Raw genomic sequence first — 115,343 nt, forward strand, 5'->3', positions numbered from 1 at the left:
GCCATAAAACTAAAAATATTATTCACAAGTGTATAGGCAATCAAAGGTTTGGGAATGGTACGGTTAAACTGTATGGACTTAAACAAATTCATATAATAATTATAAAAGAATTGTCGATAAACGCCGTAAAACTTCAAATCAGTTTGTTGCTTAGTGATAATTTCACCAAGTGGCTCAGTAATTACCATTGGAGATGTCGTAAAGGGTTTCGTTAACAATGCTCTCGCCGAAATTGTATGACTATCAACCGTTAAACTGTTCAGCATGTCATATAGTAAATCGTCTTTATTTTGATAATGTTTATAGAAAGTCGCACGGTTAATCAGACTTTCGTCGCACAACCCTTTGATTGTCACACTCGTAAATGAACGATGCCTTAACATGTTCATCATTGCATTTACCAAAGCCCTCTTCGTTTTTCGAACCCGCAGGTCCTGCTCGTTCATAATTTTATCTCCTCATTTAGCCATACATATTTATAAATATGCCTGCTTAACTATACAATTCATGTTCATTGGTGAGCAATTATTCTGACCACCATGCTAATATTAAACCAGCAACAAATAAGTTTAAACGGAGGCTAAAAAATGAGGAAACGTTTAGCAAATAAAGTCGCTATTGTAACCGGAGCAGGTTCAGGAATGGGCAAGGCAATTTCAATCGCTTTTGCCAATGAAGGCGCCAAAGTTCTGGTGGCAGACCGCCAATCGGAAACATTAAATCAAACAAAAGACGAAATCATTTCGAATGATAATATTGCCGAAAGTATTGTCACTGATATGACAAATCCAACTGATGTCAAAAAAATGATTCAAGCTGCTGTCGATAAGTTTGGCAAGTTAGATATTCTTGTTAATAATGCAGGTATCATGGATAACTTTAAAACCGTTGAAACTACCACTGACACCCTTTGGAACCAAGTATTAGCAGTTAATCTTACAGGTCCATTTCAAGCATGCCGCGAGGCTATCACAGTTATGAAAGACCAACCTGATGGCGGCGTAATTATAAATAATGCATCTATCGGCGGATTATTTGGAGCTCGTGGTGGTGCCGCTTACACGGCCTCTAAGCACGGTTTAATTGGCGTTACCGAAAATATTGCCGCTACCTATGGCACGTTTGGCAACATTCGCGCTAATGCCATTGCTCCCGGTGGTGTGGCAACAAATATCGGTAGTTCACTCACAGATCCAGATCCACTTGGCGGTCGGGCAATTGCTGCAAGCGGTGCGAATGAGGCACCAATGGGGCAACCTGAACAAATTGCCAACGTTGCGCTATTTTTAGCTAGTGATGAATCTTCATTTGTTAACGGTGACGTTGTTAAGGCAGATGGTGGCTGGACCGCTAGATAAACAATTGGGTAGGCACAATAATCTAAATAAAGGGATGTGACTTTGAGAAAAATAGTCACATCCCTTTATTTTAAATTTTTTTAGTTTGCAAGTTTACCAAGCAACTGGTCCCTCAGTGTTAGAAAATGTTGCATTGTCTTTATTGTTCCAATCAGTTGCTAATTCAATTGTACGGGCTACACCATGGGTAATCGGTTGGGCGCCCATAGCCTTGGCCTGTTCTGGCGTTGCGCCGCCAAACTCAGTGGCAACCATTCCTGGATCAATAGCGTTTACCGTAATGTTCAATTGGTCGCGTTGCATTTCTTTTGCCAATTGAACCGTGAACATGTTCGCTGCCGCCTTAGCAGATTGATAACCAACAGCAACCGCCTTGTACACGCCAGAAGCAGGATTTAGTGCTTCACTCTTAGATCCCATCATACTGGAAACGTTGATGATTTTTGCTTGTTGCGCCTGCTTTAACAGTGGCAACATTTTCTGAGTCACATCAATCATTCCAAAATAGTTGATATCAAAGTCTCTTTTCAACAACTCTGTTGAAACATCGGATGGATTTTGTCCAAAGTCAAATACGGCACCAGCATTGTTGATAAGTTCCGATAAATAGCCAAACTTATCGGTCAGCTGTTTGGCAGCCTGAGTAACTGAATCCGGATTTGTTACATCAAGTTCAACGACATCCACAGAATATCCTTCCGTTGCCAACTGATCAGCCGCCTGCTGACCTTTGACTAAATTACGTGAACCTAAGATAACGTGCTGACCTTTTGCGGCTAATTCACGAACAATTTCAAGCCCCATGCCACGGTTACCACCAGTTACCAAAGTTAATATCTCGTTATTTGTCTGTGTCATTTTAAAGTCCTCCAGAATTTATAAACAGCAATTATTTTCTTATCAGTTCGTTTCATAACTGAACAATTGTTATCCTACTCCGCTGGTGTTAGACTAGCGCAAGACATTTAGCAAACTTTTTTAGGAGAAATTTTATGCAATCAATTCGAGACGTAGCCGACCAGTTCAATATCACGTACGATACCCTTCGCTTTTATGAAAAACAGGGATTACTCAAAAACATTCAACGTAATGCAAACGGCCAACGCGAATACTCAGATCATGATGTTGACGAACTTGATAAAATCGTTCACCTGCGACAGTTAGGCGCGACTATCGAAGAAATTAAGCATTTGCACACACTGTTAAATTCCGCTAATCAAGCCACTGACGCCTATGATGAAGGAATTACATTGCTTAAGCGCCTTAAGACCGACACAGATGCTAAAATTGCTCAGCTTCAGCAACAACAAGTTTACCTCGACCATAAAGTGACCCGCTTCGAACATGAACGTGCAATGTTAACATCGGCGAAAAAATCAGTTTCTACACATTAAAACCCACAGTGACAAAGTTTGCGTCAATAACCCTGATGACAAACTTTGCTGCTGTGGTTTTTTACTCAATGATAAAGCTAGTTCAGCGATACTGCCGGCATTTCCATGATCACTTTGCCTTTAGCATGTCCCGACATGGCGTAATTGATTGCCCCAATCGCGTCGTCGAAATTGAATTTACGATCAATGATTGGTTTAAGAGCGGCCGTTTCAACAAGTTTCGTTAAACTGGTAACCTGATCGCCGTTGGCATCCATAAAAAGGAAATGATAGTTCACGTGTCTTTGTGCAGCCAACTTAGTGATTTTGTGCGCAGCCAGACCAAACAACCGCGCTTTAAACCAGCCCAATTGCTGTGCGTTGGCAAACTTAGCATCTGGCATGCCTGCCAATGAAACAACCGTCCCACTAGGTTTGACAATTTGAAACGCTTTTACCAAGTCATCCCCACCCTGCGTATCCAACACGGCATCGTAGTCGTGCAGCACATCCGAAAAATCAGTGGCATGATAATCGATAATCTCATCCGCACCAAGCCGTTTGACCAGATCGTAACCCTTCTTGCTGGCAGTGGTGGCCACATAAGCGCCCATCTGTTTCGCCATTTGAATAGCAATCGTGCCGACACCGCCAGCACCAGCTAGAATCAATATTTTTTGACCTGCTGTTAGCTTCATCCGCTCACGTAATGCCTCGTATGCAGTCAACCCGACCAATGGCAGTGCAGCGGCTTCACTAATTGATACTGACTGCGGTTTAACTGCAACATCCGCCTCATCAACCGTCATAAAGTTGGCGAACGAGCCAGGACGATCATTTCGCGTTCTGCCGTATACATTGTCGCCCACATTAAATTTCGTCACGTCACTGCCAACCTGCACAACAGTGCCCGCGAAATCGTAGCCCATCACAAACGGAAAGCCTGGCTTCTTCTTCATAACAATATTGACGTTACCCTTGCGAACACGGTTATCTACCGGGTTATAACTGGCAGCTCGAACATTAACCAATAAATCGTGAACACCTATCGTTGGTATTGTTGTCTCCGTCAGCTCTGGTGCAGCCCCCTTTTTAGCAACCAAAACTGCTTGCATCTTCTTAGCCATGTGTTTCCTCCTGTAATTTTTCAATTATCTTGATTAAATTCGTTAATTTAGAAAAGTTGGAGCGAATATCAACTGAATAAAAATTCATCGTGCCATCTTTACGTTGATTAATCAGCCCAGCATCTCGCAATACCTTGAGATGATGTGAAACGGCGGGACGCGACAAGTTAACAGCTTTCGTAATTTCACCAACCCTCAATCCTGTCTCACAAGTTGTGCCAATCAATGCCATGATGATTTGCTGGCGGGATTCATCTCCCAGCGCAACAAACATCGTCTGGCACTCGGCAAAATTTTGACGGGCAATCGATAAATGTTCTGTTGAAATTTGATTTGCCATATTAACCTCCGCTTTGTTGAATGGTTTAAACAAATGAACCAATTGAATGAACGTAGTGTATCCTGTTTTGATATTCGCGACAACATTGAGAAAGAAAATCGAGACGAATGAAATCTGTTAAACTATGAATAAATAAACAACAGAAAGGATTCCCAATCATGACTGAACCTAAAGAAATGCACAATGGTGACTTATACTTGCCTGATAACCCAGAAATTCTAGCGATTCAGCAACAGGCCATGGAATTACTCTATGACTACAATGAAACACGCCCTAGTGAACAAGATAAGCGTAATGCCTTACTCAAACAAATGCTGGCTGAGGTGGGCGATGGTTGTTACATTGAACCACCATTTCACGCAAATTTTGGCGGTCATCATGTCCATTTCGGCGATCGCGTATATGCCAACTTTAATTTAACCTTGGTGGACGACACCCACATTTACGTCGGTAGCCACACACTGTTTGGTCCAAACGTGACAATTGCTAGCGCTGGTCACCCGATATTGCCATCTTTGCGAGCAAAAGGCTATCAATACAACATGTCGGTTCACATTGGTGAAAATTGTTGGTTCGGCGCTGGCGCGGTTGTTGTTCCTGGTGTCACTATTGGTGATAATACGGTTATTGGTGCCGGCAGCGTCGTTACCAAAGATATACCTAGTAACGTTGTCGCGGTTGGTAATCCCTGTCGCGTAATGCGTGAAATCAACGATCATGACCGCGAATACTATTTCAAAGATCGGCGAATGGACAGTCAACACTTATCAGACATGCAATAAAAAAGTAGACCACATTGTCACACTCTCTGACTTGGAGGAGTGATTGATGTGGTCTACTTTTTAATATCGTTCGACTGGTTATCCTGTGTCGGTTTAAATTCGAGTAAAACTTCTGGCCTGCCACTGGCCGGAAATTCCATTCCATAGAGACCAAGTTTATGCTGATTTGAAACCTACCACAGTATCAGTTAGAGGGCGTCAACATTGATACCGAACCGTGAAGGCGTTGTTAATTCGAATGATTCTCTCGAATTTACAACACGGACGGTCGTAAAGACTTGCGGTCTTCACAAGGCTTTACGGCGAGGTGAAAGACCGTGAACTTCGGGCTTGAACCGATCCCACGGCGAGTGTGTCAATGTTGACAACCGTACGCAACTTCCGTCTAAATCTCATGCACAACAGGCGTCAAGTTGATATCTTGAAAGGTAATCTTGCTGAGCGATGGATCAATCTTCTTAACCGTCATCGTCAAGCACGTCGAATCTTGCAAGTACATGGTCCGTTTGGACAGATCGTAACCCGTCCAGTACTGTGTGTAATCAGTAACTGCCGTTGCTTCAGGAGTCCGGCTCAGTCCCTTAGGAATCATTACCGTTTTAAAGCAATTATATAAAGTGGTAATGCCTTCATCATCGTTAAATGCATCAATATTATTTTTTACAAACATTGCCCGCACGAATCGCGATGGTGAAGTGAAATCACCAGGGAGTCCAAACATCCCATAACCAGTGCCGGCCTCAATTGGTTTAATTTCAGTGTCGCCCACCTTTGTTGCATGTGAACGGTTTAGATTGTCTAAGGAAATATAGTTTCTGAGGTTTGTCGTGTGGTAATCGTATTCTGGACTATTCGTCATTGCCCCAATGTAATCATAAACTTTGAAAGCACCATGATCAGTGGGTTCAAGCACTACACCAGCACCCGTTTCGTCAACAAACGCATAGTGGGCAGGAATACTCGTTCCATCACCACCATCATCGTACTTCTTGTTGATCAAACCATGTGTTTTAGCAAACTCACGAACATCACTCACGTTTTTACAAGTTGTTAGCACGTTCGTAACGACTTCTTCACCAAGAATCCCTTTCAAACCGCGGGATTTTAGAGAATCAACGTCTGCGTAAGAACATTCCATCAATACCTGTAGATCACCTGTTAAGCCACACTCATTGATGCCATCATACAGTATTGTATTGCCCGCGGTGCCAACACCCACCGTAGCGTAACGACTTTCCCATTCACCACTTTGAGCAGGGACAGCAATGTTTGCAGGAATACTAATAATTTGTGATGGTATGTGGCCGCCCGCCTCCTGGTCATGAAACATGCTGGCCGCAAAATCCATTGTGCGACCCCAGAAATAACCACCTTGCATTGATTTAATCAACATTGATGAGCACATTCGCATTATCTCCTTTGGGTTATTATTAAGCAGTCTAGCACTCAAAGATAAATTTGTTTATCCGTATTTTTAATTCATCGTTGCCATGAAACGCGTTTCACATATTACAATATAAGTACATTTGATAAGGGAGTGACGCCATGATTGATCTAACCACATTGTCAAAAAAACAACTTGATACTGTCGCTGATCGCCTAAATCAGCTTAGCCTTTTCTTAGGCCAACGTGATGTCAATACACTAACAACATCAGCATTACAACAGTTTGGCATCCAGCGGATCGATGCACTGGCCCTCTTTGGTGGCAGTATTCTCGAAGGTGCAAACGTAATGCATGCTGCCATTTCACATCACGTTGCGAAACATTATGTACTCGTGGGTGGCGCTGGTCATACAACACCACTCCTGCGGGCCCAAATGGCTCAGCACGGTATCGTTGCGCCTGAAGACGCAACTGAGGCCGCATTATTTCAACAGTACTTATTGGAAAAGTTTGACGACCACGTTGATTTGCTCGAAACTAAATCAACCAATAGCGGTAACAATGTCACGAATACATTAGCGCTCCTCAAAAACCAGCAGTTGAAAATTAACACCTTGGGTATTATGCAAGACGCCACCATGCAACGCCGCTTAGCTGCCGGTTTCAAAAAGTTTGCCCCACAGATTACGCTGATTAATTACGCAACCTACGCACCGCACATTGTGGTCAAAGATAATCAACTGACGTTTGCGACAACTGCTTTAGGCATATGGACGATGACAGACTTCATTACTCTTCTGTTAGGTGAAGTCGCCCGCCTCCATGATGACGCCAATGGTTACGGACCAAACGGACAAAACTTTATCGCGCATGTTCATGTACCATCAGCCATCATTGATGCAGACGCTTTTCTGCACGAAACGTTGCAAGTTCCAATCAGAAGCGCTAATACTGCTTTTAAATCATCTGTAAAATAAAAGATCACAATTTCAGATGCGCAACCATAGATGACATGTGTTGCGTGACTGAATTGTGATCTTTTTGTAAATGGTTCTGACGCTCCATTATTTGTCACTTTTTAAATAAATTAGTTTAGATTAGAACACCAATTAATCGTGTTTTCTTCGTTTGGAAAATGCCAAACCACCGAACAAGAATCCTAATGACGCGAAACCAATTACAGAAGTTGCTGCATGTTTTTGATTTGTTTTTGGCAAATCATAATTTGACGTACGTGGTGGAAGAACGACACCTGCTCGTTCGTGATGAACCGTCTCAACAGAGTCAGTCTTGATTGCCGCTAGCGGCTTGGTACTATTATCTGCTACCGGAGCAGCAATCTTATAAACATAAATAACGACCTGATTGTTTGATTCGTACAAGCCAGACGCATTCTCTGGTATTTTTTCCAATTGATATACTGTCGACAAACCGGCAACCGGAGCGGTTATATATGATGTTCCTTGTTTGCCAGTCATAACTACAGTTGGAGCGACTTGTTGACCACTATCTGTTACATATTTCACAGTGACCGTTCCCTGTCTTGCATCCAGATTGGGCGAATCACTGCCGTTGTTAGTTGGTGCAATTGTCGGTGGTTCTGGCTTTACTGGCGTTTCTGGTACCGTCGGTTCTGAAGGCATTCCAGGTGTACCGGGTTGTTCAGGCGTAATTGGTGTTTCTGGTGTTGTAGGTGGCACCACTTCATTAATATGATACACAAAGGTCACTTCTACATTAGTTCCGGCGTATTTACCAGAAGTGACTCCCTTTGTCGATTGATAGGTATACCCGTCAATGTCTGGATGTGTCAGGTTGAACGGACTACCGATATCTCCTGTCGACGTCGTGTCCGACTTGATCGTATTACCCTTTTCATCTTGGTAGTGCACCGTGATGGTTGACTGCGCCACCTTATAGACAAAAGTAACCTCTGCTGAATCTTTGGTGTACTTGCCTGATGGCGTACCAGTAGTCGAAACATATTCGTATCCGTCAATATTTGGATGCGTCAGGTTGAACGTACTACCGATATCTCCTGTCGACGTCGTGTCCGGCTTGATCGTATTACCCTTATCATCTTGGTAGTGCACCGTGATGGTTGACTGCGCCACCTTGTAGACAAAAGTGACCTCTGCTGAATCTTTGGTGTACTTACCAGATGGCGTACCGGTAGTCGAAACATATTCGTATCCGTCAATATCTGGATGCGTCAGATTGAAAGCAGTCCCAATTTTACCCGTTGAAGTGGTATCATCCTTGATTGTGTTGCCTTTGTCATCTTTATAATGAATGGTAATTGTTGAGTTGACCTTTTTATACACATAAGTAACAGTTTGTGCCGTGTCTGAAAAGGTACCCTTGTAGTTGGTTGGGGTTGCCGTTAACTCGTAATCCGCTGGAACAGGCGATAACGCCTCTGAAGTGTATGGGTCACCGACTAACCCTGATAATGTCTTATCATCTGCAATACTAGAACCAGCCTCATCCACATACTTTACAGTGACGTCCTTTGCATTCGGTGCAACATCGTAAGGTGTCAAGATAGTGGCCGCCACTAGGCCGTCAGGAGCAAAAAACTGAGAAATCATGTAATAAGTCTTAGGATTGTCTTGTATGAGATACCATGGGGTGCCAAAATCCTTTGCTAAATCCACCTTCAAATCATTTGTCAGATAGTGATCCGTGGGATATCTTGGCGTCTGATCAGGAACCACTTGTACGTGAATGTTCTGATATTTAATGTTTTTACCATCAAATGACGACGGTCCGGCATTTAAAAATGCTCTATAAGTATCTGCCGGTACATTGGGCGACGCTATGGATGTATGAAGAGCAAAATAAATTCCCTTATATTCAGCATACTGGTACGTAATTCCCTGTGCGGGCTTAACTGGATTAACCATTGTATACGTCATGGTATCAGGAATTTTTACCAAAGGTTGTTCAATAATTTGCCCAGAATAATAAAGGCCGTCTGTATATTGGGCAGCATTTAGCGAGGACAGGTCAGCCACATTATTGTTAGGGAAAATCAGCCTAGTTATTTTCTTAAGCCCTGCGATTGGTGTAATATCTGACACACGATTTCCGTTAAACTCTAGCGTCGTTAAATTCACTAAATTCTTCAACGGAGATAAATCAGTGATGTCTCCATGAGTCTGAACTAGCGGGTTTCCATCTACAGGGGTCGAATTCATTTGACGATTAAAATTCAAATCTGTCAAATTTGTGGCATATTGAAGCCCTTCGAGTGAGAAAGAAGTTTTCCCATCAATATATGTTTCATATCCTTGCGTCGTTAATGAGTTGAGTAATAACATATCTGATTGCGTAATGTCGTTCACGCTCGACCATGTTTTCTGACTCCCAGCTTTTTTTCCGACAGTGCGAAGTTCATCTAGAACAATTTTTTGAAGCGTTTTGTTCGGCATCCATTGATCAATAGGCTCAGTGTCGTCAGTCGTCAAAAAGTTTAAAGCCATTGGCCGTACGGCACTCTGTGTACGATTTATCTTCCCCACCGTAGATAAATCACGTGTACTAGTGTCAGATTTACTTATTGCTGAATTGCCGCTTACACTTGCTGTTTCTATATTTTGCCTAATTTCGCTTGGTTTAGCACTTTGAACAGATGTGGCGCTAACCGCACCAAAATTTACTTGACTCGCTTGAACTGACTCTGCGCTTATTCTGCCTTCTGACGATCCAGTAATTTGTTTCGATTCGCTCAATCCATTCACATCTGCAGCAGAACTAGCTGTTTCTTCAGGACTAGGCGCTTTCTCAGTAGAGCCACTTTCGAGAGAATCAACTGATGTAACCGTCTGGGACACAGCATTAGCAGATTCGCTCAGTGGACTTGTCCCACTGTCTTTTGCAATATTTGACTTTTGGTTCAAAGATCCACTACTTGCCTGCGCGCTAGTCGTTGAAATATCTTTCTGAGTTGACGCTGTGTTCACTACTCCGCCGTCACTCCCAACTGGTTTTAGCTCTGCCGACTTCGCATTATTATCAACACCCGTTTTCGGGGTTGAAACTTCATTAGGCGTTGGATTAACCGTGTCACCATAAACACGCGGACTATAACTTAATGTCATCACGGTCGTTGCAATACCGGCAATCATCCACAAGCGACCACTTTTATACATTTTAAAGTGTTTTTTTACCCCTTGATTACTTAACATGGTATTCCTCCCAATAAAAATAGTTAATGCATTAACATTTATTTATGATAATTAGTAAGGACAATAAAGTAACAATTTGAAACTTTAAACTATGAAAAAGTAATATCAATAATGGTTAAGCGCTTACATTACAGCTACATCATAGCATGAATTCAATTATTTTAGCATCTGAAAAACGCGTATAAACGCACTTATAGCAACAGTTTAATCAATTCACAAACATGAACGTAATATTTGGAAATAGTTTCTAGAATTGCTCGAGTTCCAGTAATTAATCTTTTATAGTTGAAGAATAATTAGTAGTGCTGAAAATAAAAAGACGGGCTCTAAAAAGAGACCCGCCTCTGTACGTAAAGACTTTAACTAGTTTAAAATATTCGTCAGGAAACTACTAATAATCAAAGCTACTACGACATAAGCCACGCCAATTATGGCAACTGTCCTTGTCTTAATTTCGGCTAACTTCATGCCACAACACGCTCCTTTGCATCCGACGTCAATTTAACTTTGTTCAACAACAATGAGTTTGCGACCACTGAAAGTGAACTTAGCGCCATCCCCAGCCCAGCTAACTCAGGGCTCAGAGTTAGGCCAAGCGTAGCAAACACGCCAGCGGCAATAGGAATACCAAACGCATTGTAGATAAATGCCCAGAATAAATTCATCTTAATGCGGTTAAACGTTTTCTCACTAAGTGCCAGCGCCTGAACAACGTCTTCTAGATTGTTTTTCACCAACACAATGCCGCCGGATTCAATGGCGATGTCAGTCCCAGAGCCCATCGCAATCCCTACGTCAGCAGTCGTTAACGCTGGCGCATCATTAATGCCATCGCCGACAAACGCGACTGGTCCATTTTTCTGCAGGACCTTCACGTGATCAGCTTTATCACCCGGTAACACATCGGCAATCACGTCATCAATACCGACTTGCTTAGCGATTGCCTCGGCAACCAGCTTGTTATCGCCCGTAAGCATCACGGTTCGCAAGCCCCGCTGTTTGAGCTGTGCGATGGCATTCGTGGAACTCGGTTTTGGTGCATCCTGAATGGCAATCAAACCAATGATTTGGTCATCCAAGCCAACAATCACAACTGTCTTGGCTTCCGTTTGCAACGCTGTCATTCGTTCCCTCAGTTGAGGTCCTAGCTTATGATCTTGGAGTAACTTATCGTTGCCAACAAACGCCAACTTGCCGTCCACCGTTGCCTGAACACCCTTACCTTCAATCGCTTGAAAGTCGGTCGCCTCAACAAATGACAGGCCGTTTGACTCAGCACGCTCCAAAATTGCGCTTGCCAATGGATGTTCTGATGACTTTTCCAAACTTGCGGCCACGCTCAGAACCACCCGTTCATCGCCAATGACGTCTGTCACTTTAGGTTTACCAACCGTGATGGTACCTGTTTTATCAAACACTACCGTTTTCACTTTGTTGGCAGCTTCCAAAGCCTCGCCGTTTTTAATCAGAATCCCTAACTTGGCGCTACGGCCGGTTCCAACCATCAAGGCTGTTGGTGTGGCAATTCCAAGTGCACAGGGACACGCAATGATAAGTACAGCAACCATAAAGATTAAGGCCTGTCCAACGGTAGCGCCAAAGAAAACGTACCATGCCATAAATGTGACAATCGACGTTATCAACACAGCTGGCACAAAAATGTTCGAAATTTTATCGACCATCTTTTCGATTGGTGCATGAGACGTTTGCGCCTTCTTCACCATTTCGACAATTTGCGACAACAAGGTATCTTTGCCCAACTTATTTACTTTAAACATAAACGTCCCAGTGTTGTTCATCGTTGAGCCAATGACAGCATCGCCAACACCTTTTTCGACGGGCATACTTTCACCCGTGACCATAGATTCGTCGAGGGTGGATTTACCTTCTGTAATCACACCGTCAACGGCAACTTTTTGCCCAGGTTTGACACGGATCACATCACCCATCACAACCTGATCCAGCGGAAGCATAACCAGTTTGCCATCGCGGAGCACTTCAGCATCTTTAGCCTGTAAGTCCAGTAATTTCTTAACCGCGCCGTTTGCTGAATGCTTCATCCGCTCTTCAAATACCTGTCCCAGCAGGATCAGTGTCACAACTAGTGCGGCGCTCTCGTAGAACACAGCTTGATGATTTAGCATTGCGTAGATGCTGTAAAGATAGGCTGTCGAAGTACCAATAGCGACGAGCGTATCCATATTGGCATGATGATGTTTAAAGGCTGCCCATGCGCTTTTAATGAATGGTCCAGCAGATACCAGCATCACGGCTGTCGCTAACAAAAACTCTCCCCAGTCACCACCGGGAATGTGATAACCAAATGGTGCCAAAAACATTTCAACGAGCAGTGGCAGTGAAACCACTAATGAAAATACAAAGCGATTTTTATAACTCATCTTGGTGCATCCACCTTTCAATAATTCTTTGTTCAAACGTAATCTTGCCCTCAAATGAACAACACGTTTGCATCAAATGCGTTACTTAACAACCACTTTGCCGTGGAACATGTTCATGCCGCACGCGTAATTGAATTCACCAGCTTTAGAAGTATCAATGTCAATAATCTGATCTTGACCCTGCGGTAGAAACTGATTAATCCCCAAGTCTTCAAACACAACTTGTTCCAAACAGTTAGATGGATCTTTACGATTAAACGTAACTTGCGCCGGAATACCCTTTTTCAAGATCAACGTTGACGGTGTATAGCCACCATCAACACTGACGCGTGCACGCTGTTGTTTTTCTGTTACCTGTGCGTCGACCGCAGCTGATTGATGTTTGCCAAAGAACCACCAACCGATAAACGCTATCAATGTAATTCCGCCAATAAGAACGACTACCTTATCCATAATGCACTGCACCTCTTCATTTCGTTTTACGTTTACGTTTGTAAACCTTAATTAGACAATATCATTTTTGTTTACATTTGTAAACGAGGGAAATCCCTAATTTTCAACAAAAACGAATTTTGAACCAATAATATTGATTAAGTTAAGCAACAAATAAAAAGGCCTCAGTCAATTAATACTAAGACCAATAAACCTTTCACTTACATGCCAAATAATTGAGCATGACTCCCGGTATCCACAATCAACAAAATAAATTTTGCGTCATCGCGTTTGTAAATAAGTAGCCAATCTGTTGACTTAAAAATAACAGGTGTTACAATAAACCTGTTGTTTACAAAGTAACAGTCGGAATCGTAGGTGAATTTCATGAAGTACTCATACCGTCTAAGCGATGGTGTTCACATCCTGGCATACATCAGTATTGCGCCAACAGCCAGTCTTAGTAGTACTAGCATCGCGGCCAGTATCGAAGCCAATCCCAGTGTCGTCCGCAAACTCATGGTGGAGCTCAAAAATGCCGGTTTACTAACGACCAAAAATGGTTCCGCAGAACCTCGTTTGGCACGATCAGCCGATGACATTACGCTACTTGATGTCTATCGGGCTGTTGAAGCTAGCCAAAACATCCTGCACGTCGACCCACGCACCAATATGCAATGTCCCGTCGGCGCTAACATTCAGGAAACATTAAATGGCGTCTACGATCGCGTACAACAAGCCGCCGAACAGGAAATGCAGGCCATTACATTAACCGAAATCATTGATGGCATTCAAGAACGTCTCCGTCAAAGCTTATAACCGTTGACCAATTCAAAAAGGAGTTAATCATTATGAAATACGCAGTTACAGCAGCTACCGGTCATTTGGGCCAAACCATTATTAAAACACTGACACAACTCGTTTCACCTTCTGACATCATCGCCATTGCCAGAAATACAGACAAAGCACATCAAGTGTTGCCAGCCGGTATTGAAGTGCGCCAAGGTGACTATGCTGACCTTGACAGCCTTAAAGCCGCCTTTACCGGTATTGACCGTTTGCTATTTATCTCATCGATTCCTGGCACAGCTGTTCCTCGTCAAACACAGCATGCCAATGTCGTTGAGGCCGCAAAAGCAGCCGACGTTCGCTACATTGCTTACACCAGTTTTGCTAAAGCCGATACCGCTAAATCGCCATTATCTACAGACCACGTGGCCACCGAAAAAATGATTGCCGACAGTGGTATTGCCCACTCCTTCCTCCGCAATGCTTGGTATCTCGAAAACGAAGCCAACTACTTAACGGCCGGTGCTGCAGGTAAGGACATGCTATATGCCGCTGGTGATGGCCGCGTCAGCTATGCATTAGAACGTGAATACGCTGAAGCTGGTGCTAAAGTTTTGACCGCCACATCCACAAAGTCCGTTTATGAATTCGGCGGTCAACCAACGTCATTTCAGGATTTAGCCCATGCTATCCATCAAGTGACCGGCACAACATTCACATTTACCAATGTCTCAACCGCCGATTACAAGCAATCGCTGATTGACAACGGCGTTAATATACAACTAGCCGAGGTTTTGACCAGTATGCAACGTCTCATGGGTAGTGGCGAACTCGATGTTTCTTCGTCAGATTTGGCCGATGTGTTAGGTCACCCTGTGACACCACTAAATGAAGCCGTCAAAGAAGTGCTGTCCAAACAACAGTAGTTTCATCAAAAAGGAGCGCTACTCAAAATGAAATATGTCATAACTGGTGCCACAGGTCACCTGGGCACTCAGATCACTACTGAGCTGACGCGGTTAGTTAATCCTGATGATGTCTCTCTCGGCGTTCACACGCTTAGAAAAGCAATGATGTGGGCGACCCTGGGAATCGATATCAATCAAATCGACTATAACGACGAAAGTAGTTTGACCAAACTACTGGATAATGCTGATGTATTTATTTATGTCCCCAGCAAAAGTCACGATAGCTACAGCCGGGTAACTGAACTTGAACACGTTATCGCGGCGGCACAAAAAGCAAGCGTCAAACAATTGATTGCAATGGGCTTTATTGCCGATCAAGCTAACAATCCGTTTGACCTGTCTGCATTCTATGGGTCCCTGCCAAGACGTTTAGCAGCATCAGGGCTTCATTACACCATTCTGCGAAATGCCTTGTACGCAGATCCACTAATTCCATACTTGCCCGAACTGATTGAACGCCAACATGTCATTTACCCAGTTGATGATCAGTCATTGAGTTTTATTTCGCAAACGGACAGTGCAAAAGCGTTTGCCAAAGTTGCCACCACGCCAAGTTTGCAAAACCACGTTTACACACTGACGCAAGCTCGCAATTATTCGATGCCGGAACTTGCCGCTGTCCTCAGCGACGTATCAGGGCAATCCATTACCTACCAGCCTGTCACAGCCACGGAATTTGAGAAAATGTATAATCAAGGAAACGAAGGCCACATGTTATCTTCCATGTATGCAGGCGGTGCCATGGGTCTGCTCGACACGGTCAGTGATGATTATCAAACAATCATGGGTCATGAGGCGACACCGTTGAAGGAATTTCTTCAACAATCTTATCAGTAGTCACAGCGTCATTTATGCACCAAAAAGCAGCGAGCAAGAAATAATTGCACGCTGCTTTTCGTTAGTTTCACACATTTCGATCAAACTCATTTTATTGGCCGCTAGCATTGAGTTACGCCAGTGCAGACGGTGCCGATAACTGTGGTCCGCGGTGTTCCCGAGCAGCCACCCAGTCGTCATCATTCCACTCTTCTGTGGCACGGCGAGATTGACCGTAATCCCACAATGACTCCCGTTCAAATTCAATCACTTGCCCTGCAGGGCCAACGGAAACCCAGTTGTAGGAGCCGTTCATGTGAGCAAACTTAACCCACAAAATTGGTGTGGCAACCTCATCACCATCGTCGTTAATAAACAGTCGCTCTTGTTCATCAATGCGCATCAGTGACAGTTCTTCCGCATATTCTGAATCCAACGAATCAAAGACATTAAGCGCAATGTCCACGGCCTCAGAATCATCCGGCAATGCATCTGGGCTATCAACAGAAAAATTGTTGTAGCTGATCAAACGACCATCGTCACCGTACACGACTGTGACGTGTGGATTGTTCTGCACAATCTTGTCAGATTGTTGATAGCGAACCACCTCAACGTCTTCCCCATTACGGGAGCGAGTGTCGTGGGCGACTTCTTTAAAACCATCAGGAATTGTTAAATATTCGTTATCTGCATCAAAGTTCTCAACAAATTTGCTCATATTTGATCCTCCCGCTGTCATTTATATGCACAGTTAATGTGGCAATTATTGGGCTCATTACGTCTTATTCATGGACGTAATTGTATTCTAAATCAATCGTTTTATTTGCGCAAGCAACTATATCTTTATTCATCATCGAAAAGTGGCTAACGTTTGGCTGTTAAGTGAACCAACTGCTACCCATTCAAACATCTCAGTTTGAAATTTGCGATTCGAGGTTTGAAATTCGACAGATCAACAGCCAACCATGTATCATAACTTCGAAATCAATTAAATGATTTCACCGTCAGCCAGAAGTTTGTCACTATGTGAAGGAGTGTTTTGTAAATATGGCACAATCATATAAACAGTACGATTTCCCCAAAACGCGTGATCAATTAAATCAATTGATTGCTGACATCAGTCAACTCAAAGTCAATGTTCGCCAGATTCATTGGTACATGCGCGGACCAGAATTTTTCCGCATGCATCCCCAAATGGATGATTACTTAGATCAACTGGATGACATGCTAGATGATATCGCTGAACGGTTGATTCAACTCGGCGGCTCACCTTACTCAACAACACACGAATTCATTGAACATACTGGCTTACCTGATGATAAAACCAGTTGGGGCAGCGCATCATTGCCGGATTACATGCAACAATTATCCGATCAATTTAAGTATCTCCGTGATCAGATTGAATTGGGCATGGAGCTATCCGATGGTGAAAAAGATTGGCCAACTCAAGATATGTTAAATGGCTTTAAGATGAGCGTTGATAAGAACATTTGGATGCTCAACGCATTCTTAGGCAAAGGCGCACAAGAATAATAGGTCAACTCCAACCTAAATGACGGTTAATTGTTTCTTTTACGAGAAGCAATTAACCGTCATTTTTTAATGTTTTCTTGCCGCCCACATGGCCGGTGTCATTCGATACATTGGGTGTTCAAGCCCTGTTGGTGCATAAAATTCTTTGCCATAGTATTCAAAGCCTAGTTTGGCGAGCAATTTTTGCGAACCAATATTATTTGGATTATGACCCATGACGATCTTTTTAGCATTCAGTTCATTAAAACCGTACGTTATCGCTGCTTGGCCTGCTTCCATTCCCACGCCTTGATGCCAAACTGATGCGCGTAAATGAATACCGAATTCAAAAACATTCGGCTCATCTGTTGGCCGCAGTCCACAAGCACCAATAAACGTTCCATCAGCCTTCCAAAAAATTGGCCAATATTGCGCCCCAACTTTGGCTTGTTGTGCCATTTCAGTATTCAGACGTTTGTCCACCTCTTCATCTGAAAATGGGCCTTGATGAATGTATCGAACAACATTGATGTCACCCCAAAGTGTTTGTGCCAATTCCATATCCGTGGATTTCCAATGAGAAAAGCCCAGTCGTGCTGTTGTTAAAAAGAAATTTCGCATAATTGTCGCTACTCGCCTTTGCCTTATTTGATTTCTGTCAAAATTCGCCGTTTGATTTGATCTCTGACAGAACGAAATACTGCCAGTTGCTCTTCTTCGGTACCCACCGCTTGTGCAGGATCCGGTAAGGGCCAGTGCAGCTTTTTCACTGATGGTGGCGTTATTGGGCAACGGTCACGAGCATCACCACACAACGTCACGACCAAATCGCAATGGTTCAAATAATCCACATCAATCAGTTTGGAATACTGGTGCGAAATATCAATTCCCACTTCGTTCATCACGACAACGGCATTGGCGTTTAATCCGTGCATCTCTACTCCAGCACTAGCAACGCGCCGCTTTGGCCCCAATAATTGTCGGGCAATCCCCTCAGCCATCTGGCTACGACATGAATTGCCCGTACATAAAAAATAAATTTGCTTCATAATCAGCTACCAAACCCTTATTTGTAAAAGAGATGGGTAAAATTGCCATCCAACTTCTAGTCGACTGTTTGCCCCTAATTATACGTCTTTATGACAAAAATCACGTTTGCAAAACAAAAATGATTCCGTCCCAAAATATAGGATAGAACCACCTATTTTAATTCCTATTTTCAAAGTAATCCGGTGCATTGATCTACGTTTAAGCTTCGCTGGCCTTTTTGTAGATTTGATACATATCATCTTCGTAAAGCACTTTAGCCGATCCTTTTTTACCCCCAGCAGCAACAGCACAGTTATGAGCTAACGTATGGCACTGATCATCGGTCAATGTGATGCCCAACTCGTTAATTGTCGCAGGCATCCCAATTGCATGGTAAAACTGCACCATTTTTGCAATTCCCGTTAATGCGATCATCTCGCCGCTACCCTTTTCAGTCACGCCCATCACGTTCTGCGCAAAACTGATAAAACGAGGTAAATCATCTTGGTACACATAACGCGCCCATGTCGGCCAAATTGCAGCTAAACCGGCACCATGAGTGATATCAAACATGCCACTCAATTCATGTTCCAACATGTGAGTTGCAAAATCACCACCATCATTGCCACAACCGGTTAAATTATTGTGTGACAGTGAACCAGCCCACATCATTTCGGCACGTGCTTCATATAATTGCGGGTTGGCATGCAAGACCTGCGCGTTTGTCTTCACCGTTCGTAACAATCCTTCCGCAATAGCATCGGTAATCGCCATGTTACCGCCATTAGTGAAGTACCGCTCCATCGTGTGCATCATGATATCCGTTGCTCCACACTCTGTTTGGTAATCTGAAACAGACAGCGTTAATTCAGGATCCATGATGGCAAACCTCGGTCGTGCCAAGTCATCATCATACGCGCGCTTTTCCTTCGTTTTTTCATCCGTAATTACAGACCCCATGCTGGTTTCACTACCAGCTGCCGCAATTGTTAGAACAGAAGCCACTGGCAGGCAAGCTTTGGCAGTACGTTGATGGGCAAATAATGTCCAAACGTCTTCGTTAGGTTCAGCCAGACCATATGCAATCGCTTTGGCTGTATCAATTACGGAGCCGCCACCGACAGCTAGGATAAAGTCAGCACCCATCCGTTTGCCAAGCGTGATGCCTTCATAAACCTTGCTCAAACGTGGATTGGGCACCACACCTCCAAGCATTTTATAGGTCAGACTATCATCCGCCAGTGCCTTCGTAATTACACCCATCAGACCATTTTGACGCACACGGTCGCTACCGTAGACAATCAAAATCTTGTGACCATGATACTTATTAATGTATTTGCCGACCTTACTGGGTGTGTCGCGACCAAACACAACTTCTGTTGGTGAATAAAAATCAAAATTATAAGCCATTATTTTGCCTCTTTCTCGTAATTTGTATCTTCATCATACAAAGAGAGTCGGCTTTAAAATATTATCATTCTGTCTTAAAGTATAACTATTCGGACAAAAATGGGGATAAAAACATGAAGCTAGGCTTTGAACAAGACAACAACGCCGTCGAACAAATTGATGGCATGACGTACACATTTCCTTACACGATGCACCGGCGAGACTTCAGTCAGTTCATTGCGCCTTGGCATTGGCACGAAGAGTTAGAGTTTGACTACGCCTACCAAGGATCGATTATCGTGGAGACACTTAATCAGGTTTACACCATTCATCAAGGTGAGGCCTACTTTATCAATACCAACGTAATGAATACCAAACGAAAAGGACCAGGTCAAAAAAGTGCAATGGAACACGCGCACTTATTCCACCCGATCCTGTTAACTGGCCACTACCGGAGCGTGTTTGAAACCAAATATCTCGACCCGATTCTCAAAAATCTGAGCATTGAAGTCGTGATCATTCGAGAAAGCACTCCAAGCGGTCGGGAATTCTTCAAATTGCTTCAACAACTTACCCAACTGGATGGAAAAGCCGACAATGAATTTCAAATCCGTAATCTGCTGAGTCAGGCGTGGCTTGCCCTGATGGACGAGATCAATACACAGCAACAGCATGCGCTTACAACCACGCCTTACGCTCAAGAACGCATCAAACAAATGATTAGTTTCATGCATCGCCACTTTGATCAAAAAGTAACGGTCGCCGATATTGCCGCTCACGTTGGTGTGAGCGAAAAGGAATGCGGCCGTGCCTTTCATAAGTATTTTCATCAAAGTCCGATTGATTATCTAATTCAATATCGTATTGATCAGGCGAAACAACGTTTGGTAAAAAGCGATGACCCTATCACTACTATTGCCTTATCGGTAGGTTTTAATAACAGTGCCTACTTTACCAAAATTTTTAAACAACGAACCGGACTGACACCTAAAGAATATCGACAAACACAGACAAACAATTAATTTAGCAAGATCAAGAATCGTGATCCATCAATACCTTCATAAACTCGCCGAACGGTCGATCAATCACATGATCCTTTCGGTAAATGAATGACAGCGGGATGGTCGCAAATTGCTTTGGCAATGGCATCATACTCATTGCACGGTCATCCACAAATGGCCGTGCCACATCTTTGGGGACAACGCTGACACCGAGTCCTGCACTGACACTCGCTAAAATTGCATTAAGATAGTTAAATTCGATTGGACGTTGAACAGTCACACGCCGATAACTGAGCCAAGTTTCCAATGTCTTTCGATAGACACACCCTTGTGGGAATACCAGTAACGATGCCGTTTTTAAATCGGGTCGCTCATCGTTGGCACTGATTAAACACAGTTCTTCAGTCGCTAACGGAATTTTGCACAATGCAGGATCGTCAACTTCACCACCAATAACTGCACCACTGAGTCGATAATCCAGCACCCGTTCAAGATTCTCGTTTGTATTGCCAGTTTCGATTGTTAATTTAACCTTCGAAAACGCTTGATGATATTTCGTTAAAATTGGAGGCAAGTATGTTGTGGATGCAGGTTGAAGCGTCCCAATCCGTAGATCACCGTTCACAATATCGGGACTTTTCATAAAATGAATCGTATCTTCCGTCAAATCAACGATTCGCACTGCACGTTGGTAAAATGACTTACCAGCAGATGTCAGCACAACACCACGGTTTGTCCTGTAAAAAATCGACGTTTGCAGGCTATTTTCCAGTTGATGAACCTTAGCTGAAATATTGGATTGGGCATACCCCAACCGCTCTCCTGCCCCAGAAAAAGTTCCTGTTTGCACAATGGCAATAATCATTTTAAACGTCTCAATGTTCATTTAATGGCCTCTCTGATATCACTATTTTATATAGATGTGTTCTTATTTTCGTAGTTTATTATATATCTAATTCTCGCTAGAATGAGCTTGAACATAAAAGAGGAGGACATATAATGACAGTTAAAATTGGTATTAACGGTTTCGGTCGTATCGGCCGTTTAGCCTTTCGTCGTATTGCTGACTTACAGGCACAAGGTCAAACGAATCTTGAAGTTGTCGCGATTAATGATCTAACATCCGCACACATGTTGGCACATCTTTTAAAATATGACACACGTCACGGCAACTTTAAAATCGACACTATCCATGACGACGGCAATGCCATTGTGGTGGATAATCATAAGATTCCAGTCTATGCCGAACCTCATGCAGAAAAACTACCATGGGTCGCAAATGATGGCGTTGATATTGTGCTTGAATGTACCGGCTTTTACACCTCAGCCGAAAAAGCGCAGGCTCACCTCACAGCCGGCGCTAAACGCGTGTTGATTTCTGCGCCAGCGGGTGACATGCCGACAATCGTGTATGGCGTCAATAATCAGGTGCTCACTAGTGATGTTCGCATCGCATCAGCTGGTTCATGCACAACCAATTGTATTGCACTGCTTGCAAACGCCGTTAACTCAGAGTTTGGCATCAATTCCGGCACGATGACAACAATTCACGCCTACACGGCCTCACAAATGTTACAGGATGGACCCGATCGCCACGATAATGTTCGTAATGCTCGCGCAGCGGCGGAAAACATCATTCCACATTCAACGGGCGCAGCAAAAGCTATCGGCAATGTTATTCCTGAACTGAATGGCAAGCTGGATGGCCATGCTCAGCGAGTACCCGTTATCGCTGGTTCCGTTACAGAACTAGTTGCCACGCTTAAACAAGAAGTCACTGCGGATCAAGTCAACACAGCCGTTAAAACTCATACGAATGACAGTGCGTCGTTCGGTTATAATAACGACGGAATCGTCTCTTCGGATATTATCGGAACTTCTTACGGTGCCATTTTCGATCCAGGCCAAACTCAAGTAACCGGCCACGGTGCTGGTCAGTTAGTAAAAACGGTCGCCTGGTATGACAACGAATCCGGCTTTACGGCACAAATGGTTCGGTCGCTAGAATTATTAGGCGATTTAAACTAATAGAATTTTTTCGCTTGAACCCAATCTTTTACAAGACAGTGCGGCAAAAGTGTTGATCCTTTGTTAAAGCTAGTAGACAACAATAAAGCCGATTGTCTTTAAACAAAAAACGACTAGAAATTGCTTCGAGAGGCAATTTCTAGTCGTTTTTATTAAGGTTACTTTTTATCAATTACCGATAAACAGATCGGTTTCCTCAGAGACAGTTTCCATCAACTGATCATAAAGCTCGTCTTCCACGTACAGCCTCCTGAGATTGTTTCCCGCTGGCATTGCATCGAACAATTCTTGCCGTGCTTTCGGCCATTATTAAAAGACCCCTAACCTAATCCAGATTGGGGGTCAATATTAATTATTTGCTTTAGTCTACTGCGTCAATTCTGCTACTTTTGCATTTATATCTGTAATTACTTGGTTAGGCTCATCTACATCTAACACTAACCGGGAAAATTTTTCATTTTGTAGCGAAATCACAATTGCTGCTTTACTTCGGTCAAAATTGTAAAAGTAATCCTGACCTTTGCTACTGAACGTCCCTACCTTCTTGTTAATGCCGCCATATCCTAGTTTGCGCCAAACAAACTGATTATCCTCGCCATTATCCAAGCTTGCATCGACTACATGATGTAACGGAATTTTCAAACGGTTCTCGAACCCAAGCACTTTATCGATACCAACAGGCTCTACGAGTAATTGATCATCTTCGAAACTAACTTTATTGCTAGCCATCGTCTTGTCCTCCATACTACTGCACCACTCTGCCAACATGTTACGAAGAAAGTATAGGGCCTTTCATAATAAAAGACAATATCAATTTTATGCATCTGAGCAACGGTGCATTTTTCCATAAAATAGCGTCCTTATAACGCTGAACAACTTCATCTTTCCATAAAAAAAAAGACTCCCAAAAGTGAAAATAACCACTTTCGAGAGCCTACTCTCTACACACGTAATGCGCTTCAACTGCTTAAATTTCCTGACGGGCTGGCCGAACAATAACTTCACTGATTGCAACGTGCTTTGGTTGATCAATAGCTAACAACACTGTGTTTGCGATGTCAGCTGGCGCCAATGTCAGTTCATCTTCTTGAGGCGCGCCAAACATTGGCTGTAGCGCTGCCTCCACGTTAGCATTACCGATTGTCTTAGACAATTCTGTCCGCACTACGCCTGGGGGACACGATTGTGGAACGAATGCCATTGTTCTTTTCTTCCTGCCGCAAGCCTTCCATAATGGTCCGCACCGCGGATTTGGTACCGTTATAAACAGGGTCCTTTTGTATGCGTCTATATGTTAGCTGAATTTATATTGCTGAATTTTATTATATTCGTCCTCGTTATTTTCTACCGTATTACGCAGATCTATATCATTTTGCATATTTAAAAAGTACTGGTCTGATACTCCAAAAAAACGTCCCAGTCTGATTGACGTGTCAACTGTGATTTCTCTACGATCATGCAAGATATCTTGTATTCTTGACGTTGGCACATTAAGTTCCTTAGCCAGCGCATATGCAGAAAGGTTTACTGGCGCCATAAACTCTTCTTTCAAAATCTCGCTAATTTTGGGAGTTGGAATTCTACTCATTTTTTTATTCCTCTCAACGGTGGTAATCAACGATTTCCACATCATTAAAATCATTTTGATTCTCAACCGAAAAGCAAATTCGATACTGTTTATTGATTTTAATGCTGTACTGTCCTTCACGATTACCAACTAATTCTTCTAAGTGATTTGCAGGCGGAATCCTAAGATCATTAATAGTAGTAGCGTTATCTAACATGACTAATTTCCGTAACGCAATTTTTTGAATAGACTGCGGTAACTTTTTTGAGAATTCCTGATTAAAAACTTTTTGAGACTCTTTATTGGCAAAGGATCTTATCATAGGATTTTCCTAGCATCTTTTTAGCTGAACTATACACGTTTCCCGTGTATACGTCAACAATATTCAACTTGCACTACAAATAGAAAAACAAAAGGTCCCATGATGTCAAAGAAACAACATCGTGGGACTAAATTATGGACAATTAAACATTGAAAACACTAAATCAGGACACGCTCTTCGGGTTTTATCATACACAATATCCCTTTGTTCAGATGCCTAAACTTCCTGGCGAGCAGGTCGAACAATAACTTCACTGACCGCAACATGCTTAGGCTGATCGATAGCAAACAACACTGCATTTGCGATATCGGCCGGTGCCAATGTCAATCCTTCTTCTTGTGGTGCACCAAAAATTGGCTGTAGCGCTGCCTCCACGTTAGCGTTACCGATTGTCCTAGACAATTCTGTCCGCACTGCGCCTGGAGACACAATTGTGGAACGAATGCCATTGTTCTTTTCTTCCTGCCGCAAGCCTTCCATAATTGCCCGCACAGCATATTTAGTACCGTTATAAACAGCAGATGCTGGATAGACAACATGACCGGCGACAGAATCTGTCGTGATAATTAGGCCATCCTGTTGTTTTTGCATAATTGGTAAAACTTCGCCAATGCCATTCAGTACGCCCATAATATTAACGTTGATTTCTGCTTGCCAACGGTCATAATCGCGATCACTCAGGTTGCCCTGCGGCATAATCCCTGCATTATTGTAAAGCGCGTCAATCCGCCCAAATTTATCCACGGCAAGTTTGAACAACGCAGCGACCTCTTGCCGATTAGTAACATCTGTTACCTGATAAACTGCATTCTCGCCGATGCTATCAGCGAGTTGTGCCAAACGTTCTTCACGACGCGCACCTAAGACAACCTTGGCACCCTTGCTGGCCAATAATTTAGCGGTGGCTTCGCCAATACCACTGGATGCACCTGTAATTACTACAACTTTATTTTCAATACTCATAATATTCCTCCATTAATTGCTATTAATTTTTAATTTTGTCGTCCAGCGTCGCCGCCATCAAATAGCGGACAATACCCATGTGTTTGATTATCTTGCTATTTTATTAATGCTACTCAACGGTTTTTATCACTTTGGCAGGCACCCCAGCAACGATCGCATTATCCGGCACATTATGTGTCACAACCGCGCCCGCGGCAACAATTGCGTTTTTACCTACTGAAACACCTGGTAAAATAAGCGCCTTTGCGCCGATCCATGCATTTTGATGAACATACACTGGAGATAACTCCAGACCATGTCGATTATTAGGATCTTGAGGGTGATTAACACTGATTAAACTGGCACCCGGACCGATAAGGACATCATCCTCAATGACAATGCCACCCAAATCCGTGAACATAACCCCGCTATTAACAAAAACGTTTTTACCGAAGATAATTCGTCGTCCATAGTCCGTATAAAACGGCAAACGCACCTCAACAGACTGGTCAACTGGTTGGCCGATGATCTTGTTCAACAATCTTCGGGCCTGATCGGGATCGTTGACTCGGTTGTTCAGCTGTTGCAGCGTCATCTGATTTTCTGCATTAACCTTATCAATCTGTTTATATTCTTCATCAGTTACAGCAAGCTTTTTTAAAACCATTTTTGCCTCTCTTTCATTCCATCCAACGAGGTTTATCGCCATCGGTATTCGGTTTATTTACACCGACGCTAGCTCGCTGACCTAAGTCGGGATTGTCAATCAACTTAAAGACAAAATCTGCGACACTCTTCCGAGATACTTCCGTACCTTTAAAATCCTCACCACGCTGGGTGGTTTCATAATCAATTTCATCTTCATCAGTCAGCCAAGCCGGTCTAATCTCCGTATAGTTGACACCCGAATCCTGAATCAACTGATCTGATTCTCTAAATCCAGGTAGATAAGCGGCGATAGCCTGTTCATTCCAACTTCCAAAATTGCCCTTAACTTCATAATTGGCACCCAATGCACTAATAAAAATCAACCGCTGTTTGTTCTCGGCAGCCATTGCTTTTAAAATGCTTTGCGTCTGCACTGCTAGGTCGGTGCCACCAACGTTTGAATAGACGATATCAACTTTCTGCATTGCTTGCCGTAACCGGTCTTGATCAAGTACATCGCCATCAATTACAGTCACCCGGTCATTACCTTGATACTGTGCCAAACGTGAAGCATGGCGTAAAAATAGGATCAGTTTGTCGTCGGTCTCATTTAGTAACCGCTGAATTAGAATCTGTGCTGTCCCACCGTTTGCTCCTAAAATTAAAATTGTCTTCATTTTATTATTCCTTTCTTCTGTCCTTGTCCCTTGGCAATACACATAAGGTCGATTGTTGTGCTGCCACGTTAACCATCCCCGCTAAATAGGGACTATTCGTATATTTCGCTTGATAGGCCATGTTAACCGTCTGGATAATGTTTGGGTCCATAATCGGTTTAAATAAAATGTGGTAATTGCGGCCTGCTAAATGCATTCGCCCGGCCCCTTGTTCCACTGCCGAGCGATACCAACTTGATTGCGTCCCATGCCACGCACGTACATATAGCGCACGGTTGGCAGTAACTGACCATATCCACAATGGCGTACCATAAGTTTTGCCATCACCATAAAATGGTGAGATTTGCATATCGTTTGCGCTGGCAAAGGCAGTTAATTGCTGAGTCGTCCAGTGCAGATTTTCATTCACAAGGGTTGTCATTTCTAACTCCTTTTTTCAAACGTAAAGTCATTTACATTCTTGCCATCTGGCAATAAAGTTATCCTAAGGCTTGACTAGATATATGTCTAATGCCTAATATAAATCTATACATATGCCTTTTAGTTATATATGAGGTTTAAAAATGGAACTAAGAGTTCTCCGGTACTTTCAGGCAGTTGTGCGCGAACAAAATATCAGTCGGGCAGCAGAAATGCTACATGTATCCCAACCAACTGTTTCGCGGCAACTGAAAGATTTGGAAGATGAATTAGGATTGACACTGTTTGTGCGCGGTACACGATCCATTCAATTAACCAACAGTGGTGAATACTTTGCCAGCCAAGTGGACCAAATTCTATCTTTAACGGACAAGACACTGCAAAATTTGCACGAAGAGCAACAAATTAATGGACGAGTCGTTATCGGCAGCGCAGAAGCACGCACGTTCCTTAACGTTGCGCAGTCAATCAGCACACTGCAACAGCATTACCCACATATTCAAACCAGCATCATTAGTACTAATGCAGATGAAATCCGTACTTCGATCAAGTCAGGTTATTTTGATTTTGGTGTCATCATGGAACCAGCAGACAAAACCGATTATGATTTTATTCATCTCCCAGGTGAGAGTCGCTGGGGCGTGTTAATGCCTGGTGACGCACCTTTAGCCAATAAGGACCACCTGCAACTTAGCGACTTAGCCCAGATGAAGTTGATTTTGTCCAGCCAACAAGGGATGACGGGACTGCTAGATGATTGGTTGGGCAAAAGCACAGCTAACATAAATGTCGTGGCGACGTATAATCTACTCTACAATGCTGCCTTAATGGTATCCGCAGGCGTTGGTTATTCTTTATGTTTCGACGGTATTATTAATACTAATCAATCTGATCTCAAGTTTGTTCCGTTTGAACCGCGCCTTACCTCAGGCGCCAGCATTGTCTGGCGTAAAGGACAGCGACTTTCGTTAGCTGCCAAAGCTTTCCTGCAGCAACTTCAACGTGATCTTGATTAAAAGCAGATACAAAAAGGATGAATCAAGTGAAGATTCATCCCTTTTTCTTATAACCATTTCTATAAATTAGTCATGAAGAAATTCGTTAATTTATCAAATGGAATTAACTCAGTTCTATCATACAAATCGGTATTTGGTTGTTTAACATTTTTTGACTAGCCTCGTAATGTGGCTGCGTTCTTATCTTTGGAATATCATTCTTAATGAATTTAACCTTAACGCGATTACTTTCCAAAGTTAAATACTCACTTGCGATGCCAATTCATACACATCTATAATACTGATCTGCCCAGCTTAGGCATACGTAAAAAGTATGCCAGACCATGCAAAATTGATATTCGACAAACGGCATTTTCACTCTTAAAATTTAGCCAATCAATATTGGAGTGTGGAGGAAAAGCTTACGTTTAAAAAATATCGACGCGGCACTATAGTTAGCATTATTTTAGTTATTATTTGTCTGTTATTTTTCAGTATCGGAAAATTATTTCAACCAACAAAAATTGGACACATCCGTCGTAACGCTATACCAACAATCCTCATTCCTGGCAGCAGTGCAGGTCCTCATCGCTTTGATGCTTTAGTCAAAGATCTTAATCACCGTGATCACCACCAGCACAGTCTTTTACGTTTAACTGTGCACCAAAACAACACCGTCACACACACCGGATCCATCAGCCGTCGTGATACTCGACCGTTCGTGGTAATTTCATTCACCAACAATCATGATGGATATAACAATATCCGTCATCAATCATATTGGCTTCGAACGGCCTTTAGCTATCTTAAACAACATGCGGACCTTCACACCTTTAACCTCGTTGGCCATTCAAACGGCGGACTAATTTTCACTGATTATCTCGAACGTTACTATCATCAGCAGTCACTTGATGTCCGCGAATTCATGTTTATCGGATCACCATTTAACTTCAATAATACAGTGCAAAATCAGCACACCACTATGCTTGAAACCTTCATTAAGCAACAAAACAAGCTCCCACATAATCTCGTTGTATTCGGGATTTTGGGAGCCCAATCTTATAGTTCTGACGGTCGTGTGCCTGTTCAAAGCGTGGATGCTAGCCGTCAAATATTTCAGAACCATGTTCAGTTATTCAATGAATTACTCGTTACCGGCCAAAATGCTCAGCATTCAGATTTAGTTCGTAAAGTTGAGGTCGAAACCCTTATCCACAATATGGTTATGCATACGGCCTCATAAAAAAGTTTTATCATTAAAATGCAGTGTTAGCCTAGGAATTCCGCCCGCTTTGATAAACTAGACTATCTTAAGAAAACGCTGATATTTGTATCCGAGGCTTAAAAGTTTCAAGTTGTCGTCATGACCAACAAATCAATATCAGTGTGAAGGCTGTAATTAAAATAAACCCCTAAGATTAGATTTTGTATCCAATCTTAGGGGTTCTTTTCATAAAATTTTATCTCAGAGACATTTTTGTTAAGCTACGTGCTTACAGCTTACCGTTTAAAAATTGCGCCTCACCATTGCCAAAGCTCCAGTCATCATCGTTGTTAGGTACCAGACTGAAGACAACATCCTCTTTACGAATTCCCAGTTCTTTATTCAACCGATCCACCAGCGTCTTATAAAAATCCAATTTAGCGCGTGTTGAACGTGGCCGTGTAACCAAATTAAAGAACACTACGTCACGTGTTCGTTTGATACCTAATCCTGTATCAAGAATCTGCATTTCAAACGGTTCATGCTGAGTCAACAACTGATAACGGTCACCTTCTGGCGTCGCAAACTTATCGACCTGTACCTCATAGGCAATATCCAACATTGTTTTTAAATAAGCTTCATCGTGCCCTTTGATAACATCAATTCTCATTAATGGCATTTTTCTACCTCTTTCTTGAGCTAAGTTAACAACAATTTGAAACGAACGGTGATAGTAGAACTGTTGTAAGTGTGACACATCATCGTTCATTTGATAAGAATATGGTACTATGAACCACAAATAAAAAAATTGACCTATCTCAAGAAGGCGAAAAATAATCACAAAACATTCCGCAACAACATGTTTAGCTAGAGCACCGTTATTTTCAAAATTAAATTTAGAAACCTTAGCGTCACTAGTTCCCGCTTCGAAACACCGACAATGGTTTCCAAAAGGCACCTTGATAAAGCAACCGCTCGATAATAACGATGGTATGTTCGTTATAGATCAAGGATCTGCCAAGGTCTATTCAGTCTCGGATACTGGTAAAGAAAAAATTCTCTACATGATGAAAACCGGTGACATCACCGGTCAGGAAACGTTATTTTCTCAACGTCAGACTGACTATTTTATTGAGTCGCTTGAGGACTCCTACGTTTGTTCCGTTTCACATCAAGCCTTTCAACAAGTACTACGGGAATCTCCGGAACTATGCTTAAACTTATTAAATAATTTTGGTGATAAGCTAGTTGCCGTTGAGCAGAATTCCGTTCGTCGTGACACACTATTAGCTAAAGACCGCGTTCTGTCCTACTTAACGGACAAACTAGAAAATGCCTCTTCCAATACGTTCCAGTTACCCGTTAAGAAAAAGGAGTTAGCAAGTTTTCTGGGCCTATCACCAGAAACGTTAAGTCGCCAGTTGAAGGCCCTTCAAAAAGAGGGCGTAATTACCGTGTCTGGCAAGCACATCACGTTTATCAAAAATAGTATTAATGAGAGCGAGACATGACAATGTTTAGCTTTCTCAGGTAACAGAAATCCGGCGTTTATGGGCAATTCCCCCATGAGCGCCGGATTTCTGTTAGATGAGCAAAAGTCAGTGTTATGTCTCGCGTCTGCGGCAATTTCACTACAGTAAGCGTTGAGCGGTCAAGTCTCAGACTCAGCTCATCACTTAACGATCCTTTATCTTTTCATTCTAAAAATAATTCGGGCTCTTTTTTATCGTTTAAATACAACCGTTTTAACCCAATCTTTAACCTTTTTAGTATTAGTATCTCCCGAAGTTAAATTTAATCCTTTTTCAACGTGCGCATCGGGAACTAAACGCTTAATGGTACGAACGCTTTGTTTTATTGCCGAGCTATCCGCACTAGCACTTGTACTAAACGGCTCAATACGCTTGCCAGCCAGCTTTGATTGATTTTGTGACAAAAACGATTGAATCGGATACGCCACATCATTACTCCAAATTGGGAACCCAACCAATACTCTATCGTATTTCTTAAGGCTTGACGGCACGTTTAACAATTGATCGTATTGATTGCTTCTGTGCTCACGACGTACACGTGCATTAATAGCATCCCCATCAGACGGATAAGCTTTCTGAGGTTTGATACGTATCACATCTACACCGCTTTCTTTATGAATTTTGTGAGCAAGTCTTGTCGTATTATTTGTTTGTGAATAGAAAATAATCACTGTCCTCTTTGCAGCAGATCGATGCTTAACAGCCGCATTACCTTCGCTCATAAAACCAAGCACTGTGCCCCCAATGACAACAATGGCTAATAAAACTTTTAAAGTTCTTCTCATAAATTAGTCTCCTTTTACATAGTCAATCGTTCATCAGACAAATTTTGCTTTGAAACACCTATTTGTTTGAGACTTCGCTCGACTGATAAAACAGCGAGGGAAGATCCAACCACAAAAAAGCGATTTTCTTTTATCTCACGTTCTGACAATAATTGAGAAAGCTCATAGGTTGTAACCCGACCGACTTGAATAAAAGATTTAAGCCGGTTGTCATTCAAATTTTCTAATTCGCTTCTAAAAAATTCATCTTCTTTATTCTTAACGGTCCAAATAAGGTGAATATTCCGTCTTGAATGATATCGCTTAGCTATACTCATCAGTGGTGCGACACCCGTCCCCATGCCAATTAACGTCAAATCTTTTTCTGGCTCAGATTCAATTATTCTTGAAAATTGACCAAACGGACCTTCCGCATAAAAAGAGCTTCCGACGGTAACTGCTGAAAGTCCCTTCGTGTAATCTCCCACCTCACGAATGGTAAGTACTACTACATGAGATTTTTCGGATGGCTTATTCGTGAGTGAAAACGGATGTGTTTCCTGTGAAAGTGTTGGAAAAGTAAAAAACAAAAAATCACCCGCCAGTAAATTTGGAACATTATCCTGAAACTCAAGCGTTAACTGAAATGTCTTTGCATTTAATCTCCTGTTTTTCACAACCTTTCCTGCCATCTTACCTTCTTTTTGGTCAAGCTTATACCAGCCGTAATAGCCCAAGACTCCAAATGTATATAGCTCAAACAACACCATAAACATAAGATGCCCGTTTACGCGGCCAATTAATTCGACGTGCAACCAAACAAGCAAAATTGCGACTATATTAAGGCGATGTATCCAAATTGAAAACTGGTGTTTGATTACTTTTTGCATTCTTATTTTGACGTTTGCTGCAGTCGGAAAATGATCAACAATCCATCCCGACATAAAAAACGCGGCAAACAGTACGCCAAAAAGGGTTAAATACCAGGCCAATTTTCCAGTCACAATTATCCACTGTCCCATTGAGACCATGTAGTGCTCATGCAGAAATGCCAAAACCAGAGCGATTACGCCAAGACAACCATGTAGTAAATACATCTTGGGTAACCCAACAGCACGTTCTAGCCATTTGGGTCGTGTTGATAAGAAAACAGCCAATAGCCACCAAGTGTACGCAATTATTCCCGCTGCAATTAGCAGTCGCTGGTCAGTGGCAATCGACCCCATGGAAACAAACAATGCCAGCAGCAAAGGTGTAGGTACGAGAATTACGAGGAAAACCCAAAATATATTTAAAGCAATTGGATACCTTCTGAGCACGTTTACCATCACCTTTCTTTAAAATCCAAGCTCATGAAGCCATCTATTAATGGCATGAGTGGAACGATTAACTCTTGTTCCCTCAACCTCATATCCCTTACGCAAAGTCGCATGTGGATACTTCTGCCTCAACTGTGACAAGGAGTCGCCCCATCCGGAACCTGCGTTAGTTGAAAAGGGAATTATAATTTTGCCATTCAAATTTTCTTCATCCATAAATGTCCTCATAGGCATTGGTATTTCATTCCACCAAATCGGGTATCCCAAAAAAACCACGTCATAGTTTGACATGTCTGGCAGTGGGCCTTTAATTTCAGGCCGCGCATTTCTATCCTGCTCTCGTTCCGCACGGTCTACCGTTGCCTGATAATTTTTAGGATACGTATCATCTACTTGAATCGAAAACTGCCGTCCATGTGTGACTTGAGCAATTTGATTCGCAATATGTTGTGTGTGACCAACCTTTAGAGTGACATCTGGATAGTTAGTTCCCACTCTAGAAAATGTCACAATAAGAATTCGTTTAGGATCCACTTTATTTGATTTCTTAACTGTTGAAGACTTTTTAGTCTTGGCAAATAATTGGCTTGATTGATTTTGACCGAGTTGTCTGGTCGCTTGCCAACGCTGTATATGCCAACCCATCATTCCTGCTAAAAGAATCAACAAACCAGCCAAAAATACTACTTTTTTCCTGATATTACTTACCTCCCCCTGCTTTGATGAACTATTCGTCTGTAACCGACACTAGATAGAAAAATTTCAATGTGCCATAGACTTGTTGTTAAATCCCAAGGATCACAATCATGTATTTTAACTATCCTAATCGCCTACCAAAACACGCTACTTATCTAGCTCGATTCGAACGTTATAGTTGCCATGTAGATGCCGTATTTTCGATAATGGCGTGGTTATAACCCCAATGTTAACTTGTGAACCATACTGATTTGACGTCTTCTCACCATTGAACAAAATAGTGAAATACGGCGCATCAGTAGCATAGTCAATGTCACCGTTTAACCAACCGTAATGTTCCTCGCTTTTGTTATATGGAAGCGGCGAAATGGTTCCACAAAAATCTGTGTCATAACGACTCTCGGAGACTGTGTATGGCATTTTTGCTATTAGCGCCTTGGCCGTTTTGCTGTTATTAAGAACGCCAGTGATCACTGTTTTGCCAAAATGCATACGAATTTTTGTGCCATGTTTAACGACTCTTGTTGGCATAGCTGGATTCTTCCTCTGCATATTTGCATTATCAGTGGCCACTTTCTTTGACGCACGGTGGTTCCTAACTTTTGTTGTCTGGATGTTACGCTCGCCATTGCTTTTTTTAGACGCGCTTGCACTACAACCTCCAAGTACAATGATGGCAGCAACCGTTACTACAACTTTCAAAAATGAATTTGCCTTCATCTTTTTCCTCCTCAGCTTTAAAAACCGAAGTGATCAATTTCGGTTGTAGTTTAGTATAAAAAGTGCCATTTGATATGTAAAATACCGATAAATTATGCATGTCTATAACTAAAACGCATGGTTTAAAAAACAAAATGGGCCTTTAGAAGTTCGTATCTTCTAAAAGCCCTAAAAGTAAAATCACTGAAAAGGTAATACCTGCCACGATAGTTTTGTGACCGGAAAAATATATACTTAATAAACATATTACTTTATTCATAGTAAGTATTGGACATCCCACAATAAGACATTATCCTAAAATTAGAATCACCAAACACAACAGCAGATTCATCGCATAGTACAAAAGGAGGCCAAATTATTGAGACAAGCATTCATCAAAATTATATTACCATTGTTGTTTTTTACGGCTCTGATAATTGGTTCAACAAATGATGTGAGTGCAAGCGTTCTTTCAAGAAGAACAGATCATGGCGCATATACCCAAAAAGTGATGGTTATTCATTTCAATAATTCACAACACATATATGGGCAACTATATTTACCCAAAAAGCAGCCAATGCACAAAACACCAGCAGTTATTTTGTCACATGGCCTGGGTGGCACACATGAACAAATGACTGCATACGCAGAGAGTTTAGCTGAGCATGGCTTTATTGCATATACTTTTGATTTCAGGGGTGGCAGTGCCGAAAGTCAAAGTAGCGGTTCCACCACGCATATGTCCGTCTTTTCAGAAGAAAAAGATTTGCAACAAGCAATCTCACATGTAAAGTCGTTACACCAAGTGAACCCTAAACAAATATCTTTAGTCGGTGCTAGTCAGGGTGGTGTAGTATCCGCTTTAACAGCGGCAAAAGAAGGAAAGGCTATTCATAAAGTAGCATTAGTGTACCCTGCTTTTAGCATTGTTACTGATGCCCGCAAGCAATACTCTTCGCTAAGCCAGGTTCCCTCTCACTCAGACATCTGGGGCGTGACTGTCGGAAAAACCTACTATCGAAATTTATTAGGCTTAAATCTGACTAAAACAGTAACTCAGTATCCAAATCCCATACTCATTATTCATGGCACTGACGACAACGTAGTCCCCATTTCTTACTCAAAAAAGATGGCCAGTAGCTACTCCAACGCCAGCTTTATAAAACTTAAGGGTGCGGGACATGACTTTTCTGGTAAGTATCGAGAAAAAGCAATCAAAGAAATTGTTACTTTTTTACAAAACTAATTAACTTTATTATGAACACGAGATAGCGTTGAACACTAATTTATGGAGGATTGTACAATGCAGAAAGTTAAAGCATTACAAGCAGACACATCGGATTTTAGCTCTTTTCATCAAATAGTCATTGAACGGCGCACCTTACATCCTGATGATGTCGCAATCGACATCAAGTACTGTGGAATCTGTCACTCAGATATTGCACAGGTTGAAGGTATCGGCACGGCCTTTCAGCATCCCGTAGTTCCAGGTCACGAAATCACTGGTATTGTTAGTGCGACCGGTTCTGATGTAACGAAATTTAAACCCGGGGATCGGGTGGGTGTCGGTTGCTTTATTGATTCCTGTGGCAAATGTAAATATTGTCTTGCCGGTCAGGAACAATTTTGTGAAAAAGGTTTTGTTTCCGTTTTTAACACGCCTGACTATGACGGTAATATTACCCAAGGCGGATATTCTCAATCAGTCGTCGTAAAACAACATTTCGTCTTGCACATTCCCGACAATCTAAGCTTGTCATTGGCAGCTCCACTGCTTTGTGCCGGAATTACAACCTATAATCCTTTGAAACGCTACGGCATCAACGGAAATTCAAACATTGCGATTATTGGTCTAGGCGGTTTAGGCCACATTGCTGTCCAGTTTGCGCGCCGTCTGGGAGCAAACGTAACAGTATTGGGTCACTCTGAGAGTAAGCGTTCTGAGGCCGCTCAGTTTGGTGCTAGCAATTATGAAATTCTGCAAGACGAGAACGATTTTGATCGGCTAAGCAATAAATATGATTTTATTTTGAATACCGCAGCCGTCAAACTGGATCTAGATAATTACCTCAAACTTTTGACAGTAAATGGAATTTTTTGCTTCGTTGGTTTAACAATGGATGAACAGCAATTTAACATTTTTAGTATCTTCGATAAACAAGGAACAATCACTGTCTCAAATGTCGGCGGAATTGCGATGACTCAGGAAATGCTAGATTTTGCCGCCAAGAATGATGTTAAACCAAAAATCGAAATGATCAGCATCGATGACGTTCCAAGTGCCTATCAGAGAATCCTCGATAGCGATGTACATTATCGTTTTGTGATCGATATGAGCACATTAAAATGAGCAAGAATGATTTGTTCCAGTCGAAGCACTATACACCTTTTTAGATTCATGTTGATGCCTTGCCACAATGGACCACCTGTTTGCAGTCAAAACGGGTGGTCCATTGTTTAGCTATTACATACTTATCTCAAAGTGACATTACTTGGCATCGCTAAAATACTCAATCATCATCTGGGCGATTTCTGTCGCATGCGTTTCTAGTGCAAAATGTCCACTATCAACAAAGGCAACCTTGGCATGCACGTCATCCTTTTGAAATGCCTCTGCGCCAGGATAAATGAAAGACGGATCGTTCTTACCCCAAACAGCCAGTAATTTGGGTTGATATTGGCGTAAATAAGCTTGAAATTCTGGGTACATCTTGATGTTATTTTGGTAATCGTAAATCAAATCAAGTTGGCGGTCCGCATAGCCAGCAGTCCGTGTGTATGCAATATCCAAGGTATACCCATCTGGGGAGACTGTTCCCGGTTGCGTACCAAACGTATACTGTCCTTTGATTGTTGCCGGTGCAAACGCATCTCGGTAAGAATTACGTTTAGTCTCCGTTGGATGATTCCAGAAGTCTTGACGTTCTGCCCACTTTTTACCCAATCCTTCTTGATAAACATTCCCGTTTTGACTCACAATGCCAAGAATCCAGTCAGGATGACGCAAAGCAATCCGAAAACCAATCGGGGCACCGTAATCAAATACGTACATATAAAAATTATCGATATTTAACTGCTCAAGAAATACTGTCACAACGTCCGTCAAATGATCAAACGTATAGGCAAATGTCGCATGATCTGGTGCGCCGGATTGGCCGAATCCAGGAAAGTCTGGTGCAATCAAATGAAATTTATCAGCAAGTAACGGCATCAGCTCACGAAACATGTGACTAGCTGTCGGAAACCCATGAAGCAGTACCATCGTTGGCCTACTACGATCTCCTGCTTCCCGATAAAAAATGTTTAATCCGTTCACATCAATGGTGTTATAGGTTGTCATTACAGCGTACTCCTTAGTTTAAGATTATTTTCTGTCAGATGTTTTTTCTGTGTGTCTCTTCCTATATCGTGTATATACACACTATAAAGCCCCCAAAAAGAACTTTGCAAATAGTGAAAGACTGCTTTGCAAAAATCATTTAAAGTGGTCTAGCGAAACACCAACTGATTAGTCTTTCTGTTTCATCTTATTCGTCAGCAACAGTGTTGGCAGTATGATCACAACGGCTGCTAACGAAATCACTAAGAAGCCAGTTTGAAACGCTTCTAGTCGAATATTAACAAGATGCGCCGTCACAAAATGCTGCATGTTTGCCGGTGCAACGTGAAAGTGGCCATCTCTGAGTTGGTGTTCAAACGTTTTAAATTGCGCTTTGGAATAAGAAGTCACGACGGTGGTAATGAACGCGGAGCCAAATGCACTGCCGATATTCTGAATAATCCGTGTGCCAATTGTTGCGGCTGGTACTTGTGACTGGTCCATCCCCGTATAAGCATCAACCATCAGCGGCATTAAAATCCCGCCAGCCCCGATACCGCGAATAAAGAGAACAATCACAATCCACCAGTAAGAAGTGTTTGTGTCAAACCAATAAAACGGAATCGTACCAACAAACGTAATCAACACGCTACCAAGCACAACATACTTTGCCCCGATGCTATCGGTTAATCGCCCCGTTAGTGAACGTGAAACTAACATTCCCACGCCTTGTGGCAATAATGCAAGTGCTGCCATGATGACGCTTAAATTACGCACGTTTTGAAAATATAATGGCAATAGCAACATGGCCCCGTTTAAAACAGTTCCAGCAATAAATAAACCGACCCATGAACCATTAAACGACTGGAAATGAAATAATGTCAGTGGTAAAACAGCATGCTCCTTTTTGAACCAAGCCCAAATCAGATAAAATGTTAGCAAAACGAATCCCGCTGCCGTATACATCAAACTGATTTTATTTGCGAAGTTACCACTGTGTGCGACTTTAACAATTGCATAAATAAGACTACTGGATGATAAAATCAGCAACAAAATACCAACAAAATCCATTTTTGCTGTTTTGTTTAGCGCGGGATATTTTGGCATCTGCCATAAAATCAACCAAGTCGAAATGGCAACTATGGGCACATTGATCCAAAAAATCCATTGCCATGAAACAAAGCGAATGATGACCCCACCAATAACTGGTCCTAGTAATGGTCCAATAATCATTGGTAGTCCAACAATGGCCATCATTTGTCCCATTACATCTGGGCTAGTCGAACGAATAATTAAATTTGTGAGGAGCGGCATTATGAGCCCGCCGGCAAACCCCTGCACTAATCGTGAAATAATAAGTAATGAAATAGTTGGTGAAATAGCCGCAAATATCGAACCAAGTCCAAAGAGAATTTCTCCAGCGATAAAGACCTGCTTCCCATCAAAGCGATCGAGTAGCCAACTAGAAAACGGTACTGCGACACCCGTTGCTAATAGATAACCAGTCACTGTCCACTGAACCGTCGTCACATTAGTATGAAAGCTTCGAACTAATTCATTAATTGCAATATTGATCATTGTCGAACTCAATAATGGCGCCATCGCACCAAACACTACAACGAGCGCAACAATAATGTCTGAACGTGGAATCTTTGTTTCATTTGTCATTTTATCTCTCCTTAAAATAAGAAACCGATAGTTTCTTATTGATGCAACTGCTATAATAATCGATGTAAGCAGAAAGTCAATAAGAAACTAAAAGTATCTTAAAATCGAGAAGGTAAAATCATGACAAAAACGCGCCGTCGTGGAGCTGAGTTAGAAGCTGCCATTTATCAGGCAACTCGTGACATCTTAAAAAGTGACGGTCTGTCACAACTGACTTTTTCAACCGTCGCAGATGTCGCTGGAACGAGTAAACCAGTATTATATCGACGTTGGGACTCACCATTTTCACTCGCTTTAGCAGCCATTCAGGATCAAATCAAGCGAGAAAATCATGGCCGTTTGGACGAAGTGGTCCTCACCGGCACTTCCCTTCGTGAGGACTTATTTCAAACACTTCAACGGTTCATCATCAGTATGGACACGTTTGGGCAGACTTTTGTGTCAACATGGCTCGGCGATTTAGACACAAACAAAAGTAATCAAATTCAAGACATGATCACTGACGCCAAGAAAATCGATATCCATGCTATTGATCGAATCTTGCAGCGGGCAACAGATCGTGGTGAAATAAAGACCCCCGAAATGTCGGCAGACATGAAACTGATGCCGTTTGATTGGTTGCGTTATCAGATGTTCATGAATGAACCTATAAACAACGAGAAACTGACCATGCTAGTGGATGATTTCTTAATGCCAGCCTACCTCAGACACCAGACCCTCTAATTCTGTTTTCACAAATAGCGGTCTATTAAAGAAAGTTGAGAATGTCACACTGCATTCCACTCTTAAAATGAATTCAATTTGATAAATAAGAGGAGAAAACGTATGTGTACAAGCCTAACTTTCGATACGGAAGATAAACGTCATTTTCTGGCCCGTACTATGGACTATGCCTTTGAATTAGGCGGCCGTCCTGTTTTTTTGCCACGTCATTATCAGTGGGAAAGTGCGACTAAGGAAGCTACATTCACCAATGAATATGCCTTTATTGGCACCGGACGCCAATTAGGAACTTACTTCTTTGCTGACGGTATCAATGAATTTGGCCTATCCGTTGCCGCATTATACTTTCCGCGGGAAGCAAAGTATCAAAGTGCTCAACCTGATAAAAAGAACCTCGCCCCTCACGAACTAGTTTCTGTTTTATTAGGAAACTGCCGTGATTTGAACGAGGTTCAACAAGAATTGGATCAGATTCGCTTGATTGAGTTTGAAACGCCATTGATCAATACTGTGCCACCCTTGCACTGGATCGTAACCGATGCAAGTGGTCGCTGCTGTGTCATCGAACCGCGTGACGAACAGTTGACGCTTGAAGATGACCCGGTTGAAGTGATGACCAACTCGCCAGAGCTTCAATGGCACATTAAAAATTTGAGTAACTACTTAACACTTCAACCCACTGCCCACGAGTCAAAACAGTTCATGGGCGTCACTGCCCAAGCATTTGGGCAAGGCACCGGCACCTCACAATTGCCCGGTGGTTACACGCCACCGCAACGATTCGTCCGGACTGCCTTCTTGAAGCAAAACATCACCCCTGTCACAGGTGAATACGCCGGGGTTAACGCCATCCTCCACGTACTGCACAATGTCGAAATTCCGCATGGCGTCAACATTAAACAGGGCGAATCAGATTATACCCAGTACATTGGGATTATGGGTGTGACATTAAAGACCTATTATTTCGTCCCTTATGACAACCAGTCAGTATTCAAGGTTTCTCTAACACCTGAACTATTGGGACAAACAGAACCAGTTGAGTTTCCCTTTACTAATGAACAACAGGTTACAGAATTGAATTAGCAAATCACTAGTTAAAATAAAAACCAACATAAACAACACAATGGCCACTGCGATGAATCATCCCCGCAGTGGCCATTGTGTTACTTTTTGTGCGTGACAAGTATTTCTTTTAGAAAACCTTTCCAAAAAGAAATTGTTAATTTACCATACTTATTCTTTGACTTAATCATTTCATGGAGAGTAGCATTGCCGATGTTAGAAAAGGAGCTGACCGATATAACCATTACTTAGCCAGAAAGTGTTTCAGCAAGCTGTTAAACAGACAATCCGGATGTCTTTTTCTACAGTACATGCACTTCGCACCACTTGTTCATCGTAAGGCATTTTAATTAACGATGAGTAAACAATTGAATATAATTTTTAATTCAAATAATTGGGGAGAAATATAATGACAACTTTAAATTATGATGTTTACAACAACAAGCGCAACAGTGTTACCCGTGGTGTTCCAGAGGATACTAAAGACCTTCAGTGGGTCGCAAATACATCCACTCTTGTTTATGGCCAAAAAGATGCCGTTTTAGTTGACACTTATATGACTAAGGCTGCCAATAACGAACTCATCGATTGGATTCGTGGCCATAACGTTAACCTTAAATATATTTACCTCACCCATGCACATGCCGATCACTTCTTTGGCGCTGGGATGATTCAAAAAGCCTTTCCTGAAGCGACAATTATTGCGACCCAGGCGACCATCGATGGTTTGCCTGCAGTAATGACGCCTGCAAACATTGCGACTGTTTGGGAGAAGCTATTCCCTGGTAGTTTGCCAGATCCTATCACCAGCCCAGAGGATGTTCAACCAGTTAGTGATCACTTTGAATTAGAAAATCACGACATTGATATCATCCAAGATGGTTTTACTGACACGCACGATTCCACCAGTTTGTGGGTACCAGACTTGAGATTAGTTGTCGCTGGTGATGCCACCTACAATGGCATTCATGCTTACATGCCCGAAACAACGCTTGCAGCTCGCAAGAATTGGATCAAGGTCAATGAGCATTTGAAGACACTTCATCCTAAGTATGTCGTAGCTGGTCACAAGGTTCCAGAAAATCCCGACGATCCTAGGATTTTAGATCAAACGATTGAGTACATTACAAACTTTAATAAGTTTGCTGAAGATGCCAGTTCTGCAGAAGACTTATACAATAAAATGCTTGCTGTTTATCCAAAGTACGTTAACCCAGGCTCCTTATGGAGTGCATCACATTCTGTCATTCGTTAATTGAAACTATGTTTTACAAAGGGATTCTCAACTGTTTATGTTGAGGGTCCCTATGTAAGTAATACTGGCTGTTTTTTCGATAAATGAAAAATGAATGATAATTCACACTTGACACTCATTTTAAAAGTTGTAAATTTAAGTCATCAGTTTAAAAGCAGAAACGCAATGACAAGAAGAGTACGGTTAAACGTCATCCACAGAGAGGTGCATGTTGGTGAAAGCACTGTTGATGAATAACCCGAAGATGATCTTCAAGCGACACTGTCGATCCGAATGTGGTTAGACGGTGCTGGGTGCGCCCATTACAGCGCCAGAGTATCAGGTTTGTGCTCGAACCTGGCACTTGGCGAGGAAACAATCGCGAGGTTGCTTCAAAATAAGGTGGTAACACGGAAATCCGTCCTTTATTAACAATAATTTGTTAATAGAGGACGGATTTTTTTCTGTTTTATAAACATCAACAAAACTTCTCGGGGGTAATAACTTATGAAATTTAAACGCGCGATCACATTGGGCACGGTCACACTGTTATCGGCACTCTTTTTAGCCAATAGCACTGTCACAAACGCTAATGCATCAAGTAAGTACGCCAAAAATCAAACGTTGAACTGGACAGAAAGCCAAGAACTGGCGACAAACGACTTAGCGAAGGCCACGGATACCGAAAGCTTCAATGTTCTGCTGAATACGCAGTCTGGCCTCTACCGTTTGAAAGATTCCGGCCACAAAATTGTCAATGATCTCGCCACCAACACAAAAATCAGCAAGGACGGCAAAACCTATACCGTTAAACTGCGACACAACGCTAAGTGGAGTAATGGTGATCCACTAATGGCTCAAGATTTTGTGTATTCATGGCAACGCACGCTAGATCCTAAAACAGCTTCTCAAGATGCCTTCTATATGTACCAGGTTGAAAACGCAGAAGCAGTCAATAAGGGTCAAAAACCTTTATCCGCTCTCGGCATCAAAGCCAATGGTAAATATCAGCTCACCATTCACCTCACCAAACCAGTTTCTTATTTTCAGAAGCTATTAGCATGGCCGTTGTTCTTCCCCGTAAATAAAAAAGTCGCCACGCAAGAAGGTAGTAAGTTTGGCACCAGTGCGAAAAACAATGTTTATAGCGGCGCATTCAAACTCACTGGGTGGACTGGCACGAACAGCAAATGGACGTTGGCTAAAAACGGCAAGTACTGGGATAACAAACACGTTCACCTTAACAAAATCAACGAACAAGTTGTTAAAGATCCCTCAACTGGTTTAAACGAATATCAATCTCATAAGATTGACGAAACAGTTCTTAGCGGCGAACAAGTGGCCAACTTTAAGGGGCACAAAGATTTTGTATCTCGTAAATCCTCGAATGGTTACCGACTCGACTTCAATCAGAAGAAGGTTAAGGCCTTCCAGAATGTTAACGTCCGTAAAGCTTTCTCACTAGCTTTGAACCGTAAAGACCTTGTCAATAATGTCCTATCAGACGGATCTGTTGTCCCACAAGGCTTTGCGCCAACTGGCATTGGAACCAATCCAAAGAGCGGCAAGGATTTTGCCAAGTCAGCATACGTTAAATCCGGCGTCACCTACAATTTGAGTGAAGCCAAAAAGTTACTGAAACAAGGCTACAAGCAGACCGGCACCAAGTCGATTAAGACAGAAGTGCTTACCACTGATGATGACGCTGGTAAAAATGTCGGTGAATTCATCCAATCACAGCTTGAAAAGTTGCCAAACGTCAAAGTTTCAGTCGTTAATTTGCCTAAAACTGCTCAACTTGCGCGTGAAAAGTCTGGCAATTTCCAACTTATCATTGGTGGTTGGCAGTCAGTCTTTGCGGACCCAATTAACTTTTTGGACATTTGGGAAAGCACCAGTCCTTACAATTTCAGCGGTTGGAACAACAAGCAATACGACACATTGCTCAGCGCTTCTGAAAACAGCTTGGCAAACAAGCCAGAAGACCGTTGGAATAACTTAGTCAAAGCCGAAAAGCTGCTCATGACGCAACAAGGTACCGCCCCGCTTTTCCAAAAGGTTCAGGCACAACTGCTCAATACCAAAGTTAAAGCCGTCAATTACAATCCATCTGGTGTACCTTACGACTGGAAAGATACGTATATTGCTAAATAAATTTTAGCCGCGTTGCATTAAAAACGATCCTTAATCGATTTTTGATTAAGGATTTTTTTAATGCGAAACAAAAAACGCCTCATCGAATAGGATTCGGCGTTTGCTTTAAAGTAGTTTTCTGTTTGTTCACGGTCATTTATCACCCAATCATTACGTTTCCAAAGGTAACCTCTCAAATAGCACCTTCATTTTCTTCATTCAGCTTGTCACAGTCGATAATTAATTGGCAAACCTCTTTGTCCGGTGTCAATTTCATCGAGTACTTCCGGCCAAACTCGATCATTGTGTGATGCGCCTGATACAGTTCCTCCGGCTTAACAACACTCACAATCTTTTGTTCCACCTGCAGAGGTGATGCTGATTGTTTAACAAAGTGAAGTCGTTTTGAAATCGCCGAAACATGCGTGTCCACTGCGAATGTTGGTTCCCCAAACACATCGCTTAACACCAAATTGGCGGTTTTCCGACCCGCTCCCGGCAACGCCATGATGCCCTTTCGATCGTTTGGAATTATGTCATTTAACTCCTCGTGCACAATGCCAGCAGTCTTAATGATATTCTTCGCCTTGTTATGAAACAGGCCAACTCGCCTAATGATTGTTTCTACGTCTTCAACATTGGCGTGCATCAATGCCTCAGGATCAGGATATCTGTCAAATAATGTTGGCGTAACTTGGTTCACAGATACGTCAGTGGCCTGCGCACTGAGGATAACTGAAATCAGATACTGAAATGGCGTTCTCGTAATCAGTGATGGTCCAACCGGCCCAATCTCAGCTTCCATTTGATGAATCGCCCAAACAATTTGGTCATCTTTTAACATCGATGCGTGTCCTCTTTTCTAGCCTAAGTCGTGATTAATTCTGACGTAACTAACTATCTTCAAATCTATCCCATCAGACCACTAAAGACAATGTGCGTCACCGGGTCATCAAAACTGTTTACTGCGATACTTTTGTAAATGTCGCATATGGCACTTTAAAACGATGCTTAGAGTCAATCCGTTTGAACTCATCACTGGCAGTTAAATAATCTGGCAGTAAAGCGATGCCTAACCCATTTTTGACTAGCTTAATAATGCTATCCCAAGAATCAATTTCCTGAATATTCGTCATATCATGATTTAATCGCCGTAGCGTTCGTGCGCGAAATGGACAGTGACGATCACTATTAACGAGGTACGGTAGCTGACCATCCTCCTCCAGACCGGATGCAACAACGAATGATGCTGGCAGATAGTCGGTGGCAATCTCCTGATAATCGGAGTTGTTGAAGTTAGCGTATGTAACTACTATGTCTACTTCATTATCTGACAGCGCTAAAATTTCCGTAGAGCTCAGTAAGTCAAACGTGTTTTGAGCTAAGGAATACTGTTTTTGTTTAACAACCAGCAAATTAAACAGCAGCTGTGACATCACGATACGTCGTTTGGAAACAGTGCTTGGCCTCATTTGTGCCCTAATTTTTCGCGTAGCATTCAAAACAGACTGTGCATATTGATAAAATTGTTTGCCATTTTTCGTTGGTGTAATGCCTTGATAGCTACGCGTAAATAATTCGACATCAAACTCCGTTTCTATCGCATGCAACCTGGCCGTGATGTTTGATTGCGCAAACCCCATTAGTTTTGCAACCCGATTGATTGAATGTTGTTCGTAGAGTTGAACGTATATTTCCAAATCCTGCAATTGCATAACTTGCCGCCTTATCATAAATTGTGATAACCGTATCACAATCTCGTAATATGCACCAGCAAACGCCGTTACTATAATTGGAAACATAAGTTATTCAGTACACACAAGGGAGATTGTCACATGCCATATTTAAGAGTTCGAATTGCTAGTCCTAAAACCACAGTCACTGCACAAAAAGTTGCTGCAATGCTCACCCAACTTGCTGTCGACAAGCTAGGAAAAGCAGGCCCTGTTGCGGCCGTAGATGTTCATTTTACTGATCCAAACGAGTGGTTTATCGGTGCTAAATCCGTTGCTGAAACAAATGAAACAAGTTTCTTTGTGGAAATTAAAATCACCGAATCCACGAATTCTCGCGACGATAAAGCAGCCTTTGTTAAAGCAACGTTTGAGCAAATGAGCCAACTATTTCCAAACATTGCCTCTACAAGTTATGTTGTTCTACAAGATGTTGCTTCCGATAGTTGGGGCTATGGCGGAAAGACTCAGGAATTCCGCTATATTACCGGCGACGCGAATTAGCATCCTACGATAATAGCGTTTGGGACATAACTCTTTATGCGTTCAAAATATATATTCACTGCTACCAAATATTAGTGGCCCCATAAAGTAGGAAACCAACCCAATAGAAAAATAATTACTAAAATAACCCACCAATACCCTGACATAAAATCCCAAAAGTTCATCTTGCCAAACCGACGCACATAACGATTTTTTCTTGGGTCATATGTGAATTGGGTAGGATCGACTTTAGTATCATGTTCTTCAGTGCCAAAAACCAGTGTATCCAAACTAACGTTGAAAATATCAGTGAGCTTAATTAAGTTTGCTAAATCAGGCGTGGCATCCCCTGACTCCCACTTGGAAATTGCCTGACGAGTTACAAACAGTTTGCTCGCCAAATCGTCTTGAGTGGTGTTTGTTTCTTTACGCATCTTTTTCAGTTGCGCCGGAAATTTGTTCATCGTTGAAAATCCTCCATCAATTAAAAGCGTTTCTTTCTAAAAATCAAATAACCAGCCGTTACGAAAATCACAATGTAGCTAGCGGTGCTACAAAGTAGCTGCACATTTGAGAGATGACTCGTATCAACATAAGTCGCGTAATTGTAGTATTGCCGTGTTAAATTCGTTAAGTTAAACGGATTCCACCGTAAAATATGTACTGCCTTATTGCCATTGAGTAAGCTAGCGGAAATAAACTGGCCAACAAAAATCATCAGCAGACTCACACTAATCACGACGGCATTGTTGTTAATCAAGCAAGACAACAAAAAGATCAAGCTAATAATGAACGTTGTTGTCAGCACATCTATTGCAGACGTCTTCAACATGTTCTCCCACAGTGGTTGGTGATACAGATAAACTGTTGACCACGAAACTGGGCGACTGAGCGGTGTCATCCATAGAATAGTTGTAAAAGCCATTGCAATAACGTGCAGCAAAATGTTGTAGCTTAAAATCACAATATACTTCGAGAAATACACAGTCCGCTTATTAGCCGATTTATAAATCAACGTTAAAATGGCGTTATTCTGAAACTCCATGGAGAAAAATGTCGCCCCAACAACGGCCAGAATCAAGATAATCCAATCTGGCGCATCGTAACAAGTTGTCATAAGTAGCTTACTTTCATTATAGCCAATCGTGAATCCCGTTGTCACCATCAGTCCAAGCAAGACTAATGGTGAAATCCAAACCATCTTTTGATGAATTAATTTATAAAACTCTTGGTATAAACTAAAACGCATTTTATTGCCCCTTCCCTACGCGCGATCAAACGTGTCGTCGTTTGAACAATTGATAGCCAATAAGTCCAAAACCAGTAGCGTAAATCAGATTACCTACGATGATTTCTAAGTTATTCAAGTGAGACATGTTGGCATACGGTGAATTAGCCAATTGCTGTGTTACAAAAATCATGTTTAATGGATTCCAGCGCACAACTGTTGTCAAAGAAGTAAACGAATCCATGAGGGCCACCGAAATGGACGCACCGAGAAAACCCAGTGCTAATCCAATACCGATAACGGCAGTGTTCATTTTTAAGAGTGTAATCAGGAGAAAAGCCAACGTCACAATAAAAAGACTATAAACTAACGTTCCGATAACATTACCAAGCAACAAGTTGATACGCGTGGGCTGTCCAGTGGAATACGTGAACCACCCATACTGCCGCCCAACCATCAAGAATTTCAAAACGAACGTTAAAACAACGGCAACCACCGTTAATAAAAGACTGTATAGCCAAACAACTACTAGTTTTGCCAAGTACGTTTGCCACTTGTGAGAATTCTTATATAACACCACAAGAATGGTGTGATACTGATATTCCATCGCTAAAAAGGTTGACGCTACGCCAATAATAATCACTGGAATCCACTGAACGGCGCCGAACTCAAAGACTAAAGTAGTTGTATTTACCGGTACTGTTAACGCGTTGTACAACATCAAAATAATTAACAGAATGATACCGCCAACAAACGTTCTTTGGTGAATAAATTTAAAGGTTTCTTCAAGTAGACTACGCTTCATGATCGGCCCTCCGCTGCTGTTCAAGAATCGTGACCACAATTTGTTCAAAATTAGTTTCGATTGGCGCCAGTTCTTTGAGGTGAATCTGTTTCTGATACAGGGCATCCTGAATATCAAAAATGTTGTCTCGTTTAACTCTAAAAGTATTGCCCTCTGGTATGTAATGAATTGCTCGCTGTTTCAATACCTGTGCAGTTAGCACGTCATTTTCTGTTAAAAGTTTGTAATCTTGATGATGAAGTTGTTCAAATTTCTCAAACGACTGATTCACAATAATTTGGCCATGATTAATGAGCACCACATGAGTCATAACCTTTTGCAGTTCACTCAGAATGTGGCTTGAAATTAGGAAGGCAGTTCCTTGATCGGCATATTGCTTGATAAGTTTGCGGACACCAATCGTTGCTTCAACATCCAACCCGTTCATTGGTTCATCTAGAATAACTAGCTGAGGATGGTTCAACAACGCGATGGCAATGCCTAACTTCTGCTTCATTCCCAGTGAATAGCCTTTTGCTTTTTGCTGGATGTAATCCGTCATCCCCAATTTTTCGATGAGTCGCGCCAGGTCTTGAGGATCATGAGAATAAAGCGCTAGATTTTGCCGACCTGATAAAAACGGATAGATTGCTGGGTGCTCAATCAACGCACCAACGCTATTCAATGCCTCGTGTTGATTTTCCGTAACAGGTTGGCGATTGATTTGAATACTGCCTTCAAATTTAGTCAGTCCAAGAATAGTTTTCATAATGGTCGTCTTTCCGGCACCATTGGGTCCAATCAGCCCAACAATATTTCCCGCATTGATGTCAAAGGACGCGCGTTTGACGATTTTAATTTGACCAATATAGGTCGTTACGTTTTGAACTTTGAGCATAATAATTCACCCTCCAAATTGCTTTTTGACTATCTCCACTATTTGCTATAAATCCGCTCGCAGACAAGCAAACAAACGCTGCTTTTCCGCAAATTGAAAGCCACATTCGCGCAACTGGTGGTGACGCAAACTAATAAGAAACGTCGACGTAACAGCATTCATGTAGGTTGCACAGTGGAAAATGACAATAACCACCGTTCTAATCGATTCGTCTACAAGTGGTAACAAAAATAGCCCCCAATTGAGGGCTATTTTCGTGTAGATGCTGGAACATAATGATCCAACTCTAATCCTAGTGAAGTGGCAACAAACAATTTTTCTTTAACCGCAAAAGGTCATACGGATGAAAAATTGCCTGAAATGTGAGACATAACACTGACTTTTGATCATCTAACACGAATAAGACGTTCATGGGAAAAATCACCCATGAACGTCTTATTCGTGTTGCCTGAGTTTCGTTGACTATTTGCGACCAAACTCAATCATCATGTGATGGGTCGATACATTTCGTCCGGTTTGAACACACTCACATTTTTTCGACTCGAACTAGTCACACCTTTTTATCATCAAGTGACTAATGTTACTCGTGATTTGTTCACGAGTCAGTCCCTGCTCACGTTGGTAAGCAAAGCTGTCACTTTTCAGCATTGAAATAAGCATGTCGGCTCGAAATTTCAATTCGCTCTCGCTAATGTTATCGCTGATTGGTTTTAGTGCCTGCATGGTCAAATTAACTAACTGTTTATATAACTGGCTGTGATAAAACGTGCTCATGACAGATGGCCCCGTTTCAATTTCAGTCAACAACTGTATTCGTCGCTCACGAAACTCAAGCCATCGAGTCAAAAAATCCTCGAACTGTTTAGTTACCGATGACGTAGAATTATGTAACTGAGCCTCTTCACCTGTAATAAACTGCTGAATGTAGTCAAGCGACAGTGCCATGCAAAGTTCACTTTTATTTGGAAAGTTACGGTATAGCGTACCTGTTCCAATGCCAGCGACTTGCGCGATGTCCTTCATACTGACTGTCGAAACCGCTCTTTCTTTAAATAACTTGGCAGCGGCATTTAAGATTTTTTGCTGATTAATTTGCGCATCTTTTCGCATCAATTAGCCCTCCATTATTACAATTAGTACCATACGCTAAAAGAGTATTGTTGACAAACGGAGCATGCTCCGCTTATTATCAATGCAGACTCTTAACGTAAAGAAGGTTTATCTGATGCTCATTTTTGCCTATGGTTTAGTAATTGGGATTTTTGTTAGCTTGATTGGTGGTGGCGGTGCTGCTTTATATCTCGGAGTATTGACCAGCCAATTAGGCTTGTCATCTGCGGTTGCAGTACCAACGTCATTACTCGTAGCATTACCGGCCTTATTCTTCGGTTTTCTGACACAATTACGTGTTAAAAACGTTAATTTTCATGTTGGCAACCAAATGATTGTAGCTGCTATCCCTGGCATTTTAATCGGTACATACAGCGCACAATTCATCCCCAAAACACTGTACAACTGGATTGTCGGTGTCATTTTCATTGTCATGGGCACCATGGTTTTGTTTAAATCAATTCACCAATCGCACAATACTCATTCAGCGTCAACCCAGGTGTGGTTGGCGCGATTCTTTGGTCTGCTAAGTGGTCTAATGGTCGGCATCGGCGGTTTAAGCGGCGGTGCAACAACAGCCGCAGGTCTCACATTATTAGGGTTAACTGCTGTTGAATCCGCAGGTACCGCCACATATGTGCTTATGACCATGTCTTCAATTAGCCTAGTCGGTCACTTGTTCACCAGTACGTTTGCTTGGCAAGCAGGTTGGTTACTGATGTTAGGTGCTATCGTTGGTGCGGTGATTACACCAGTGACTATTCAACACCTTGATTTGCGTCAAGTAAATCGTGTTCTGACTCCATTCTTGGGACTGCTCATTATTTATTTTGGCGTAAAAATGTTTATTTAACATTTTCAATACTAGGCCCATTCACTGCGGTAAAAATTTGAGGCTCATAGACTACAAATAGCAGCCAAAAACGCCCATCTAGAAAAAATTCTGGATGGGCGTTTTGACATGACAATTATTTTAATTCGAGTTTCTCAGTAATTTGATCATAGACAGCTTGCGTATTCATACCGGTTAATAATGGAACCCCATTAATAACCTTATCCTTAACGTTGTCTGGTACTAACGTCGTACTAACAACAGCATCGTAATCATCGATGTGGTTAACTTCGTCAGAAATTTTACTTTGCAACATCTTGACTTGACCATCAAATCCTTCGTCAGCTAACCAATTCTTGATTTTCCCTGTAACGACCGTGGATGTTGCCACGCCAGAACCACAAACTACCATCAATGTTTTCATATTTTCGACCTCCAATGTCGAGTTTCCTGAACAACTAGTTCAAACGTTACTTTTTGTCTGAAGCCGTTGTTGCAGTTTTACGGAATTTGTTTTGCCAAATCATCAAACCTAATACCACAATACCAATTAAACCAATACCACCCCAGCTAATCAGTTTGCCTAAACTAACAACTAACAATGTGGTCCAAGTCCCACCATCACTTAATACAGAAATGGAAGAGTTACCTTGCAGGCTGAAGTGAGCACCCTTTGCGGCAGCGGTAACCAATGGTGCAACCCATGATGCAATGTACAAACTAACCACGATATCGACGATACCACCCAGGATAGTCCGTAAAATATCACCACGGAAAACAGCGGCCATAACGGCAATCATGAATGGAATGGTTGCCAAATCACCGAATGGCAACACAGTGTTACTAGGTAAAATAACGGCAATCAACAGTGTTAGTGGCACCAAGATCAAAGCTGAAGATAAAACAGCTTGCTGTCCAACGGCCAAAGCACTATCCATCCCAATGTATAAGTCACGACCAGGGAACCGTTTCTGAACAAAGGCATTGGCCCCTTCTGAAATTGGTGTCAAGCCTTCCATCAATAAGGACACCATCCGTGGCATCAATAACAAGACGGCAGCGGTGTTAACACCAAGTTGGAGGGTTTTAGCAACTGAGTAATGTGCTAGAGCACCGATGACTAAGCCAATTACCAAACCAATGACGGTTGAATCACCAAAGACACCCATCCGTTTTTGGACTGTTTCTGGCGTGATCTTAACCTTGTTGATTCCAGGAATGCGGTCAAACAACCAGTTTAATGGCAAAGCCATCAGGAAGCCAGGTGCCGAAGCACCTTGAGGGAACGAAATCCCTTCCAACCCGTAATACTTCTGAACAGTCGGTGCAGCCAAATCCGCCAACAGGTAGATCAACATAACGTGGACAATCATGGTAAATAACCCGAGGGCAAAATCATGTGTCACAACATAGACAAGTGAACCCGTAAAGGCAATGTGCCAATAGTTCCAAACATCGACGTCCAATGTTTTCGTCAAACCGACTAATAACAAGATGACGTTTGCAATAACCCCTACAGGAATCGCCAAACTACCTAAAACAGTTCCGTAGGCAATGGCAGAGGCCGCTGGCCAACCAATATCAATCGACGTCAGATGCAGACCGAAATTTTTAACCATCGCTTGAGCGGCCGGTCTCAGGTTTTTAGTCAACAGACTGATGACTAAGTTTAAACCAACGAACCCAACCCCGACCGTTAACCCAGCTTTAAATGCCTTACCGGGTTTGATGCGTAAAATAAGTGCAAAAATAAATAATAAAACTGGGAGCATAACGCTCGCTCCTAAATTAACAAACCACTGTAACGCTGCCATTACAATTCCTCCAATAATTAATCAATCTCTGCTTGCTTCATAATGTCTTTGAAGTCAGCAGTGGTACTGATAGTCGTCAACTGCTTCATTAGGTCGTCGTTCTGGAATAACCCCATTAACCGCTGCAGCATCGCTAACTGCAAATCAGGATCATTTAGTGCCAACATAAAAATCAATTTAGCTGATACATCTGCGTTGTCGCCCATTTGATTGAAATGAACTGGTTCCCTTAATTGAAGGAAGCCAATTTGTGGTTTAATCACGTGAACCGCGTCCGTATGTGGAATGGCCACTCCCATTGATGGTGCAAGCAATCCCGTTGGAAATTGCTTTTCACGACTTAAAATGCCTTCTTTAAAACTTGGTTTAACAACGCCAGCTTTTTGTAATGCATCGGCTAACGTCGTTAAGGCTGTGGTTTGATCGGTCATTGACTGGTCGAATAAAATCACATCTTTTTCAAAATACACGTGTGACTACCCCTTTCACTTCTTTTACTGCAATAATAATTGGACTTGTGACACCTTTTTTTGTGCCACTAATTTTTCTGTGACCTGCTCATCAGCTAGCTTCGTTAGCAAAGCCATCAATTGCGGATCCGTTTGTGCTGCGGAGGCATTGGGCGTTGCCAGCATCACAATCAATCGAACGCTTAGTCCCTGGTTCCAATGCTGGGCTGTGGGAAATAAGCCAACCAAAACTGTATTCTTAAGGACAACAGACCCCACAGCGTGTGGCATTAAGATTTGGGGCGCAATCATGGTCATCCCCTGCTGCTCACGTTTGACTATCAAATCATTAAACGCAGCAACATTGTTGATGCGGTTCAATTGACTCAAGCGTTGTGCCATGGTTTGAAACACCTCTAAAGAACTGTCTGAAGGTGACAGTGACATGAAAAATAGCTCTTGCGAATCAATCATCAACTGTCCCTCCGTTCAATCCAATTAGCGACTTGGTCCCGATCAGCCTTGGTAAACATCGCGCTAACCATCACTACACTGGTCCCGTCGGCCGGTGTTACGTTGACCGTCGTGATAATAAGGTCAATGTGCCCGTAGTCAGCGGCATGCTTTAGATACCCGTCTTTTGAAACGACGGCTACCACGTCCAGGTCCGGAAACGCCTTCTGAACTTTCACCCGGATCAGTTGCGATGTCCCAACACCGCTGGCACACATGATGAGAATCCGTTTGGCCGGCTTAGCCTGCTCTAGATACTTCGCAAAGTACAAGGTAATAAAACCACTTTCGTCAGCGCTAATCGCGGCTGGCAAGGCAAATTTCGTTTGCGCCTCACTGGACAGTTGCTTAACTTGGGCAAGTTCATCAGGGTATTCGGATCCAATCTCCTTCAATAAATGATTGGCCACCGAAATGCCATTTTTCAATCGATTGACCATTGGCTTGATATGATTACGGAGATCCGCCACTAGCGCAGTTCGATCCACGGCACGGCCATTAAAATCAAAGCCGTCGACATAGAACACGACAAGTTGATCAACCAACTGATCTTCATGATTCGTGCTCGGCAATTCACGGTCGTACCGCATTGAGACCATGTACTGGAGCAGGTAAAAATCTTCGATGGCTGGCAATGTCGTGTTAAGGTAGCGACCAATTTTTCCGATAATTTCTCGAGCCACTTCTGCAAACTTGGGATTGCGCTCCGTCAACGCTTTTTGGTCAGCAGTCAACCGATTCTGTTCTGGATCATCAACGACCTTGCCCTCACGAAAACGACTCATCAAAATATAGAGATGCGAAAAAATATTTATGTTATACGGGTAAGGAATCGTTAGCTTCAATGAACGCTCCAAGTATTCAAGCTGAGCGATTAAAAACCGTTCATCAAACGATGACAGCTCATGAAAATCGTCGATAAAATCATCGATGCTTTCTTTATCCATGAGGTCACCCTTATTGATCGTATTTCGAATCGCCTGACGAATGTTTGGTTCGGGACCAGTTATAGATAAACGACGATAGCGATGCTTTAGTACCAGTCCAAACGACAACGCTAGCTTATTCATCAAAGAAATATCGTTTTCAATCACCGTTTCACTCACGTAATAATGTTCATACAAGCGGTCAACGTTTAAATCAAACGGTGCGTTGAACAATAACTCCAGTAAAATCCGATTGCGTCGTTCAATTGGTGAATAGTCCAAGGTGTTATCCACGCTGGTATTCCGTTCATAAATATACCGATCGTAATTTAGGCGATACCCCCTTCCACGAGCTGCCTCAATGACATCACCAGACTCTGAACTATCATTAATGCTACGAACATTTCGATAAATCGTTTTAGTAGATGTGTTGGTGATCTCAGAAAGTTTGTGGGCAGTGATGTAATCGTTTTGTCGCATCAAAATATCAATCAAAGCTTGTTGCTGATCATTTAATTGCATAAACGCCCCACCCCTTTTAATATAATAGGCTAGAAAAAGTATCCGCTTTCACAAGATAATGTCCTTTGCAAGGGACATTTTGAGCGAAATTCCATCTAATCGTTCTTAAACTTGTCAAAACGATTCGTGGCAAATTTGTCATAAAAATGTGCTCCATGCGGTATTACGGACCTTTATTTTGCCTGACCCATCAGGCTTCCAGCAATTATTCTGCCTATCGATCAACAATATATAGGATAAACCGTACAACTAAAAAAAAGTTCTCAACCTGTACTAGTTGGTTGAGAACCTTAATATACACATTAAAAGATGGTAAGCCTGTTAACTCCACCTCTTGTTAATTGGTTATTGATTGCTATCATGTCGCTAAAAAGGAACTCCCTCAAAAATGAGCGTGTTCTTTAGATCCATCTGTGTCATACCTGTCTTGCTCTAAATAGACCTACTTGAATTTAAAATGTTTTAATCACGGTTTAGATGTTTAAAATCATCTGCTGTCGTGCCAAACTTCTGCATATACTTATCAGCTTTTAAAACGTCTTGTCGCGAAAACGTAAATTCTTTCTTGTTATTAAAATGATTAAATAATGGCGAACGAAAGGCAATCCAATAGTTGCCAAAAATCCACACCAGAGCAATCACCAAATCTACCCAGTTGAATAAATTCTGTGTGCGCAACTGCCACAATCCCCAGGTAGAAGTAAGTGTTAGTCCTAACACTGCAGTTAAACTGCCGGGATTGTACCAACTATGCAATCCGAGATTAAATATCACGACGTGCATTAAGAATTCCAAATAGGCAAAAATGATAGCAGCTAAAACTAGCCAGTGTACCTGTGGGAAAAATAGCGGTAGCAAATAAACGATTCCCGCAAACCACTCATTCCCCCACAATGCGCTAAGTTGATTTAACGGCCATAAACGCACATCTTCATTCACTTGTTTCATTTCAACCTTAATGCCGCCCCATGCAAAACCACCGGGGAACCCAAATTCTTCGAAAAAATGTAGATGAATGAAAACTAATCCAAGCAACAATATTTTTTGTAGCAAATCCCATTGTCCCATTGCCAGTAATAGAACGTAAAAACCAGCAACATAGACTTCCATCTCATACCAATGGCGAACTAATTTTCTCATGTTTGCTCCTTCAACTAATGACCAATGTGGGCAAACGAGGTTACTTTTCGGAACCGTTCTACCTGCCAGTCACTCATTCGATATTTAGTTTGTTTATCTTTAAACGTTTGAACGGGCAGCACAATGGTTAACAAAATGCACATCACTAACGTTAGGAACCCCGCACACCAGGTCCAGCCATTGATTAAGTGGTTAGACTGAACTTCGTAGATATAGGCGATCCCAATCGGCAGAAAAAGTAAGAGTGTCGTTGCCATCCCGGGATTGTACCAAGTATGCATCTTAACGTTCATTTGGACACAGTGCCCGAGAATCTGAAACAAGCTAAACATAACAACGCCTAATCCCAGCCAATACCAATTGGAAAACATAATTGCAATAAAATATATAACCCAAGCACTGACATTAACGATACAAATAGATAACGTGTTGCCAGGATAACGATCCGTTAAACTGTGTTCATCGTAGATAACACGATTAATTACCAATGGAGCGCCTCCTGGGAGTTGATACTCCTCAAGTTGATGAATGATTAGTGCAATCAAGTTAATAATGAGTAACCCCGTAATTTGCGACCAGTGCGGTTCCGCGATTAAAAGATAAACTACAAAACAGATCACCATGCCGCCACCGAATCGATACCAGTAGTTTCTAAACCATGCCATTAGTCTCAACTCCTTTAAATAAATGTCACATTTGATTCATTTAATTGAGTATATTATAGTTGCCCTAATTAGAATTCACTACCTATTCGGGGGTAACTTGCACAAATGACTGAAAATGAGACAGATAAGCGACACCAACGCATTGCTCAAATCACACAAACTCAACAAGACTTTGTTATGGCCTTGAGCCAATTGTTAACCACTAAGCCACTCAACAAAATCACGATAACCGATATCGTCACGCGTGCCGGCTATTCAAGGCGCACATTTTACCGTCATTTCATAACTCTGGATGACATCCTGATCTACCGACTTGACGGGCTGACAACAGACCTGTATGAATTATTATCCAAACAAAAAGACCTGACATTTAATCGGGTCGTTTTATCATTCTTTGAGTTCTGGTGGTCTTACCGTGAACTGCTTGAGCAACTGAGTCGAAACAATCGGCTGTATCTATTAGCCGATTCTTTGACTAAAAATCTTTCCAGCAGTTTGCTCAGCCAAATCAAAGGAGCCAATACAGATTACCTGCAACAATTTGCCATTGGTGGCATGTTTGCCATGCTCACGCACTGGGTCCAACAAGGCACGACTAAAAGTCCTAAGGAAATGGCAAAGATTGCTCAGGATATACAAATTCATTTAACAACTGCTGAGTGACAATTTTGATTAGTGAGTCTGGCTGAACATAACTCTACTAAATGCGCTCAAAAAACATCGATTTCAGAATTGCTGGAAGTCTTGCTCTAGTAGGTCTGTCAGGTAAACCCGATATTTTTTCCACAAAGATTCAGGATACTCAATTTTCATGTTTTTGCCGTAACTTAGCAGGTATTCAACCATGTACGTTTCTTCAGCAATATTGTAGCCACCGCAGACGTAGGTTGTATCATTTTCCTCAACTAACCGCATATTCGGATAATGATCCCGTAAAAAGTGATCGCGCCCTGCTTTGTTCACAACACATCTAAATTGAATATTATGATAGGTTGCTTCATATTTATCCTGCAGCTGTTGTAGCTCAGCGTTCGAAAACAGTTCTACGTGGCCATCATATAGACTAATTTCGGTTAATTTATCGCAGCGGTTGGTACCCCATTTATGGGTCAACAAATCAACAGCACTGCAAAACCAAATGCCATTTCGATAGAACAGTTCAAAAACTTGAATGATGCTTTTTCTCACCACATGCTGTGTGTCCGTGATTGAAAGTGCCTGCTCGTTTAAAATCGATTGCATCACGATATCCAAATTCGCGACACTTTTAACCGGTGCCGTACTGTAGAAATAAACGGCATTAGCCATCGAATCAATGCCCTGTCGTTGCTTCTTTGGCAGTGTTTCCAACAGTTTCTTTTGAATTTGCGGGAAAGATTTTTCAAACGGATTACTGGATAGTCCCTTCATCCCCGACAAAGCAAAGAAAATCGCCTGAACTTCCTGAACGCTGAAAGTAACCGGTGGCAACAAGGTTTGATTCAATAACGTATAGCCGCCATACCGACCTGCATCCGTATAATATGGCAACCCAATTTCCTCCAGTTCGTCAAGATCTCTCAACGCTGTCCGTTTGGAAATATTAAATTCGGTGGTCAAATCTTCAAGATGAAACTGTCGTTTATTGTTGAGGTAAAAGAGTTCCTGATTGAGCCGCTCTGATTTTTTCATAATGTCCTTAATGGTGACTTATTATGACACCTTTGATTGATATCCTTATGTTATCAAATCAAAAGGAGAAACGGAAACCATGAAAACATTATTAATCAATGCACATCCAGATTTTGACAATCCTGAATCTTATTCAAATACACTGGAACAAAAGTTTATGAACCACTATAACGAAAAATTCGAGGCTGAAGATTTAACCGTCCTTAATCTGTATGATATGGAAATACCCCGAATTGAAAAAGGTCAGCTCTTATCCGTTTGGACAAAAGAAGCTGATCATATTGGACTAACGTCGACAGAACAACACATTGCTGATCAATCTGCAGAATTACTGAAACAGTTGAAGGACAACCAGCGCGTGGTGATTTCTCTGCCAACTCACAATTTTAACGTCCCGTCCAAATTAAAGGACTGGATCGACAACATTCTGATTGCTAGGGAAACATTTAAATATTTATCACAGCCATTAGCAAGTGGACAGTCTTCAAGAGGTTTAATGACGAACGACTATCGACTGATGATTCTTATAGCCAGTGGTTCAATTTATACGCGCGATGACTTCTACTCAGGAATGGACTTCGCAGTGCAATACTTAAAAGCTATCTTTGCCGGCGTGATGGCGTTTGGTCAAGTCAACATTGTCCGTGCAGAAGGCACTTCCATTATGCCGATTTCACGAGAGAATATTTTAAATGCGGCTTTTGCGGAATTGGATACTCAGTTCAATGAGTTCTACGAGAAACAGTAGAAATTCTGCACCGGTCTCGTTCTAAAATCAGACAGCAACGTCAAAACGCCCTATTCCCTCAAAATTGTGAATAGGTCGTTTGGAGGGTTATGCAACATCAGTTAGATACCCATTCTAAATACACTTTTTTATACCACCTTAGTCTGGATCGTCGGATTCTTGTCTGCAGAATTAAGTAAACGTGGCACAATCTGTAGGAAGATAACACCTGAAAAGATTGCGGCAACAACATCACAAATTGGTTGCGTTGCAAAGGCCATATAAGGTTGAAATAATACTGGTAATAACAGTACGCCAAGCACATACAATCCCTTACGAAATAACGAACAAATCAATGCAATCCTCGTTTGTTCCATCGCAATGCTCATGTCTGTTACCGTCCATTGAACAGCCATGAACAAAACACCGGCCGAATAAAGTTTGACGTATGGTACTGCTCGTTCAATTAGCGTGGTATCAGATGTAAATAAGTGCACAAATAGTGGTGTGGCAAACAAACTAAACAACAACATAAGTGAACAAAATGTTAAACAGACAAAGAAAACTGACCACAAAGTACGTTTAACCCGACCATATTCACGGGCACCTAAGTTAAAGCTCACAATCCCCTGTGACCCCATCGTAATTCCACTCAGAGGGGAAGTAATTAATAGCATGTAACTTTGAATAATAGTGGCACAAGTCACTAAAACATTGCCATTTTTTGGTCCGCCTGTTCGTTGCAAAACTGTATTTAATAGAATTAACAAACCACTGTCTAGTGCGTAGGTTAAAAATGGTGCAAGTCCTAATCGCACTATTTTTTGACACAAATGCCAATCTATTTTTCTCCAATGTAACCGAGCCGCTAATGGTAACTGACACAAGCAAGCAATTGCAAAGGTAGCCGAAACTGCCTGCGAGATAACAGTAGCAATGGCCGCTCCAGCGACGCCTAAATGAGCGCCAAAAATTAAAATTGGATCCAATATTATGTTAAGTACAGTTCCCATTAATACAGTTCCGACACCAATACCAGCATGGCCCTGCGCGATTAAGAAGCTATTCATACCCCCAGATAAAAGTGCAAAAACGGTTCCACACAAATATATTGATAAAAATTCTAAAGCGTACGGATAAATAGCAGTGCTTGCACCAAACCACCATAAAAGCTGTTTTCTCAACAACCAAAAAACAACTGTTAAGCTTAAACCAATTCCAATTAATAGTCGCAAAGAGTTCGCAATAACTGTTTCAGCCTTAGGAAAATTCCCAGCGCCCAATGCCATTGCCATAACTGGCGTACCACCTTGCCCAACCAAATACGAAAAAGCGTATAAAACTGCGATAATTGGACCACAAATACCGACACCAGCAAGCGCATCTGTCCCAATTCCAGAAATATGACCAATGAACATTCTGTCGACCACACTGTATAAAACATTAACGAACTGCGCCAACATTGTTGGAACCGCCAATCGTAACACTAGCGGTAATATCTTATCCTGTCCTAAATTGTTTTCTCTCTTTTGAAACATTGCCAGTTCCCCTCTAATTCATTGCATTAAGGGAGCTTACATGAAATTATATTTAATAGTTTTGAATAATCTTTTTGGCAGTTAACAACAGCAATTCACGTGCCTCAGTTGGGCTTACTAATTGAACTTGATTACCAAATGACAAAAGCCACCGAACCAGGCTCTGAATGTCACTGTACTTACCTGCAAGAAGTAGACGACCATCCTCTTCAACATGCAACTGTTCCGGACTAAATTCGTCCATAACACGCCACTTAACTGATGAATCAAACAATGCCGTAAATTGAATCGCATTCTTGTCATGTTGAACAGGTCTCATATCTGGCATTGGCACCTCTCTAGGCCTAAAATGCGTTTCTTGCATCTTCATATCCGTCATTCGATTCAGCTTGTAAAGGCGACATTCACCGTTCTGAAGACTCTACCCCCACAAATACCAATTAGCCCACCTAAACACGACAAAATAAGGTTCAACTCTTCGCAATCCCTCATGTGATTTTGAAACATACATAAACGTTAGTAGATGGTGCTGTTCGATTGCATCTTGAATGACTGAAATTTTAGGTGCCAAACGTGCGTGATACCAGGAAGAAAGATCAATCAACATATAATCGCGTCCGTTGACAATTTCTGTTGAACCTACCTGGATTTTTTCCATGAGTTCTTCATAATAATGACTACCGCTAACACTATCTAGGCTCCGTAAACCCGCAAGAATGCTTTGCATGTCTCGTGATGTCAATAAGGTTCGGTCCATTCGGTAACTATCAACGATTGAAATTCCACCACCGGTACCACGGGTCGTGTATAGCGGCACGCCAGCCTGTGTCAACACATCAATATCGCGATTAATTGTTCGTTTAGAGACTTCAAATTGCGTAGCTAATTCTGGCGCGGTCACTTTATCCTTTTGCAAAAGAATGGCTAGAATACCAATCAACCGATTAATTTTCATGTAAACTCCCTCACTTGATTAGATTAGCAAAGTCAACGTGACACCAGTATGTCATGTTAGACAAAAAAAGAAAATTACTTTTAGATAAGAAATTACCAGACACGACTTGCTAAGCTTATTGGCAATTTTTTCTATCCGCGGTATGATTTAGTTAACATTTTGTTTTGGGGAAATCGTCATGAATAAAGCACGTCTTGAGGCATTTACCGATGCCGTTTTAGCCATAATTTTAACGATTATGATTTTAGAATTTAAGACACCAAAATCACTAAAATTCAGTGCCATTTTTAGTCAGGTCCCTTACTTGATTTCATATGCCATCGGCTACCTGTTTATCGGTGCAGCCTGGTACAATCACCACTTCTTATTCGGCAAGGCAAAGATCATTACACGTCATGTATTTTGGGCAAACAATCTGTGGCTGTTTGGCACCTCATTTTTACCCGTAGCAACTGCGTGGGTGGGTGAGGGCATTTTTGCCCGCGGCCCGCAAGCTTTCTACATGCTAATTTATGCAATCTGGACGATTGCGTTTGTTATCTTGGCCAAACAAATTATCAAGGCTAACGAGAACCATCCAGCTGTCGTCAACAGTATTAAACAACTGACGCTGTATCGTTATTTAACCTACTGGCCAGCGGTTACGGTGCAAGTCGTGTTACAGATTTTGTCGCTTCTATTCTTCCCTGCCGGAAACCTGATTCTGATTACTTTGCAGATCATTACGTCTGCCGTTTTTTCGAATAAGGAAAGTGACAAGATTATCGACTCTTAATCAACGCACATAAGATCTATCTATTTACCAATTAATCGAATGATCACCCGTATTAATTAAAAACAATGTTTTCCCGTCCTCAGAAATTGTAAACAGTAATAACCAATTCTGAGATAAATGGACATCAAAAACGCCAGCAAGGTCACCACGCAAAGTGTGATAAAGATACTGGCGTTTTAGTGTTTCTATATCATCGGCAACAATTAGATCAACAACTTGACTGACACGTTTAACTGGATAATGCTTCCTAGCAAGTCTTTTCAAATTGCGTCTAAACGGTGGCGTGGTTTGCACAAATTCAATCATCCTGATCCTCATCTAACTGGCTAAGGTATTGTTCAAATTCGTCAACTGAGTATTTCTTTAATCCCAGATTATTTTGTATTGCCTTAAAAGCTTCGGCTGTTTCAAACGGCATATTTTTGTTTGTGGGTCTAAAGGGCATGCCATCATCCTTAATCATCTGTTCCACAAAGACCTGAATTGCACTACTCAGACTTAATCCCATCCTATTGGCAACACTTTCTGCTCGTGTCTTCTTTTCAGTTGAAATAGTAAAAGTAACTCTTGTTGTCGCTTTTTCAGACATAATCACGTCTCTTCCTCTGTGCACAAATGTAACATTATAAAAACAATTTAGCACACGGATAAGAATTCAAAAATTATTTAACTTCACCTTTTTTGCCCGTAAATTAACTTATTAATAAAATTCACTGCATAACAAAAGGCCCTCAACCACAATCGGTTGAGGGCCTCATTTCATATCAAAAATTACTTGTCTAACTTAGTCTTGCTTTGAACTTCCAACTTGTCGTTGAAGTCGTAAACAACTGGTTCGCCAGTTGCCATTTCCAATGAGACGATGTCTTCGTCAGAAATGTTTTCGATGTACTTGGACAAAGCACGTAATGAGTTACCGTGGGCAGCGATGATAACGTTCTTGCCATCTAATAACTTAGGTGCAATTTCGTCTTCCCACAAAGGCATAACACGTTCCAAAGTAACCTTCAGGTTTTCACCACCGGGAACGATCTTTGGATCCAAGTTAGCGTAACGACGGTCCTTTGATGCAGAACCTTCGTCATCAGCACTCAACAATGGAGGCAAAACATCGTATGAACGACGCCAAGTGTGAACTTGGTCATCGCCCCACTTTTTAGCAGCTTCAGCCTTGTTTTGGCCTTGTAAAGCGCCATAGTGACGTTCGTTTAAACGCCAAGTCTTGGTTTCAGGAACCCATAATTGGTCGGATTCTTCCAAGGCGTAGTGTAAGGTCTTGATTGCACGAGTCAAAACTGAAGTGAAGGCGTAGTCAAATTCCAAACCATGTTCCTTGATCAATTGACCAGCATGCTTTGCTTCTTCAACACCTTTGTCGCTCAAGTCAACGTCAACCCAGCCAGTAAACTGGTTAGATAAGTTCCATTGTGATTGACCGTGACGAATCAATACTAATTTAGCCATCTCTAATAACCTCTTCCTTAAATGTAATAATCAATTCATTATAACCGAAATCCGACACAAATTACATAGTTCACACTACTTTCCGTCATTCGCGCTGGACTCACGTTTGGCACGACGGCGTTCCCGCATCCGTTTGATACTCGGTCGTTCGCGGCCAATTGACTTAACGCCCAGTAAATCAAGGAAAAACGTAAATAGTGGCACGCCGAAAATCAGTCCCCAGACACCGAATAAACGCTCACCAACTAGTAAAACGACAAACGTATAGAAGATGGGCAATTCGGTCCGACTAGCATAAAATTGTGGATTCAGCACATAAGCTTCTAACGTGTGCACCACGAGGATCATTACCAAAATATAAATGACGTAGTCCAGACCACCGACAGAATAACCAATTAAGCCAAGCGGAACCACTGAAATGATTACCCCTGCCACCGGAATCAAACTCAGAATAAAGATCATTAACGCCAGAGTTGGTAATTGTGGCATCCGCATGAAGGCCAGCGTGACCGTTGTAATCACTGTGTTGCAGATAGCAATGAAGAATTGCGCTTCAATAACGACACCAAACGTGTTGATGAACTTTTTAAATAGATAGGAAACGTCTTGAAAGAACCACCCATATGTAGAGTCCAAAAATAAGTGTGAAAATTCGCGCACCCGCTTGTTCTCGACAGTGAAGAAAAAACTCAGAATCAACGAAAAGAACAAGGTTAACGCCATTTGCCCGATATAGCCGACGTAATTCAAAATGATGGTCGCCCAGTTTTTAAGCTGGTTCATGATGTCTAACCGTTTGGCATACTGATTGATAAAGTTCACCACATAGTTCGTATCATGAGACGGATTACGATAAAAATTATAAACAGTATTCGCCATTTTGACCGTTTCATCAATCAACTTAGGAATATAGTTCGTAATCCCTGAATATAGACCCAGAATCACCAATAAATAGATAGCAATCACGATGACGGCTGCCGGTATTTTAACAAACCGACGAATAAACTGTGTCAGCCGAGTTACCAAAAAAGTAAACACAAACGTGAGCAATACGATGCTGATCATGGAACGCATTAACCAAAGTGCCAGCACAATGAATCCTAACACCGTCCAACGCCTCAAAGAAACGTTTTTAACGAATCGTTGATAGTATGTTGTCACAATCAAATCCCCCAATAATTTCTCTGCTCTAACTGTAACTCACTGCCCATTTTTCAGCCACTCACAGCACCACAAACTCATGAAGAACTTAATGTTTGGCAAAATAAAAAGGTAGCCAACAATGTGTTAGCTACCTTATCCCTCTCAAAAGAGACCTAACTATTCGGCTACACCCTCTGCTTTGGCCTGAAAGTCTAGCTTCAAATCATCCAGCCCCAAAGCATGGTGAATAATGTAGGAAGTTGCACCAAGCAAAGCGGATTCTGTGTACCCTTTTGTCAGGATAACCGGTGTATCGCCGTCAGGCATCATTTGTACCAGCGCGTTACGAACGGACTGCAAAATCTGCGGAAATCGTTTGAACATATCACCATTCAAAATCACAACATCTGGTGCAAAGCTAGTCGACAAATTAGTCAGAACGCGGGATAAATAATAAGCGAAATCGTCGATTGGTTCCATTACCCGTTCATCTTTGTGATAGTACGCCTCTGTCAACTTAGCAAAGTCCATTTCCTGCCAACCCATGCGATCACGAATCGCCTTGTTCAACGCCGGTTCAGACGCGTAAACATCGGCTGCCGCCATCTTGCTATGATCATAACGATCAACTAGATATGCTTCGCCAACTTCGCCAGCATGGCCCTCATGACCGGTGTATAGGTGTTGATCAGCGACAATACCAGCACGCAAATGTTTGCCAATCATCAATGTAACCAGATTTTTAAACAATTCATTATCATGGAAATCACGTTCATAAATAGCTGACAAATTTGCCGCATTTTCAATTAACACAGGCACCTGGAACTTATCTGCAAAGTACTTGGCCAAGTCAAAATTTTCCAGACCTTTCAGCTCCGTACTAATAATGTGATTATTGTAAACAGTTCCATCAATCACAAACGCAATGCCAGCCAAAGACTGATCAGTTAACTGACCAACTGCCTTAGTAATTGCAGCCGTAATCATGTCCATCACGGTCGTTAAATTAATGCCATCTGTATCAATCGTTTGTGTGCTTAACCGTGAGGCGTTAAAACGACTGATCAAAATGTCAACGCTACTGCTGCCAAGGCTGACAGCCATCACATAGTTTTTGCTGACGTTTAGTTCCCCCATTACAGGCCGACGTCCGCCATTTTTAGTACTAACACCATGACCAACTTCACGAATGACGCCGGACTTCAACAGTTGGTTATAAATATCAGAAACAGTCACCTTATTTAGATCTAAGTTACGTGAAATCTGACTGCGTGAAATTGGTCCTTCATTAATAATTTGTTGAAGCACCTGTTTTTCATTGGTGCTACGCATGATGTGCTTATTTATAATCATTTTAACGCGATAACAAACAACTAAACCCATTCGTTCATCAATTGATCTAATAGAACGGTTAGATTCAGGTCGTTATCTCTACCCTCCTAACGTCGCCTATAAACATCTTTATATATTTATAATAAAATGCTAGTACGTAAATGTACACAAAATAGGCATTTTTAGCCCCATATTGACCAATGTCTTGTCTAGTTCCTTTCGTGTCCGCTTTACAAACTAACTAACCGATGCTTTTCAAGTGACGTTGCAACAATAAGTAAGGCCCTTACTATTTAAAAACCAATTAATCAAAAGATGATCACACCACTAGTATAACAAGATGTCATAGTCTATACCAATGCAACCATCCGGCTTTTCTAAACTACTGAATTTTATATCCTGACGAAAATTCGTGCAAATCTTTTATCAGAAACAATTGGTAAATTAACTGACAATCTAAATCAGGTTTGTTTGCATTCTGAACAAATCGACCTATACAAGGCATTTTTAGCCACGTTTAAATCATTGGGTGTTTTGACAAACAGCGTTATACTAAAGATTGTATTTTTTAAAAAACATGATGGCATTTTTGCCATACGGGCACTACCATCAAACGGTTAACGAGAAAGGAACAGAAGGATTCATGCTGGATAAGACATTTTACAAGACATTTCTCAGTCACTCATTCAACATCCCTGTGCGTGTCAATTATTGGGACGGCACCAGCGATGTTTATGGTGGTGACGGCGAACCGCAGGTGACAGTTACCTTTCATGAACTTGTGCCAATCAAGTCATTAACACGCAATGCGTCGTTGGCACTTGGTGAAGCTGTTATGGACGGACGCATCGAAATTGACGGTAGCATTCAAAAGTTGATCGAATCAGCTTATGAAAGTGCTGGCAGTTTCTTCAACAACAGTAAGTTCAAACGGTTCATGCCAAAGCAGTCACACAGTGAGTCACACTCTAAGGAAGACATTCAAAAACATTACGATGTTGGTAATGACTTCTACAAATTGTGGTTGGATCCAACGTTAACTTACTCATGTGCTTACTTCGAGCACGATGATGACACCTTGGAACAAGCACAGTTGAACAAGGTGCATCACATTATCAAGAAGCTTGACCCTCAACCGGGCAAACGTCTGTTGGACATTGGTTGTGGATGGGGTACGTTAATGCTCACAGCGGCCAAAGAATACGGTTTAAAGGTCACTGGGATCACGCTAAGCCAAGAACAATATGACTTGGTTAAACAACGGATTATCGATGAAGACTTACAAGACGTTGCCGAAGTTCGTTTGGAAGACTACCGCGAATTAGGTAACGAAACGTGGGATTATATCACCTCTGTTGGGATGTTTGAACATGTTGGTAAGGAAAACCTGGGCGCCTACTTCAAGTGTGTGGCCAAATACCTGACTGATGACGGTGTCGCCTTAATTCACGGGATTACCCGTCAACAAGGTGGTGCCACAAACGCTTGGCTCGATAAATACATCTTCCCAGGTGGCTATGTTCCCGGCTTAACGGAAAACATCGACCACATGATTGACGCTGGTCTGCAAGTCGACGACATGGAACCATTACGCCGTCATTACCAACGGACCACGGAAATCTGGGACAAGAATTTCAATGAGCACCGTGACGAAATTGCCAAACAATTCGATGAACGTTTCATGCGCATGTGGGACTTGTACCTGCAGGCATGTGCGGCTTCGTTCCAGTCTGGTAACATCGATGTCATTCAGTTCCTGCTCACTAAAGGTGCATCTGGTCGCGTGTTACCAATGACACGGGATTATATGTACAAATAATGTTTCATTCCGACAACTGTCAATTTCTTGACGGTTGTTTTTTGTTCGCGTCAATTAATTCACAATAGTCAGAAAAATAAGAAGACCTGTACGTAGCTCCCGTTCCGCCTGGCAGGGATGCCATTCCTTGGGACCGGTCTCAGCCTCCCAAAACCGGAGTCTTTAACCTCGATTTTGAGCCACAAACCGTCTCAAAAGTCGTCCCGCAACACTACGTGGCCAAGACCCGCCACCAAGTGTTGCCTTCACGGAATTCTATCCCTGCCCGGCTTCACTCACATTGTGGATTATTGACAGCTTTAGCAATTGTAAGTGCAAGACAAGACATCATATTCGACAACAGGCGAAAAGTTACCAGACGATAACTTTATTCAGCATAACGATGTGAGAAAGTAGCTTGCAGGCACAAAAAAACTGACCATCAAAAAGCGATAGTCAGCTGTAAATTCATTCAATTTTATAAGAATGTTGTTAACGCCCACATGAGCAACAATCCCAAAACCACGGACAGTGTCATTGAACGCGTGAAGTACGCGATAACAATGACAAGCACTGCAGAAATCATAGCGGCAATGTTACCTACAGAAAAGGCATACGTCGAGGTGACGAAAATTTGCTTCACAATTAACGCGGTGAACAACGATACAGGGACAAAGCCCATCCATTCGTTGAACCAGTCTGGAATTTTACGTTTGGAAAAAAACAACATTGGGAAGTACCGCGGAATAAAGGCCGCCACTCCCGCCAATAACACTAAGGCTAAATCATTCATGGTCGTGATCCTTGTCTTTCTCTTGTTCTTCCTTCAACAGTCGCTCTTCAGTCAGCTCCTGTTCGTTAATCGTCTCGCGCGTTCCCGAAGGACCACGAACCTTGTACAGTAAGGAACTGCCCGGTGCCATCGAACGAATCACCCGATCAGCCAAGAAACCGGCCGTCGAGGCGAGCAAGGTCGCAATCACAATCCCTAAAGTACTCTTTAACGCAACACAGAAGAAAGCAGACAGCGCACCCGCTAAAATGGCTGTCAACAGCGTTAAACGGCGCTTAACCTGCATCGTAACCATAAACAAGAATAAAGCAGTCAATGCAAAGTCAACAATCACTAAGTTAATGTGTAATGATGACCCGATTAAACTCCCAACCACGTTTGAAAATGCCCATGTGTACAACGCATAGTGTTCAACTAATAAGGCATTACTTGGTGTCCAATATTTATCTGTGGCAAACTTCAAATAGTTGACCGCGTAGTTTTCGTCGTTTAGTGAAAACGCGAAACCCAAAATAAATTTGTGGGATGACTTTTTGAGATAGTGTGACAAACTAGAACCCAATAGTGCATACCGTAATTCAAGGAAAAACAGCATAATCACAATCTGGGAAATTGGTGCATGAATCGTTAACATGGTGGCAATCAAAAATTGCGCACCACCTGAATACACGATCAATGACACAAGTGCCACCAACCATGTATTCAAACCGCCCGCATGCAATAGCACACCACAAGCCAAGCCAATGGGAATATAGCTTAAACATAGCGGCATCGCAATTTTTAGCACTGCCAGCCAGTTCGCCGGTTCCTTTTTCAAAATGCATCCTCCATCATTAAAGCACGCTCAGTTAAACCCTCACCGTTCGTTTGAATGAAACTGAGCGGTTCGCTTTAGAAACAAGTAAGACTCAATGAATATCTCGAAACAATGCGAGTATATTTTACCATGATTAAAATGTCTTTGTAACCATGCAGACGGAGATTGGCGAACATCAAGACAAATGAAAGCGTTTTTATTTAACAAAGATGGAACGTTCGGTTAAAAAAGATAACAATATATCTGAAATGTTTAAAAATTCAGATATATTGTTATCTCATAAAAACTATTCAAGTTTAGTATCTTCAAGAAGATGAGCAAATGCAGCAAAGTCAGTATGTAGCCGCATCATTTCTGCTTCACCCATATTATTTAAGACTTTCGCTGCCATGGCTTTTGCTTGGGCAACTTCGCGATCAGCCATTTTTTGACCTTTTTTGGTCAGCTTTATGATGTGATGACGACGATCACTTGGATCTTCAGCCATCTCAATCAAGCCATCCTTCATCAATTCAGAAATTTGAATAGAAATTGCACCCTTTGTCACATGGTTTTTCGCTGCCATGTCGGATACGTTCACATTCGGATTTGTAGCGAGTTGATTCAATATCGATAGGCCGCTCCATCCAATACCAAACGTAGTTGAAACTCGACCAAGAACCTTTTCAATCTGACGGAAGCTCGATAGATACCCCTCTGTCATCATATCAACGACTAACTTTCGTTCTTCTTTTTGCACGTCCACGAATGGCACCACCCTATTAGTTGATGGGAACACTTTTGGGCTGCACAATTCACAATAAATTAAATGCAATTCACTAAAATAGCAAGAATCGTGACATATAGCAAGCAAGAGGCTGGTATAACAGCAATTTGTTATTCATAGACGATAGTTAAATAAAGTGACCGATTGTATACAGCAGGGTATTATGTGTGATAGCACATATCGTTAACAAAAAAATTCTAAATGATCACACTTTTAAAATGTTGATATATAAAGGATGGACAAAGTATTCACCACTTTAATAGTTCATCCTGTTAATAAATGTATGTTATACTTTTATTAGTGGAATATGTTGAGCTATGTCACGATTCTTGCTAGAGTCGTGACTTTTATTTACCTAGCCGAAACCCCTTTAGTGCATTCTGAATGTCGAGTTCTTCGATGCCCAAATAACGTTTGGTAACAGACTCACTTGAATGGTTTAACAAAATCATCAACGTCGCAATATCATGTGTTTGCTGATAGTAATGGTAGCCAAATGTCTTCCGCAAGGTATGTGTGCCAATGTCCTGACGATGCATCTGCAAGGCCGCCTTCTGAAATATTTTATAGACTGAGTTAACCCGTAGTGGTCGACCATAGTTACTGATAAATAGATAATTGCTATCCGACAAACCATCAATATATGTCAACACTTCTTCACGAATGCTGGCCAAATACAGCAATCTTTTTTTACCCGTTTTCTGTTCCGTAATTGTACAATTATAAATCTGCTTCACATCAGCAACTCGCAAACGAACGATATCACTCATACGCAGTCCCGTGTTCATACCCAGCAATACTAGAAATCGATTCCGCTTACTATACCTTCCTACGCTGACCGCGTGCAAAAACTGTTGAATTTCTGTAGTTGTTCGTAATGGCTGTACATTATATGTCATAAGAGACCCTCCCTATTAAATAACGATTCGTGCCATTAATAGTTTACTCGATGCAATCATTAAAGGAATGGCTAATATTTTTTACGTCAAAATAAAAAACGCAGAACTGTCTGCGTTTTTTCGCTATACATAGCTTTCAAGATTGACTATTTAATCGGTGTATTACTTAATGTTTCTGCAAACGTAGCAAAGTTTTGATGCAGCCTTTGCATTTCATTCAGTGGCATATTATCCAAAATACTCTGCGCAATTTCTGTAGCTTGAGTATGTACCCGATCAGCCAACTTTTCCCCACGTTTGGTTAGTTCAATTCGATGGCGCCGCCGATCATTTTCGTCTTCGCTAATTTTGATCAAATTACGGTTGAGTAACTCAGTAATTTGAAGTGAAATAGCCCCCTTAGAGATATGGTTCCGCTGAATCAGGTCAGCCGTAGTGACACTCGAATCATTGGCGATCTGGTTTAAAATGGAAAGGCTGCTCCACCCTAGCCCGAATTTTTTGGCAACTCGCTTTAACGTTTTCTCTATCGAACGAAAACTCGCCAAATAGCCTTCTGACATCATTGTAATCACCATTTCAAGTTGTTGCTCATTCTGCATTTGATTTCTCCTAATATATCCGTAACTTGCGCAACCATTTTTAATAAGAATGGTTTAATGTCAATCCCGTCAATCGATTAAACATTTATTTTTATATGACATTTATAGTCAATGGGATTAATTTATATTTAAAGTATATCACGCACAATCAAATTATTGCATAAACGAACCCTTATTTATTTTTATTACGAGAATTATTACTCATCATTTTTCGAATTAAACCATCAAAAAAGCCGTCACAGCCAAGTTTGGCCGTGACGACTCTTTATTAAAAACTATTTTTCAACATCTTGTAACTTCTGATTATCATCAAGCTGTGAGAAGCCTTGTAGATGCATGCGTTGCAATAACAACATCGACAACCATAACAGGACTGCGAAGATCACTGCCATCAGCAGTAACAAGCCAACTGCCTGTGTAACCGTGTCATTACCCAAACCGGACGTTAATCCCTGACGTAAGCCAAGAATTGAGTATGTCATCGGCAAGTATGGATGAATGGCATTGTAGAAGCCGTTTGTTACTTGCATTGGGAATGTACCGCCTGAACCACCAAGTTGCAACATCAGAAGAACCATAGCGATGAAACGACCAGGGTTATCCAGTAACATGGATAGGAACATGACTAGGAACATCGACGCTATCGAGAAACTAATTGAAACGGCAAACATCTGACCAGGATGATCAGCTGACAAGCCGAATAACATCATCAAACCAGTTTCAGCAACTGCTTGAACCACAGCAACAACTAAACCAATCGTGGTCTTACTGAAGAACCAAGCCGTTGCGCTTTGCCCAGACATCGAAACCTTCCGAATTGGGTAGGCAAAGTTGAAAACGATTGCCCCAACATACAAGGCAACTGAAAGCACGTATGGTGCCAATGCGTGACCGTAGTTGGCAACCTTACTGTAACTCTTGTGTGTCAACTTAGTTGGTGCACTAAACATGTCAGAAGTCTTAGAAGTTAATGGCATTGCATTAACTTGATCAGCACCTTTACCAAGTGCGTCTGATAGTTTAACAGAACCAGTAACCAGCTTCTTCGTGCCGTCTTTCAAGGCAGGAGAGTTACTGTTCAGTTGAGAAGTACCATCAGCAAGCTGGTTAACACCATCTGTTAAGGCTGGAATTTGACTATTCAATTGATCCAAACCACCAGAAAGCTGGTAAGAACCATTTGCTAATTGTTGAACGCCACTGACTAATTGAGGTACCTGAGCGTTCAACTGACCGATACCGCCGTTCAATTGACTGTTACCAGCACTAACTTGATCAGCGCCAGAAACCAATGCGGCAGAGTTACCAGCAATTTGTGATGAACCATTAGCAAGCTGTGCAACATCGTTAGTCAGTGCAGGAACAGAACCATTCAACTGGTTCAATCCACCGGCAAGCTGTTGCGAACCGTTAGCCAATTGACTGACACCACCTGTCAACGCAGGAATCTGTCCGTTCAATTGACCTAAACCACCATTAAGCTTTTGTGATCCATCGGCTAGCTGGCTAATACCACCCGTCAATGCCGGAACCTGACCGTTCAATTGTGTCAAACCATTTGATAGCTGTGACGTACCGGAAACCAAGGCACCAGATTGACTGTTTAACTGTGATGCACCTGCAGAAGCTTTTCCAACGCTATCAACGTAAGTTTGAATACCATCTAATTGCTTTGACATGTCGGCCGTTTGTGCGGCCAGGTTTTTCAACTTATTAATTGTATCCTGTGAAGTTAACGATCCTGCTGTATTCAACAGCGTATTGGCCTGAGCGAAAGTTGAATTCGCAGTGCTGCTTAACGAAGCAGCATCAAAACCACTCAGTTGAGACAAGGCCGGCTTGATTTGAGCTAACGTAGCAGTCATGCCGCCTAAACCATCGCTGACACCTTTTGCCGCGGCCTGAGCCGTCAACGCAGACTTTTTCCCTGCAGCAATGTCACCTTGAACTGCATTGATTGCAGTCTGTTTATCTGCATCACTTAGATTAGTACCATTAATATCGGCAGCAATTTTATCAAAAGAACTATTAGCGGCGCCCGCATTGTCCTGAGCAGCTTGCAAACCCTTAGTTGCTGCATCCGTATTGACTCCGTCTAAATTCATGCCGGCAAGACTCTTCTGTAACTCTGACAGTTTATCTAGAGCACCCATTTGTGACTGCAAATCTTGCATATTCTTTTGCAAGCCAGGTGTTTGGTCGTGAACGGCCTGCATAGCCGTCAACATTGTTGGCAATTCTGACAACTCTGCAGAAGAATTCTTAATATTATTGAGTCCAGCTGTGATACTACCATTGTTTTGAGAAATTTGACTCAATCCAGTATTTAGTTGAGATACCGCATTCGTATATTGCTGAACACCATTATTAACTTGGTTAGCACCGCTTGAAAGCTGGCTAGCACCATTCGCTAAGTCCGCAGTTTTACCGTTCAACGTCTGCAGACCATTATTTAATGCATTGCTACCACTGGTTAATTGACCGACGCCACCAGCTATTGCAGATGTCTTACCATTTAGTGTTTGAAGTCCACTATTAAGTGTATTACCACCATTGGCCAATTGACCAACACCGCCAGCAAGAGCGCCTGTTTGACCATTTAATGTTTGGATACCTGAGTTCAAGGTACCAACTGCTCCAGTGTACGAACGAACCCCTGATGCAACCTGACCCGAACCGGACACAAGCTGATTTGATCCATTAGCTAACTGATTAACACCACCAGCCAATTGACCAGTACTGCCGTTCAACGTCTGTAAACCATTGTTCAGTGTCTTACCACCATCAGCCAACTTACCAACACCAGATGATAATGGTCCAACACTCATCTTCATGGTCTGGACACCATCGTTCACCTGGCTCACGTAAGCCGTGTAGGTATCGATACCAGTACCAAGTGTCTTTTGACCCTTAGATAAGGTCTTAGCACCCTTAGCTGCGGTATTCATCCCCTTCCCAACCTTTTTAACTTGTTGGAAAGTTGCGTCGGCATAAGCCTTGATGATTGTTTGACGAATCTTTTCGTTTAACCCGGTGGCACCAATTTGACTGATAACTTCACCAATGTAGTTTAACGATCCATTGGTTTCGTATTGGATATCCATCTTTTTAGGGTTCTTGCTCAGCACGGACGCAGCATTTTTAGATGTGTCCTTTGGGAAAGTAACAATCGTGTAGTACTTTTTGTCCTTTAACCCTTGTTTAGCCTTCTTTTCAGAAACAAACCGCCAACCAAGCTGATGATCCTTCTTCAAGGATTTAATTGCTTGATCCCCGACGTTCATCGTCTGGCCTTGATACTTTACCGGTTGGTCATTGTTAACAACGGCAACAGGCAAATGCTGTGTTTCCCCATATGGGTTCCAAACAGACTTTAAGAAGAAAATACTGTACAAGAATGGAATAATCATAATAGCAAGAACGGAAATCAGAATTAACCGATTCTTTCCAATAAATTTCCATTCATTCGCAATCATCTTCACGTGGTGCCACCTCTTTTTCTCTCGTAATTCTAAGTTACATACAAACTTTTTTATACGACCATGCCCACAAAAAATAAACATTTCATTGCGGACATTACAAGTCCACAATATACACCGATTGTTAACAAACCTCAACCATTTATCAGTGCACTAAAACGTTTTCTTAATTATTCCACCTCGTTGATAACGCTTAACAGTGCAGTTCCACGGCATTCTAAAAGCACAAAAAAATCCGTTTCGAAACGAATTTTTTCGTTTGAAACGGATTATCTCTTCTATATAACATCTATTATTTATGGCTGTTGCAATGGCTGATCGTGATGAATCGGTAAGTGGATCACAAAACTCGTGAGGTTTTCATCGGACTCAGCAAAAATATAGCCACCATGACGCTCAACGATACTCTGCGCAATGGCCAGGCCTAGTCCAGTCCCGCCAGTTTCCTTCGAACGTGATTCTTCAACACGGTAGAAACGTTCAAACAGCTGATTTAACGCCGCCGTTGGAATTTCACGACCATCGTTGGAAACACGCACAATGACTTCACTGCCCTTTAGCTTGGCATTCAGTTCGATAAACGTAGCGTTCTCACCATATTTAAGCGCGTTTGAAATCAGGTTATTGAACACCCGTCCCAACTTCTCAGCATCAGCTTCCATCATAATGTTATCAGGAACAGTCGTTGACGTAATTGTTAGTTGTTTCCGACTCGCTTCTAGTTCGTAACTGGCAGCTAACTGTTCGAGCATTTGACTGAAGTTGATTTCATTAATGGTCAACTCAGCTTCAGTACCGCGCATTTTCAGGTACTCAAACAGATCTTCCACCAACGATTTCATCTGAGTGGCCTTCAAATAGGCAATATGAGAGTATTTGACCAAATCTTCGTCCGTTTGGTACTGATTATTCTCAATCAAGCCCAAGTAGCCAATAATGGAAGTTAACGGTGTCCGAATATCATGACTGACGTTTGTAATCAATTCATCCTTCGAACGTTCTGCCTGGCGCTCATCATTCATCGACTGCGTGGCGGAATCAACCAATGAGTTGACCGAATCCACAACTCGTTGCAAACGATGATTCAGTTTGAATGAAATACGATGCTCCAAGTGACCGTCTGAAATGTAGTGCAATTCGTCGATGATGTGATTCATCTGATAAAGATGGTAGCGTCTGATTAACCGCCAATACAAAACAGCACAGTCGATAAGAATCATGACTGCAATAAAAATATTTTGATAGCTCCAAATGTACCGTCCACCAATCACCAGTGACCGTTTGATCATGTACACCCCACCGGCAATTCCCGGATTAGAGTGCAACAGATCGTTCAAAATCACAACCAGCGATAGATTTAAAAGGAGCAGCAACACAATGGTTACTACCCCTTCAAAAATTAACGACCACTTTTCGCGTGGAGTTAGTTTCATCATTAGTGTGCCTCAATCTTGTAACCAACGCCCCAAACGGTTTCGATGACTTTCTCACCGTTAGTTGCTTCTTCAATCTTGTCACGTAAATGACTCACGTGTACCATAACCGTTTTGGCGGACACAACGGATTCTTGTTGCCAAACACGTTCAAAGATATCATCAGCTGAGAAAACACGGTTTGGATGACTCGCCAACAGGTATAAAATACCAAATTCCAAAGCTGTCAATTGAATCGTTTGCCCATCAATCGTTTTGACTTCGTGTGAGTCTTTGTTGATGGTCAATGGTCCAATGTCTAAGACGTCAGGTGTGTCACTGGTAACGTGATCTTCAGACCGACGTAACAATGACTTTACTCGGGCCATCACTTCAAGTGGGTTGAACGGCTTAGTAACGTAGTCGTCAGCACCAGAGATTAATCCCTGAATCTTGTCCATGTCACCAGTTTTAGCCGATAGAATCAAGATCGGAATTTGTGAGTCCTTACGAACTTGTTTAACCACTTCAATCCCGTTCATTTCAGGCATCATGATGTCCAAAATCATCAAGCCAATATCAGGATTGGTATTCAGCTTTGTTAAAGCATCCTTACCGGTATACGCTGAGATCGGTTCGTAACCTTCATTTTTAATGTAAATTTCTAATAACTGTGCGATTTCTTTGTCGTCGTCAACCACTAAAATCTTCATCGACATTTTCCTCCATTATTGGAACACGTGGTGTGCTCAACGCAATCATGTCGATTACGGAGCGAAATACCTGTGGTCTATTCTACTAGACATTGACGGCTGGGACAAATTAAGAAAGAGCAAAGGAAAAAGCCACCATACTTATGGCAGCTTTAGAGTTTCCAATGTTACTTACGTTGATTCTGTCTGTTCCGCGCATTGTTAGGGTTAGCAAACATCCCACCAATGATGTTGAAACGGCGACGGAGCCATAAATCAGCACCGAATGCAGCCAAGGCCAACAAGATGTACAACCATGCTGGCAAGATTGGGTTAACGACTGCTGGTAACAAACTGACACCCATGAAGAGAACCAGAATCAGTACCAATAACCCTGCCATCGCTAACAAAATCCGCCATAATGGCAAACGTTTGCGCCGGTCAGTTGGGTTTAGCATTGGCGTTAACCATGACCATCCCAGACCAAAGACAATTGACACGATCAGAATGCCGACAATACCCATTTGACCAGATTGTTGTGCTGGTTGTTTGGAGAAGAAGCCTAAGATTCCGTACATCGCCGTGAAAATGGCCAAGATACTCAGTGCACTATCAGCGGCAGTTGGCCAGAATCCTGCTGGTTCAGCGCCGTCACCATTCGTGTTCTTGGCAGGCCCATTAATCAGTTCATCGGCGTGGGCCGTTGGTGTACCAAACAGTTGTTTAGCCGTTTGACCAGTCTTTTGGCCCTCCTTCAACTTATTTAACGTGTCATCCACTTTAACGTTACGCTGTTCGCCAGTGTAATCACGTTGATCTAAGATCTTGTTTAACTGGTACATGAATTCTTCGTTACGTTTGGTCAACCCTTGATCATTAAATCGAGTTGAGTCAGTACGGATTTGACCATGGTGCTCTTGTTTAACGCCCGCGTTACGTTCGCGATTTTCTTCAGTCACAATAAATCTCCTTATGTGTCAATTTCTAAACGTTGAACCGGAATTCAACGATGTCGCCGTCTTGCATGACGTAGTCCTTACCTTCAAGCCGTAACTTACCAGCCTCACGGACTTTTTGGACACTGCCGAGACTGTCTAAATCGTTAAAGGACATAACTTCAGCACGGATAAACCCACGTTCGAAGTCAGAGTGAATAATTCCAGCAGCTTGTGGTGCCTTTGTACCAGCACGATAAGTCCAAGCACGTGTCTCCTTACCACCAGCGGTAAAGAAGGTTTCCAAACCGAGAAGTTTGTATGAAGCACGAATCAGCTTGTTTAAACCCGGTTCGTCAACACCTTCAGCTTCAAGGAATTCTGGCTTATCTTCATCGTCCATTTCGGCAATTTCTTCTTCAGTCTTCGCCGAAACAGCAACCACACCACTACCTTCTGTTGCTGCAAACTTTTCAATCTGCTTAACGTACTCAGAAGCTTCCGGGTCAGCCATGTCATCTTCAGCAATGTTGGCCACGTACAGAACTGGTTTGGATGTTAATAAGAACAAGCCGTTGACAATTTTCTGTTCATCCTTGTCAAAGTCCAACGTCCGCACGGATTTACCGGCTTCCAAAACAGGTTTGATGCGCTTCAGCACACCATATTCAGCAATGGCATCCTTTTCCTTAGCGTTCGTAGCTGCCTTTTCAACCTTGGCATACCGCTTGTTCACAGCGTCCAAGTCAGCAATAATCAGCTCAGTGTTGATCGTGTCGATATCTTCCAATGGTTCAACCGTGCCTGTAACACTGGTGATGTTGTCATCATCAAAGGCCCGGACCACGTGAACAATCGCATTAACCTGGCGAATGTTTTCAAGAAACTTGTTTCCAAGTCCTTCACCCTTACTGGCACCCTTAACGATCCCAGCAATGTCGGTGAATTCAAACGTTGTTGGCACAACCTTGTCGGCCGGTTCGATTTCTTGAATCCGGTCAAGCCGTGAATCAGGCACTTCCACCATCCCCACGTTTGGTTCAATCGTTGCGAACGGGTAGTTTGCCATCTCGGCACCCGCCTTGGTAATTGCGTTGAAAAGCGTGGACTTACCAACGTTTGGTAGTCCAACAATTCCTGCTGTTAAAGCCATGTTAACCCTTCACACTTTCTTTGTTTATTCGGCTGCCGATGCCTTGCGGAGAATCTTCTTGAGTTTCTTTTCAAACTCCCGCCGTGGCATCATAATCATGTGCCCACAACCGAGGCATTTAATCTTAATGTCTGCGCCTAAACGCAAAATTTCCCATTCATTAGTGCCACACGGATGTGGCTTTTTCATTTCAACAACGTCGCCTTTGTCGTACATCGCTTAACCTCCGCTGTTTCGTGTTAACTGTTAATCCAATGAGATGCCTAAAATATCTAAGATCCGGCTAAGATCATCATTTGACATATAGTCAATTTCGATGTGTCCTTGCCCCTCATTGTTGGCGTTTGAAATCTGGACTTTCGTACCAAACTTCTCTTGTAGCTGATCCTCAGAAGCCCGCACATAGGCAGACTTCTTTACCGGTGTTTTGGCAACCTTTTGCTTGTCACCATTCATCTCACCAACCACTTTTTCCAACTCGCGCACGGTCATACCGTTCTTAACGACGCGGCGTGCCAGCGCAACCACTTTACGCTTATCTTTCAGACCAAGCAATGTTCTTGCTTGACCCATTGATAACTCGTTATCTGCCAGCATTTTCTTAATGACGTCGGGTAATCCGAGCAAACGAATGTAGTTAGCAATGTAAGGCCGGCTTTTACCTAAACGAGCTGATACCTCAGCTTGCGTCAGGTTGAGCTTACTCATCAACGTTTGGTAGGCCTCAGCTTCTTCAAGCGGGGTCAAATCCTCGCGTTGTAAGTTTTCCAACACGGCAACTTCCATCATTTCCTGTTCGTTCATAGTCCGAACGATGGCAGGGATACTACTCTTACCCGCTAATTTGGACGCCCGAAAACGACGTTCACCGGCAATGATTTCGTAACGATTTAATTTTTCATCAGGTTGTCGAACAATGATTGGTTGAAAGACTCCTGATTTTTCAATTGAGCTTGCGAGTTCTTTTAGCGCCTTACGGTCAAACGTGCGCCGTGGTTGATACGGATTAGGTCGAATGTCTGAAAGTGCAACATCCTCGACTTGTTCGGCAGTCACATCATTGAGACTGTCCGCCAACCCGTTTTCCTCGAACAACGCGTTAATTCCCTTGCCGAGGCCTTTTCCAGTCGTTTTCTTACTTGCCATGCGCTTCGAGGACCTCCTCTGCTAATTGTGAATAAACTTCGGCGCCTCGTGACTTCGGATCGTAATCAATGATGGCGAGTCCGTGACTAGGCGCTTCTGACAAACGAACGTTACGCGGAATAATTGTCTTATAGACGCGATCACCAAAGTATTTTTGAACTTCAGCGTTAACCTGAGCACCTAAATTAGTCCGGGCATCAAACATGGTTAGTAATACCCCTTCGATGCGCAAACTGCGGTTAAAGTGTTTCTGAACCAGTTTAATTGTGTTTAATAGCTGACTAAGCCCTTCCAAAGCGTAATACTCACTTTGAACGGGAATCAAAATGGAGTCGCTGGCCGTAAAGGCGTTAATTGTAAGCAGTCCAAGTGACGGTGGGCAGTCGATTAAGATAAAGTCATAGTCGTCATGCACCTCTTGAAGGGCATCCTTAAGCCGTGTTTCACGAGCCATCAAGTTGGTCAGTTCAATTTCAGCACCGGACAACTGAATCGTTGCGGGTACAATATCCATGCCTGGATGATTAGTCGGTAAAATCACTTCCGAAATTGGGGTTTCGTTAACCAACACGTCATAAATATCCTTTTGAATGTTAGCTTTTTGAATCCCAATCCCACTCGTTGCATTACCCTGAGCATCTGTGTCGACTAATAGAATCTTTTGACCCTGATTAGCCAGGCACGCACCAAGGTTGACGCTAGTTGTTGTTTTACCAACGCCACCCTTTTGATTTGCGAGCGCAATTACATATCCCATCAACGTTAACTCCTCATATCCCTTTGCTTAATTCTTACTGCTACTATGACCATCTTTTGGTAAATCAATGACGATGCGATAACCGTCATCTGTGTTTTCTTCATGCACGTGAACAGATAAACCAGTGTCACGAATCATCTTGGCCGACTCTTTAATCGTATTAACTGCGATACGCGTATCGGACGTTAAACCTCGCAACCGTTTCTTTGGCCGCTGTGGTGTGACTGGTTTTTCTGTCGTTAGTTCTGAAACCAGCCGTTCAGTAGCCTTAACGTTCATGTCGCGATCTTCAATCTGCATTAACACGTGTCGCTGCTGATCAGCATTCAACGGCAGCAGTGCCCGCCCGTGACGCTCAGAAATCTTCTTGGCACTGATAGCATCCAAGACTGGTTGACTGAGCTTCAACAAACGCAATTTGTTGGCAACCGCCGATTGACTCTTGCCGACACCCTTAGCCAGTTGGGTTTGAGTAACATCATTAAGCGCCATCAATTGTTGATAGGCCTGAGCCTCTTCAACAGCCGACAATTCCTCACGTTGCAAGTTTTCAATCAACGCTAATGAAGCTGTCTCATGATCGTCCATCTTTTCAACGATGGCTGGAATCGTTTCCCAATTCAGCGAAGTCACCGCACGAAAACGACGTTCACCAGCAATAATTTCATACTTGCCGGTCTCGTATTCACGAACGACAATCGGTTGCAGCAACCCATGTGCCTTAATCGTTTCAGCCAACTCAGCAATAGCGTGTTCATCAAACACCTGCCGTGGTTGAAAACGGTTCGGTTCAATGGCGGTCAACGCTAACTGTTCAATTTTCTGTTGCGGTTTTTCATCGCTTTTATTTCGATTCCCAAATAATGAAAAAGGCATCCGTTAATTTCCTTTCACCAACCATTAGTGTGCGTGTAACGGTTCTTTGTTTGGCGTTCCGGGACGACGTGGATAACGTCCAGGTGTGGTCCGAACCTTATCCAAAACAATGATTTCCCGTGGGTCTCCAGAAACTGGCAGCTCGAACTGATGACTTTGACTAACCTTCCCACCAAGCGTGTGAATCGCATACGTTGCATCTGTCAGTTCTTCGTTGGCCCCACTAGCCTTCATGGCCAACATTTGTCCACCAACTTTAACCAGCGGTAAGCACAACTCACTCATGACACTCATTCGAGCCAGCGCACGACCTGTAACGTAGTCAAATTGCTCGCGTTGCGGTGACTTTCTTGCACCAAACGTCTCTGCACGATCATGGACCAACGTGACGTCACGTAATCCCAAAGTGGTCACTAATTCTTGCAAAAAGTTAATCCGTTTGTTCAACGAATCAACAATGGTGACCTTCAACTGTGGGAACAAGATTTTCAGCGGAATCGATGGAAAACCAGCACCCGCACCGACGTCACATAAAGTTACAGATTGCGTTTGCAACTCCGGCACAAACAATGCGACTGTGATAGAGTCATAAAAGTGCTTGAGATAAACGTCTGACTCAGCCGTAATCGTGGTTAAATTAAATTTTTTATTGGTTTCGACTAGTAAATTAAAATACTGATCAAAAGCATCCCGTTGCTGATCTGTTAAGGTAATCCCGTGATCAGCTAGGGCAGTCTTAAACTGTTCTGGGTTCATAAAAACTCCTTTAATGTGAAACAACAGTGTGTTTCACGTACTTACACATTTTACCGAAAAAAAGGCAATAAAACAACCGCGCCCAGCGATGTCAACAAGGTTTTAACCCAGTTGCCTGCGCAAGGTCGCGGTTGTAAATTCATATCTCATTTTGATTACGTTTCATCTTAGGTTCGTTGCCAAATCGCTAGCCCAACCTTGAGTAGAATCCACCCAAGTAATCCACCTAGCGTGTTTAAAAGCAGATCATTCAGATCAAACGTGCGCTCACCGAAATTAAAGTAATTCATGACAAGTTGAGATGTTTCGATAAAAAGTGATGTACCAAACGCCAGTCCAATTGCTCGCCAGACTGGGCGTAGCTTGGCAGATAATCCGCCGCACAGTAAAGTCAGTGGCACTAACATCAAGCCGTTACCAGCTAATTGATACAGAACCGTTGGCTGGCGCCAGTTATACCACATCGCTAACGGATGAACATCGATGGCCCCTTGAAAGGTGTAACCACTAGCTGCCAGTGTGCCAATATTGCGACTAATATTAATCGGAAACAGCGTCATGTCAAAAACTGCCCATAGATAAACACATAAAACGGCCTGAAAAAGCACTCGAACAAACTTTAGTCGATGATGGCGAACGTCGTTTATGACAAGCAAAGAAAAGAAAAGCAACAGTGGCACAATTAAAATTTGACTGGTTACCAGCCCATTGTGATCAAAAATCGTCATTGTTGCATCCCTCCTTGTCATCTTCATAGGTAAGCTTAACGCTGACCGGCGATGATTTGGGTTTCACGTGCTTAGACTTGGTAAATTCATAAACAAGTTGCGTAATGTTTGCTGGACATTGATATGAGTGACAAGAATAATTTGGATTTAAGATTCCGTTCCGTCGACAGTGGATGCCGTTTCATGGGACCGGCTCAAGCTCCAAAAGCGGTCTCGAGCTTTGATTTTGAGCTCCTAAAACCAGGTCAAGTCATCCTGCAATCCTAAGTGGCACACCCCCTGCCACTAACGATTGCGACAACGAAACTCTGTCCACTATCGACTTCACTCACTCTCCATGTTGCCTGAAACACTTGCTTTACTGACATGCTCACGTCAACTTTAAGCGGAGCAGTAAATTCTTTCTTAAAAATTTGATAGTAACAAAAAAGGCGCCACAGAGGCGTCTTTTGATATTTGAGAAAATGAAGTTTTCTAAATCGAGTAAATGGGGCTTATTACCAAACGAATAAACCAACCATACCAGCTGAGAGTAGTGAAACTAAGATACCTGAAAGTAACATGTAACCAACGTTGCTAGAAATCATGTCGTTCTTATCTTTACCAACCATACCTTTGAAGGCACCGATAATCATACCAGTAGTCCCAAAGTTAGCGAAGGAAGTTAAGAAGACAGTCAAGATAGCGCGGTAGTGAGGTGCATAATTTTGAATCTTACCAGTGATTTCACCCATAACAACGAATTCGTTCGTTACTAACTTCAGACCCATCAATTGAGAGAAGTCCCAAGCTTTATCAACAGGCAATCCCATCAACCAAGCTGGGATGAACATGATAACACCAAGGATACTTTCCAATGACAATGGCTTCCAGATCAAGCCAAGTAACTTATCGATCAAACCAGCTAAGGCAACAAAGGCGATAACATTGGCAGTGATAATCAGAACCAAAGTACCGGCACCTAAGATGGAGTCACCCAAGAATGAGAAGAATGGTTGACGTTTGCCGTTTGATTCAACAGCGCCAGTTTCTTCGGCAGCTGCTTCACTTTCGCCGCCTTCGTCACCAACGTTACCGATTTTAGCAATCGTGTCTTCTTCAGGGTCAACTTCTACAGGGTTCAACATGTTGGTTACGATCAAAGCGTTGATACAGTTCAAAGGAACGGCAGTCAAAACAAATTGACCAGGAACCATTTGCGTGTAAGCACCCAGAATTGAAGCCGTAACACAACTCATTGACATCATTGCCAAAGTAACATCACGTTCAGCCTTCATGGTGGTCAATTGTAACTTAGAAACGGCAAGCGCTTCAGTGTTACCTAAGAACATCATTTCAACGGCGAAGAATGATTCGAACTTTGGTTGACCAGTGATAAAGCTTAAACCGCGACCGATCCATTTGATGATCCATGGCAATACACCAATGTATGTCAGGATATCGAATAATGGCACAATCAACAGAATTGGTAGCAAAGCACTGGTAATGAAGTTAACTGGTGCTGGGTGGGTACCCGTAGCACCAACCCAGTTAGGCAATGCGAAGTTGATCCCTTTGTAGGCAACTTGCACCAACCAGTTAAATCCATCAGCAGCACCTTTAACAACGGCACGGCCACCGGCGAAACTGGTTAATAACCAGGCAATAACTAAGTTTAAGACAACCATGATGCCAACAGAACGCCACTTAATCTTCGAACGGTTCTTGGACAGTGCCCAAGCAATCGCCAAGTAGACGATAACACCAATGATGTTAACAACTAAATACATAACATATGTCCTTCTTTCCAAAATGATGGTATGTTTCAGCCCAAATGCTCCCATTTGAGCCACTCAGCGTTATGCATCGATTATTCGACGCACATCTCGATGTCGAAAACCTCACCCCTCCTTCAGTTGAAAAGCGGACTTTAGAATAATTTTCACGAAATAATGGCTTGGTTGAAAACGCCTCCGCAAACGGAAAGGTACAGTCCGCCTTCCCTGACCAATTAATAGTACCGTTAATCGGGCTAGGTGTAAACATTGATTCCTCCAGTGAAGCTTCTTTTTAATTTTTAGAGCGGTTACGTGAATATTGAAAACGAATGAAAACGTTTACTGAAAGCAATTTCCGAACGGAACGCCATTTTTATGATTTTAATTATTTTCTAACTTAGTACAACGTTTCACCTATTGATATGCCGGCTTTATTGGCATTCTATTCTTAGCCAAGAATCAGCTGCGCCTAATGTTTTTGAAAACAACCGGATGTCGCAACATTATTCGGAATTTCCAATACTGAAAATGAGAGAAGAAAAAAAGGACCTGCCACATGATGACAGGCCCCTTTGGGTGGGAAAACGTTTTTTTGGTCTAGCGAAGGTGTAAGCAACACCCTGTTATGGTCGATCATTTTATTGTGGCAATGGTCTCACTTTCCTTCTACGCTGTGAATATCGAACACAAAGTCCGCTCCTAAGCGATTTCACTTCATTTTCTGACACGTTGTAAAAGTTGAACTTAACTTGACTGCGACGATCAAACACCCAAGTACCACTAGACCTCAACCGTTTTCTTGAGAGTAGTTTACGACCTGCTTTCCTTTTACACCGCGAAAAGCCCTCGAAATAGCTTGATAGTGGGCAAAGTTCTCCACCAAGTTTTATCAATTGACTAACATGCCAGATCGCGTTAGTCTATTATCATTAAATGAAAGGGGGTGATGTCTTTTGACCATTGGAAATAATCTTAAGGCATCAGCCCACGATGAGAGTGTCGCACGCTTCTAGCGTAAAACAGTCTTGATCCGGACTGATGCAGTAAGAAAGGCCCTGGGAAATTTTCTCCCGGGGCTTTTTGTTTGCGCTGCTTCCTGCTACACTCAACATAATTCATTCAAACGAGGTTACGTTCATGGCCACTTCATCCTTTGCCTATCAGGTGTTTGCCACCGTGGTCGATAAGCATACATTCATTGCTGCCGCCGAAACACTTAACATCACACCAAGTGCAGTCAGCCATTCAATCAGTCAGTTGGAAACGCAACTTGGCTTTCCACTGTTTATTCGTAGTCGCACAGGGGTTACGCTCACTGCTGATGGGAATACCGTCTATCCAATCATTCAAGACATTCTCAATTCTGAACAACGGTTAGCACAAGAAGCGGCCAACATTAACGGATTGACACACGGGACAATCCGGATTGGTGCGTTCTCATCTGTACTGCTTAATTGGCTGCCCAGCATCATTCGCGAGTTTCGCCAACAATATCCAGATATCAACATCACCGTTTATCAAGGAAACTTTAACGATATTGCAGAGCGCGTGCGTTTGGGAACCTTGGACATGGGTTTTTCGGCGCTGCCACTCGACGAGAACATCGTGATTCATCCCCTCATCAAGGACGAAGTGTACTGTTTGACGCCAACGGACTTTGTGCCTAAAAATGGCCACGTCATGACCAGCGCTGATGTAGCGGATAAAACGTTTATCCTTCAACACTCTGACTACGATCGCGATACTAAGTTGACGCTGGACCGATACAACGTCACACCCAATTCACTAAGCTACTCCATCGATGACGCCTCAATCATTTCAATGGTGGAGGCGGGCCTAGGGTTTGGTGTTTTGCCCGATTTGGCGCTCAAACGAATTTCTGGGAACATTAATATCTATCCATTTGATGAACCACATTATCGAACCTTATGTCTGGCCGTGAACAAATCACTTGCACAAGCGCCCACCACTACACGGCTAACACGAATCATTCGAGAAAATCTAAGCCGCGAGTACGGTGATAAATTATTGTGGCAATAAGCATAAAAAAGTATCCTCATCACGGTATGAAGGGGATACTTTTTTATTTGAAACAGGTTCAACTAAACGAGTCTAATTTCCAATTCTTTTCCAACACTCTGTGCAATTTTTTGAAGTGTCGACAATTTTAAATCCAAATTGCCATTTTCGATTCTAACAATTGTAGATTGCGCTGTCCCAGACACTTGTGCCAATTCACGTTGAGAAATCCCCATTTCTTCTCGTAAGTTTTTAACAGCCAACGCGGCAACAATTTCTCGATCAGCCTTATCATACTCACGCTTGAATTCGGGATCTTTTAGCTGACCAGCAACATACTCATCTAAATCATAACTTTTCTTCATTTCTGTGCCTCCGAATCTTCCCATCCCGAATTGACTTGGCATGATCAATCTCACGCTGTGGTGTTTTATCTGTCTTTTTTGTAAATCCGTGAGTAATAAAATAGTTAGACTCCTCAAGGTGAAAATATATACCTCGCTGAATATTATTGCCCTGAATTGACCGAATTTCATACAGATTAGTCTTTAATTTTTTTACATAACGTTGACGAATGGCAATTTGCAATCCCAATCGTGATATAGCCTGAATGGTTCTAACCATTTTAGCTCGATCCTTTTTGGGAAGATTGTCCAAAAAGCTTTTAAATTCATGGCCGAATTTAAAGTATAGTTTATCATTCATTTACAATGATAGCACACATGCTATCATTAGACACCACCTTACGTTGTTAATTGATCATTCGATTTTCCCAATTCTTATTAGTTTTAAATCTATGATCATTATCAACATACGTAATTCAAATGGCTTTTGTTCTTTTAAAGGCTAGTCTATTTAGAACCATAAATTTTTTTAGTATCCGTTGCCCTAAGCGCCCTGTCTCATCAACAAATCAACCAATTCATTTTTGGTAACTTTCCCGAAGTATTTTGAGACATCCATGCTGTCGAAGACTTGTTTCACCGCGTTTAACTCGTACTTAGTCCCAATCAGACGGTTTTCAACATCTTTAATATCTGCCTGGCCAAAGAAGTCGCCAGTAATCTGAATATCCTTGATGTGACCCTCATCTACGTTCAGCGAGAATTCCACCGTTCCTGCCGCAAAGTGCTCACGTCGTTTAACATTAAACGCTGGTGACTTGCCATAAATCCAGTCCCAGTTCTTAAAGTAACGTTGTTCCAAATCGTGAACACCGGCCAATGCCTCATCATCTATTACATACGCATTTGCATCTTCAATGTTTGTAATGTTTAAAATTTTCTTTGCTAATGCATCCCTGAATTCTTCAATGGTCAGGTTTTGATAGGCTGGCGCAAAGTGTGGTTTCAGATTGGTAACGCGACTACGAACCGATTTAATACCCTTCGATGCAATCTTATCAGCTGGCACGTTTAAAGCCTTAGTTAGCACAGATTGATCGACGTCATACATCAAGGTACCATGCGAAAACATCCGTTCCTTCTCAACGTGCATCGCATTACCAGAAAACTTCTTGCCGTCGATTGTAAGATCGTTACGACCAGTCATTGCAGCGCCCGTCGCACCCATCTCGTGCAACGCTTTAATGACAGGATCCGTAAACCGTTTGAAATTGCCCACTGCATCCCCGTCATCCTTAGTAATAAAGCTGAAACTAACATTTCCAAGATCGTCATAAACAGCACCGCCACCAGAAGTTCGACGTGTCAAAATAATATGGTGTTGGTCAACGTAATCTTGATTGATTTCTTCAAGCACGTTTTGGTATCGACCGACAATAATACATGGAGAATTAATGTAGAAATATAAAATTGGTTCATCTAAATTAGCGTGCTCCATTAAATATGTTTCAATCGCCAAATTTTCTCGAATGTCCGTGCTTGGACTAGCTAAATAACGCATGTTATCACCTCAAAGTTTATTGTACGGCGTTTCAAGGGAAATGATAGCGATTTCATCAAAAAATAGTAACTTTTAGTAAGTTCAAATCCATCGCCTAGTCACTTCCAAAACGCGCTCCACACCCTAGCGACTTGGACACACCAAAAAATCCTCATATGGACAAAATTTCGTCCACACGAGGATTTTTCAATTGTTGTTCAAATTCTAAACGGAGAATGTCATGCTCACTATTCCACCGCCAACGATTCAATTGGATCCAGTTTAGCAGCCTGATGTGATGGTGCTAGAGCTGCTAATAAACTGATGATGATGCTTGCCAGTAATCCGAAGATAATGTAGCCAGGTGTCATCTGAATGATGCTGTAGTGAATCAGACCATTAATACCGTGGTTGATCAATAATTGAACAACCCAAGCCAGCACAATTCCTAAGATGGCACTGAACAAACCGATGAAGAATGCCTCGGAAACAAACAGGTTACGAATGTCTCGACGACGAACACCGAGGGCCCGTAAAACACCGATTTCTTTAGTTCGTTCGGACACACTGATGTACAGAACCACAATGATCATGATTGCTGAAACTAGCAGTGAAATGGCCGCAATCCCAGCTAATACATAGAATGCCAGCGAAATGTACGTGTTCAACGTATCAAGAATAGACCCGACACCAGTAATTGCGTACGCTGCCTTACCATTTGTCTTTAAGGATTTGATCTTATTCTGAACAGTCTTGGTTGTTTGCACGTCCTTGGTTGAAACAGCGACAAAATTAGCACGTAATTTAGCACCTTTGGCAGCATACATCGACTTTAAGGTGTCAAACGACATTGCGTCAGTACCAGAGTTGATAATCCCTGAAACTTTGAGCTTTTGGGTCATCGCCACGGGCTGATTGTTATCATCCATCGCAGTCACACTCAATGTCACTGTCTTACCTACTAGCGACTTGTAATCTTTGCTGATCTTCTTCGCATTCCGTTTGGTCAGTAAGATTTCCTTATCACCGGGTTTGGAACCGGTCTTGATGTCACTTTCTTTTTCAGTCTTATTCCAAGTTTGGAATTGCTGAATTTGCTGCGTCTTGCCATTGTAATCGACCTGGACACCGTTTGGAACGTAGGTGCCAAGAACAGCTTCCTTTACACCTTTGACCTTCGCCAAACGGTCACGGTCAGACGGTTTCATCTCAACTGCTTCCGCCGTCTGTTTGTCAGTCTTTTGCGCGACTTGAATGGTTGTCGGATTAATTTGGTCCATGATTTGGTTATTCATGTACCCCTTAACCCCGTTACCAAGCGCAAGCATCAAGATAACACTGAAAATCCCGATGGAACCGCCAAACACAATAAGTAAGTTACGCTTCGTGTTGTACCGCATATGTTGCAAACTCATTTTCAACGTTGAACGGAAACTCAGGTGCTTTGTCTTCGTTGACAACTGTCTGCCTTCGATTGGGAAAGGATCTTTCAACTCACGATCTTCATTAATCTTCCCATCTTCCATGTGAACGATTCGCGTCCCATGGTTGGCCACATCCTGACTATGCGTGACACAGATGACCAACTTGCCACTTTCAGCAATGCCATCCATCAACTCGAGAATTTCTTTGGTGTTCTGAGAATCCAACGCACCAGTTGGTTCATCGGCAATGATAACGTCCGGGTCTGAGGCCAACGCACGCGCGATCGCCACACGCTGCTTCTGTCCACCAGAAATCTGGTTAGGATACTTATGAATGTGATCTTCCAGGCCAACTTGCTTCAATAAGCTAGTGGCACGTTCCACTTGTTCGTGATGAGTCATGTTGGTCATTTCCAAACTGACCATAACGTTGTCCAGCAGCGTTAAGTGGCTAATCAGATTGAAACTTTGGAAAATGAATCCAATTGTTTGCCGGCGGTACGCATCCATTGCTTGTTCCTTCGCGGAATGCATGGACTTGCCGTTTAGTAACACATCACCCTCGTAGTTGTGATCAAGACCACCGATAATATTCATCAACGTGGATTTCCCACCACCAGATTCACCTAGGATGGAAACAAACTCTCCCCGTTCAAACTTAAGACTAATTCCCTTTAAAACCGGAAACGGTTCTTTATTCACGTAGTACGATTTGTGAATGTCCTTCAACTCTAGAAAGCTCATCAAATTGCCCTCGTTTTCAAAATTTTATGGTTAATTCAAATTGGTCTTAACAGTAGCAAATTCACCCCCGTTATACAAATGATAACGGGGGTGAACTTGTAGTCGTAATGGATTCTTAAGAAAATGTTTCCTATGGAAAGAAATCAAATTAAGCCGTTGCTACAGGTGCGACATACTGTGGTCGCCCGACAGCTGTGCTATCCAGGACAGCTGGTAATTCGGAGGCCAAAATTACACCAAGCGCATCTTGTTTTTGTAAAGCTTGATCTTTTATCTCATACCAGAGAACACGCTTCTGATCATCAGAATGCATTAAGCCTAACATATGACCCATTTCATTAACTGCATCCGAAATCAGTTCAGCTTTGGTTCATGCACTCGTGTCACTCATCTTTTCATTCACATAACTAAGCGTGTCAAACTATAATTTCGGCAAACGTATATTATATGTGTATACGACACGTTTGGATTCAGTCTGGAGACATATAACTAGCTTCATAGTTAATAAACAAAAAAAGGGACCGACTTTTTAGTCGGTCTCTTTTCTTCGTGATCAAATCAGGTTACAACACCACGATCATTAAAAGTTTAATCGCGACGACGCTTCTTAATTCCAGCGAGTACGAATGTACCGCCTAAAATTGTAAGCCCTAATCCGATCAACCCTGATTCATCGGACTGGTCAGTATTTGGTAATTTTTCACCTGAATGGTCAGTAGTTTCCGAAACTGAACTACCTTCTATCGCGGTCTTCCCATTGTTTTGACCAGCCTGTGCTTCATTAGGCAAAGTAACTGTTTGAGCGCTTTCCCCTGTTGCATTAGTTAATGGTGTTGCAGTAGCGGATGCTGCAGAATCTACCTCAGTAATGCCATTACTACCATGGCCATGAATTGATCCTGTCAAAGCCACTCCATTAGCATTCTTCGTAACAGATTGTCCTCCGTTGTTGCTACCATTTTCTTGACTGGAGGTCTTCGATAAATTGCTCTTTGAACTTTCAGCATTTTGGGTAAAACCACCATTACTATTGGTTGATCCAACACTCGTCGTATTTCCGTCTTGACCTTTACGAGCTTGAGCGGCCTCGTAATCAGCCATTTCTTTCTTGCTCGTGTAGAAGACATAGATTGTTGAACCTTTTCCTATTTCATCTTCAGGGCCAAAGATTGGATCACCAATCCAACTGCGTAGCACAAACTCTGGTAAGTAGGCACCAGGAATATCATAGTGGCCACCAACATATCCGCGAAGGATAAAGTCAGGCGCTATCTTTACTCTCGTTTGAGTTCCATCCGGCTTCATTGCGTAGTACGAAACCGTAATCATTGCCGGAATCTGAGTTGGCGCCACGCTTGAACCACTCTGACCGCCATTACCATTAGGAGCCACTACGTTTTCGCTTGTTAGACTATCAGCTGTTGAACTGTTGTTGCTAGTCTGATTAGAGGTAACATTACTGTTACTCATCTGACTAGAACTTGAACCAGTTTGACTTGCTTGACTGGTATTCGAATTCTCAAGACTAGAAACAATCGAACTTGCGATCGACTTGATCAATGACGACTCATTGATGCTGGATTGTTCACTGCTCAACGATGAACTCTGACTGTCGACTTTCGTCTCCAGACTACTGATCGAGCTCTGCTGCGTTGGTGTCAAGCTACTGTTGCTCTTCAAGCTACTCAAGACGGACTTTACACTGCTCAAGCTGCTCTGAACGCTGCTTGGATCAACACTGCTATTCGTCCCAGTGTTAATGGAGGCGATGACACTATTGACAATCGAACGGGATTCACTTGAGGTTTGACTGGATTGTGAACTCTCGCTGGACAACTTCGTTGTTAACGACTCAATCTGACTGCTCAATGAGCTGAGGTTGCTGTTAACCGGAACTAAGCTCGATGGATCTAAGCCTAAGCTACTGTTCCCAGCCAAACTGCTCATTTCACTGTAAGCACTCTTCAAACTGCTCTCTAATGAGCTGTTCTCCTTGGTCGGATCAGTCCCAACGCTCGTATTCACACTCGTAATCGCACTGCTCAAGGACGTCAATTCACTTTGTAAGTTCCCTGCCGCAATCGAACTTGCGATCGACTTGATCAATGACGACTCATTGATGCTGGATTGTTCACTGCTCAACGATGAACTCTGACTGTCGACTTTCGTCTCCAGACTACTGATCGAGCTCTGCTGCGTTGGTGTCAAGCTACTGTTGCTCTTCAAGCTACTCAAGACGGACTTTACACTGCTCAAGCTGCTCTGAACGCTGCTTGGATCAACACTGCTATTCGTCCCAGTGTTAATGGAGGCGATGACACTATTGACAATCGAACGGGATTCACTTGAGGTTTGACTGGATTGTGAACTCTCGCTGGACAACTTCGTTGTTAACGACTCAATCTGACTGCTCAATGAGCTGAGGTTGCTGTTAACCGGAACTAAGCTCGATGGATCTAAGCCTAAGCTACTGTTCCCAGCCAAACTGCTCATTTCACTGTAAGCACTCTTCAAACTGCTCTCTAATGAGCTGTTCTCCTTGGTCGGATCAGTCCCAACGCTCGTATTCACACTCGTAATCGCACTGCTCAAGGACGTCAATTCACTTTGTAAGTTCCCTGCCGCAATCGAACTTGCGATCGATCCAGTAAGTGAACTGTTTTCAGAACCTGAAATGGACGAATTAATCGAGTTAATCTCGCTAGTCAATGAAGTTATGTCACTGCCAATAGAGCTCTTTTGACTGACAGTTGCCTGACTATTGTTGCCTAAACTGGATAGCTGACTCTTATAGTTGTTCAAATCAACAACTAAGGAACTAGCCAAACTGCTTGTATTAGAGTCACCAGGATTTGCAACAAGGCTACTCCAGTCAGCGTTGGCCTTATTTACATTCGTTGAAATACTGCTCAATTGACTCTCAACGTTTGCATTCAATACTAAGGACTTAACGGCATTATTGATTGTTGTTGTATCGGCATCAATAGTATCTTGATCAACTAACTTTGTGCTATCAAGAGCGGCGTTGCCTACAGTAAGCGCCGACGACAATGTAGCCCAACTCTCCGTCGTGTAATCAGATGCGGAATAATTACCTGCATTATTAATAGCTACCTTCAAGCTTTGTACTGAAACCAAACCTGCAATTGCATCCGTTAAACCACTTGTAGCGGAACTAACATCGGATTTTATTTTTGTTATTTCTGCATCAGTAGCCGTTTGACTTGCACCCTTAGCTTCTTCTAGGGCCTTGTTAGCAGCAGTCTTTGCATCAGATAAAGCCTTAACAGTGAACGTACTATAATTATCTGTCTTTAGCTTGTCAGCCAAGTTCATGACAGACTGAAGCCCTTCCGTGCTGAAAATGGAAGAATATGACACCTGAATCTCATTTGCTGCTGCAGTTTTTGAAACAACCAACTGAGCAGGCTTATTAACAGAATAAAGTGCCTGATCATCTGGTGTTAATGCAATAAAGTCGGTATTAAATGCATGAATCTGTCCAGTTATCCGACCATTTGCATCTTTGGTATATGTTCCTTTTTGCGCTGTTCCACCATTAACAGTATACGTAAATCCTGTTGAACCTATTACATTAGTCGCAACAACAGTAATGTCTTCCTTATTATCCGTAACCAACCGCGCTGCAGAATCTGCGGCCTGAGCATCCTTAACGGCCTTAACTCCGGCATCAATTGCTACTCCAGCTGCTGTTGCCGCAGACTCAGCACTAGCAACTGCCTTCAATGCAACAATTCCAGCTGAAACGGCTTGGCTATTGAATTGAGAGGCCGCCGTACTGTTCCCCGCAGTTGCTGCAGACTGAGCAGAAGCGTTAAAGTCTCCAACTGCCAAGTATGCAGATTGAGCAACAGCAACATCTGAAACGGCTAAGCTTGATTGATTTCCTGCCTCAGAAGCTGCAGACAAAACTGCCGAATTTGCAGATTGGGCACTAGCCAGCGCTGCGCTAACATTAGAATTACTTGAATCCGCAGCCACTGCGCTATTAACATCAGCCAACGTATTCTGTGCTTCGGCTTTAAAGACACCATCCAAGTTAGCACCAGCCTCTTGAGCCGCACTAGCTACGGCGGCTGCGTTCATACCGGCAGAACCGACAGCATTAGAAGCTAACAAGCCTTCACCTGATTTAACATCGTCGCTAGCTTGACTAACTAGGCTTGTAGCTTCACTAGCATTGGTAGAAGCAACTGTCTGTGCCGAGGTCGCTAATGATGCTTGTTCACTAACATTAGTTGAACTTGCACCAGATGCTGTACTTGTCTTGCCTACATCTCCAGTGCCAATTGCATCATTAATTGCTTGAAGAACCTTCTCAGCAGTGGTCTCACTAACTTGATAAACAGTCTTGAGGGCGTCCACAATCCCAGTTTGAGTAGGATCAACCATGTATGTCAATACGATAACATGATCGGGAAGACTCGTTTCCTTAAGATCAGGAGTCATTGCATAGCCCTCTGGATTACCGGCGTGAGCATTCGAATTGTCTGTCGAAGAATACGTACCCTTGCTGAGAATCTTCGATGCCGCTGTCAAGACAGTAGCCATCTTATACTCAGAAATATCTGCTTCGGAGGTTAAGCCAATGGTTCCTGCTGTCCAAGTTCCTTTAACTAGGCTAACTGGTAAGAAGTTATAACTACCATCTGGTTGAACAACTAAGCCATTGTTTTGTCTATATTCAACCGTGTAAGCACCAGGCGTCTTAAAGTCACCTGTCTTAGACGTGTAAACACTTATAGGCGTATCAATTTCAACACTGCCGTCAGCATGAACAATTTTCACTGCTAATACTTGAGATCTTGTAAATGTTAATTTGATTAAACCGTTGTTCGTTAAATTGCCGGTTAATGGATTCGGTTGCTTATCATCAGGATCACGAGTGTATTGAACCGCTTTAAGGCTACCTTGATCAGGCAAAGCATCAATTGTTACACCGCTCAAATCATAGGTATCGCCTGCATAACCATAAGCAAAGATAACGCCGTCTTGAGCGTGAGTACTGTCTAACCCTAATCCAGTAAATGCAGTCTTAGGAATTGAAGGCTGAGCGCCGTACTTAACAACCGACTCACCATATTGATCCACAACGCTTAAAGTTTCTGCAATCGGAGCCTCTACAGTCAGGGTTACATCAGGCGTTGTGCCAAACGCACCATTTGGCATAGTTTGCTTCTTAACTAGGCGATATGGAACATTCTTTGTCCAATCAATTGTCTTTCCAGAAATATCTTTAAACGTTAATGAAAGTGAATCATTTGGCATAGTCGCGCTAAGTCCAGTTGCCCATGTTGCTTCATCAGTCGGGAAAGCATCACCGTATGATCCATTTAAAGTTCCAGTCCCAACCGTTGTCCCATCAGCTGTCTTAAATGTAACATTAACGGACTTTGTGTCCGCAGTGTAAACAACATTAACTGACTGATTACCTGTAATTTGAACTGTACTATTTTGCGCGGAATAGTTCGTCAGTGAAGGGACAATATAATCTCTTTCATCTTGTGTATGCGCACCATTATCGTTTGTGCCCCAAACATTTAGCTGCCCTTCGCCAACGGTCAGGGGTACATCCTTGACACCAGCGAGACTATTCCCATTCTGATCGACAAAGTGCAATGTGACTTGTCGTGTTCGAATTAACGGAATTTTTGCCAGACTTGACTGATCAAAATTCCCTGTAATGGTAAATTCGTGATCATTTTGATTATATGTGACGCCCGTTGGTAACGTTGCAGATGCATCTAATTCATATCCTGATGGCATTGCAACAGTAACTGTATACTCATCTTTGATTTCACCGGTCTGAACTGCAAAGCCATGTGCAATGTAACTATCGTCACCCTGATTAACAAGCGTCAACTGTTTTGAAACGGATCCTTTTTGTGTGTCATCCCATCCACTATAAATTGCAGCTGGGCTAACTGCGACATTATTGCCTTTATTTGTAAAAGATAAAATCAACGAATTCTGCTGATCCAAGACTAACGTGACTTTATTCGTTCCAGTATCCCCAAGAGTAAAGTCTTGAACCTTGCTAAATGCTTGACCATCAATCCTATATAGCTTGGTTCCATCTGCAGACTTAATCACTGAAAATGATCCTTGAGACTGTAGCTTTTCAAATTGTTCTTTAAAGGACACATCCTTTAGTCCTGGTACATCGTATGAGGTAACTCCGGTGCCAGTTCCATCGAGGCTTGCCACTGTCACTGGTTGACCATTCTGATCTACAAAACTGACAGTAACATCTGTGCTTGCCTTGTCATACGTAAAGGTCACGTTACCGTCGGTCGTTGGCCAACCGTCTGTAAAGGACTGCGTTAATGGTGTAGCAGTATATCCGCTAACCGACGGTGCCGTAATGACATGTGTAGTCGTCCCAGCAAAATCATATTGATCTGGATGTTGCACACCTGTAGATTGTGTAGCAAAAGTCTCGTCGCCCGATGTCTTAGGTGTCAATGTGACACTAACTTTTGTTACGGTGTTGTACTTTAATGTGTACGCCTCGGTAAATATCGTGCCAAGCATCGTACCATCTTTTTTATTAGTCAAAGATGAAGCTTTATCGGTAATTGTTGTCGTTGTATCAGAAGACAAATCAGTCAGCGCTGCCTTCCCTGTTGAATAAAACTTACCGATATTTGAGGCATCATTCGCCTCGGCCACAATAGCTGATTGACCAGCAGTAAAAGCCTTATTCACAGCTTTAGCTTCTGCATTGTAAGCATACCTATAAGCATCCTTAACAACCGCACCCAAAGCTGATGGAAGACCACTGATAACACTTTGATCTGCCACCTTTCCGGCTGGTGTTTCAGTTAATGTTGGGATTGAATCATCAGCTAATGTTAAAGCCTGTGCTTTAGTGTCCACAGCCGTATAGCCTGCTTTAATAAGTGCTGCACTTGCCTTAGTCAACGCATCCCATGTTTGTTGATAAGTTGGTGACGTATAAACAAGTGGCGCCTCATTTTGACCCTGAGGCCAAGCAGTAAATGTTGTTACTGGCGCTTTTCCTTCATGCATCGGATCTTTTTTGAAGTCACTAATTGCTTGCTGAACACCGTTATAAGCGGAATTATAGAAGCTTAGTAACAAAGCCTTTGCAGAAGCAGCCTGTGCAAGTTTAAATGGATCAGTTTCATTTTTACCATTTAGTAAGTCCGCATTATTGGTTCCACCATTGTTTGCACGTTGTGCCTCAGCCGACGCAATAATGTCAGTATTAACAATTCCGTTGCGCGCATCATCGTAACCTAACGCTTGATAAAACGGCGCTTCAGCAGCCAACATATTAAAGCCTGCATTAGTAGCCAAATCTAGGGCCTCACCTGGTGCACCAATTTGCAAAAAGTTAACACCATTGTTCAGCTGTCCTGATCCAGACCCATTTGCCCATGCGTTATACAAATTAATGCCATTCGAATTATTGATTGTAAATGTTCCATCTTGTAGCATCGTGGTAATCTTTGCAGCCGCATCTTGTTGCCCCATCTGGTACTCACCGACTAAAGCAGCCACAATACCAGTTTTCAATGATTGGTAAATCATGTTCGGCATACCTGTATTAGGATCACCGAAGATTCCTGCAGGATTACCTAACCAACTGACAGATTTGTATAGTGGAACTTGATTCATTAAATCAATCAGTGTTGTAGGGAGTGAAACTGTTCCGCTCATTGTTAAGAACGTTTTGTATGCGGAATACTGGATATAGTTCTGGGCAATATAAACGATGGCATTAATAGCATTACGTAAACCCAAGTTAGCCGTGACACCTTGTCCGCCAAGCATATGATTCCCAACATCGCTCTGAACATCGCGGTTGTCATCCACTGCTTTGTATCCATCAGCCACATTGTAAGCAAAGACAGATGAAAAGTTTTGATTGTAACTATCCGTGAGCTTGGACATGATTGCACCAACTGTCCCCGCTTGATTAATAAAACTTGAATTAAGTACACCAGGATAGTCGTCAGTTGACTTAGCAAAGTCCATAACAAATTGTGCAATAGCATGGGCACCAGCATTTTCCGTGCCATTATTTTTATCATAAGTATAGATATTCATTGCCATACTGGAAATTTGAAATTCTTGAATTACATGATTAATCCAGCGTGCATATTCTTGTGCGTCACGTTCGATTCTGTTGTGATATCCAGCATCATAGGTAGTTTTATCGACCTGAGTACCACCAATATTTCCAACAAGCCATCCAGTATAACCACCAACAGTTTTGGTGTCGTTAAAATTCGAATTCGTCCAAGCTGCTGGATTACTATAAATATTGTTCCAATCGGAAATGCTTGTCGAACTCATGTCTGACCCAGCGTCATTCCAACCGTCGTTCCAGTTCTTTTGGCCTACCAATCCTGTTGTATCTGCTAAAGTAGGTATTTTGACTTGAACAGACTGCAAAGTTTTCAATAGCTTACGCATTTGGTCTTCATTAGCGCCAGTCTTTTGAATGTTATCCATCTCTGTACTAGTAAGACCTAACGTTGCAAAGGCACGAATATTATCATCCGTTAATCCACGACCCTTAAGCGTCTGAATCAATGTTGCGTTGTATGTAGCCAATACTTGATCCGGAGTTAAATCCACACCGGCCGTACCCGTACTCGTATCATCCTTTTGAGTAACCTCGACTTGTGTAGCTGTAAAATCCGAGGGCTTCAACGTGTTTTGTACACCAGCTGGTAAGTCAACGGTAACTTTACCTGCCGCATCAGAAGTTACTGTAGTTCCTGTTGGCAAAACGGCCCCTGCCTTAACAACAGTCTGATCAGCACTAGAGGTGGCAGTTGAGACTGAGGTGGCAGTACTAGTCTTTGATGCTTGACTGGTCGTCATGCTTGAAGTAGTTACACTATTGGCCTCGGATGTTGATGTTCCCTCTGATGTTGGCGTTACCTTTGAACTATCTTGATTTTGTGAATTTGTCGAAGTAGAATCAGCTTCCGTTGCACTCTTAGCTTGAGAGTCACTGTTGCTTGTAATTGATTCTTGTTGAGAAGATCCTTGTGTGCTATTAGTCACACTGCCAGTTTGACTTGCATTTGACCCCGTTTGAGATGACGATTGACTAGCATCAGTACTCTTGGATTCAGATGTCGTTTGAGAAACATTAGCTTGAGTGGTTGAAGCATTACCATCGACCTTGCTTGTAACCGTCGACTCTGAGTTTGAACCACTAGTTGCTGTATTAGAAAGGGTAACCGAATTCTGATTTACGAGAGAGCCACTTTCACCGTTCGCAACTGATGTTGTATCACCCGAAGAAGCATTCGTTGACGTATCAGCATGCGCGGATACTTGACCAGCACCAATGATAGAAGCTCCAAATAGCAGAGAAATACCGGCGAAAACCCAGTGTTTGCCGTCTTTATACATTTTATAGTGAAGCTTTTCAACCGCTTCGGCGAGCCCTAAGTTTCGCTGTTTTTCGTGTCTCATTTTTTATCCCCCCATAGATGTGAAAAACCATTTAAAAATGGCGTTCATTCTTATGTTTATATATATTGATAAAATGATGTAAACGGTCTCAAGAGTAAAAATAAAAAGATGCATATTATTTTTACTCTTACAGTTATAGAAAAACATAAAAGAACTTATGGAGTATAATGTGAGGGTCGAAATCATTCTAAATACAATACTTTTTATATAGGTACTATGCTGTTTTATGCTTCGACATTTTTTAGCCATTGTGTTGTTTTAATAGCTTTACATTTTAGAAAATATTATGGTTAACCAAGTCACTACAACGATTAAAGGAGCTTCTTATGGGAACCTTGGGAACGGTCATTGATTCTTATAGACAGGAAAATAAACTCTCAGTAAAGGCGCTCACTGATGGCATTATTTCTTATGCTTCTTATTACAGATTTGTTCATGACAACTCAAGCATTTCTACAGAGCGATTTCTTGCCCTTATCGAGCGGTTAAATATCTCCGTAGATGAAATAAAAATGGCCTTAGATCCAGGATATATTTCTAAATATCAGTTCATTTCAAGTTTTATTCATATTGTTTCTGGAGATACATTTGATGTTAAAAACTTACAGGCTCTAATCGAACTAGTAAAAGACAGATACGAAACCACAGGTGCAGAACAGTGCTTACATTTTTTGTGGATAAGTCAAAGTAGCATGGCACTCCATAAGGGCATAACCATTCCAGAATTTCAGGACATAAAAAAGCATTTTATGAATTTAGAGCAGTGGACAAATGCGAACTTATTTACATTTGCGTTAATATTTCCAATATTTACATTTGAAGAACTTAGCAGCTCTTTTAACACGACTGTCCAACGTTATCGCCATCAACTGGGAGATCGAGAAGTCGAGGAAGCTTTCTTTAGGTATCTTATTAACTTTGCGTTGATTGCTTTAAGTAACCAATCGTTTTTCTTCTTTAAAAAAGCGGCAAAGTTGCTGGCTGAATTACAAAGTATCAATGGTAGCTTGACTGTGTCTGTTTACCAACGATTTATCATTGATTTATTAAGATGGTATAACCATCCCGAATCTTTCTCCACAGAACAATTCACGCAACTGTCCGATACGTTAACCACGTTTCATCAATGTCTATTTGCCAAACAGCTACTGAATTTCACATTTTTATTCAAGAAGAGTGTTCTTCGTGGTACCGCTACTACCTTAACTGACATTTTTATTCCGGTGATTTAATTATTGTTTAGAAATGTGCAAAAAAAGCAACGTTCACATTCGCCATTGAGACGAGGTGAACGTTGCTTTTTAATTAGTCCATTAATGAATCATATTTCTTTTAAATCGCAATTGACATATTGCTTTTGTAACTCCTTAACAAAAAAATCAAAAAAATCCTTTTTTGTATCGAAATCCCAACTATGGTCATTATATCTAGTCAATCTAATTGATTCACTACCGTTGGTCTTGTAGAGCTCAATCGCTGGCAACTGAGTTTTATTCAAAAACTCAGTATAAACTATCTTCCCTTCACTATTAGCAACTTCGTGAATTCGCTTTTGACCATTTTCATCGAACTCATCATGACTGACTAAACGATCATTAATTCCAAACAAATTATAATTATGAATACTCCCGTTTTGCCAATTATCAATCTGGGCAAGCTTATGATGACCATGACCTAAAAAGTAATTCACGTTGCTCCCCTCAGACTCATAACTCCCATCCGTTGGCAGCTGTAAATCAAGCGGGGACACTATGTGAGGTGACTGAGGCAAGTTAATTTTACAAAAAAAGCTATACGGGGTAATCACTCTGTCTAGCGACATTTGCATCGCCCGAAGTTCACTTTGCAATCTAACATCAAAATTAAATTGAATCAATTTAGCTGTCGCAAGTTCATTTTTCAATAAAGAAACTCCATCAGTCAGTGACCGACCACTTTTATTAACCAAACACTTCATGAGTCACCGCTCCTAACTACCAAAATCAAACTTCTCGCTATCAATATTTTCAATAACTTTTGCCGGCACACCTGCCAACACCACATTACTACCAAATGACTTCGTGACGACAGCGCCAGCGGCAACAACAACATTGTCACCCAAGTTTACGCCGGGGAGAATAATCGATCCACCACCAAACCACGCATTGTCACCAACACGGATTGGCTTGCTGATTCCTTTACCCCCGAATGTTCTTGCGATGGGATTAATGGGATGACCCGCGGTTAAAAATTGAACATTTGGACCAACTTTGGCATTATCTCCGATAGTTATCGGTGCATCATCTACAAAAACAACATTAAAATTCGAGAAAAAGTGTTCACCCACATGTATATTTTTACCAAAAGTGAAGAACACATTGCCGAGCGCACCAAAATCATCGCCCGTTGATCCTAAAGCATTCTTAATGAGTCCGCTCCGTTTAGTAATATCGTTTTCAGCATTTATCTGCGCCAATTTTTGCTGTGCTTCTTGAGATTCAGAAATGAGCTGCGCATCGTTAAAATGCCATTGACCAACTAGTGCTTTGTCATGTTCGCTAATAGGATGAAGTTCTTCCTTCGGCAAAATAGTCGCCAGTGGTGTCCCTTCAAAACGTGTACCCTGAGCAAAAAGGTTTTGAACAACATGTCCTTTTTCTGCCATCGGTAATTTATCAATTATCTTTGTCGCCCACATCGAGTCCAACGTAACGATCTGATCATCCGTACCTATTTTCCCAACAGCAGTTCGAATAAAAGCAGCCAAGAACTCACTTTGTGTGGCGTAAAATTGGTTAAACCCGTCCAAGTCAACCAAATGAATTAGGTTTTCAATCCGCCTATTTTCTCCACTAAGCCCATAACTTATCGTTAAAAAGGGCAATCCATCATGATTCAGATACTCAGTTTGAAGCGGTTCTTTTTCAGCTACAAAGAGATTTTTCTGAACTAATCTTCCTTTAGAATCAAACTTTTCATCTCGCAGAACAGTCTCATTTTGATCACTGTACGTTATTTCATTCACGACGCGAGCTGCATAAGTCGCTTTTGCACGAACTTTACCGTCCTTTTTACTAACAACTAAAGTGTCTGCCTTTCCAAATAGCTGATATGATTCATTAAATCCAATGTCTTGTAACGAAAAATGAATTGTCTTTTGATTCTTAAAACCCCCATACAAAACATACGGATTAACAATATCATTCTCATCTAAGCCAGCCTCTTTAATGTCATTAAAAAATCTCAAGTCAAAATCCGTCATCAATATTTTAACGGGCACACCTTCCTTTTTCAGTGTGTGAAATGAGTAAATGACTCGATAGTTCAAATTATTAGTTAATAGATAAATCATTACATTGCACCTTCATTAACCTAGTTGAGGCATTTCATGAGTCCAGCTCTTCCAAACATTAGATTCAGAAAAACGTTTGCTTCTTTCATAAGCAGCTGTACTAAATTGTTGTAACAAACTTGGATTTGTCATCAATTTAACAACTTTGTTTGCAAATCCTTCAATATCCCCTACAGGAACAACATAACCGTCTACGCCATCCTCAACACTTTCTCCTGGGCCATAATTAGTATCATACGTCACAACAGGAATTCCATGTGCAAGGGACTCAATAACGCCAATCGCTAACCCTTCATAAATGCTTGTAAGCACAGAAAGTCTAGCATGATTAAGAATTCCTGTTAAGTCGGGAACGTAATTATCAAAGTGAACCACATTCCCTAAATTCAGCTCCTTAACTTGCTGGTCAATCTGTTGAACAATTCTTGGATCGCCATAACCATATACGTGAAGCTGAATTGCAGGTATTTGTTTATGCACTATATCAAATGCTGAAACCATATGGTCAATTTGCTTTTCGACGGCCCTCCTAGAAATACTAATAACCTGATCCGCGTTTCTCTCTTTAATTGGAATCCGAGGTTCGTTCCACAATTCATCTGGAATTGTGCCTGATGGCAGAACCATTATCGGCGTCGAAGTTGTTAAACGTTGCTCTAAATCTGATTTTTGTCGTTGACTCTGAACAATAATACCATCAAGTTTGTCAGGATATTGTTCCAAAGCAATTCGATAGCCATCGGTCATCACGCCATGAACCTGATCGTGTTTGTCACTAGAATGTGTGTTATGTAGATAAACATACTTGTAAGCATCGGTCTTCATTAGTGCTAATGCATAATCTCCTACCATGCGCCGATCCGATAGGAAACTATTTTTGCCACCTTCACGAAGGTTAACTTGATCTAAGAAGAAAGCTAATAGGTGATCCAAATCGCGAAATACATAATCTTTACCTTGAAAGTCATCCAATTTAAGCAGTGAATTAACGCGTTGACCATCTGAATTTTTAGCATAATAAGACTCGTATACTCTTTTCCCAGAGGGAGTGTACATGAATTCACTCGTTATTTCGCCAACTCGACTAAAATATTGAACAAAGGACCTAAAGCCCCGCCAATCATACCAGTCTGTCCGCAGATTATTGCCATATATATCAAAGAATGCAATAGACTCAACCTTTTCAGTACCAGGGTAAAGTGTCACATCGAACATATGTTGATCTTCCTTGCTAAAAGGCAATACATTGTCTTTAGCTTCCCCTAACTGATAGTCACTAGGAAAATCCAAGTCCAAATACCGAACATTTTTTTCGGAAACATGTTCAGCTTCTTGGAAGAAATCAAACATATTTATAAAGTCGTCATCAGTCAGCCCTGCATTTAGTACATCGTGATGAGCCGTAAGAGAAAAATCTCTGAAAATCAATTTTGCTGGTGCTTTAGCTCGTTTAAACATGGCTATCCTGTGTAACTCAGCATCCTCAACCCCTGACCGACCAACAGACATTCCCCCATTAATCGAAAAGAACATAGTTTTCACTCTCCCATTTTCTCTTTTGCGTCTGCAAATACGGGCTGCCAAAGTTTCCAGATGGAGTCCTCAGAAAAGCGTTCTGAATTTTCGTATGATGCAGTGCTGAAGCGTTGCCATTTTTCGTCATCCAGCAGCAGTTCAGCCATGCTGGTTGCAATGGCGTTAACATCATTCATTGGGACTACATACCCATTAACATTATTTTGAATGATTTCAGAAGGCCCATATCGCACATCAAAGGAAACCAGTGGAACGCCATTCGAGTTGGCTTCAAGCATGGCTAAATTAAAGCCTTCCATAGCACTAGTCACTCCAAATAATTGAGCCTTACTTTCAACTTCATTGACATTAGTGATATATCCGTGGAACTTAACGCTATCGGATAAATTAAGTTTACTTACCTGGTCAGTTAGTTGTTTCTGTACATCTCCAGCTGGATTCCCATAAAAATCTAAGTGCGACCATGGAACAAGCCTCTTAATAATTGCAAAAGCGTCAATTAACAGATTCAATCGCTTTTCGGCTGCAATTCGGCAAACAGCAATTATTTGCCCTTTATTCCGATCACCAAGTGGAATACGATCAGTTTCAACTTGAGAATCAGGTACAATTCCGACTGGAACCTTGAACACTGACACTGTTTGATGAAATCTCGTCGTTAAATCATCCAATTGTTTTTGCGTAGAGGCAATAATTGCATCCCACTTATTAATGTTATTTAACGCAAATTGGTAATTCCAATTTAACGTGCTGTGCATTGGTTCAATAGCATCTGAGTGAACATTATGAAGATACAAGATTTTATAAGCCTTACTTGGGAAATTTAAAAGTCCCCAATCAGCATTTTCATTGCGATCAGAAATGAAAATATCACCCTGACCGTCGGCTAGATTAAGCTGGTTCAAAAAGAATCTTGTCAAACCTTTCATGCCATTAAATTGATAATCTCGACCTTCGAAATTACGTACTATAAATTGTGAATTATGTATATTACCAGCACGATCAAACAACCAGAAAGATTCATACACAATCTGTCCATCAGGATTCAAAATCAGATCTGTAACTGGCGCATCATCTGTTTGGTGCAAACGCTCTTGTGTTTTAAACCCGCGCACGTCATAAATATTCGTCTTTACCACATGATGTGTAAAATCGTATTCGATAACTTCATGAACTTGTTCAGGGTGTTCTTTATCATTTTCGTTCCACAGCACTACTTTATACATCTCTGCTTCACCGAGAAAAACCGAATAACTACCATCATCATTTTTCTGAGGTGTACTCATGCCGTCTGGAAACTTTAAATCTGAAACAGTACATTCTTGATATTTCAAACTACCTGTTCCCTGAAGCCATTCAAATAGATTTATAAATTCGTTTTCCTTTAATCCCGCATTAAAGTAATTTTTATGTCCATCGTTTTCAAATAAACGAGTAATAATTTTAGCCGGCTGGTTATGATTACGAAAGAGCTTCATTCGTTTCAATTGCGCAAATTCGACTCCGGTTTTTCGGTCTGGCATAACAGTATTAATAAAATAAATCATTTTATTTTCCCCCTGTTAATTGTGATATTTATCGAAATTTAAAAGTAAAGATGCAAACCCTTTCAATTACTATGTACACTTAATATATAAAACACTAATAGACTGCAAAGCAAAAAGGTTAGGTTTAAAAGCAATCGAAAAAGATTATTTTTAAGTCAGATCCTAGACGTTTAACCCGCTAATATATTCTATACAATATGTAACTGACTCATGAATGGTCAAACTTCTTTAAACTTTCATAACGACAATTAAAAAGTACACAATCCCTATTCACAGGGTGCGTAAGCCATGCTACGATACTGTCAAAATATGCTGACGGTGGTGATGGTTTTAATGAGTCGACTGGGGAATTTCTTTATTCATCGAGCAAGTCATGAGAATGGCAAGGTGACGTTTGAAATCGGGGTGGATACGCACGCGCCGATGTTAGTGAATGCCTTTACGGAATCACTGAGCGACGTGGCGCATCTGACGATTAATTATTCGGCGGCTGACATTGTGTTACAGTCCACGGATCGTTCCGAACTAACGGTACGTGAATATATGTTGGTAGACGAATCCTCGTATTATGCGCATGTCAAACATGAAGACGACACGTTGGCCATCACTGCTGGTGAACGGCCAGCACGTGACAACCTCAACATTCGTATTGAACTGGAGATTCCGACCACCTATCATGGCCGTTTGGAAATCAGTTCAGTCAGCGGTCCAATTGAAATCGATAACTTGCATAAGTTGCGTAGTTTAGCAATTACGTCAACCAGCGGGGCTATATCGTTAGATGACGTAGAAACGAGCAGCCTAAGTATTGATTCCATCACTGGTACCATTAAAGGCCGCAGTCTTACTGCTGATGACTACACGATTAATGCCATGAGCGGCAATGTCCACTTGATGAACACCCGTGGCAATTACTCGGTCCGTTGCTCAGCTGGTTCGCTTAAACTGGATGATGCTCATGGTCACGGTCGCTTTGAGGTTACCAGTGGCACCGCCAAACTGTGTTTTGCAGAAGTGGATGGCAACCTATCCGCCGAGTCGTCTGCTGGTTCCGTCCGTTTGCAAGTGCCACGAGAATTAGATTATGGCTTCAACTTGGAAACATCGATTGGGAGTCTAAAGACACCTGACAACGCGCATTATTCAAATAACGAGCGCAACTACCAAACTGGCGCCATCGGTGATCCATCTGACTTGATGATTAGCATGATGACAGTTGTTGGTTCGTTGGCACTCGAAACACGATAACGACACTAAAAAAACAGGTTTCAGTCCATGACATTTCGCCATGGCACTGAAGCCTGTTTCGTTTATTTCAATCCTTAGATTAATCGGCTTGCCGATACCAGTCATACACTGAATAAATCGCTTCATCTGGCAAATAACGCGCAGTCACTTTACGACCTTCGCTGCCAGCACGAATGTTAAGTGTTAGTGACGCAAAGTGGCGTTGTTGCAACCACTTGCTCTGTTTAATCAACAACGATTGCACGTTTTGCCGTGGTACATAATACTGCTCACGGGTAAATAAAAAATTCGTCTGCGCAAATGCAAAGCGAGCATTCAGCACTTGTACTTGTGTTCGCCGCGCCGTCAGATAAGCAGGAATAATCAGCAACAAGACCACCAGCACAATGGTGATACTGTCCGCAATCACTGCCACCCGCGGCCATGGAAACGTCATCCCCGTCATCGCAAGGACTATCCCCAGTGCAACTAGGCCAAAATTGCGCAATTGATAATATAAGGTGCGGCCGCGTTGACGGCTAGGCCTAACCTGACCAACGGGAATGTCGGTGACAAAACGTTGCAAGAAACCATCTACATCATCTTCCGCAATCAACGGCATAATCACCACATTTTCGGTATCCTTCTCTTTTTTCGAGTTCGACACCACGATCAGTTTGACCGTTGCCATGTGCAACCAGGACCGCAACAACGGTTGACTAACCCGCACAGCCTGAATGCGACTTTGCGCTAACGTCACCGTGTTCCGCTGAAACAAGCCACGGACTGTTGTCAACTGACCGTCTGACAGACTCAATGTAAATCGATAGTACTGAATGACTATGACGACAATTGAACCCAGGTACAAAACGAGTACCACGGCCAACATTCCCAGCACAATAACGACCCAACCAGCCTGCCCCAAGTCTTTGACAGCCGTATTTAATAACTGTTCAGAAATGAGTTTTTGCAAACGACCATACACTGCCGTAATCGCCAATAATGCTGTTAGGAACGCCGGTGAGGTCGCCGCAAACTTCAACAGATCCCTTGTCGCGATTTCGTAAACGGCAGTTGGTTGATTGGCCGTCTCATTCGTCGCTGACTGTGACTCAGGTGACGCTCCGTTTGCAGACTCAGGTACTGTTTGATTCTCACCATCGGCGATGTTTGCCAAGCGCCGCCGAGCCGCAAGTTCATCACGTAAACTCAGTGGCACAGCGATGAGTGTCACTTCCGGTCCCTCATCGGAATGACCAGCCGTTTCGACTTCCAATGTGACTAAATCAAACGGTTTAAGGAAAAACCACTGTTTGACTGCCACGTTTTGGATACGATCGTAAGGAACGTGATTCTGCTTCCGAAAAATTAACCCATGTTTGACATAAATTTCTTGGTCCAGCAATTGATACGTAAAGGTAAAGTACTTCAACAGCGGCCACACTAGCGCAAAAACTACTAATATCGCAATGACAGTTGCAAATAACAGCGGATGTTTGCGGTAAAGCGCCAAACTACCGATAACACCACCCGCGATGGGCACAATCCACTCGCGTAGCGTTTCGATAAAGAAACCGACTAACGCGATGGCATGTAAATGTCGCGCTGGCGTTGGCTTGGGAGAACCACCATTAGAGGTCATTACGCGCCTCCTTTGCCAGTTTCATGATTAACTCTTTCAACTGTTCAGCTGTTTCAAGGCCGACACCGTCAATCTTATGGGATGTCGCCGCTGTCACAATCGCGATCTCCTGTAGCTTCTGCCACCGCAGAAATGGTCCCTGATCCAACTGCACATTCTGAACACGAGCGATTGGAATCACAATTTGTTTGCGAAAAAAGTAACCCTTATGCAATTCAACATCGCGGTCACTGATCCGATAAGTCCAAAACCGCCAACGATACGGCACTAGTGCCAACATGGCAATTAAGGTTACCAACGCAATGCCAATAATAAGCCACCCACACACCGTAAAGAAGCTCAGACTGTTGCTCAGTCCAATCGCCAGACTGCCCCCGCCGACTGCGCCGATAATAATTGCCGTTACTACAGCGGTTAATTGCCAAACGTGCGTAATCTGACGCGGCAACTGTTCCGTTTCATTTTCCAAGATTTCTCCCCCACCTGTTGCCTAGATTCCCATCAACATGATTCAAACTTGTTAGTCACACTATACCGAAAAAGTGACGGTGTACCAATAACACCGCCACTTTTTGGGATAAAATTTTTATTTAGAATAGCGTTTGCGGCCAAAGTACCAACAAAATGGCATCTCTCACATATGGCTGCAATGAAGTGAAGTCGATTAAAGACAGAGCGCCGTGTCGACAACACTTATGGCCTGGTTTAAGGCCATTTAGTGTTGTGGGACGAGTTCTGAGACGATGAACTATTCGGCTCAGAATCGAGGTAGAAGACTCCGGTTCTCAGGAGGCTGAGACCGGTCCCCACGGAACGACGTCTCTAATCGACGTAACGGCATTTCAACCACAGATCAGACAGCTGACCACTTGCTTAGGACTGTTTGCCATTATCCGATGCAGTAATTAACTGTTGTTGATCGTTAAAGAAACGGCGGTAAGCAATGTAACAAGCGCTGACAGAGCCGAGGCTGGTCGCTGACAGTAACATAAACACCACCATAATCTGATATTTAATAGCGTAAACCGGATCAACACCGGCGAAGATCAGGCCAGACATCATCCCCGGTAAACTAACGATCCCGTAAGTCTTAGATGCGTCAATCGTTGGTTGCATTCCCGTTTTGATACACTCGCGGACGATGCCAATTGCGGAATCGTGCACACTGGCACCTAATGCTAAACGTTCCAACACTTGTTGGCGTTGGTCCCGAAAGAGTGTCCGCATGTTGCGGTAGCAAAGCCCGATCGCCACCATTGAGTTACTGGCAATCATTCCTGAAATTGGAATCATCTGTGACGGGACAAACTTAATCGCACCCGCCAAAACTAAACCACTTAGCGTCACTGAAGTGCTGATTAAGATGGACCAAAAGGATGACCAAAAAATGTTTGGAATTCCCTTTCCCCGTTTCATCGCATTATAAGCCGCATTAAAGATAATGACCAAAATCATCGCTAATGTGAGCAACACGTTGTTGACCGCAAAGATATATTTCAGCAAGAAACCAACAATTGTTAGCTGAATAATGGCACGAACCACGCCGATAATCATATCGCGGTCAACACCAAGCTTCTGACGCCAGCCAATAAATAGCGCAACCAGCACGAGGCCAGCTGCAAACGCTAAACTTACATTATTAACATTCACCGCATTATGCATGACGTACCTCCTTAGTGTGTTTGCCCGCTACGACTTCATATAAATCATCAGCGGCAGCAATTTCACTTTCATCATGAGTAATCCACACCACGGTACCCCCACGATCACGATAATGATCAACCAGACTGTGCACGATGGCCTTATTATCTGTGTCCAAGCCAGTCGTTACTTCATCAAGCAACAAAATGTCCGGTACAAATATTAGATTACGAATAAGCGCCACTCGTTGCCGCTCACCTCCTGATAACCCTGTGATGTCATGATTCAAATAATCCGGTGATAGATTTACCTGGGCGAGCAATTCGTGCTGGCGTGCCTCATCAACACTTTGGTTACGAATTTCAAACGGAAAGTTAAGATTGTCAGCCACCGTTTTGCCAAACAGCGTTGGTTGTTGAAAACAATATGACACCCGACGACGGTAGACCATCGGATCGTAAGTAAACGCGTCATGACCATCGAATGTCATTTGACCTGCGCTCGGCGAGATCATCCGTGCCATAATTTGAAGAATCGTACTTTTACCCGACCCAGACGGGCCCACTACCATCAAGTTACTCTCTTTTTCTAACCGCAAATTGATTTTGGTCAGGATTTCACGCTCCCCAACTCGGTAGTCAATATCGGTCATTGTCAGTAATGCTGTCATCATTTCACCACTTTCTTCATTTATTCTAAAGTAAGCATAAAACATCACTTTCCGTTTGTCCGTTTACAAGACTTCGCAGGGATCCTGACAATACGGAAACCACACCTTAGTGGTCAAACATGCTATGATGGTCCTAATTATTACTAGAGTTAGCAACGGAGGACAATATGGAACCTCAATCACGAAATAACAACGATCTGCGCTCAGAACGCGGTCGCTCGCACTTTGATCACAATAATCATCAAACACATTCACAGCACCGCAACGGCCCCCGTTCGTTTGATCATTCACGGAACAATGACCACAATGGGTATCGTCGTCAGCGTAGTAATCAATCAGAACAAGCTGATGTTCAGGTCGAGGTTGGCCAACGTTTTCCATTAACCATCAAACGCCTCGGCATTAACGGCGAAGGGATCGGCTATTATCATCATAAGATTACGTTTGTCCCAGGCGCCCTTCCAGACGAAGTGGTCGTCGCCGAAGTTACGCACGTAGCGGCTCATTTTCTAAACGCTAAAGTACATCAAATCCGTAAAGAAAGTGCCCACCGGGTAACGCCACCAGATACACAGTCAGCCGAAGTCGGTGGGTTCGAACTTTCCCATCTTGATTACCCGTCACAACTGGCTTTCAAACGTGATGTTATCCGCCAAGCGCTGGAAAAGTTTCAGCCCCGCGGCTGGGAAAACTATGACCTGCGCCCAACAATCGGCATGGCAGAACCTTATCACTACCGCAACAAAGCCCAATTTCAAGTACGGCAGGATGCGGACGGTAATGTGATTGCCGGTCTATATAAGGAGGGTACGCATGATCTTGTTGATCTTCCGGAAGCCAGCACTCAAAATGAAGCAACCATGACCGTCATTCGCGCATTAGTCAAAATGCTGCAAGAATTACAAGTTCCCATTTACGATGAAGAGGCCAATTCAGGTATTATCAAAACGCTCGTTGTCCGTTCATCCGAAGCCAGTGGCGAAGTTCAGGTCACGTTTGTCACAAACTCACAAAAGTTGCCGCACAAACGGGAATTGTTAGCGCTGATCGAAGAACGTTTGCCACAAGTTGTTTCCGTCATGCAAAACGTTAACCAAAGCAAAACTTCGTTAGTTTGGGGAGATAAGACCACTAAGTTAATGGGTCAGGACTACATTACTGAAACCCTATTGGGTAAGCAGTTCCAATTATCGCCACGGGCATTCTTACAGTTGAATCCTAAGCAAACCACCCGCTTATACGAAGAAACGATTAAAGCTTTGGACTTAACGCATGCCGACCAC

General features: G+C 42.3%; 110 protein-coding genes, 1 pseudogene and 1 other annotated feature (2 of these 112 cut by a window edge). Of the genes and pseudogenes, 29 read left to right on the top strand and 82 right to left on the bottom strand.

Annotated elements, in window-relative coordinates:
• Positions 1–446, bottom strand: the 5' portion of a protein-coding gene (locus GB993_RS08945; RefSeq protein WP_161004006.1) for a TetR/AcrR family transcriptional regulator. The gene continues 94 nt to the left of window position 1, outside the view; the window shows 446 of its 540 coding nt (coding positions 1–446); its start codon is at positions 444–446; its stop codon lies off the left edge, out of view.
• 141 nt (positions 447–587) lie between these two features.
• Between GB993_RS08945 and GB993_RS08950 the strand changes: the two genes are divergently transcribed.
• Entirely contained in the window at positions 588–1,358 is a 771-nt protein-coding gene (locus GB993_RS08950) for an SDR family oxidoreductase (RefSeq protein ID WP_161004007.1), read from the top strand.
• 93 nt (positions 1,359–1,451) lie between these two features.
• On the opposite strand, the gene GB993_RS08955 is transcribed toward GB993_RS08950, so the two are convergent.
• Positions 1,452–2,216 (bottom strand): SDR family NAD(P)-dependent oxidoreductase, encoded by a 765-nt coding sequence (locus tag GB993_RS08955; RefSeq protein WP_161004008.1) that lies wholly within the window; start codon positions 2,214–2,216, stop codon positions 1,452–1,454.
• 134 nt (positions 2,217–2,350) lie between these two features.
• Here GB993_RS08955 and GB993_RS08960 point away from each other — a divergent pair, with 134 nt between their 5' ends.
• Complete coding sequence (locus GB993_RS08960) at positions 2,351–2,752, top strand: MerR family transcriptional regulator (protein WP_161004009.1); 402 nt, start codon at positions 2,351–2,353, stop codon at positions 2,750–2,752.
• A gap of 77 nt (positions 2,753–2,829) precedes the next feature.
• Here the strand turns inward: GB993_RS08960 and GB993_RS08965 are convergent, their stop codons facing one another.
• Both GB993_RS08965 and GB993_RS08970 read right to left on the bottom strand, forming a co-directional pair.
• Positions 2,830–3,858 carry an NADP-dependent oxidoreductase gene (locus GB993_RS08965; protein WP_161004010.1) on the bottom strand — a complete coding sequence of 343 codons (1,029 nt, stop codon included), beginning with the start codon at positions 3,856–3,858 and terminating at the stop codon, positions 2,830–2,832.
• Complete coding sequence (locus tag GB993_RS08970) at positions 3,851–4,198, bottom strand: ArsR/SmtB family transcription factor (RefSeq protein WP_161004011.1); 348 nt, start codon at positions 4,196–4,198, stop codon at positions 3,851–3,853. The genes GB993_RS08965 and GB993_RS08970 overlap by 8 nt, the downstream gene beginning before the upstream one ends.
• A gap of 158 nt (positions 4,199–4,356) precedes the next feature.
• Between GB993_RS08970 and GB993_RS08975 the strand changes: the two genes are divergently transcribed.
• Positions 4,357–4,980 carry a sugar O-acetyltransferase gene (locus tag GB993_RS08975; RefSeq protein WP_161004012.1) on the top strand — a complete coding sequence of 208 codons (624 nt, stop codon included), beginning with the start codon at positions 4,357–4,359 and terminating at the stop codon, positions 4,978–4,980.
• 385 nt (positions 4,981–5,365) lie between these two features.
• On the opposite strand, the gene GB993_RS08980 is transcribed toward GB993_RS08975, so the two are convergent.
• Entirely contained in the window at positions 5,366–6,385 is a 1,020-nt protein-coding gene (locus tag GB993_RS08980) for a linear amide C-N hydrolase (protein ID WP_161004013.1), read from the bottom strand.
• Positions 6,386–6,525: 140 nt separating this feature from the next.
• Between GB993_RS08980 and GB993_RS08985 the strand changes: the two genes are divergently transcribed.
• On the top strand, positions 6,526–7,344 hold the full coding sequence (locus tag GB993_RS08985) for a YdcF family protein (RefSeq protein ID WP_161004014.1): 819 nt from the start codon (positions 6,526–6,528) through the stop codon (positions 7,342–7,344).
• Between the two features lie 132 nt (positions 7,345–7,476).
• Here GB993_RS08985 and GB993_RS08990 read toward each other — a convergent pair whose 3' ends face one another.
• The 3 genes from GB993_RS08990 to GB993_RS09000 all read right to left on the bottom strand — a co-directional run bounded on the left by GB993_RS08990 (position 7,477) and on the right by GB993_RS09000 (position 13,409).
• Positions 7,477–10,557: a MucBP domain-containing protein gene (locus GB993_RS08990; protein WP_161004015.1), complete on the bottom strand. Its 3,081-nt coding sequence runs from the start codon at positions 10,555–10,557 to the stop codon at positions 7,477–7,479.
• Positions 10,558–11,021: 464 nt separating this feature from the next.
• Complete coding sequence (locus GB993_RS08995) at positions 11,022–12,956, bottom strand: copper-translocating P-type ATPase (protein WP_161004016.1); 1,935 nt, start codon at positions 12,954–12,956, stop codon at positions 11,022–11,024.
• A gap of 81 nt (positions 12,957–13,037) precedes the next feature.
• A complete protein-coding gene (locus GB993_RS09000; protein ID WP_161004017.1) occupies positions 13,038–13,409 on the bottom strand; it encodes a cupredoxin domain-containing protein in 372 nt (123 codons plus the stop codon).
• 366 nt (positions 13,410–13,775) lie between these two features.
• On the opposite strand from GB993_RS09000, the gene GB993_RS09005 reads away from it, so the two are divergent.
• From GB993_RS09005 to GB993_RS09015, 3 genes are read left to right on the top strand one after another with little or no spacing between them, the layout of a single operon-like run.
• On the top strand, positions 13,776–14,207 hold the full coding sequence (locus GB993_RS09005) for an Rrf2 family transcriptional regulator (RefSeq protein ID WP_161004018.1): 432 nt from the start codon (positions 13,776–13,778) through the stop codon (positions 14,205–14,207).
• Positions 14,208–14,239: 32 nt separating this feature from the next.
• A complete protein-coding gene (locus GB993_RS09010; RefSeq protein WP_161004019.1) occupies positions 14,240–15,103 on the top strand; it encodes an SDR family oxidoreductase in 864 nt (287 codons plus the stop codon).
• Between the two features lie 27 nt (positions 15,104–15,130).
• Positions 15,131–15,982, top strand: coding sequence for an SDR family oxidoreductase (locus GB993_RS09015; protein ID WP_161004020.1), 852 nt, complete (start codon positions 15,131–15,133; stop codon positions 15,980–15,982).
• Between the two features lie 112 nt (positions 15,983–16,094).
• Here GB993_RS09015 and GB993_RS09020 read toward each other — a convergent pair whose 3' ends face one another.
• The gene (locus GB993_RS09020; protein ID WP_161004021.1) at positions 16,095–16,679 is read right to left on the bottom strand and encodes a hypothetical protein; all 585 of its coding nucleotides are present in this window, start codon (positions 16,677–16,679) and stop codon (positions 16,095–16,097) included.
• 329 nt (positions 16,680–17,008) lie between these two features.
• Here GB993_RS09020 and GB993_RS09025 point away from each other — a divergent pair, with 329 nt between their 5' ends.
• Positions 17,009–17,494, top strand: coding sequence for a Dps family protein (locus tag GB993_RS09025; RefSeq protein WP_161004022.1), 486 nt, complete (start codon positions 17,009–17,011; stop codon positions 17,492–17,494).
• A gap of 66 nt (positions 17,495–17,560) precedes the next feature.
• On the opposite strand, the gene GB993_RS09030 is transcribed toward GB993_RS09025, so the two are convergent.
• The 3 genes from GB993_RS09030 to GB993_RS09040 all read right to left on the bottom strand — a co-directional run bounded on the left by GB993_RS09030 (position 17,561) and on the right by GB993_RS09040 (position 19,912).
• Positions 17,561–18,094, bottom strand: a complete 534-nt coding sequence (locus GB993_RS09030; protein ID WP_161004023.1) for a GNAT family N-acetyltransferase — start codon at positions 18,092–18,094, stop codon at positions 17,561–17,563.
• Between the two features lie 23 nt (positions 18,095–18,117).
• Positions 18,118–18,522 (bottom strand): arsenate reductase (thioredoxin), encoded by a 405-nt coding sequence (gene arsC / locus GB993_RS09035; RefSeq protein ID WP_161004024.1) that lies wholly within the window; start codon positions 18,520–18,522, stop codon positions 18,118–18,120.
• A gap of 199 nt (positions 18,523–18,721) precedes the next feature.
• On the bottom strand, positions 18,722–19,912 hold the full coding sequence (locus tag GB993_RS09040; RefSeq protein ID WP_161004025.1) for an iron-containing alcohol dehydrogenase: 1,191 nt from the start codon (positions 19,910–19,912) through the stop codon (positions 18,722–18,724).
• Positions 19,913–20,025: 113 nt separating this feature from the next.
• Between GB993_RS09040 and GB993_RS13070 the strand changes: the two genes are divergently transcribed.
• Positions 20,026–20,913, top strand: a complete 888-nt coding sequence (locus GB993_RS13070; protein ID WP_161004026.1) for an AraC family transcriptional regulator — start codon at positions 20,026–20,028, stop codon at positions 20,911–20,913.
• 10 nt (positions 20,914–20,923) lie between these two features.
• Here the strand turns inward: GB993_RS13070 and GB993_RS09050 are convergent, their stop codons facing one another.
• Positions 20,924–21,778 (bottom strand): LysR family transcriptional regulator, encoded by an 855-nt coding sequence (locus GB993_RS09050; protein WP_161004027.1) that lies wholly within the window; start codon positions 21,776–21,778, stop codon positions 20,924–20,926.
• A gap of 113 nt (positions 21,779–21,891) precedes the next feature.
• Here GB993_RS09050 and gap point away from each other — a divergent pair, with 113 nt between their 5' ends.
• A complete protein-coding gene (gene gap / locus GB993_RS09055) occupies positions 21,892–22,920 on the top strand; it encodes a type I glyceraldehyde-3-phosphate dehydrogenase (RefSeq protein WP_161004028.1) in 1,029 nt (342 codons plus the stop codon).
• Between the two features lie 366 nt (positions 22,921–23,286).
• Here the strand turns inward: gap and GB993_RS09060 are convergent, their stop codons facing one another.
• The 8 genes and pseudogenes from GB993_RS09060 to GB993_RS09095 all read right to left on the bottom strand — a co-directional run bounded on the left by GB993_RS09060 (position 23,287) and on the right by GB993_RS09095 (position 27,497).
• Complete coding sequence (locus GB993_RS09060) at positions 23,287–23,649, bottom strand: hypothetical protein (protein WP_161004029.1); 363 nt, start codon at positions 23,647–23,649, stop codon at positions 23,287–23,289.
• A 238-nt stretch (positions 23,650–23,887) separates the two neighbouring features.
• Positions 23,888–24,188: pseudogene (locus tag GB993_RS09065) on the bottom strand (SDR family oxidoreductase); the annotation flags it as partial.
• Between the two features lie 26 nt (positions 24,189–24,214).
• Entirely contained in the window at positions 24,215–24,508 is a 294-nt protein-coding gene (locus GB993_RS09070; RefSeq protein ID WP_017260413.1) for a HigA family addiction module antitoxin, read from the bottom strand.
• A gap of 13 nt (positions 24,509–24,521) precedes the next feature.
• On the bottom strand, positions 24,522–24,809 hold the full coding sequence (locus GB993_RS09075; protein WP_161004030.1) for a type II toxin-antitoxin system RelE/ParE family toxin: 288 nt from the start codon (positions 24,807–24,809) through the stop codon (positions 24,522–24,524).
• Positions 24,810–25,025: 216 nt separating this feature from the next.
• A complete protein-coding gene (locus GB993_RS09080; protein WP_161004031.1) occupies positions 25,026–25,772 on the bottom strand; it encodes an SDR family oxidoreductase in 747 nt (248 codons plus the stop codon).
• A gap of 109 nt (positions 25,773–25,881) precedes the next feature.
• Positions 25,882–26,418 carry a DapH/DapD/GlmU-related protein gene (locus GB993_RS09085; RefSeq protein ID WP_161004032.1) on the bottom strand — a complete coding sequence of 179 codons (537 nt, stop codon included), beginning with the start codon at positions 26,416–26,418 and terminating at the stop codon, positions 25,882–25,884.
• A gap of 13 nt (positions 26,419–26,431) precedes the next feature.
• Positions 26,432–27,076: an SDR family oxidoreductase gene (locus GB993_RS09090; RefSeq protein ID WP_161004033.1), complete on the bottom strand. Its 645-nt coding sequence runs from the start codon at positions 27,074–27,076 to the stop codon at positions 26,432–26,434.
• A gap of 4 nt (positions 27,077–27,080) precedes the next feature.
• Positions 27,081–27,497: a DUF2255 family protein gene (locus GB993_RS09095; RefSeq protein ID WP_161004034.1), complete on the bottom strand. Its 417-nt coding sequence runs from the start codon at positions 27,495–27,497 to the stop codon at positions 27,081–27,083.
• A 142-nt stretch (positions 27,498–27,639) separates the two neighbouring features.
• Here GB993_RS09095 and GB993_RS09100 point away from each other — a divergent pair, with 142 nt between their 5' ends.
• A complete protein-coding gene (locus GB993_RS09100) occupies positions 27,640–28,512 on the top strand; it encodes a LysR family transcriptional regulator (RefSeq protein WP_161004035.1) in 873 nt (290 codons plus the stop codon).
• 388 nt (positions 28,513–28,900) lie between these two features.
• Positions 28,901–29,734, top strand: a complete 834-nt coding sequence (locus tag GB993_RS09105) for an alpha/beta hydrolase (RefSeq protein WP_161004036.1) — start codon at positions 28,901–28,903, stop codon at positions 29,732–29,734.
• Between the two features lie 250 nt (positions 29,735–29,984).
• Here GB993_RS09105 and GB993_RS09110 read toward each other — a convergent pair whose 3' ends face one another.
• Positions 29,985–30,374: a tautomerase family protein gene (locus GB993_RS09110; RefSeq protein ID WP_161004037.1), complete on the bottom strand. Its 390-nt coding sequence runs from the start codon at positions 30,372–30,374 to the stop codon at positions 29,985–29,987.
• A gap of 157 nt (positions 30,375–30,531) precedes the next feature.
• Here GB993_RS09110 and GB993_RS13195 point away from each other — a divergent pair, with 157 nt between their 5' ends.
• Positions 30,532–31,206, top strand: coding sequence for a cyclic nucleotide-binding domain-containing protein (locus tag GB993_RS13195; protein ID WP_161004120.1), 675 nt, complete (start codon positions 30,532–30,534; stop codon positions 31,204–31,206).
• Between the two features lie 212 nt (positions 31,207–31,418).
• On the opposite strand, the gene GB993_RS09120 is transcribed toward GB993_RS13195, so the two are convergent.
• From GB993_RS09120 to GB993_RS09135, 4 genes are all read right to left on the bottom strand, one after another.
• Positions 31,419–32,012 (bottom strand): flavodoxin, encoded by a 594-nt coding sequence (locus GB993_RS09120; RefSeq protein WP_161004038.1) that lies wholly within the window; start codon positions 32,010–32,012, stop codon positions 31,419–31,421.
• 14 nt (positions 32,013–32,026) lie between these two features.
• The gene (locus GB993_RS13200) at positions 32,027–33,310 is read right to left on the bottom strand and encodes a ferric reductase-like transmembrane domain-containing protein (protein ID WP_161004039.1); all 1,284 of its coding nucleotides are present in this window, start codon (positions 33,308–33,310) and stop codon (positions 32,027–32,029) included.
• A gap of 18 nt (positions 33,311–33,328) precedes the next feature.
• Entirely contained in the window at positions 33,329–33,988 is a 660-nt protein-coding gene (locus GB993_RS09130) for a flavodoxin (RefSeq protein ID WP_161004040.1), read from the bottom strand.
• Positions 33,989–34,153: 165 nt separating this feature from the next.
• Entirely contained in the window at positions 34,154–34,726 is a 573-nt protein-coding gene (locus tag GB993_RS09135; protein ID WP_161004041.1) for a cyclophilin-like fold protein, read from the bottom strand.
• A gap of 358 nt (positions 34,727–35,084) precedes the next feature.
• Between GB993_RS09135 and GB993_RS09140 the strand changes: the two genes are divergently transcribed.
• Both GB993_RS09140 and GB993_RS09145 read left to right on the top strand, forming a co-directional pair.
• Positions 35,085–35,951: an alpha/beta hydrolase gene (locus GB993_RS09140; protein ID WP_161004042.1), complete on the top strand. Its 867-nt coding sequence runs from the start codon at positions 35,085–35,087 to the stop codon at positions 35,949–35,951.
• Positions 35,952–36,008: 57 nt separating this feature from the next.
• Positions 36,009–37,055, top strand: coding sequence for an NAD(P)-dependent alcohol dehydrogenase (locus GB993_RS09145; protein WP_161004043.1), 1,047 nt, complete (start codon positions 36,009–36,011; stop codon positions 37,053–37,055).
• 138 nt (positions 37,056–37,193) lie between these two features.
• On the opposite strand, the gene GB993_RS09150 is transcribed toward GB993_RS09145, so the two are convergent.
• Both GB993_RS09150 and GB993_RS09155 read right to left on the bottom strand, forming a co-directional pair.
• Positions 37,194–38,045 carry an alpha/beta fold hydrolase gene (locus GB993_RS09150; RefSeq protein WP_161004044.1) on the bottom strand — a complete coding sequence of 284 codons (852 nt, stop codon included), beginning with the start codon at positions 38,043–38,045 and terminating at the stop codon, positions 37,194–37,196.
• Between the two features lie 168 nt (positions 38,046–38,213).
• Positions 38,214–39,692, bottom strand: coding sequence for an MDR family MFS transporter (locus tag GB993_RS09155; protein ID WP_161004045.1), 1,479 nt, complete (start codon positions 39,690–39,692; stop codon positions 38,214–38,216).
• A 120-nt stretch (positions 39,693–39,812) separates the two neighbouring features.
• Here GB993_RS09155 and GB993_RS09160 point away from each other — a divergent pair, with 120 nt between their 5' ends.
• The 4 genes from GB993_RS09160 to GB993_RS09175 all read left to right on the top strand — a co-directional run bounded on the left by GB993_RS09160 (position 39,813) and on the right by GB993_RS09175 (position 44,865).
• Complete coding sequence (locus GB993_RS09160) at positions 39,813–40,415, top strand: TetR family transcriptional regulator (RefSeq protein ID WP_161004046.1); 603 nt, start codon at positions 39,813–39,815, stop codon at positions 40,413–40,415.
• Positions 40,416–40,517: 102 nt separating this feature from the next.
• Complete coding sequence (locus tag GB993_RS09165) at positions 40,518–41,498, top strand: choloylglycine hydrolase family protein (protein ID WP_161004047.1); 981 nt, start codon at positions 40,518–40,520, stop codon at positions 41,496–41,498.
• Between the two features lie 388 nt (positions 41,499–41,886).
• Entirely contained in the window at positions 41,887–42,732 is an 846-nt protein-coding gene (locus GB993_RS09170; RefSeq protein WP_161004048.1) for an MBL fold metallo-hydrolase, read from the top strand.
• 156 nt (positions 42,733–42,888) lie between these two features.
• Positions 42,889–43,140 (top strand) — a binding site (T-box leader).
• Between the two features lie 78 nt (positions 43,141–43,218).
• On the top strand, positions 43,219–44,865 hold the full coding sequence (locus GB993_RS09175; RefSeq protein ID WP_161004049.1) for a peptide ABC transporter substrate-binding protein: 1,647 nt from the start codon (positions 43,219–43,221) through the stop codon (positions 44,863–44,865).
• A gap of 172 nt (positions 44,866–45,037) precedes the next feature.
• Here the strand turns inward: GB993_RS09175 and GB993_RS09180 are convergent, their stop codons facing one another.
• Together GB993_RS09180 and GB993_RS09185 are read right to left on the bottom strand one after the other, a co-directional pair.
• Positions 45,038–45,688 (bottom strand): endonuclease III domain-containing protein, encoded by a 651-nt coding sequence (locus GB993_RS09180; protein ID WP_161004050.1) that lies wholly within the window; start codon positions 45,686–45,688, stop codon positions 45,038–45,040.
• A gap of 118 nt (positions 45,689–45,806) precedes the next feature.
• Positions 45,807–46,559: a LysR family transcriptional regulator gene (locus GB993_RS09185; protein WP_161004051.1), complete on the bottom strand. Its 753-nt coding sequence runs from the start codon at positions 46,557–46,559 to the stop codon at positions 45,807–45,809.
• Positions 46,560–46,679: 120 nt separating this feature from the next.
• Between GB993_RS09185 and GB993_RS09190 the strand changes: the two genes are divergently transcribed.
• Positions 46,680–47,081, top strand: coding sequence for a tautomerase family protein (locus GB993_RS09190; protein ID WP_161004052.1), 402 nt, complete (start codon positions 46,680–46,682; stop codon positions 47,079–47,081).
• A 71-nt stretch (positions 47,082–47,152) separates the two neighbouring features.
• Here the strand turns inward: GB993_RS09190 and GB993_RS09195 are convergent, their stop codons facing one another.
• The 5 genes from GB993_RS09195 to GB993_RS09215 form a co-directional block, all read right to left on the bottom strand.
• Positions 47,153–47,524 (bottom strand): helix-turn-helix domain-containing protein, encoded by a 372-nt coding sequence (locus GB993_RS09195; RefSeq protein WP_161004053.1) that lies wholly within the window; start codon positions 47,522–47,524, stop codon positions 47,153–47,155.
• Between the two features lie 20 nt (positions 47,525–47,544).
• On the bottom strand, positions 47,545–48,309 hold the full coding sequence (locus GB993_RS09200) for a DUF2705 family protein (protein WP_161004054.1): 765 nt from the start codon (positions 48,307–48,309) through the stop codon (positions 47,545–47,547).
• A 25-nt stretch (positions 48,310–48,334) separates the two neighbouring features.
• The gene (locus GB993_RS09205) at positions 48,335–49,093 is read right to left on the bottom strand and encodes a DUF2705 family protein (RefSeq protein ID WP_161004055.1); all 759 of its coding nucleotides are present in this window, start codon (positions 49,091–49,093) and stop codon (positions 48,335–48,337) included.
• Entirely contained in the window at positions 49,083–49,970 is an 888-nt protein-coding gene (locus GB993_RS09210; RefSeq protein ID WP_161004056.1) for an ABC transporter ATP-binding protein, read from the bottom strand. The genes GB993_RS09205 and GB993_RS09210 overlap by 11 nt, the downstream gene beginning before the upstream one ends.
• 546 nt (positions 49,971–50,516) lie before the next feature.
• Positions 50,517–51,080, bottom strand: a complete 564-nt coding sequence (locus GB993_RS09215; protein WP_161004057.1) for a TetR/AcrR family transcriptional regulator — start codon at positions 51,078–51,080, stop codon at positions 50,517–50,519.
• A gap of 115 nt (positions 51,081–51,195) precedes the next feature.
• Here GB993_RS09215 and GB993_RS09220 point away from each other — a divergent pair, with 115 nt between their 5' ends.
• On the top strand, positions 51,196–51,933 hold the full coding sequence (locus GB993_RS09220) for a sulfite exporter TauE/SafE family protein (RefSeq protein WP_161004058.1): 738 nt from the start codon (positions 51,196–51,198) through the stop codon (positions 51,931–51,933).
• 115 nt (positions 51,934–52,048) lie between these two features.
• On the opposite strand, the gene GB993_RS09225 is transcribed toward GB993_RS09220, so the two are convergent.
• From GB993_RS09225 to GB993_RS09255, 7 genes are all read right to left on the bottom strand, one after another.
• Complete coding sequence (locus GB993_RS09225; protein WP_017263080.1) at positions 52,049–52,336, bottom strand: PTS sugar transporter subunit IIB; 288 nt, start codon at positions 52,334–52,336, stop codon at positions 52,049–52,051.
• Positions 52,337–52,382: 46 nt separating this feature from the next.
• Positions 52,383–53,726 (bottom strand): PTS galactitol transporter subunit IIC, encoded by a 1,344-nt coding sequence (locus tag GB993_RS09230; protein ID WP_161004059.1) that lies wholly within the window; start codon positions 53,724–53,726, stop codon positions 52,383–52,385.
• A gap of 17 nt (positions 53,727–53,743) precedes the next feature.
• Positions 53,744–54,196, bottom strand: a complete 453-nt coding sequence (locus GB993_RS09235; protein WP_161004060.1) for a PTS sugar transporter subunit IIA — start codon at positions 54,194–54,196, stop codon at positions 53,744–53,746.
• A gap of 24 nt (positions 54,197–54,220) precedes the next feature.
• Complete coding sequence (locus tag GB993_RS09240) at positions 54,221–54,649, bottom strand: PTS sugar transporter subunit IIA (RefSeq protein WP_161004061.1); 429 nt, start codon at positions 54,647–54,649, stop codon at positions 54,221–54,223.
• Positions 54,649–56,136 (bottom strand): BglG family transcription antiterminator, encoded by a 1,488-nt coding sequence (locus GB993_RS09245; RefSeq protein WP_161004062.1) that lies wholly within the window; start codon positions 56,134–56,136, stop codon positions 54,649–54,651. Before GB993_RS09245 ends, GB993_RS09240 begins: the two co-directional genes overlap by 1 nt.
• A 462-nt stretch (positions 56,137–56,598) precedes the next feature.
• The gene (locus GB993_RS09250) at positions 56,599–57,276 is read right to left on the bottom strand and encodes an HXXEE domain-containing protein (protein WP_161004063.1); all 678 of its coding nucleotides are present in this window, start codon (positions 57,274–57,276) and stop codon (positions 56,599–56,601) included.
• Between the two features lie 14 nt (positions 57,277–57,290).
• Positions 57,291–57,941, bottom strand: a complete 651-nt coding sequence (locus GB993_RS09255; protein WP_161004064.1) for an HXXEE domain-containing protein — start codon at positions 57,939–57,941, stop codon at positions 57,291–57,293.
• 105 nt (positions 57,942–58,046) lie between these two features.
• Here GB993_RS09255 and GB993_RS09260 point away from each other — a divergent pair, with 105 nt between their 5' ends.
• Positions 58,047–58,604 (top strand): TetR/AcrR family transcriptional regulator, encoded by a 558-nt coding sequence (locus GB993_RS09260; RefSeq protein ID WP_161004065.1) that lies wholly within the window; start codon positions 58,047–58,049, stop codon positions 58,602–58,604.
• 63 nt (positions 58,605–58,667) lie between these two features.
• Here GB993_RS09260 and GB993_RS09265 read toward each other — a convergent pair whose 3' ends face one another.
• Entirely contained in the window at positions 58,668–59,612 is a 945-nt protein-coding gene (locus tag GB993_RS09265) for a helix-turn-helix transcriptional regulator (protein WP_161004066.1), read from the bottom strand.
• A gap of 79 nt (positions 59,613–59,691) precedes the next feature.
• Here GB993_RS09265 and GB993_RS09270 point away from each other — a divergent pair, with 79 nt between their 5' ends.
• Positions 59,692–60,360: an FMN-dependent NADH-azoreductase gene (locus tag GB993_RS09270; RefSeq protein WP_161004067.1), complete on the top strand. Its 669-nt coding sequence runs from the start codon at positions 59,692–59,694 to the stop codon at positions 60,358–60,360.
• Positions 60,361–60,488: 128 nt separating this feature from the next.
• Here GB993_RS09270 and GB993_RS09275 read toward each other — a convergent pair whose 3' ends face one another.
• The 3 genes from GB993_RS09275 to GB993_RS13285 form a co-directional block, all read right to left on the bottom strand.
• Positions 60,489–61,877 carry an MATE family efflux transporter gene (locus GB993_RS09275; RefSeq protein ID WP_202879494.1) on the bottom strand — a complete coding sequence of 463 codons (1,389 nt, stop codon included), beginning with the start codon at positions 61,875–61,877 and terminating at the stop codon, positions 60,489–60,491.
• A gap of 52 nt (positions 61,878–61,929) precedes the next feature.
• Positions 61,930–62,205 carry a WYL domain-containing protein gene (locus tag GB993_RS13280; protein ID WP_488655941.1) on the bottom strand — a complete coding sequence of 92 codons (276 nt, stop codon included), beginning with the start codon at positions 62,203–62,205 and terminating at the stop codon, positions 61,930–61,932.
• Between the two features lie 93 nt (positions 62,206–62,298).
• Positions 62,299–62,832, bottom strand: a complete 534-nt coding sequence (locus tag GB993_RS13285) for an HTH domain-containing protein (RefSeq protein ID WP_202879496.1) — start codon at positions 62,830–62,832, stop codon at positions 62,299–62,301.
• A gap of 178 nt (positions 62,833–63,010) precedes the next feature.
• Here GB993_RS13285 and GB993_RS09285 point away from each other — a divergent pair, with 178 nt between their 5' ends.
• Entirely contained in the window at positions 63,011–63,607 is a 597-nt protein-coding gene (locus GB993_RS09285; RefSeq protein WP_161004068.1) for a TMEM175 family protein, read from the top strand.
• A gap of 24 nt (positions 63,608–63,631) precedes the next feature.
• On the opposite strand, the gene GB993_RS09290 is transcribed toward GB993_RS09285, so the two are convergent.
• From GB993_RS09290 to GB993_RS09310, 5 genes are all read right to left on the bottom strand, one after another.
• Positions 63,632–63,913: a type II toxin-antitoxin system RelE/ParE family toxin gene (locus GB993_RS09290; RefSeq protein ID WP_161004069.1), complete on the bottom strand. Its 282-nt coding sequence runs from the start codon at positions 63,911–63,913 to the stop codon at positions 63,632–63,634.
• Complete coding sequence (locus GB993_RS09295; RefSeq protein ID WP_161004070.1) at positions 63,906–64,196, bottom strand: type II toxin-antitoxin system RelB/DinJ family antitoxin; 291 nt, start codon at positions 64,194–64,196, stop codon at positions 63,906–63,908. Before GB993_RS09295 ends, GB993_RS09290 begins: the two co-directional genes overlap by 8 nt.
• 182 nt (positions 64,197–64,378) lie before the next feature.
• Positions 64,379–65,071: a 2,3-diphosphoglycerate-dependent phosphoglycerate mutase gene (locus tag GB993_RS09300; RefSeq protein WP_161001691.1), complete on the bottom strand. Its 693-nt coding sequence runs from the start codon at positions 65,069–65,071 to the stop codon at positions 64,379–64,381.
• Positions 65,072–65,146: 75 nt separating this feature from the next.
• A complete protein-coding gene (locus GB993_RS09305) occupies positions 65,147–66,232 on the bottom strand; it encodes an AI-2E family transporter (RefSeq protein ID WP_161001690.1) in 1,086 nt (361 codons plus the stop codon).
• Positions 66,233–66,391: 159 nt separating this feature from the next.
• The gene (locus GB993_RS09310) at positions 66,392–67,546 is read right to left on the bottom strand and encodes an ROK family protein (RefSeq protein ID WP_238331642.1); all 1,155 of its coding nucleotides are present in this window, start codon (positions 67,544–67,546) and stop codon (positions 66,392–66,394) included.
• Between the two features lie 643 nt (positions 67,547–68,189).
• Between GB993_RS09310 and GB993_RS09315 the strand changes: the two genes are divergently transcribed.
• The gene (locus tag GB993_RS09315; protein WP_017263094.1) at positions 68,190–69,365 is read left to right on the top strand and encodes an SAM-dependent methyltransferase; all 1,176 of its coding nucleotides are present in this window, start codon (positions 68,190–68,192) and stop codon (positions 69,363–69,365) included.
• Positions 69,366–69,822: 457 nt separating this feature from the next.
• Here the strand turns inward: GB993_RS09315 and GB993_RS09320 are convergent, their stop codons facing one another.
• From GB993_RS09320 to GB993_RS09400, 17 genes are all read right to left on the bottom strand, one after another.
• The gene (locus GB993_RS09320) at positions 69,823–70,137 is read right to left on the bottom strand and encodes an AzlD domain-containing protein (RefSeq protein ID WP_017263095.1); all 315 of its coding nucleotides are present in this window, start codon (positions 70,135–70,137) and stop codon (positions 69,823–69,825) included.
• A complete protein-coding gene (locus GB993_RS09325; RefSeq protein ID WP_017263096.1) occupies positions 70,130–70,954 on the bottom strand; it encodes an AzlC family ABC transporter permease in 825 nt (274 codons plus the stop codon). Before GB993_RS09325 ends, GB993_RS09320 begins: the two co-directional genes overlap by 8 nt.
• Before the next feature lie 286 nt (positions 70,955–71,240).
• Positions 71,241–71,699, bottom strand: a complete 459-nt coding sequence (locus GB993_RS09330; protein ID WP_161004071.1) for a MarR family transcriptional regulator — start codon at positions 71,697–71,699, stop codon at positions 71,241–71,243.
• A 368-nt stretch (positions 71,700–72,067) separates the two neighbouring features.
• Positions 72,068–72,619, bottom strand: coding sequence for a tyrosine-type recombinase/integrase (locus tag GB993_RS09335; RefSeq protein WP_161004072.1), 552 nt, complete (start codon positions 72,617–72,619; stop codon positions 72,068–72,070).
• Positions 72,620–72,765: 146 nt separating this feature from the next.
• Positions 72,766–73,221 carry a MarR family winged helix-turn-helix transcriptional regulator gene (locus GB993_RS09340; RefSeq protein ID WP_161004073.1) on the bottom strand — a complete coding sequence of 152 codons (456 nt, stop codon included), beginning with the start codon at positions 73,219–73,221 and terminating at the stop codon, positions 72,766–72,768.
• A gap of 275 nt (positions 73,222–73,496) precedes the next feature.
• Positions 73,497–76,697: a YhgE/Pip domain-containing protein gene (locus tag GB993_RS09345; RefSeq protein ID WP_161004123.1), complete on the bottom strand. Its 3,201-nt coding sequence runs from the start codon at positions 76,695–76,697 to the stop codon at positions 73,497–73,499.
• Positions 76,698–76,996: 299 nt separating this feature from the next.
• Positions 76,997–78,133 (bottom strand): sensor histidine kinase, encoded by a 1,137-nt coding sequence (locus tag GB993_RS09350; protein WP_161004124.1) that lies wholly within the window; start codon positions 78,131–78,133, stop codon positions 76,997–76,999.
• Between the two features lie 2 nt (positions 78,134–78,135).
• The gene (gene croR, locus GB993_RS09355) at positions 78,136–78,825 is read right to left on the bottom strand and encodes a response regulator transcription factor CroR (RefSeq protein WP_017260801.1); all 690 of its coding nucleotides are present in this window, start codon (positions 78,823–78,825) and stop codon (positions 78,136–78,138) included.
• A gap of 167 nt (positions 78,826–78,992) precedes the next feature.
• Positions 78,993–79,763 carry a DUF1129 family protein gene (locus GB993_RS09360; RefSeq protein WP_161004074.1) on the bottom strand — a complete coding sequence of 257 codons (771 nt, stop codon included), beginning with the start codon at positions 79,761–79,763 and terminating at the stop codon, positions 78,993–78,995.
• Between the two features lie 25 nt (positions 79,764–79,788).
• Positions 79,789–80,892, bottom strand: coding sequence for a redox-regulated ATPase YchF (gene ychF / locus GB993_RS09365; protein ID WP_161001962.1), 1,104 nt, complete (start codon positions 80,890–80,892; stop codon positions 79,789–79,791).
• A 24-nt stretch (positions 80,893–80,916) separates the two neighbouring features.
• A complete protein-coding gene (locus GB993_RS09370; protein WP_017260804.1) occupies positions 80,917–81,108 on the bottom strand; it encodes a DUF951 domain-containing protein in 192 nt (63 codons plus the stop codon).
• A 30-nt stretch (positions 81,109–81,138) separates the two neighbouring features.
• The gene (locus GB993_RS09375) at positions 81,139–82,038 is read right to left on the bottom strand and encodes a ParB/RepB/Spo0J family partition protein (RefSeq protein WP_161001961.1); all 900 of its coding nucleotides are present in this window, start codon (positions 82,036–82,038) and stop codon (positions 81,139–81,141) included.
• Entirely contained in the window at positions 82,028–82,795 is a 768-nt protein-coding gene (locus tag GB993_RS09380; protein WP_017260806.1) for a ParA family protein, read from the bottom strand. Before GB993_RS09380 ends, GB993_RS09375 begins: the two co-directional genes overlap by 11 nt.
• Before the next feature lie 27 nt (positions 82,796–82,822).
• Positions 82,823–83,671, bottom strand: a complete 849-nt coding sequence (gene noc, locus GB993_RS09385) for a nucleoid occlusion protein (protein WP_161004075.1) — start codon at positions 83,669–83,671, stop codon at positions 82,823–82,825.
• Positions 83,672–83,695: 24 nt separating this feature from the next.
• A complete protein-coding gene (gene rsmG, locus GB993_RS09390) occupies positions 83,696–84,427 on the bottom strand; it encodes a 16S rRNA (guanine(527)-N(7))-methyltransferase RsmG (protein WP_161004076.1) in 732 nt (243 codons plus the stop codon).
• 167 nt (positions 84,428–84,594) lie between these two features.
• On the bottom strand, positions 84,595–85,155 hold the full coding sequence (locus GB993_RS09395; RefSeq protein ID WP_161004077.1) for a VanZ family protein: 561 nt from the start codon (positions 85,153–85,155) through the stop codon (positions 84,595–84,597).
• A gap of 497 nt (positions 85,156–85,652) precedes the next feature.
• Positions 85,653–86,924: a NupC/NupG family nucleoside CNT transporter gene (locus GB993_RS09400; protein ID WP_161004078.1), complete on the bottom strand. Its 1,272-nt coding sequence runs from the start codon at positions 86,922–86,924 to the stop codon at positions 85,653–85,655.
• 1,125 nt (positions 86,925–88,049) lie between these two features.
• On the opposite strand from GB993_RS09400, the gene GB993_RS09405 reads away from it, so the two are divergent.
• Positions 88,050–88,952 (top strand): LysR family transcriptional regulator, encoded by a 903-nt coding sequence (locus GB993_RS09405; RefSeq protein WP_161004079.1) that lies wholly within the window; start codon positions 88,050–88,052, stop codon positions 88,950–88,952.
• A 62-nt stretch (positions 88,953–89,014) separates the two neighbouring features.
• Here the strand turns inward: GB993_RS09405 and GB993_RS09410 are convergent, their stop codons facing one another.
• The 6 genes from GB993_RS09410 to GB993_RS09435 form a co-directional block, all read right to left on the bottom strand.
• A complete protein-coding gene (locus tag GB993_RS09410) occupies positions 89,015–89,296 on the bottom strand; it encodes a helix-turn-helix domain-containing protein (RefSeq protein ID WP_017260812.1) in 282 nt (93 codons plus the stop codon).
• Positions 89,280–89,636: a type II toxin-antitoxin system RelE/ParE family toxin gene (locus GB993_RS09415; protein WP_161004080.1), complete on the bottom strand. Its 357-nt coding sequence runs from the start codon at positions 89,634–89,636 to the stop codon at positions 89,280–89,282. The genes GB993_RS09410 and GB993_RS09415 overlap by 17 nt, the downstream gene beginning before the upstream one ends.
• Positions 89,637–89,819: 183 nt before the next feature.
• Positions 89,820–90,836: a lipoate--protein ligase gene (gene lplA / locus GB993_RS09420; protein ID WP_161004081.1), complete on the bottom strand. Its 1,017-nt coding sequence runs from the start codon at positions 90,834–90,836 to the stop codon at positions 89,820–89,822.
• Positions 90,837–91,063: 227 nt separating this feature from the next.
• The gene (locus GB993_RS09425) at positions 91,064–92,983 is read right to left on the bottom strand and encodes an ABC transporter ATP-binding protein/permease (RefSeq protein WP_161004082.1); all 1,920 of its coding nucleotides are present in this window, start codon (positions 92,981–92,983) and stop codon (positions 91,064–91,066) included.
• A 148-nt stretch (positions 92,984–93,131) separates the two neighbouring features.
• Positions 93,132–93,317 carry a hypothetical protein gene (locus GB993_RS09430; RefSeq protein WP_161004083.1) on the bottom strand — a complete coding sequence of 62 codons (186 nt, stop codon included), beginning with the start codon at positions 93,315–93,317 and terminating at the stop codon, positions 93,132–93,134.
• A 254-nt stretch (positions 93,318–93,571) separates the two neighbouring features.
• Entirely contained in the window at positions 93,572–102,466 is an 8,895-nt protein-coding gene (locus GB993_RS09435; RefSeq protein WP_161004084.1) for a KxYKxGKxW signal peptide domain-containing protein, read from the bottom strand.
• A 326-nt stretch (positions 102,467–102,792) separates the two neighbouring features.
• Between GB993_RS09435 and GB993_RS09440 the strand changes: the two genes are divergently transcribed.
• Positions 102,793–103,698 carry a helix-turn-helix transcriptional regulator gene (locus GB993_RS09440; protein WP_161004085.1) on the top strand — a complete coding sequence of 302 codons (906 nt, stop codon included), beginning with the start codon at positions 102,793–102,795 and terminating at the stop codon, positions 103,696–103,698.
• A gap of 89 nt (positions 103,699–103,787) precedes the next feature.
• Here the strand turns inward: GB993_RS09440 and GB993_RS09445 are convergent, their stop codons facing one another.
• Genes GB993_RS09445 through GB993_RS09460 form a run of 4 tightly spaced genes read right to left on the bottom strand, consistent with a single transcriptional unit; the run spans position 103,788 to position 108,880 of the window.
• Positions 103,788–104,423 carry a hypothetical protein gene (locus GB993_RS09445; protein WP_161004086.1) on the bottom strand — a complete coding sequence of 212 codons (636 nt, stop codon included), beginning with the start codon at positions 104,421–104,423 and terminating at the stop codon, positions 103,788–103,790.
• A gap of 12 nt (positions 104,424–104,435) precedes the next feature.
• Complete coding sequence (locus tag GB993_RS13085; RefSeq protein ID WP_238331643.1) at positions 104,436–105,797, bottom strand: sugar O-acetyltransferase; 1,362 nt, start codon at positions 105,795–105,797, stop codon at positions 104,436–104,438.
• A 15-nt stretch (positions 105,798–105,812) separates the two neighbouring features.
• Complete coding sequence (locus GB993_RS09455; protein ID WP_161004087.1) at positions 105,813–107,330, bottom strand: glycosyltransferase; 1,518 nt, start codon at positions 107,328–107,330, stop codon at positions 105,813–105,815.
• 5 nt (positions 107,331–107,335) lie between these two features.
• Entirely contained in the window at positions 107,336–108,880 is a 1,545-nt protein-coding gene (locus GB993_RS09460) for a glycosyltransferase (RefSeq protein ID WP_161004088.1), read from the bottom strand.
• A 288-nt stretch (positions 108,881–109,168) separates the two neighbouring features.
• Here GB993_RS09460 and GB993_RS09465 point away from each other — a divergent pair, with 288 nt between their 5' ends.
• Positions 109,169–110,128, top strand: a complete 960-nt coding sequence (locus GB993_RS09465) for a DUF4097 family beta strand repeat-containing protein (RefSeq protein ID WP_161004089.1) — start codon at positions 109,169–109,171, stop codon at positions 110,126–110,128.
• Between the two features lie 79 nt (positions 110,129–110,207).
• Here the strand turns inward: GB993_RS09465 and GB993_RS09470 are convergent, their stop codons facing one another.
• From GB993_RS09470 to GB993_RS09485, 4 genes are all read right to left on the bottom strand, one after another.
• Positions 110,208–111,749 carry a PH domain-containing protein gene (locus GB993_RS09470; protein WP_161004090.1) on the bottom strand — a complete coding sequence of 514 codons (1,542 nt, stop codon included), beginning with the start codon at positions 111,747–111,749 and terminating at the stop codon, positions 110,208–110,210.
• Positions 111,739–112,218 carry a PH domain-containing protein gene (locus tag GB993_RS09475; protein ID WP_161004091.1) on the bottom strand — a complete coding sequence of 160 codons (480 nt, stop codon included), beginning with the start codon at positions 112,216–112,218 and terminating at the stop codon, positions 111,739–111,741. Before GB993_RS09475 ends, GB993_RS09470 begins: the two co-directional genes overlap by 11 nt.
• A gap of 404 nt (positions 112,219–112,622) precedes the next feature.
• Entirely contained in the window at positions 112,623–113,411 is a 789-nt protein-coding gene (locus GB993_RS09480; protein ID WP_161004092.1) for an ABC transporter permease, read from the bottom strand.
• Entirely contained in the window at positions 113,404–114,063 is a 660-nt protein-coding gene (locus GB993_RS09485) for an ABC transporter ATP-binding protein (RefSeq protein WP_431188883.1), read from the bottom strand. Before GB993_RS09485 ends, GB993_RS09480 begins: the two co-directional genes overlap by 8 nt.
• 164 nt (positions 114,064–114,227) lie before the next feature.
• Between GB993_RS09485 and rlmD the strand changes: the two genes are divergently transcribed.
• Positions 114,228–115,343: the 5' portion of a 23S rRNA (uracil(1939)-C(5))-methyltransferase RlmD gene (gene rlmD, locus GB993_RS09490; protein ID WP_161004093.1), read on the top strand. The gene runs 432 nt beyond the window's last position; only the first 1,116 of its 1,548 coding nucleotides appear in the window; its start codon is at positions 114,228–114,230; its stop codon lies beyond the right edge, outside the window.

The sequence above is a fragment of the Furfurilactobacillus milii genome (genome assembly GCF_009864005.1).
GTDB classification, from domain to species: domain Bacteria; phylum Bacillota; class Bacilli; order Lactobacillales; family Lactobacillaceae; genus Furfurilactobacillus; species Furfurilactobacillus rossiae_B.

Bases quoted from the DNA above. Each gene is read 5' to 3' on its own strand.
- GB993_RS09270 (WP_161004067.1), top strand. From the start codon at position 59,692: ATGAAAACATTATTAATCAATGCACATCCAGATTTTGACAATCCTGAA.
- lplA (WP_161004081.1), bottom strand. From the start codon at position 90,836: ATGCGTTATTTAGCTAGTCCAAGCACGGACATTCGAGAAAATTTGGCG.
- GB993_RS08995 (WP_161004016.1), bottom strand. From the start codon at position 12,956: ATGAGTTATAAAAATCGCTTTGTATTTTCATTAGTGGTTTCACTGCCA.
- GB993_RS09315 (WP_017263094.1), top strand. From the start codon at position 68,190: ATGCTGGATAAGACATTTTACAAGACATTTCTCAGTCACTCATTCAAC.
- GB993_RS09425 (WP_161004082.1), bottom strand. From the start codon at position 92,983: ATGAGCTTTCTAGAGTTGAAGGACATTCACAAATCGTACTACGTGAAT.
- GB993_RS13070 (WP_161004026.1), top strand. From the start codon at position 20,026: ATGAAGCTAGGCTTTGAACAAGACAACAACGCCGTCGAACAAATTGAT.
- GB993_RS09430 (WP_161004083.1), bottom strand. From the start codon at position 93,317: ATGGGTCATATGTTAGGCTTAATGCATTCTGATGATCAGAAGCGTGTT.
- GB993_RS09020 (WP_161004021.1), bottom strand. From the start codon at position 16,679: ATGAGCAAATTTGTTGAGAACTTTGATGCAGATAACGAATATTTAACA.
- GB993_RS09205 (WP_161004055.1), bottom strand. From the start codon at position 49,093: ATGAAGCGTAGTCTACTTGAAGAAACCTTTAAATTTATTCACCAAAGA.
- GB993_RS09000 (WP_161004017.1), bottom strand. From the start codon at position 13,409: ATGGATAAGGTAGTCGTTCTTATTGGCGGAATTACATTGATAGCGTTT.
- GB993_RS09295 (WP_161004070.1), bottom strand. From the start codon at position 64,196: ATGTCTGAAAAAGCGACAACAAGAGTTACTTTTACTATTTCAACTGAA.
- GB993_RS09200 (WP_161004054.1), bottom strand. From the start codon at position 48,309: ATGCGTTTTAGTTTATACCAAGAGTTTTATAAATTAATTCATCAAAAG.
- GB993_RS09250 (WP_161004063.1), bottom strand. From the start codon at position 57,276: ATGAGAAAATTAGTTCGCCATTGGTATGAGATGGAAGTCTATGTTGCT.
- GB993_RS09445 (WP_161004086.1), bottom strand. From the start codon at position 104,423: ATGAAGTGTTTGGTTAATAAAAGTGGTCGGTCACTGACTGATGGAGTT.
- GB993_RS09415 (WP_161004080.1), bottom strand. From the start codon at position 89,636: ATGAATGATAAACTATACTTTAAATTCGGCCATGAATTTAAAAGCTTT.
- GB993_RS13285 (WP_202879496.1), bottom strand. From the start codon at position 62,832: ATGAAAATTAATCGGTTGATTGGTATTCTAGCCATTCTTTTGCAAAAG.
- GB993_RS09480 (WP_161004092.1), bottom strand. From the start codon at position 113,411: ATGCATAATGCGGTGAATGTTAATAATGTAAGTTTAGCGTTTGCAGCT.
- GB993_RS09485 (WP_431188883.1), bottom strand. From the start codon at position 114,063: ATGATGACAGCATTACTGACAATGACCGATATTGACTACCGAGTTGGG.
- GB993_RS09110 (WP_161004037.1), bottom strand. From the start codon at position 30,374: ATGCCATTAATGAGAATTGATGTTATCAAAGGGCACGATGAAGCTTAT.
- GB993_RS09440 (WP_161004085.1), top strand. From the start codon at position 102,793: ATGGGAACCTTGGGAACGGTCATTGATTCTTATAGACAGGAAAATAAA.
- GB993_RS09175 (WP_161004049.1), top strand. From the start codon at position 43,219: ATGAAATTTAAACGCGCGATCACATTGGGCACGGTCACACTGTTATCG.
- GB993_RS09405 (WP_161004079.1), top strand. From the start codon at position 88,050: ATGGCCACTTCATCCTTTGCCTATCAGGTGTTTGCCACCGTGGTCGAT.
- GB993_RS09095 (WP_161004034.1), bottom strand. From the start codon at position 27,497: ATGACAACCCTTGTGAATGAAAATCTGCACTGGACGACTCAGCAATTA.
- GB993_RS09160 (WP_161004046.1), top strand. From the start codon at position 39,813: ATGACAAAAACGCGCCGTCGTGGAGCTGAGTTAGAAGCTGCCATTTAT.
- GB993_RS09265 (WP_161004066.1), bottom strand. From the start codon at position 59,612: ATGAAAAAATCAGAGCGGCTCAATCAGGAACTCTTTTACCTCAACAAT.
- GB993_RS09040 (WP_161004025.1), bottom strand. From the start codon at position 19,912: ATGGCTTATAATTTTGATTTTTATTCACCAACAGAAGTTGTGTTTGGT.
- GB993_RS08990 (WP_161004015.1), bottom strand. From the start codon at position 10,557: ATGTTAAGTAATCAAGGGGTAAAAAAACACTTTAAAATGTATAAAAGT.
- noc (WP_161004075.1), bottom strand. From the start codon at position 83,671: ATGCCTTTTTCATTATTTGGGAATCGAAATAAAAGCGATGAAAAACCG.
- GB993_RS09310 (WP_238331642.1), bottom strand. From the start codon at position 67,546: ATGCGTAGCACCAATGAAAAACAGGTGCTTCAACAAATTATTAATGAA.
- GB993_RS09300 (WP_161001691.1), bottom strand. From the start codon at position 65,071: ATGGCTAAATTAGTATTGATTCGTCACGGTCAATCACAATGGAACTTA.
- GB993_RS09370 (WP_017260804.1), bottom strand. From the start codon at position 81,108: ATGTACGACAAAGGCGACGTTGTTGAAATGAAAAAGCCACATCCGTGT.
- GB993_RS09255 (WP_161004064.1), bottom strand. From the start codon at position 57,941: ATGGCATGGTTTAGAAACTACTGGTATCGATTCGGTGGCGGCATGGTG.
- GB993_RS09015 (WP_161004020.1), top strand. From the start codon at position 15,131: ATGAAATATGTCATAACTGGTGCCACAGGTCACCTGGGCACTCAGATC.
- GB993_RS09085 (WP_161004032.1), bottom strand. From the start codon at position 26,418: ATGGTTTTAAAAAAGCTTGCTGTAACTGATGAAGAATATAAACAGATT.
- GB993_RS09230 (WP_161004059.1), bottom strand. From the start codon at position 53,726: ATGGCAGCGTTACAGTGGTTTGTTAATTTAGGAGCGAGCGTTATGCTC.
- GB993_RS09470 (WP_161004090.1), bottom strand. From the start codon at position 111,749: ATGACCTCTAATGGTGGTTCTCCCAAGCCAACGCCAGCGCGACATTTA.
- GB993_RS09380 (WP_017260806.1), bottom strand. From the start codon at position 82,795: ATGGGATATGTAATTGCGCTCGCAAATCAAAAGGGTGGCGTTGGTAAA.
- GB993_RS09455 (WP_161004087.1), bottom strand. From the start codon at position 107,330: ATGTTCTTTTCGATTAATGGGGGAATGTCTGTTGGTCGGTCAGGGGTT.
- GB993_RS09010 (WP_161004019.1), top strand. From the start codon at position 14,240: ATGAAATACGCAGTTACAGCAGCTACCGGTCATTTGGGCCAAACCATT.
- GB993_RS09460 (WP_161004088.1), bottom strand. From the start codon at position 108,880: ATGATTTATTTTATTAATACTGTTATGCCAGACCGAAAAACCGGAGTC.
- GB993_RS09005 (WP_161004018.1), top strand. From the start codon at position 13,776: ATGAAGTACTCATACCGTCTAAGCGATGGTGTTCACATCCTGGCATAC.
- GB993_RS09320 (WP_017263095.1), bottom strand. From the start codon at position 70,137: ATGAATGATTTAGCCTTAGTGTTATTGGCGGGAGTGGCGGCCTTTATT.
- GB993_RS09195 (WP_161004053.1), bottom strand. From the start codon at position 47,524: ATGAACAAATTTCCGGCGCAACTGAAAAAGATGCGTAAAGAAACAAAC.
- GB993_RS09345 (WP_161004123.1), bottom strand. From the start codon at position 76,697: ATGATTGCGAATGAATGGAAATTTATTGGAAAGAATCGGTTAATTCTG.
- GB993_RS09285 (WP_161004068.1), top strand. From the start codon at position 63,011: ATGAATAAAGCACGTCTTGAGGCATTTACCGATGCCGTTTTAGCCATA.
- GB993_RS09080 (WP_161004031.1), bottom strand. From the start codon at position 25,772: ATGAGTATTGAAAATAAAGTTGTAGTAATTACAGGTGCATCCAGTGGT.
- GB993_RS09400 (WP_161004078.1), bottom strand. From the start codon at position 86,924: ATGTATTTAGTTGTTAACATCATTGGTGTTATCGTCTACTTGGCGATT.
- GB993_RS09435 (WP_161004084.1), bottom strand. From the start codon at position 102,466: ATGAGACACGAAAAACAGCGAAACTTAGGGCTCGCCGAAGCGGTTGAA.
- GB993_RS09155 (WP_161004045.1), bottom strand. From the start codon at position 39,692: ATGACAAATGAAACAAAGATTCCACGTTCAGACATTATTGTTGCGCTC.
- GB993_RS09135 (WP_161004041.1), bottom strand. From the start codon at position 34,726: ATGAAGGCAAATTCATTTTTGAAAGTTGTAGTAACGGTTGCTGCCATC.
- GB993_RS08975 (WP_161004012.1), top strand. From the start codon at position 4,357: ATGACTGAACCTAAAGAAATGCACAATGGTGACTTATACTTGCCTGAT.
- GB993_RS09350 (WP_161004124.1), bottom strand. From the start codon at position 78,133: ATGAAACTAACTCCACGCGAAAAGTGGTCGTTAATTTTTGAAGGGGTA.
- GB993_RS09225 (WP_017263080.1), bottom strand. From the start codon at position 52,336: ATGAAAACATTGATGGTAGTTTGTGGTTCTGGCGTGGCAACATCCACG.
- GB993_RS09340 (WP_161004073.1), bottom strand. From the start codon at position 73,221: ATGCAGAATGAGCAACAACTTGAAATGGTGATTACAATGATGTCAGAA.
- GB993_RS08985 (WP_161004014.1), top strand. From the start codon at position 6,526: ATGATTGATCTAACCACATTGTCAAAAAAACAACTTGATACTGTCGCT.
- GB993_RS09030 (WP_161004023.1), bottom strand. From the start codon at position 18,094: ATGCGAAATTTCTTTTTAACAACAGCACGACTGGGCTTTTCTCATTGG.
- GB993_RS09465 (WP_161004089.1), top strand. From the start codon at position 109,169: ATGCTACGATACTGTCAAAATATGCTGACGGTGGTGATGGTTTTAATG.
- GB993_RS08960 (WP_161004009.1), top strand. From the start codon at position 2,351: ATGCAATCAATTCGAGACGTAGCCGACCAGTTCAATATCACGTACGAT.
- GB993_RS09145 (WP_161004043.1), top strand. From the start codon at position 36,009: ATGCAGAAAGTTAAAGCATTACAAGCAGACACATCGGATTTTAGCTCT.
- GB993_RS09410 (WP_017260812.1), bottom strand. From the start codon at position 89,296: ATGAAGAAAAGTTATGATTTAGATGAGTATGTTGCTGGTCAGCTAAAA.
- GB993_RS09090 (WP_161004033.1), bottom strand. From the start codon at position 27,076: ATGAAGACAATTTTAATTTTAGGAGCAAACGGTGGGACAGCACAGATT.
- GB993_RS09260 (WP_161004065.1), top strand. From the start codon at position 58,047: ATGACTGAAAATGAGACAGATAAGCGACACCAACGCATTGCTCAAATC.
- GB993_RS09190 (WP_161004052.1), top strand. From the start codon at position 46,680: ATGCCATATTTAAGAGTTCGAATTGCTAGTCCTAAAACCACAGTCACT.
- GB993_RS08970 (WP_161004011.1), bottom strand. From the start codon at position 4,198: ATGGCAAATCAAATTTCAACAGAACATTTATCGATTGCCCGTCAAAAT.
- GB993_RS09170 (WP_161004048.1), top strand. From the start codon at position 41,887: ATGACAACTTTAAATTATGATGTTTACAACAACAAGCGCAACAGTGTT.
- GB993_RS09185 (WP_161004051.1), bottom strand. From the start codon at position 46,559: ATGCAATTGCAGGATTTGGAAATATACGTTCAACTCTACGAACAACAT.
- GB993_RS09070 (WP_017260413.1), bottom strand. From the start codon at position 24,508: ATGAGTAGAATTCCAACTCCCAAAATTAGCGAGATTTTGAAAGAAGAG.
- GB993_RS09025 (WP_161004022.1), top strand. From the start codon at position 17,009: ATGGCACAATCATATAAACAGTACGATTTCCCCAAAACGCGTGATCAA.
- GB993_RS09050 (WP_161004027.1), bottom strand. From the start codon at position 21,778: ATGAACATTGAGACGTTTAAAATGATTATTGCCATTGTGCAAACAGGA.
- GB993_RS09395 (WP_161004077.1), bottom strand. From the start codon at position 85,155: ATGACGATTTTTGATCACAATGGGCTGGTAACCAGTCAAATTTTAATT.
- GB993_RS09275 (WP_202879494.1), bottom strand. From the start codon at position 61,877: ATGTTTCAAAAGAGAGAAAACAATTTAGGACAGGATAAGATATTACCG.
- GB993_RS09100 (WP_161004035.1), top strand. From the start codon at position 27,640: ATGGAACTAAGAGTTCTCCGGTACTTTCAGGCAGTTGTGCGCGAACAA.
- GB993_RS09375 (WP_161001961.1), bottom strand. From the start codon at position 82,038: ATGGCAAGTAAGAAAACGACTGGAAAAGGCCTCGGCAAGGGAATTAAC.
- GB993_RS09150 (WP_161004044.1), bottom strand. From the start codon at position 38,045: ATGACAACCTATAACACCATTGATGTGAACGGATTAAACATTTTTTAT.
- GB993_RS09210 (WP_161004056.1), bottom strand. From the start codon at position 49,970: ATGCTCAAAGTTCAAAACGTAACGACCTATATTGGTCAAATTAAAATC.
- GB993_RS09240 (WP_161004061.1), bottom strand. From the start codon at position 54,649: ATGATTGATTCGCAAGAGCTATTTTTCATGTCACTGTCACCTTCAGAC.
- GB993_RS09120 (WP_161004038.1), bottom strand. From the start codon at position 32,012: ATGAGAAGAACTTTAAAAGTTTTATTAGCCATTGTTGTCATTGGGGGC.
- gap (WP_161004028.1), top strand. From the start codon at position 21,892: ATGACAGTTAAAATTGGTATTAACGGTTTCGGTCGTATCGGCCGTTTA.
- GB993_RS08965 (WP_161004010.1), bottom strand. From the start codon at position 3,858: ATGGCTAAGAAGATGCAAGCAGTTTTGGTTGCTAAAAAGGGGGCTGCA.
- GB993_RS09060 (WP_161004029.1), bottom strand. From the start codon at position 23,649: ATGGCTAGCAATAAAGTTAGTTTCGAAGATGATCAATTACTCGTAGAG.
- GB993_RS08955 (WP_161004008.1), bottom strand. From the start codon at position 2,216: ATGACACAGACAAATAACGAGATATTAACTTTGGTAACTGGTGGTAAC.
- GB993_RS09220 (WP_161004058.1), top strand. From the start codon at position 51,196: ATGCTCATTTTTGCCTATGGTTTAGTAATTGGGATTTTTGTTAGCTTG.
- GB993_RS09245 (WP_161004062.1), bottom strand. From the start codon at position 56,136: ATGCAATTAAATGATCAGCAACAAGCTTTGATTGATATTTTGATGCGA.
- GB993_RS09290 (WP_161004069.1), bottom strand. From the start codon at position 63,913: ATGATTGAATTTGTGCAAACCACGCCACCGTTTAGACGCAATTTGAAA.
- GB993_RS13280 (WP_488655941.1), bottom strand. From the start codon at position 62,205: ATGCCAGATATGAGACCTGTTCAACATGACAAGAATGCGATTCAATTT.
- croR (WP_017260801.1), bottom strand. From the start codon at position 78,825: ATGAAGATTTTAGTGGTTGACGACGACAAAGAAATCGCACAGTTATTA.
- GB993_RS08980 (WP_161004013.1), bottom strand. From the start codon at position 6,385: ATGTGCTCATCAATGTTGATTAAATCAATGCAAGGTGGTTATTTCTGG.
- GB993_RS09165 (WP_161004047.1), top strand. From the start codon at position 40,518: ATGTGTACAAGCCTAACTTTCGATACGGAAGATAAACGTCATTTTCTG.
- GB993_RS08950 (WP_161004007.1), top strand. From the start codon at position 588: ATGAGGAAACGTTTAGCAAATAAAGTCGCTATTGTAACCGGAGCAGGT.
- GB993_RS09215 (WP_161004057.1), bottom strand. From the start codon at position 51,080: ATGCGAAAAGATGCGCAAATTAATCAGCAAAAAATCTTAAATGCCGCT.
- GB993_RS13085 (WP_238331643.1), bottom strand. From the start codon at position 105,797: ATGATTTATCTATTAACTAATAATTTGAACTATCGAGTCATTTACTCA.
- rsmG (WP_161004076.1), bottom strand. From the start codon at position 84,427: ATGAACCCAGAACAGTTTAAGACTGCCCTAGCTGATCACGGGATTACC.
- arsC (WP_161004024.1), bottom strand. From the start codon at position 18,522: ATGAAGCAAATTTATTTTTTATGTACGGGCAATTCATGTCGTAGCCAG.
- GB993_RS09075 (WP_161004030.1), bottom strand. From the start codon at position 24,809: ATGATAAGATCCTTTGCCAATAAAGAGTCTCAAAAAGTTTTTAATCAG.
- GB993_RS09335 (WP_161004072.1), bottom strand. From the start codon at position 72,619: ATGACATATAATGTACAGCCATTACGAACAACTACAGAAATTCAACAG.
- ychF (WP_161001962.1), bottom strand. From the start codon at position 80,892: ATGGCTTTAACAGCAGGAATTGTTGGACTACCAAACGTTGGTAAGTCC.
- GB993_RS09180 (WP_161004050.1), bottom strand. From the start codon at position 45,688: ATGTTAAAAGATGACCAAATTGTTTGGGCGATTCATCAAATGGAAGCT.